The organism is Lautropia mirabilis, assembly GCF_900637555.1.
GTDB lineage: Bacteria > Pseudomonadota > Gammaproteobacteria > Burkholderiales > Burkholderiaceae_E > Lautropia > Lautropia mirabilis.
In genome coordinates this window covers 2,886,726-3,002,068 of the sequence record NZ_LR134378.1, presented here as the reverse complement: position 1 = coordinate 3,002,068, position 115,343 = coordinate 2,886,726, and the positions used below count along the sequence as shown (strand labels likewise).

Sequence of the window (115,343 nt, the reverse complement as noted above, 5' to 3'; positions counted from 1 at the left end):
CGCGATGATACCGCAAGCCACGGGCTTGTCCCGGTCGACACGACGACACGCTCTGGAATTCCCGGCGGCCGGGATCGTCATTCTAGCGCGCAGAGCGCAGGGCCGGCCATGTCCGTTCCATCCCGGAAACAGGAGGACAGGGGGCCTGTCCTCCCGGCGGTGAGCACGCGCCGTCCTGCCAGAAGGTGTGGCCGTTGTCCGGCGGCGGGCTTCAACGGTGCCCGAACACCAGCGCGCGCGCCAGTGGCAGGCGCAGGGGCCTGGCAACATGCATGGCGTTCAGCAGCATCGGCGGCAGCGTCCTTGCCGCCGGCCAGCTGAAGGCGGTCGACAGCAGATCGGTGCCGTGGATGGTCAGCCAGCGATCGGTCAGGCGGGCGCGGGCGTGGGCCTCCAGGGCCCGTGCCACGCGGGCGTGCGGCCCGGGCAGGCCGGTATCGAAGACGGCATCGCCCAGTTCCCGGGCCAGGACGAAGGCATCGCGCAGCCCCAGGTTGAGCCCCTGGCCCGCAACCGGATGCAGCATCTGCGCCGCGTTGCCGATCCAGACCTGGCCGGACGTCGTGGTCTGCCGGCGGCGGACGCGGGGCAGCGGCACGGCCACGGCCGGTGTGCACACCCGCAGCGGACCGAAGTGTCCGGCATGGCGGCCCCAATGGCGGGGGCCCAGGGCGGCACGCAGGGCTTCTCGCAGTTCCTGGCCCAGGGCATCGGCCGGCAGTGCGGCACGCCGGCGGCTGGCCTCGGCGGCATCGCTCCAGACCACGGTGTAGCGCGGGCCATCGGGCAGAGCCGGGGCGGGCAGCAGGGCCAGCGGGCCGCCAGGGCGGAAGCACTCGAAGGCGGTGTCGGCCGTGCCGGTCACGGCCACCTCGAGCAGCAGGCCGGCCTGGCCGCTGTCATGGGTGTCGAAGTCGGTGTCGTCCCGAGATTGTGCCGGGGGCATGCCGCCGGCATGGATCACCAGGGCGGGATCGGCGAAGGCCGGGTCGTCCGGCCGGGCAAAGGGCAGCTTCTCGGCGGCCTGGTGCAGCTGTGCAATGAGGTCTTCCCACACCACGACCCAGCCCAGCGCCGGCAGCGGAAAGTCTTCGCGATCGATGCGGGTGTGACCGTCCGTGCCGGCCTGCACGATCTCCACCGAGTCGATGCGCCCGGAGGCCGGCAGCGTGATCAGCCGGGCCAGGATCTGCCGCGATCCCTCGGACAATGCGATGGCCCGTCGCGGAGCATCCTTCGGCAGGATGCTGGTGGCGGGCCGGTCCAGCGGCAGCGCGATGCAGGCCGGGGGGATGCCGGCACGCACCAGCCAGAGCGCCGTGGCCAGTGCCACGGGGCCGGTGCCGTCAATGCGCACCGTCAGACCGTCGTGGGCGGGGGCCGTCAGCAGCCTGTCCAGATCTTTCAGGCGGGCCGGCGTGCCGATGTCGAACCACCGCCCCCGATGATGATCACCCAGGGCCCTGCCTGCCGTGATGGAACGCTCCAGCCAGGGGCGCAGCGGTGCACGTGTGCCGTCGGCAATGTCTCGGAACATGGCGGGCGTGAAGACACCGATGCCGGCGTAGGTGAGGGTGTCGGCTTCTTCCGGGTTTGTGGCGGTCTGCGTGTTGTTTCCCGCGCTTGCCTTGTGCGCCGTGCCAGCGGGTTTCAGGTGGCCGTTGTCCAGCGCGAAGTCCCCGCCCCGGTGGTGTCCGGGGTTGTCCACCATCAGGCACCAGCAGTCGCCTTCGCCGGCGGCCAGACGTTGCGCCACCTCGGTCAGCCGTGCGTAGTCCAGATCGCTCCAGGCGTCGCTGCTGATGACCGCGAACGGCGCGTTGTCAGGTTCGCCTTGGGTAAGCAGCGGCAGGGCGCGTGCAATGCCGCCGGCCGTTTCCAGCGCCTCACCCTCGGCCGAGTAGGTGATGTGCACGCCGTAGGCGCTGCCATCGCCCAGGGCAGCCGGAATCTGCTCACCCAGCCAGGCGTGGTTGATGATGACCTCGGTGATGCCGGCGGCCGCCAGCTTTTCCAGGTGCCAGACGATCAGGGGCTTGCCACCGGCCACCAGCAGGGGTTTGGGGGTGCGGTCGGTCAGCGGCCGCATCCGTTCGCCGCGTCCGGCGGCCAGCAGCATGGCTTTCATGGGATGACTCGAAAGGTGGGCGTGGGAAGGTGGCTCGGAAAAAGGCGGAATGGCCTGGGCAACGCGCGCTCAGAACGTGTAGCGGTGCTGGGCGTCGATGCCCTCGATGCGTTCGAACAGCCGGCACAGCGGGGCCAGCTCGTCATAGCGCTTGAGGGCAGCGTGCACATAGTGTGCCACCAGCGGCATGTCCTTCAGGTAGCCGTCCTTGCCGTCACGGTGCCAGAGGCGGGCGAAGATGCCCAGCACCTTCAGGTGGCGCTGGATGCCCATCCACTCGAAGTCCCGATAGAAATCGCTGAAATCGGCCGGTACCGGCAGCTTGGCGGCACGGGCGCGCTCCCAGTGGCGGATGGTCCAGTCCAGCACCTGTTCCTCGTCCCACTGGATGTAGGCATCGCGCAGCAGCGAAACCAGGTCATAGGTGAGCGGGCCATGCACGGCGTCCTGGAAATCCAGCACGCCCGGCAGCCGGGGCGCTTCCAGGATCATCAGGTTGCGGCTGTGATAGTCACGGTGCACGTAGCCGCGCGGCTGGGCCAGCACGTTGGCCAGGATCTTCTCGAAACCCTGCTGCAGCACCTGGGTTTCCTTCTCGGACAGCGTCACGCCCTTGTGTCGGGCAATGTACCAGTCCGGGTACAGCATCAGCTCGCGCAGCAGCAGTTCACGGTCGTACTCGGGAAACACGCCGGGCTGGCTGGCGCGTTGCAGTTTCACCAGCGCCTCGCTGGCTGCGGCGTACAGGCTGGGGGCGGTCTTTGCGTCCAGCTCGGCCAGGTAGGTGCGGTTGCCCAGGTCGTCCAGCAGCAGGAAGCCCCGCTCCAGATCAGCGGCGTGCACCCGGGGGACCGTCAGGCCCGCGGCACCCATGATCTCGGCCGCGTGCACGAAGGGCCGGCAGTCTTCCTGCGGGGGCGGCGCGTCCATCACGATGGCGGTGCCCGTGCCGACCGCCTGAGGCAGGGTGGCCTTCAGCCGGAAATAGCGGCGAAAGCTTGCGTCACTCGATGCCGGGGCCAGCGTGGCAACATCCAGGGCATGGCTTTCCGGCAGGCTGGCAAGCCATGTCTTCAGTTCTTCCAGCCGGGCATCGTCCCGGGCAGCAGCAGGGGCGGCGGGCGTGGGGGCGGGGGAGGCGTGTTCGGCAGGCATCGTGGAAACCGGAAAATTCCGAAGGGCGGGGTGATGAAGGAAGCGACAGCAGGCCGTAGCGGGCGGCACGGAGCGCATGAGCTCTCCCTATAATAGACAATCTCGCCCCATATCCCGCCCACCCGGCCGCCCATTCCGGCAGCCGCTCATCGGAGCCGCCCTGTCCGTGTCGCTTCCAGACCGCACTTTCCGTTTGACCGCACTGGCACTTGCCCTGTCGGCGGCACTGTCTGGCGCATGGCCAGCCACTTCGCTCGCGGCTGGCAGTCGCAAGGGGGCAGCCGGCTCCCTCGGCGCCGTACCGCCCGATGAACCCGTGCCCCTGCAGCTGGCGCCGTCGCTCAACCTGCCGCTCACCTCGCAGGAAAATCGCGAGCTGCCGGTCTTCGGCAGCGCCGACCGCATGACCACCGAGCCCACATCGCAGGGGCCGGTCACCGTGTTCGAGGGCGATGCCGAGCTGCGCAAGATCGGCACGTCGCTCAAGGCCAGCCGCATCGAATACTGGCGTCAGCAGCAGCGCATCGATGCTGCCGGCGATGTCTCCATCGAGCAGGCGGGAACCCGCGTGGTGGGGCCGCGCCTGCAGCTGCAGCTCGACACGGGGCGGGGATCGTTCCAGTCCCCCACCTACGACCTGACGACCGTGGGCGTGCGTGGGCAGGCCGATCGCATCGATTTCGTCAGCAACCGCTTCATGCAGCTTGTCAACGGCAGCTTCACCAGCTGCAAGCCCGACGACGAGGCGTGGCGACTGGAGGCCAAGCGCCTGGATCTGGACCTGGAAAGCTCGCAGGGCTACGGGCGCGCTGCGCGCTTCAAGGTGCGTGATCACACCGTGCTGCGCATGCCGGTGGTGATGTTCCCGCTCAACGACGCCCGCCAGAGCGGCTTCCTGTTTCCTACCGTGTCCGTCAACTCGCGCTCGGGGCTGGGCGTCACCGCGCCGTATTACTTCAACCTGGCGCCCAACTACGACCTCACCGTCACGCCGCAGCTCACCACCCGGCGCGGCCTGCGGCTGGGCAACGAATTCCGCTTCCTGACGCGGCCGGCCCAGGGCAACATCAAGCTCGACTACATTCCGCACGACAGCGACACCAACCATTCCCGCCACTCCTATGATTCCAACGGCCTCTTCACCAACGTGCTGGGCTGGAACGGTGCCTGGAACCTGCAGGGGGTCTCGGACGACAACTATTTCGTCGATTACTCCAACACCCTGATCGACGCCTCCGAGCGTTCGCTGCCGCGCGAGCTGTACTTCACCCGCAGCGTGGGTGACTGGAACATGATGGTGCGCGGCATCCGCTATCAGAACATTCTGGAAGCGCGCACGTCGCCGCCCTACGAGAAGGTGCCGCAGCTGCAGTTCACCAACAACAAGGTGGACCTGCATGGCTTCGATGTCACCACGCTGGTGGACCTGACCCAGTTTGCCAACCCCCGCCCCAATGCCGTGGAAGGCACGCGACTGGTGCTGAACCCGCAGGTCAGCTACCCCATGCAGAGTGGCGGCTGGTTCCTCACGCCCAAGGTGGGTCTGCATGCCACGCACTATTCGCTCAACCGCTATTCCGAAAGCGGCCGTTCGATGTCCCGCGTGCTGCCTACCTTCTCCATCGATTCCGGCCTGGTGCTGGAGCGTGACAGCCGCTGGCTGGGCGAGGATTCGGTGCAGACACTGGAGCCCCGGCTCTTCTATGTGCGCACCCCCTATCGCAACCAGGGCGACATCCCCGTCTTTGACAGCGTGGCCACCGACCTGAGCTTTGCACAGCTCTTCAGCGAGAACTCCTTCACCGGTCACGATCGCATCGCCGACGCCGATCACCTCACGGCCGCGCTGGTCTCACGCCAGATCGAGCAGGCCACCGGTGTCGAGCGCCTGCGCTTGGCCGTGGCCCAGCGCTTCTACTTCTCCAGTCAGGATGTCACCATTCCCGGGCAGCCGGTGCGCGTCGACCGCCGCTCCGACCTGCTGTTCGCGGCATCCGGCGACTTCCGGGGGGGGCACAGCCTCAACGCCGGCGTGCAGTACGCCATCCGCGACAAGCGCGTGCCGCGTCTGAACCTCAGCTACCGCTACCGTCCGGGCGGGCGCAAGCTCTTCAACGCCGGCGTGCGCTACCAGTCCAAGGAATACGCCCAGTGGGACACCTCGCTGGCCTGGCCCATTGCCGCCAACTGGACGGCGCTGGGGCGCATCAACTATTCCTTCCTGAAGAAGGACCTCACCACCGGACAGCTGGTCGACGTCAAGCCGGGCCTGGTGGAGGGGCTGCTGGGCGTGGAATATGCCCGCGACTGCTGGGCCGTGCGGGTCGTGGCACACCGCTTCGTCACCACCACGCGCCAGACGTCCACCGTCGGCTATGTCCAGTTCGACCTGCGCGGGCTTGGTCACTTCGGCCAGGATCCCTTTGGTATATTGACGCGCAACATTCCTGGCTACAGCCTGCCCGACAACAACCTGGCGCCGGCAGTACGCTACTACGGCTACGAGTAAACGATCACCATGCAAAAAGACGCTGCCGGGCAACCGGTCCCGACCGTCATTTCCGCCAGAAGCCCCATCGGCCTGTTGCTGGCCTGTGCCATGGCCTGCCTGCCGCTGGTCGCTCAGGCGCAGCAAGGCCTGCGCCTGCCCGGCACCGAGGAGCGCTCCCCGTATTCCTCGGCCTCTCCCTTCGGCCAGGACGGTCCCGAGCTGCCCCGCAGCGGAGGCACGTCGCCACTGGATGCCGACAAGCCGGGTATCGAGTCGCTTGACCGCATCGTGGCCGTCGTCAACCAGGGCGTCATCACCGAAAGCGAGCTGCAGGCCCAGATCCATCTGATCGAGGGGCGTGCGGCCCAGACCCCGGGAGCCGGGGTGCCGCCGCCCGACGAGCTGCGCAAGCAGGTGCTGGAGCAGATGATCCTGCAGCTGGCGCAGGAGCAGTACGCCGCCGACTATGGTCTCAAGCCCAGCGATGCCGAGGTCGACCGTGCTGTGGCCGACGTGGCCCAGAACAACGGTCTGTCCACGCAGCAGCTCACCGAACGTCTGAAGGATGAGGGTGTCTCGCTGGACACCTTCCGCCGTCAGCTGGTGGCCGAGATCGTCTCGGCGCGCCTGCGCGAACGCGAGACCGCCAGCAACGTCAGCATCTCCGAGGGCGAGATCGACGCCGAGCTGGCCAAGAGCGGCAAGGTCAGCCAGCCGGAATACGACATCCGTCAGATCCTGCTGAAGCTGCCCGAAGGTGCCGACCAGAAGGAAGTCGCCCGCCAGAAGGCCCGGGCAGACGAGCTGGTGGCCAAGGCACGCAAGGGGGCCGACTTCGGCGCGCTGGCACAGGAAAATTCCGAAGCCGGCGATGCCGCCACCGGCGGGAGCATGGGCTGGCGCAAGGCCGACGACCTGCCGGGCCTGTTCGCCGACACCGTGCGCAAGCTCAAGCCCGGCGAGATCAGTGCGCCGGTGCGCAGCCCGGCGGGCTTTCACATCCTGAAGCTGCAGGACAGGCGTGACGGCGGGGCCACGACCGTGGAGCTCACTCACGCCCGTCACATCCTGCTGCCGGCCAACAGCCCCGAGACGGCTGCCGAGGCCGAGCGGCGCCTGTCGCTGTTCCGCCGTGACATCGAGGCCGGCAAGGCCGACTTTGCCAAGCTGGCCAAGGAATTCTCTTCTGACGGTTCTGCCGCCAAGGGAGGCGATCTGGGCTGGCTCTATCCGGGTGACACCGTGCCCGAATTCGAGCAGGCCATGAAATCCCTGCATGACGGCGAGATCAGCGAACCGGTGCAGACCCAGTTCGGCGTGCATCTGGTGCAGGTGCTGGGCCGGCGTACCGACACCGAATCGCCCGAGCGGCTGCGCAATGCGGCCCGTGCCAAGCTGCGCGAGGCCAAGGGCGGCGAGGCTTACCAGCAGTGGCTGCGCGAGCTGCGTGACCGCACCTATGTGGAATACCGCCAGAAATCCGACGCGGCCTCCACGCACTGACGAATCCTGACCCGATGGCGAACCACCGACATGACGCCGGACGCGAGAAGCGCCCGGCCGGCGTCATTCCCCGCAAGCGCTTCGGCCAGCACTTCCTGGCAGACCGTGCCTGCATCGATGCCATCGTGCAGGCCATAGCTCCCCGGTCCGGCGACAACCTTGTCGAGATTGGCCCCGGCACCGGCGTACTGACCGCGCCGCTGGTGGCCCAGACGGGCCATATCACCGTCATTGAGATCGACCGCGATCTCGGGCCCCGGCTGGCTGCGCAGTATGGCGATGCACTGACCCTGGTGCAGCAGGACGTGCTGCAGGTCGATTTCAGCGGTTTCGGCCAGAATCTGCGCATCGTCGGCAATCTGCCCTACAACATCTCCAGCCCGCTGCTGCTGCATCTCATTGCCGTGGCAGACCGTGTGCGGGACCAGCACTTCATGCTGCAGAAAGAGGTGGTCGACCGCATTGTGGCCGGTCCCGGCAGCGACATGGGGCGACTCACCGTCTTCCTGCAGAACCATTACCAGGTGGTAAAGCTCTTCGACGTGCCGCCGGAAGCCTTCGACCCGCCACCGAAGGTGGATTCCAGCGTGGTGCGCATGGTGCCGCTGCCCAGGCCACACACGACCGCCATTGCCCAGCTGGAGGCCGCGCTGGCCGCAGCCTATGCGCAGCGCCGCAAGATGCTGCGTCGGACATTGGGGGGCTGGCTGGCCCAGCAACATCCATCCTTTGATCTGGACAAGGCGGCGGCCGACGATGCACGGTTGGTGCCGCTGACGGACCTGAGCCAGCGCCCCGAGCAGATTCCCGCCACGGCCTGGTATGCGCTGGCTGATGCGCTGGCGGCAAGACCCCTCGGGTAGGTTGATTACAGCGTACCCGTGCCAGCACGTCATCGGACAATCCCCTCATGGGCCATTTCGGGTGAGGGGGGATTCTGATGGACGTGATTCGGGCGGGCGTCTCTGCATTCCTGTTGCGTGAGCAGCCATTCGAGCGTTTCCGGTTCTCACGCTGGCAATCGCGCTTCGTCATCACGTTGCTGGGCGTCCTGCAAGGGCTGGCCATGCACATGCATGTTCACGCCCTGAAGGCGTCCGACCTTGCGCTGCCCACTCTGTGGGGAAAGGTGGTCTTCGGCGTGCTGTCGACGTGGGTGGCATTTCCCATCATCCATCGTGCCTGTCGCTGGTGGTTGATGCGCGGTGAGCGCTGGGATGGCAAGGACGATCTTTTCAACCTGATGGCTGCCTCATGGCTGCTCCCCTTCGCGCTCCTCTACGGGTTATACGCACTGGGTGTGCCCGGCACCCTGCTTGTCCCGATCCTGATTTATGCCATCTGGGTCAACGCGAACGCCATGTCCGGCGCGGTTCCAAAAGCCACTCTGGGTTACAGCATCGCCGGCATCGTCAACGGTCTTGCCCTGATCTACGTCCTGCTTTTCGGCCTGGCGATTGTCCTGGCATTCATCAAGCTGGTGCTTCATTCCGGAGGGGCGATGCCTTCTTCGGCACGCTGAATCATCCCGATGCAGGCAGAACTGACGAGCATGGGTGGGTGAAGGAACGGAGGCATGAAGAGGTTCGATATATTTGAAGGTGTCCTGCATTCCGTTCTATGGCGCGTCTGCTTGCGGGACCTGTTTGGAGAGGCCTGGACGTGCTGCATTCCAGATGAAAGGAGGAGACCTTCATGGGTGTGATTCAGACCAGCATCTTCGCGTTCCTGTTGCATGAACAGCCGTTCGAGCGATTCCGGTTCGCGCGCTGGCAATCGGTCGTGGCCATTACCCTGCTGGGCATCTGCAGCGGGCTGGACCCGAACATGGCGGGGAATGCCCCCGATACCCCTCATCCGGTCGCGCTGCCCCTGTGGGGGCGGATCGGCATTGGTGTGGTGACGATGTGGCTGGCCTTCTGGGTCATATACGGCTTCTGCCGCTGGTGGTTGAAGCGTGGCGGACGCTGGGATGGACAGGGAGATCTGTTCAACCTGATCGCTGCATCCTGGCTGGTCGTGGATCTGCTGGGCTTCCTGCTGAGTGGGCTGGGTGTGCCCGAGTCGCTTGTCACCCTGGTATGGTTCTATGCCATCTGGGTGGGCGCCAATGCCATGTCCGGCGCCATTCCAAAAGCCAGTCTTGGCTACGGCATCGGCGGCATCATCCTCGGTGGCATTCTGGCCATCGTGACGATCATGGGCCTGATCGTTGGTCTGGTGATGGTGGTGCAGCTGCTGGGCGCAGGAGGCATGCCGGCGCCTGCGGCCGGATGATTCACTCCACCAGCGCATCCGGCGTGTCGGCCAGCTGGCGCTGCCACTGGCGGTAGTCGGGCATCAGTGCTTCCAGCTGTGCCCAGAAGCGGGGGCTGTGGTTCAGTTCCGTCAGGTGGGCCAGCTCGTGGGCAATCACGTAGTCGATCAGCTCGGGGGCATACTGCACCAGCCGCCAGTTGAGACGGATGCTGCCGTCGCGGCTGCAGCTGCCCCAGCGGGTGCGGGCGGCGTTCAGACTCACGCGGCTGGGGGCGCGGCCCAGCTTCTGCACGAAGGGCTGCATCCGTTCGTGAAAAAGCTCGGCCGCAAATTTCTTCAGCCAGGCGTGCACGGCCGCCTTCAGTAGCGCATCGTCGTGGGCTGCTGGGCCGCTGATCCACAGCTCGGCCCCCATCTGTCGCACCTGACTGCGTCGGTGCCCGCTGTGCGGAAGCGTGCGCAGCGTGATGGGCTCACCCAGCAGCGGGATGATGCCGCCGTCGGTGTAGCAGGGGCGTCTTGCTTCGCGGGCCAAGGCGCGCTGCTGCCAGAGCGCCAGCTTCTGCACGATCCATGCCTCGTGTTCACGGATGGTGTGCTCGATGGCCGTCTGGTCCAGTCGTGCACGCTGCGGCAGCACCACTTCCAGCCCTTCGGCGTCGATCCGCAGGCCCACGCGCCGTGCACGCGCCGAGCGTCGCACGCGATACGTGACTCGCTGCGTCTGGCCATGGGCCGAGAGCACCAGCGAACGAGGCGTGACGGGGGCGTCCTCATGCCGTGGCTGGGCAGTTGGCTGGCGCTGGAAGGGGTTGGGAAAGGGGGATTTTCCCAGGGAGAAAAGGCCCACGGATGAATCGTTCCTCGGATGGAAAAAGGGCGCTCATCAATGGAGCGCCCTGTACAGGTGGGGGTGTGGCGAGGTCTTCTCAAGCCGATGGGCTGCCTTCTGCGCGGGGCTGTCCGGCAACAGCTGCGTTGTCGGTTGTCGGCCCGGCGACGGTGGACGCTTCACCCTGGACGTCATGCGCAGCGGACGCCTTCTTCCGGGCGGCCTCGGCGAGTTCCCGTGCAATGGGCGGCACGTCACCTGGTGGGTAGCTGTCCGGGTCGATGCGGCGCATCTCGGTCTCGATCCACAGCTCGACTTCCTGGTTGAGCTGCTCGGACGTCTTGCCCGTCACCGAAATGACCGGCCCCCACGAGACGGTGATCAGGCCTGGCTGCTTGATGAAGGGCTTCTTGGGCCAGCAGCGACCGGAATTGACGGCTACCGGCACGATGGGCGTGTCGTTCTTCAGCGCCAGCCGGGCGCCGCCCGACTTGTAGGGCTGCTGCTGACCGGGCTTCGAGCGCGTGCCTTCCGGGAACATGACGATCCAGCGACCGTATTTGTGCAGCTGCTTGCCGGCGCTCTTGACGATGTATTCAAAGGCGCGCCGGCCATGGCGGCGGTCGATGTGCATCATGTCCAGCATGCCTATGGCCCAGCCGAAGAACGGGATGAACAGCAGCTCTCGCTTGAAGACGAAAGCTGCCGGACGCGGCATGTGGCACAGCAGGAAGAAGGTTTCCCAGGTGGACTGATGCTTGCCCAGCACGATGGCCGGCCCGTCGGGCAGGTTCTCGGTGCCGATGACCCGCCAGCGCATGCCGCACAGCCAGCGGCCCACCTGCAGCATCAGGCGTGGCCAGCTGGAAGCGATGGCATAGCGCACCTTCACCGGCAGGAAGAAGCACAGCACGGTGGCGGTGGCATAGATCGTGACGGTGATGGCCATGATCAGGATGAACAGCACCGAGCGGATGGCGGCAAGCATGATCGGGTCCTTCTTACAGTTGCGACAGGTCGGCGACTCGGTTCATCAGCGCATGCAGACCACCCAGCAGTGCCAGGCGGTTGCGGCGCAGCGCCGGATCCTCGGCGTTCACCATCACCTGCTCGAAGAAGGCATCCACGGGTGCCTGCAGCGCCGCCAGCGCCTGCAGGGCGGCGGTGAAGTCCTGCTGCTGCAGGTGGGCCTGCACCTGGGGCTGCAGCTTGACCAGAGCGTCGTTCAGATCGCGCTCGGCCGCTTCCTTCAGCAGGGCAGGATCCACGGATGCCTTGTCGTCTGCTGCACCTTCACCGGCCGACTTGCGCAGGATGTTGCCGATGCGCTTGTTGGCCGCGGTGAGCGACTCGAAGGCGGGCAGGCGGCGGAAGGCGGCCAGGGCAGCCAGTCGGGCTTCCAGCAGGTCCAGCCGATCCAGACCGGTGGCCAGCACGGCCTCGATGTCGGTGCCGGCAAAGCCCCGGTCACGCAGGTAGCTGCGCAGTCGGTCGGCGACGAAGGCGGAGAGGCCCGGCACATCGGCCGTGAAGGGTTGCGGTACAGCTTCCTTGCGACCTTTCTTGCCGGTTGCAGCGGCCTTGTCGGAAGGCTCGGTGTCGGCAGCAGCGGGGGCGGGCAGCTTGTCGAACACCGAGAACGCCTGTTCCAGCAGGGCCGGCAGCGACAGGGTGAGCTTGCCTTCGATCAGGATGCGCACGACGCCCAGCGCATGCCGGCGCAGTGCGAACGGGTCCTTGTCGCCGGTGGGGCGCTGACCGATGCCCCAGATGCCGGCGAGCGTTTCCAGCTTGTCGGCCAGTGCCAGCGCCAGGCCGGTGGGCGAGGCGGGCAGGGCATCGCCGGCAAAGCGCGGCTGGTAGTGCTCGGCGATGGCATCGGCCACGGCTTCGCTCTCACCGTCGTGCCGCGCATAGTAGCGGCCCATGGTGCCTTGCAGCTCGGGGAACTCGCCCACCATGCCGGTGAGCAGGTCGGTCTTGGCCAGCTGCGCGGCCCGTTCGGCATCGGCCACCGAGGCGCCCGTGGCGGGTGCCAGGGCCGCTGCCAGCCGGCGGATGCGCTCGCTGCGCTCGGCCTGGGTGCCCAGCCGGGCGTGGTAGACCACCTGGGCCAGCTGCGGCAGCCGCGAGGCTAGCGTTTCGCGCCGGTCCTGGTCGAAGAAGAACTGGGCATCGGCCAGGCGCGGGCGCACCACGCGCTCGTTGCCGTCGATGATGCCGGACGGATCGTCGATGCGCATGTTGGAGACGATCAGGAACTGGTTCTTCAGCTTGCCGTTGGTCTCGAACAGCGGGAAATAGCGCTGGTTGGTGCGCATGCTGAGAATCAGGCATTCCTGCGGCACGGCCAGGAAGGCCGGGTCGAACTGGCCGGTGTAGACGGCCGGCCATTCCACCAGTGCCGCCACTTCGTCCAGCAGGGCCGTGACCTGCTGCTGCTCCTCGTCGTTGACGGCCAGGATGCCGCCATTCTGTTGGCTGGAGTGGGCCAGCTCGTTGGCGATCATCACGCGGCGCGCCTGATATTCGGGTTCCACATGGCCCTGCTCGCGCAGCTGACGGGCGTAGCTGTCGGCGTTTTCCAGCGTGATGGGGCCGCTGGACAGGAAGCGGTGGCCATCGGTGATGCGGTCGGCTGCCAACCCCAGTATCGTGCAGGGCAGCACAGTGTCGCCGTGCAGTACCACCAGCCGGTGGGCCGGACGCACGAAGCTGACGGTGGTGAGTCCGTCGGCCAGCTGGTAGGTCATGAACTTGGGAATGGGCAGCTGCGCCAGGGTCTCGACGATGATCTCGCCGATGACATCGGCCAGCACGGCACCGGGCTGGGTGCTGCTCCAGTAGAAGACGTCCTGCTTGCCGTCGTGGCCACGGGTGAGTGCCGAGACCTCGGCGCCCTGTTTCTCGGCCCACTTGATCAGGGCCATGGTGGGCTGGCCCTGGGCATCCAGGCCCACGGCCACCGACGGCCCCTTGATCTGGATCTCGCGGGCATCGGCCTGGGCGCGAACGCCGGGCAGGCGCACGGCCAGCCGTCGCGGGGTGGCGTAGATGTCGGGGTGAGCGTCTTCGTTGGTCAGCAGCTGGCGGGTGGCCAGCCGCGTGCGGATGCCTTGGGCGAAGCTGTCGGCCAGCCGGGTGAGGGCGTGCGGCGGCAGCTCTTCGGTCAGCAGCTCGACCAGCAGGGCGGGGTGGTTCGTGGCCTGGTTCATGGACGTGCTCCCAGCTTGGCGTGGTCTTCGGCGGTGATCATCGGGAAACCCAGTCGCTCACGCGATTCGTAGTAGGCCTGCGCCACGCCACGGGCCAGCGCACGCACCCGGCCGATGTAGGCGGCCCGTTCCGTGACGGAAATGGCGCCGCGCGCATCCAGCAGGTTGAAGGTGTGCGAGCACTTCATGACCATCTCGTAGGCGGGCAGCGCCAGCTTGGCCTCGATGAGGTTGCGCGCCTCGCGTTCGTAGTCGTCGAAGTGCGCGAACAGCATCTTCGTGTCGGCCAGGGTGAAGTTGTAGGTGGACTGCTCGACCTCGTTCTGGTGGAACACGTCACGGTAGGTGATGCCGGGTGCCCACTGCAGGTCGAAGAGGTTCTCGACCTTCTGCAGGTACATGGCCAGCCGTTCCAGACCGTAGGTGATCTCGCCGGTGGTGGGCAGGCACTTGAGCGAGCCCACTTCCTGGAAGTAGGTGAACTGCGTGACCTCCATGCCGTTGAGCCAGACTTCCCAGCCCAGACCCCAGGCGCCCAGCGTGGGCGATTCCCAGTCGTCCTCGACGAAGCGGATGTCGTTGGCCTGCGGGTCGAGCCCCAGGGCCTTCAGCGATCCCAGGTACAGGTCCAGGATGTCGGGGGGCGCGGGCTTGAGCACCACCTGGTACTGGTAGTAATGCTGCAGGCGGTTGGGGTTCTCGCCGTAGCGGCCATCCTTGGGACGGCGCGAGGGCTGCACGTAGGCCGCGCGCCAGGGCTCGGGGCCGATGGCCCGCAGGAAGGTGGCGGTATGGAAGGTACCGGCGCCCACTTCCATGTCGTAGGGCTGCAGCAGGGCGCAGCCCTGTTTGTCCCAGTATTCCTGCAGGCGCAGGATGATCTGTTGGAAGGTCAGCATGGGGTGTTTGATCCAGGGTTGGTGATCGGGCGCCGGGGCGGGCCCCATCACGGTCGGGGGTGATTCTATCTCGCCGGAGGGGGTGCTTCAGGCAGAATCACGAGGATCCATCTTTCGCCACGACGGTCGGGTCGGCCGGTCGTGGCCTTCCTGCAGGAGGACATCGGACATGACACAGGGATCGTGGCGCTGGGGCATTCTGGGCGCAGGGGCGGCGGCCAATGGCATGGCGGCGGCGCTGCAGGCCGTCAACGGGGGCATCCAGGCCATTGCCAGCCGCCGCGAGGAAACGGCTCGGGCCCTGGCCGGGCGCTACGGCATCGACCGGGTGCATGCCAGCCCCGAGGCCATGCTGCAGGATCCGGACCTGGACGTGATCTACATCGCCTCGCCGCACGACTCCCACCACGCCTGGATGAAGGCAGCCGTTCAGGCCGGCAAGCACGTGCTGTGCGAGAAGGCCATCACGCTGAACGCCCGGCAGCTGGCCGAGGTGGTGCTGCTGGCGCGCGCTCAGGGCGTGGTGGTGGCCGAGGCGATGACCATCTATCACATGCCGCTGTACCGACGGCTGCGGGCGCTTGTGGATTCCGGGGCGCTGGGCAGGGTGCGGCTGGTGCAGGTGAACTTCGGCAGCTGGCGGGTGCTGGATTCGCAGAGCCGCTTCTTCAGCCGGGATCTGGCTGGCGGGGCGCTGCTGGACATCGGCGTCTATGCCACGGCCTTTGCACGCTGGTTCCTGGATTCGGCACCGCACCAGGTGCTGACCACGGTGGAGATGGCGCCAACGGGTGTGGATGATCAGTCGGGCATCATCCTGAAGAACGACCGGAACCAGCTGGTGGTGATGGCGCTGAGCCTGCGGGCCAAGCAGCCCAAGCGGGGCGTGGTGGTGTGCGAGAAGGGCTATATCGAGATCAATGAGTATCCGCGCGCCGACGAGGCGACGGTGCACTGGATGGACGAGGCGCGTTCGGAAACGATCCGCGTGGGCCGGCGCGAGGATGCGCTGTGTTACGAGGTGGCGGACATGCAGCATTACCTTGACACTCGCCAGGGTGAGGGCGACGGGGTGCCGCCATCGCTGCGGGAGGCGGGTGTGGAGACGCCGATGCCGGATGATGAGGTGCGGCAGCTGACGCTGAGCCGGGATGTGATGTCGGTGCTGACGGAGGTGCGGCGGCAGTGGGGGTTGGTGTATCCGGGGGAGTGATGGCTGGATCGGGCTTCTGTTTTGCGGGAGGGGGGGGCTGCGAGGTGGGGTCCGTTCTTGCATGGACGGAGCCGGGGCACTGCGGCATCTACCTCCTCACAACCGCAAGCGGTGGGATTCGTCGGCAGATACCTCCGCGCCCCGGCTCCTTGCGGCCTGCGGGTTGGAAAGTTGGGTTCCAGCATCTGATCTGTCGGTGGATACTTCTGCGGCCCGACTCCTTGGGGCTTACGAGGGGCGGGCCAGGTTTCGTGATTCTTTTCTATTTTCTTGAGTGGATTTAAGGAGCGCCTGAATGCAGTTGGCGACATGGAATGTCAATTCGTTGAAGATGCGTCTGCAGCATGTGCTGGACTGGCTGGCGGCCAATCCGGTGGATTTCCTGTGTCTGCAGGAAACGAAGCTGACGGATGACAAGTTTCCGAAGGACGAGATCGAGGCGGCGGGGTATGGGGTGATCTTTACCGGGCAGCCGACGTACAACGGGGTGGCGCTGCTGTATCGGAAGGAGGCGGGGTATGTGCCGGATGGGGTGCAGCTGAACAATCCACTTTATGAGGATGTGCAGCGGCGGCTGGTGTCGGCACGGTTCCAGACGGCGGCGGGGCCGGTGCGGGTGATCGGGGCGTATTTCCCGAATGGGCAGGCGGTGGGCAGCGAGAAGTATGTCTACAAGCTGGGCTGGATTGCGTCGCTGCAGGAGTGGATTGCGCAGCTGCGACGGGAGGAGCCGGATACGGGGGTGATTCTGGCCGGGGATTTCAACATTGCGCCGGCGGATGCGGATGTGCATGATCCGGCGGTGTGGGCCGATGGCATTCTGGTGTCGGGTCCGGAGCGAGAGGCCCTGCAGGGGCTGCTGGCGCTGGGGCTGCATGATGCGTTCCGGCTGTTCGAGCAGCCGCCGAAGCTGTTCAGCTGGTGGGACTACCGGGCGCTGGGTTTTCGGCGCAATGCGGGACTGCGCATTGACCTGATTCTGGTGTCGGACGAGCTGAAGCCGATGGTGGGGCGCTGCTGGATCGACAAGGGGCCGCGCAAGCTGGAAAAGCCCAGCGACCATACGCCGGTGGTGGTGGAGTGGGGCGCTGCGGCCACCTGATCCGGTGCAGGCTCAGTTACAGCCAGGCCTTCATCCACCCCAGTCCATCGTGGGTGGCATGGGGCGCCTGGCCTCGGGCGGGGCGGTATTCGCAGCCGATCCAGCCGTCGTAGCCCAGGTCATCGAGCAGACGGAAGAGGTGAGGGTAGTTCACTTCTCCGATGTCAGGTTCGTGGCGGTCGGGCACGCCGGCAATCTGGATGTGGCCGACACGCCCCGTGGGAATGAGGCGGTGCAGCAGCACGGAGAGATCGCCCCGGATGATCTGCAAGTGGTAGAGGTCCAGCTGCAGCTTCAGTGCGGGGTTGTGTTCCAGCAGGGCCTCGGCCGTGTCCAGTGAATCCAGCAGGTAGCCCGGCATGTCCCGGCTGTTGATGGGTTCGATGAGAATCTGCACGCCCGCCTGAGCGGCCAGGGTGGTGGCCCGCTGCAGGTTCTGCTGCCAGCACGCCAGGGTGTCTGCGGTGACGGGTTTCAGGCCTGCCATGACATGGATGCGCGGGCAGTGCAGCGTTCGGGCGTATTGCAGGGCGCGCTCAATGCCTTGCAGGAATTCCGCTTCGCGGCCGGGCAGGGCCGCCAGACCACGTTCACCCGCTTCCCAGTTGCCGGGCGGAGCATTGAAGAGTGCCTGCTGCAGGCCGTTTTCCTTCAGCAGGCGGGCCAGCGTTTCCGCCTCATGCTCATAGGGGAACAGGTATTCCACAGCCCGAAAGCCGTCCCGGGCGGCGGCGGCAAAGCGTTCCGGGAAGGGCAGGTCGGTGTACAGGAAGGAGAGGTTGGCGGCGAATCGGGGCATGGGGGGCCTTACGTCAGTCAGACTTGCGAGGGGAAAGCAGGTGCTGCAGATACTCGGCCAGCACCACGGCGTTGTTGTGGGTCTCGTCGTGGGCGGCGTACAGCAGGGTGAGCGGTCCCTGTCGGGCAATGTCCAGGAGCGGTTGCAAGGCTGACAGGTTGGCGGAAAGTTCGGTTTCGTACTGCTTGCGAAATTCCGGCCAGCGCTCGGGGGCATGGCCGAACCACTGACGCAACGTGTTGCTGGGCGCCACGTCCTTGATCCAGAGCTGGAAGGGGGCGTCTTCCTTCTTCATGCCCCGGGGCCAGAGCCTGTCGACCAGTACGCGGGTGCCTTCTCCGGCAAGCGCTGGGGCGTAGACACGACGGGTCTGGATGACGGGGGCGGGCTGGGACATGGGGGCCTCCTTGTTCCGGGGCGGTATGCTGCCTGGGGGAGCCTGCGTGAATCTGCAGTCCGTGGCAACCGGCAGGCATCAGGTGTGGTGGGTTTCTTTCCCGGATTCAGCGTTCAGTATAGACCGCGTCGAAGAAGGCTCTTTCCAAGGCCACGGCGCGATGGAAGAAGCGGCGTGCCTCGTCCTGCTGTTCGACGGGGATGGTTGCGCCGACACGATCCAGCTCGCTGCGCAGCCAGGCCACGAAATCGCGGAAGAAGTCGTTGGCGTGCAGCGTGATCCATTCGGCGTGCTGGAATTCGGGTGGCAGGGCACGTCCTGGCTGGTCGGCCCACTCCAGGTACAGGCCTTCGGCCACGCAAAGCACGGCCAGCGCACTGGCATAGCGACGGGTTTCGGCTGCTTCGTGCATCAGCTCCTGGAACTGCAGGGTGACGTCGTCCAGTGTGGGCGTGCTGCGCTCGATGGCGGGCACGCGCAGCAGGTCGAAGCAGCGCTGAAAATACGTGTTCTCGTCGCTGGTGATCATGGCGGCGAACTGCGAGAAGCGCACGCGCGCTGCGTACTGGTCGGCCGATGCGATGGCTGCGCCCAGCAGGGCGACGAAGCGGTCGACGAACTGGTAGTCCTGTACCAAGTAGTGGCGCAGGTGCTCGTTGGCGAGCGTGCCGGCAAAGATCTCGTCGACGAAGCGGTGCTGGATGGCGGCCTGCCAGTCTTCCTGGCATTCGGCGCGCAGGAGCTGGGAAAACGGGGCGGGGGCGTTCATGGGGGTCTCCTCTTCATGTTGGATGCGGGGCGGGCGTCGTGGATCTTGTCTGCTCACGGCGACGTAGGCAAGTCGTCGGCGAAAAGCGCATCCGGACCGTGGCCGGGCCGTGGCCGGAGCGTCTGGTGCGCCGTCATGGACTACTAAAGCCGCATCGGGATCGTGACCGGGCCGTCGTTGACGAGTGCCACCTGCATGTTGGCTCCGAAGCGGCCGGTGGCCACGTCGGGGTGCAGGCGGCGTGCTTCCGTCACGAAGGCATCATACAGCGCTTCACCCTGAGCAGGCGGGGCGGCGCCGATGAAGCTGGGCCGATTGCCCTGCCGGGTATCGGCAGCCAGTGTGAACTGGCTGACGATGAGCAGGCCGCCACCCACGTCCTGCACGCTGCGGTTCATCCGGCCGGCCTCGTCGGCAAAGATGCGCAGTTTCAGCAGCTTGGCCACGGCCTTGTAGACGGTCTCCGTGGTGTCGGCGGGTTCTGCGCAGATGAAGGCAAGCAGCCCTGGACCGATGCTGCCATGGATCTGGCTGTCGATCTGGACGCTGGCCTGGGCGACGCGCTGGATGAGCAGGTGCATGAGGGACTCCGGATGGGTGAAAGGGCTGCCTGGGACGGTCGGGATGCCGCAGGGCAATGGGACGATGATAAGTCCCCGGGAAAACCCGTAGCCCGTCGGGTGGGTACACTCCGGGGAAATCTTCTCCTCTCCTTCAATCATGAATCAGGTTGCCACACCCGCGCCGTCTTCTTCCGGGGCCGATTTCGTGAAGTCGCGCCGCTCGTCGATCATCGCCGCCATCTTCCTGATGGCCACGTCGGCCATTGGCCCGGGGTTCATCACCCAGACGGCAACCTTCACCACGAAACTGGGTGCAGCCTTCGCCTTCGGCATTCTGGCGTCGGTCCTCATCGACTTCGTGGTGCAGCTCAATGTCTGGCGCATGATTGCGCTGTCGCGGCGCAATGCGTCGGCGCTGGCCAATGCGGCGCTGCCAGGCAGTGGCCATGTGCTGGCGCTGCTGGTCATCTTCGGCGGGCTGGTGTTCAACGTCGGCAACATTGCCGGCGCTGGTCTGGGCCTGTCGGCACTGCTGGGGCTGCCTGCGAAGTGGGGCGGGCTGATCAGTGCGGCGCTGGCCGTGGGCATCTTTGCGTCCAGCCGGGCTGGGGCAGCTGTGGATCGGCTGATCATCTGGCTGGGTCTGCTGATGATTGCGATGACGGCCTATGTGGCTTTCGTGTCGGGCCCGCCGGTGGGTGAGGCGCTGCAGCAGATGGTGGTGCCGCAGCTGGTGGACTGGACGGCCATCACCACGATCGTGGGCGGCACGGTGGGTGGCTACATCACCTATGCCGGTGCACACCGGCTGCTGGACCGGGGCACGGTGGGGGCCGAGAACCTGGGTGCCGTCACGGCCGGGGCGCTCAATGGCATTGCCGTGACCGGGGTGATGCGTTTTCTGCTGTTCCTGGCCATTCTGGGCGTGGTGTCCAGCGGCGTGGTCATCGACGTGTCGGGCAAGGGGGCCAATCCGGCGGCGCAGGCCTTCCAGGCTGCAGCGGGCGAGTTCGGGCTGCGGGTCTTCGGGCTGGTGTTGTGGGCGGCAGCCATTACCAGTGTGATCGGGGCGGCCTACACGTCGATGTCGTTCCTTTCGGCTTTCAAGAGCGACATTTCCGAACGGGCGCGCAATCGGGCCACGGTGGTGTTCATCGCGGTCTCGCTGGTCGTGTTCCTGCTGATGGGAACTGCTCCGGCAGCGTTGCTGGTGTTTGCCGGCGGCTTCAACGGTCTGATCCTGCCGCTGGGCATGACGATCTTTATGATCATCGGCTGGCGTCGCGCCGACCTGCTGGGTGGCGTCCCTTACCCGAAATGGCTGCTGGTGCTGGGCACGGCCGTGTGTGTGCTGACTTGGTACATGGGGGGCGTGTCGGTCGGGCCGATCTTCCGGCTGCTGGCTGCGTGACGACTGACGGATACGGCGCAACGAACCCTGGAGACTTCTCATGGCAAGAATCGACCTGAACAGTGACTTGGGCGAGAGTTTTGGCGCCTGGACGATGGGTGATGATGCAGCGATGCTGGAGATCGTCACCAGTGCCAATGTGGCCTGCGGCTTTCATGCCGGCGACCCGGCGGGCATCCTGCAGACGCTGCGCGAGGCCGCACGACGTGGCGTGAGCATCGGGGCGCACGTGGCCTATCCGGATCTTTCCGGTTTCGGGCGGCGCAACATGGACGTGGCGTCGGCCGATCTGCGGGCAGGGGTGATCTACCAGATCGGGGCATTGCAGGCGCTGGCGCGCGTGGCAGGCACGCAGGTGCGCTACGTGAAGCCGCACGGTGCGCTCTACAACACCATTGCGCATGACCGGCGGCAGGCCACCGATGTGATCGAGGCCGTGAAGGCAGCGGATGATCGACTGGCGCTGGTGGTGCTGGCGGGTTCGCCGCTGGCGGGCTGGGCGCGTGAGGCGGGGCTGACGGTGGTGGCCGAGGCCTTTGCAGACCGGGGCTATACGCCGGAAGGGACGCTGGTATCACGGCGCGAGCCCGGTGCGGTGCTGCACGATGCCGATCAGGTGGCTGCGCGGATGCTGCGGCTGGTGCGCGAGGGTGTGGTGGAAGCCGTCGACGGCAGCCTGGCGAAGGTGGAGGCGGATTCGATCTGCGTGCATGGCGACAGTCCCGATGCGGTGGCCATGGCACGCGCGGTGCGTCGCGTTCTGGCTGATGCGGGCGTGACGCTGGCACCGTTTGCCTGATCGGGAAAACGAGAAGAGGAAGTGCACATGCGTCTGTTGCCCGTCAATCTCGATGCCATCCTGGTGGAGCTGGCCGATCTGGATGAAACCCTGGCGCTCTTCGATGCACTGGAGGCGGATCCGATCGAGGGTGTGACCGAACTGGTCCCGGCGGCGCGAACCATCCTGGTGCATTTCCTGCCGTGGGTGTGTCCGCTGCCCAGACTGGTGGCCGGCATTGCTGCACGGCAGGGCAGGCAGGGGCAGGCGCGGCAGGGAACGCTGGTGCGCATTCCGGTCCGCTACGACGGCGAGGATCTGGTCGAGATGGCCGATCATCTGGGGCTGTCGGTGGACGAGCTGGTGCGGCGCCACGCGGCTTCTGTCTGGCAGGTGGCGTTTACCGGCTTTGCACCGGGCTTTGCCTATTTGTCAGGGGGCGATCCGGTATTCAACGTGCCGCGTCGCGCCAGCCCGCGCACGCGCATTCCGGCGGGCTCGGTCGGGCTGGCCGGTACCTTCAGTGCCGTGTACCCGCGTGCCACGCCCGGGGGGTGGCAGCTCATTGGTACCACCGACGTGCCGATGTGGGATCTGGCGCGTACACCGCCGGCGCTGCTGCAGCCGGGGCAGCGCGTGCAGTTCGTGGATGTGGCGACCGAGGAAGGCGAGGCGCTGCAGCGCGAGGTCGTGCAGCAGCGGAGTGCACTGGTGATTGGCGGTTGCCTGACGGCCGCTGCCGAAGATGACTCCCATTGCGGGGGCTCGATGCGTGCCGGTTCCGCGGCGGTAGCGGATGATGCCGGAGGTGATGGGCAGAGTGCCTGCCGTGCCGGCGATGAGAAGGCCGTGGCGCATGTCTTCGAGGTGGTGGCGACCGGCCTGCAGGCGCTTTTCCAGGATGCCGGTCGTCCGGGGCAGGCACGCCAGGGCGTGTCGGCGTCCGGGGCGCTGGATGCCACGGCGTTTCGCGTGGCCAATCAGTTGCTGGGCAACGAGGCCGATGCCACGGTCATCGAGCTGCTGCATGGCGGCTTTGCGCTGCGGGCTCTGGCCCGGACGGTGGTGGCGGTGACGGGGGCGACCGGGCCGCTGGATCTGAAGGATGCGTCGGGCGTGCCGCTGCCTGCCGAACGCCATGTGCCGCTGGCCATGGAGCCGGGTGACGTGCTGACGGTGGGCGCGCCCGAACGGGGCCTGCGCAGCTATCTGGCGGTACGCGGCGGCTTTGACGTGGTGCCCGTGCTGGGCAGCAGTGCCACCGACACGCTGGCGGGCGTGGGCCCGGAGCCGCTGCGCGTGGGCCAGGGGCTGGCGGTAGGCCAGCGCATTCGGGGGGCGGTGGATGCGGCCGAGGCGGGCATGGCGAAGCTGGAGACGCTGCTGCCGCATCTGCCTGATTCCGTGCAGCCGGATCTCCGTGACGCGGATGCGGTTCGGCGTCATGCCATCGTGCTGGATCTGGTGCTGGGGCCGCGCACAGACTGGTTTGATGATGAATCACTGGAGTTGCTGCAGCAGCAGTGCTGGCAGGTGACGCAGCAATCCAACCGGGTGGGACTGCGACTGCTGGGTGAGAAGCCCCTGCAGCGTGCTGCCGGTTTTCAGGGCAGGGAATTGCCCTCCGAAGGCACGGCGCTGGGGGCGTTGCAGGTGCCGGCCAATGGGCAGCCGGTGCTGTTCATGGCGGATCATCCGCTGACCGGGGGCTATCCGGTGATCGGCTGTTTGGCACCGCATCATCTGGATCTGGCAGCGCAGCTGCCACCGGGAGTCTTCGTGCGCTTCAAGGTGATGGCACCGTTTGCGGAGATTCCGCTGGAGGGGGCCGGTGCATGAGGACAGAAAGCGGAAGTCCTCATTTCCGGGAGGCGGCGCTCGGGAAGGTCTGCCATAGGGACAGGCAGGTGACGGGGCATGCAGAAGGTCAGACGGAATGCCGGACGGAAGGCCGGGAGACTGGGGCGTACAGAATGGAGGCGTCTGATGGACTCGGGCGCCTGACGAGGGAAAAGTGATGATCAAGAAAGTCCTGATTGCCAACCGCGGTGAGATTGCGGTGCGCGTCATCCGTGCATGTGCCGATTATGGCGTGCAGAGCGTGGCGGTGTATGCCGATGCGGATCGGGATGCGCTGCATGTGCGCCTGGCGGATGAGGCTTTCGCCCTGCAGGGTGAGCGTCCGGCCGATACCTACCTGAACGTGGGCAAGCTGCTGGAGATTGCGCGGCGCTGCGGGGCCGATGCGGTGCATCCGGGCTATGGCTTCCTGTCGGAGAACGCCGGGTTCGCGCAGGCGGTGATTGATGCCGGGCTGGTGTGGATCGGTCCCAGACCCGAGACCATTGCGCAGCTGGGCGACAAGGTGGCGGCGCGGCGCATTGCGGCATCGGTGGGGGCACCGCTGGTGGCGGGCACCCCCGGTCCGGTGGAGAGCGTCGATGAGGTGCTGACGTTTGCGCGTGAGCATGGGTTGCCCATTGCCATCAAGGCGGCGTTCGGCGGTGGAGGCCGGGGGCTGAAGGTGGCCTGGCAGATGGATGAGGTGGCCGAGTTGTATGCGTCGGCGGTGCGTGAGGCGACCACGGCCTTCGGTCGGGGCGAGTGCTTCGTGGAGCAGTATCTGGATCAGCCGCGCCACGTGGAAGCGCAGGTGATGGCCGACACGCATGGCCATGTGGTGGTGCTGGGCACGCGGGACTGTTCGCTGCAGCGTCGCAACCAGAAGCTGGTGGAAGAGGCGCCTGCGCCGTTCCTGACGGACGCGCAGCGTGAGCGCATCCATCGGGCCGCGCATGACATCTGTGCACAGGCCGGCTATGTGGGCGCGGGTACGGTGGAGTTTCTGGTGAGCCGCAACGGCACCATTTCCTTCCTGGAGGTGAACACGCGGTTGCAGGTCGAGCATCCGGTGACGGAGCTGACGGCCGGCATCGATCTGGTGGTGGAGCAGCTTCGGGTGGCCGACGGGCTGCCGCTGTCCATCCGCCAGACGCCGCAACCGATGGGGCATGCCATGGAGTTCCGCATCAATGCGGAGGATGTGGGGCGAGGGTTCCTGCCGATGCCGGGGCGCATCCAGCGGTTCTCCCCGCCGTCAGGTCCGGGCGTCCGGATCGACAGTGGGGTGGAGACCGGATCGGTGGTAGCCGGGCAGTTCGATTCGATGATGGCCAAGCTCATCGTGCATGGGGACAGCCGCGAGCAGGTGCTGATGCGGGCGCGGCGTGCGCTGGCCGAGTTCGAGATCGAAGGGGTGCCCAGCGTGCTGCCCTTTCACCGGGCGGTGCTGGAGGCGCCGGCCTTCGTGGCGGTGGGCGGCGGGGGCTTTCACGTGCACACCCGCTGGATCGAGACCGAGTTTGCCGATGACCTGCAAGCGTCGGTACGGCCGGCGCCGCTGGGCACGATGTCGCTGCTGCGCATGCCGGTGGAGCTGGATGGCCGGCGGGTGATGCTGGGGCTGCCCGAGCAGCTGCTGGGGGCGCTGGCGGCGGTGGGCCAGGTGCTGCCGCAGGATGGCTCCGCTGCGGGAGGGGGCCTGGGGCGGCCGGGGGCTTCGTCGGGCGCAGGGGTGCCGATGGCGGCCGTGCAGGCGGGCGAGATTGCCGCACCGATGGCCGGCACGCTGCTGGCCTGGAAGGCTGAGGAAGGTGAAACCGTGGCCGAGGGTCAGCTGGTGGCGGTGATGGAAGCGATGAAGATGGAGATGCAGGTGACGGCACCGTGTGCCGGCACACTGCATCGTGGGGCGTCGGCCGGTCAGGTGCTGGCGGCCGCAGAGGTTCTGGGCCGCATTGCCTGAGGTGCCCGGGTGAGCCCCGTTGTGTGTTACTGATTGTCCGGATGCGGCGTCTGCGTCACCGAGATGGGCAGTTCGGGGATGATCCGGGCAGATTCAGGGACCGGGCCGGACAGTGACTGCAGGAAGGCTGCAATGTCGGCCACCTGTTCCTTGTCCAGTTCCTGGCCAAGCTGGGTCTGGGCCATCACGCGGATGGCCTGATCCAGATCCCAGACGCTGCCGTCATGGAAGTAGGGGTAGGTGCGGGCCACGTTGCGCAGGCCAGGTCCCCGGAAGAAGTACTTGTCGTCTTCCTTCTTCGTGACTTCGAAGCGGCCTTCGTCCTGCTTGGGCGACTGGGTGTACTTCCAGTAGGGTTCGTTGACCATGCCGAATTTCTGGAAGGTGTCTCCGCCCAGGCCGACACCCTTGTGGCAGGTGATGCAACCGCTGTCGATGAAGGCGGACAGACCCTTGCGCTGCTGGGCGGTGAGGGCGCCGATGTCACCCTGCAGGTACTTGTCCCACGGCGAGGGGGTGAGCAGCGTGCGCTCGAAGGCGGCGATGGCCGTCGTGATGTTCTTGAACGTCACGGGGTTCTTGCCGCTGTCGGGGAAGGCCTTCTGGAAGAGTGGCAGATACTCGGGGATGGAGGCGACCTTCTTCTCGACGGCTGCCTCGTCGATGTTGGCCATTTCCACGGGGTTCAGGAGCGGACCGCCTGCCTGTTCTTCCACGTCAGCGGCACGGCCATCCCAGAACTGGTGACCCAGCAGGGCGGCGTTGAGAGCCGTGGGCGAGTTGCGGGCGCCGAACTGACCCTTGTGGCCAGCGCTGGTGGGCAGGTTGTCCACGCCCGCCGTGGCCAGATTGTGACAGGAGTTGCAGCTGACGGAGTTGCCACGGGACAGCCGGGGCTCGAACCACAGTTACTGGCCCAGACGAACCTGGGCGTCGGTGAAGGGGCGCAGCTTCTGCATGGCTGCTGCGTCGGGCAGCGGCTGGAAGAGGCTCTGGGCGGTATCGAGCAGATCCTTGTCTTCTTCGCTGTAGGACGTGGCCTTGTCTGCCGAGGGGGCTTCGGTGGCCGCCTGGCAGGGGGCGCCGAGCGCGAAAGTCAGCAGGCTGGCAGCGGCCAGCAGGCTGATGTGAAGGCGAGGCTTCATGGGGGGGCTTTCTCCTGAGTGTTGTTGGTCTCGAGACCTGGCGGATGGGGCCGGCAGGCCGCCCCACTATAGGAAGGCGTGCGTGGATCAGGTTGTGTTAAATCAAGCAAAGATCAATTGTTGTTTATTAATCAATTGAGAAAAGCTATTAATCTGATAGAGCGCGTCTACAACGTCTCGTTGGGCAGAACATCGGAGCGTTAGAACGTCAGAACATCAGCCGGCCGATATCGTTGGCGGCGTTGAGGCCGCCGCGATGGTCGCTGCCGCTCTTGGGCAGGGTATAGGTGTATCGGTCGTCTTCCTGGTAGACCAGCTTGTAGTGCTTGCCGCCGTTGCTGATCCGGAAGCCCATGGATTCCAGGCCGCGCCGGATGCGTGCATCGAGGGTGCTTGTGCCGCGCAGCAGGTTCTTCAGGGCGTCGCGATGGGCGTTGGCCGTGCGGTGGGGCAGAGGGTTGGCGCCCACGATGGACTGGAGAACGTGGTGGCGACGGCTGTCAGGGGGGACGTACTTCCTGGCGTCGGCCAGGGCATCCAGCACGATGCCCAGGATCTCCTGGTCGTAGAAGTTGCGCTCCGTGCCTGGCGACAGCAGGATGTTGTCATCGCCGGGACGGATTTCGCGCTGGCGCAGTTCCTGGCGCAGTCGCTCGATCTCTTCCTCGGCTTCCTGCAGGAGCTGCTCCTTGGCGGCGATTTCCTCACCAAAACTGCGGATGCAGTCGTCGATGGAGAGCGACCCGGCCGATTTCAGGGCGGCAATGGTGTTCTGCGAGACCTGCTCTCGCAGGTGGGCCCAGGTGCAGCGTGGCAGTGGCCGACGCTGCCGCAGTGTGCGGTGGAGGTCTTCCTGGATGGCGTCACCAAGCTCGGCGGCCGTCTGATAGAGGGTTCCCAGGTAGAAGCGGCGTGGCTCGCCGCCCTCGGGCCAGTAGATGCCGACCGTGCCACCGTAGACGTTGGTGGATTTGGCCAGCGCCTGGAGCTGGCGCGAGAAGCTGTTGCCGGGTTCGACCACCACGTGGGCCCGTCCGGCCAGCCGGGATGCCAGGCGCCGGGGATCGATGGCGTGGCCGGGCTGGAAACAGGCGCTGACGTAGACGATGGGCAGGCGATGGTCGCTGTCGCCCAGGATGAGGTCGGCGGCCAGGGGGAGTTCGTGGCCGGCCAGCAGTCGGGGCTGATTCGAGACGCGCAGGGGGCCGTCCAGGCCGCCGCCCAGGGCATTCAGCAGGGTAGGGACGATGGCGGGATCCCGGTCGACGGGCAGGTGAGCCTGGGGCAGGCTGGAGGTGCACTCGATGCGGATGCCAAGCCATGCATCGCTTGCGGGTGCGGTATCCGTTTCCGGGATGGCCATGTCCGGGAGATCGGCATTTCCGGCATCATTTCCCCGGGTCTTGAGCCGCCGGGAGAAGACGACGGTGGTGATCCAGGTCAGGTGCTCTTCCTGGCGGCTGTAGCGGATGCCGGCCACTGTGGTGTCGGGCTGCCGAGCGATCAGGGTCTGCAGCAGTTCACCGCCGGTATTGATGCGGGATGAGGTCTCGGTGTGCAAGGCCTGCAGTTGTTCGGCTGCAATGGCGGTACGTTCGACATCCAGAAGCCAGGAGGCGATGGCGCGCAGGAAGTCTTCCGGGCCATGGGCAGGATCGACCGCGAAGTCGGTGGCGAACGAGATCATGCGGACGGGAGGAGGCCTTTTGACGGGCGACCTCGGGGATTGGCGTCCGGCTATGGTACTGATGCCTCCCTATCAGAACGGGCGTGACGATTGATCTGACAACCTGGCTGTGAAATGGATGTCCGGGATGTGTACGGGCGGGTTTTCAGGGCCGGGGTCAGGGCAGGTAGCGGCTGACCTCCAGGCCGCTGCCGACGGGCAGCAGGGTACTGCTGATGCCGGGTTTGGCGCGCACTGCCTGGACGTAGGCTTCCAGTTCGGGGCCACCCGGACGGACGATGTTGTTGGCCACGATGACGGCGCCGGGGGCCAGCCGTGAATGGAAGGCCTCCAGACAGGGCAGATAGAGATCTTTCCGAAGGTTGACGAAGACGAAGTCGAATCGGCCGGGGGTGTTGTCGATGAGGGTGATGGCGTCACCGATCCGGAAGTCGACGAGGGGGGAGAGGCCGGCCTGGGTGCTCATGTCCAGGGCGTGGGCGGATCTTTCGGGATCGATCTCGATGGTGGTGAGGTGGCCACCGGTGGCGCGTGCCGCTTCGGCCAGCCAGATGGCGGAGTAGCCGAAGGAGGTTCCTAGTTCCAGGATGCGTGGCGCGGTGAGGCTGTGGACCAGGATGTTGAGGAACTGCCCGGTCTCGGGACCGATGGCCCGCATGGACTGGAAGTTGACGCTGTTGCGCCCGCCGGGGGCCGCGACCGGGAAGCTGAGGTTCTCGCGCTCCATGCGGGCGTGGTATTGCTCCAGTACCTCGATGATGGCGTCGTCCATGGTGTTTCCCTGGAATGGTCTGGGCCGAGGTCACTTCGGAGGTCACCTCGTGAAGGCAGAGCCGTGCTGCGCCCGCGCCCGATGCGTGTCGGGCCAGTATACGGGATCGGGGGGCGGAGGTTGGGGCCTCAAGGTCTGGGAGCAGGTTCCGGGGGCCTCGGGCGTTCTGATTCCTGGCTGGGGCCTTCTTCCTGGATGCGCTGCCGGAAGCGGCCAGCGGCGCTGTGGTAGAAGGGGCGGGGGTGGATCTGGCGCGAGACCAGGGCAGCGACCAGGCTGCCGATCAGGGACCAGATGAGCACGGGCTGGCTGCCGGTCATTTCCATGACGATGACGCTGGCGGTGACGGGCGATTGGGTGGCGCCGGCCAGGAAGGCGGACATGCACAGCAGCACCAGCAGGCGTTCGTCCACCATCCCGCCGGCGAGCGAGGCCAGGTGGCTGCCGATGCCGGCGCCGGTGCTGAGTGCCGGGGTGAAGATGCCGCCAGCGATGCCGGTCCAGTACGTGAAGACGGTGGCGGCCAGCTTGGCCAGGCCGGTTTCGGGAGGCGCGATGGGGTGTCCGTCCAGCGCCTGGGTGACCATCTGGTAGCCGGTGCCGTAGGTCTGGCCGTGGGTCCAGGTGCCCAGGGCTGCCAGCAGCAGGCCCATGACGATGGCCAGCAGGACGGGGTGGCGGCGCACCGGGCCACGCAGGAAGGCCGGCACGCAGCTGGCTGCGCCGCGAAAGAGCAGCCGCGCGAAGATGCCGCCCAGCACGCCGCAGACGATGCCGCAGAGCCCCACCCACAGGGTCATGTCGGGTACGGTGGTGGCGCCGGCGTATTGGGGAAAGTAGGGGTTGTTGCCCTTGATGGCCACGAGGATGAAGCCGGCGGCCAGCACGCCCAGCAGGACGCGCCGGCCCCAGTGCAGCACCACGCCACGTCCCAGTTCCTCGATGGCAAAGACCACGCCGGCCAGTGGGGCGTTGAAGGCTGCGGCCAGGCCGCCGGCGGCGCCGGTGGCCATCAGTTCGTTGGCGGTGAGTCCCCGGAAGGCGATGCCGTGGCGGCGGCAGACATCGCCCCAGGCCAGCATGACGGCTGCTCCGACCTGCACGGAGGGGCCTTCGCGGCCTACCGAGGCGCCGATCAGCATGGCCAGCAGTGTGAGAGGAATCTTGGCGAGCGTCTGCCAGAACGTGACCAGCCGGTTCTTGAGCGGGCCGTAGGGCAGGCTGATGGCAGCGATGACCTGCGGGATGCCACTTCCGGCCACGAAGGGGGCGTGCCGCGGGGTGTACCAGGCCAGGGCGGCCAGGCCCAGCGGCAGCATGATCCAGGTGGCCAGCGGATGGCGGGCCGTCCACTGAGCATTCCAGTCCAGGGCGAGATCGGCCAGTTCCGCAAAGCCCAGCGAGGTGAGTGCCACCAGCGTGGCACCGACCAGCATGCAGGCGAACTCCAGGCTCTTGTGCGGGATGCGGTGGGTCTTGCGCAGGCGCTGGTGCAGGAAGTGGCGGATGCGGGCAGTGCGCGAGGGTGCGGGCTCGCCCGTAGTGGCGTTCTGGGGGGAGGCGGTATGAGCCTGCGACATGGGGCGTGGGTCGAGGACCTTGTCGGAGTGTTCCCGCTATTCTGATCCCGTCAGGAGGTGCTGCGCAGCATGACCGTGACGGGGGACCTGGACGGGGGGCGCCTTGTGGCGCTTCCGCTGCAGGCTGGTCAGAGCGAGATGCCGCCCGAGACCTCGATGACCTCGCCGTTGATGTAGCTGGCTTCGTCGCTGGCCAGGAAGGCGTAGACGTTGGCGATCTCGGCGGGCTTGCCCAGGCGGCCCATCGGGATGCGGGCCTTCATGCCGTCCAGCACCTTTTCGGGCATGGCATTGAGAATGGGCGTGGCGATGAAGCCTGGGGCGACGGCGTTGACGCGCACGCCCTTCGGGCCCAGTTCGCGGCTCCAGGTCTTGGTGAAGCCGATGAGGCCGAACTTGGCGGCGGCATAGTTGGTCTGGCCGAAGTTGCCGTACAGGCCGACGACGGAGCTGGCATTGAGGATGACGCCGCTGTTTCGCTCGATCATGCCGGGGGCAACGGCCTGGCTGCAATGGAAGACGCCACGCAGGTTGATGTCGATGACCCGGTCGAACTGCTCTTCGGTCATCTTGACGAGGCGGGCGTCCTGCGTGATGCCGGCGTTGTTGACCAGCACGTCGATGCGGCCGTGCCTTTCCTGGACCTTGGCGACGACGGCGTCGATGGTCGCGCGGTCGGTGACGTCCATGACATGGCCCTCGGCTTCTGCACCCAGGGCACGGCACTGCTGCACCACGGCTTCGATGCCGGTCGGGTTGATGTCGCAGACGATGACAATGGCGCCCTCAGTAGCGAACTTGAGGGCAGTGGCCTCACCGATGCCCTGGGCAGCGCCGGTGATGAGGCTGACCTTGCCGGCCAGACGGCCCTGTGGGGCGCCATGGGGCGTGGGGTTGGACATGGATCTCCTCCGGTTGAAATGTCTGGAGGCAATGATCGCATGTTTTGTTGCGGCGCAGCATTGCCTCTGTGGGGGATTTCCCGAAGGAGATCCAGGGCGTGGCCGGCCTGCTCAGGGCCTGCGGTGCCGCCTTTTCCGATGGGCAGCGGCGCCGGGCCAGCGGAGCCGGGAGGGCAGGGTACCGATGGCCAGCATGGCGAGCGACAGGCCCAGCACGGGGGCGTTGCCGCCCAGGCGCACGTAGGGGGTCAGGCCGGTGTGTCCCTGCAGGGTGGCCTTCAGCGTGCCGGTCTCGTGCGGGCGCAAGCGGATCTGGACGATGCCGCGGGCGCTGATGACGGCTGTCATGCCGGTGTTGGTCGCGCGGATGATGGGCCGGGCGGTTTCCAGCGCGCGCATGCGGGCGATCTGCAGGTGCTGGGGCAGGGCATGGGAGTTGCCGAACCAGCCCAGGTTGGTGAGATTGGCCAGTATGGTGGCGCCGCCCGTGTACGTGCCCTTGCCGTTGCGGGTGCCTTTCACCTGCGAGAGCAGTTCTTCGCCGAAGATGTCCTCATAGCAGATGTTGAAGCCGATGCGCTGGCTGCTGATGGGCAGCAGGGGCTGCTGGGCGGGGCCGCGGGCCTGGTCGCCGAGCGGGATGTTCATGAGCGTCATGAACCAGTGAAAGCCCTCGGGGATGAATTCGCCAAAGGGCACCAGGTGACGCTTGTCGTAGTGATAGCGGACCGGCGTGTGCTGGGTGTCGGCCGTGAGCGGATCGGGCAGGGTGTCGGCGGTGAAGACTTCCACGCTGTTGCTGACCTGCCAGACGGGCGGCGGGGGCGGTGTGTCCGAAACGGCCTCGGAGGCCTCGCTGTCATGCGCTTCGGTGGGGGCGCCCGTGAAGCGGCTGGCTTGAGCACCCCGGGGATTGTTCTCGTGGACCTGGACGAAACGCGGCAGGCCCAGGGCCACGGTGCTGTGGGTGCTGGCCAGGAAACGGTGCAGGCGTCGCTGCAGTGCGGGCTCGGTGGCCTCCCAGCGCGTGGTCCAGGCGGTCTCAGGCAGCAGCACCAGGTCGGCGGGGTTGGCCTCGATCATTTCCAGGTACTGCTGGCGAGCCAGGGCAGCAGGGCCCGGGTCGAATTTCATCTGCTGCGGGACGTTGCCCTGCAGCAGGCTCACCGAGATCGACTTGCCGGTGGGGTGGCTCCATTGCTTGGTGCGCAGGGCGCCGCCTACCACCATCACGCCCAGGGCGGCCAGCAGGCAGGGCAGTGCGGAGGCTGCGCGTGAGGTGCGCAGGTTGCGTTGCGGACGCAGGTTCTCGGGCGTGTCCAGGCTGTTGCGACGGACATGGCGCAGGTGAGCCAGCAGCCGGTGGGCCGCCACGGCCAGGCTGGCGGCGGTGAGTGCGGCGCCCAGCGTGATCAGGTAGACACCGCCTATCGGCGCCAGTCCGGCCAGGGCACCTTCGACGTGGGCATAGCCTATGCCCAGCCAGGGAAAGCCGGTGAGGACCCAGCCGCGGGCCAGTTCGGCCAGCGTGATGGCGCCGCCGAAGGCCAGGATGAAGCGCCAGGCGGACAGGTGCCGGGTGGCATCAAGCTGCCGTCGGCACAGGCGGCTGCATAGCCAGGCGCCCAGCGCCGGATACAGGGCCAGATAGGTGGCAAAGAGCAGGGTTGCCAGTGCGGCCAGCGGGGCGGCCACGCCGCCATAGTGGTGCATGCTGATGTAGACCCAGCCGATGCCGGCGGTGAACCAGCCGATGCCGAACAGCAGGCCCAGTCGGAAGGGGCCAGGAGGGGGGCGTCGGTGTGCATGACCGTGCTGCTGGGCGTGCTGCCCGATGGCCGACAGCAGCAGGCCGGCAAAGCCGGTCAGTACCAGCAGTTCCAGCCAGTCGCTGCCCCAGGGGGCGAAGGTGAAGGCATGGGCGATGCCCAGAGCGAGTGCGGTCAGCGTTGCCCGGTGGTTCTTCAGGAATCGGCCGAGGAAGCGAGGCATGGGCGTTTCAGTCGTCCGGCAGACGGTAGGGGTCGTCGATGCGGAACCGGTGCAGCAGTTCGATCTCGCGGGACTCCATCTCGGCCGCTTCCTCGTCGGTGAGGTGGTCCATGCCATGGGCGTGCAGCACGCCGTGGATGACCAGGTGGGCGAGGTGGTTGCGCAGCGGCTTGTTCTGGGTGTGGGCCTCGTCCTGCAGCACCGGCAGGCAGATGACGATGTCGGCCTGCACCACCGGCTCGTGCGCGTAGTCGAAGGTCAGGACGTTGGTGGATCTGTCCTTGCCCCGGTACTGGTGGTTGAGCTGCCGGCTTTCCTCGCGGCCGACGAAGCGCAGCACCAGCTCGGCATCGGCTTCAAGGGCGGCCTGCACCCAGCGGCGCAGTTGCGGGCGGGAGGCGGGCAGCTCGGCCGGGTCGACCGTGTCGTCGAACTGGATCTGGAGTGAAAGCCGGTGGGGCGCACGCGGGTCAGCGACAGGGCTGCCGCTTCGGGTGGCTGCGGCCTTGGGGGTTCCGGCGCTGACGGCAGGGTTGCGGCGGGCGCGGCGCGGCGTGTCGGAATCAGGCATCGGTGCGCTTGCGGTTCTCGACGTGCTTCTCGTAGGCCTCGACGATGCGGGCCACCAGCGGGTGACGCACCACGTCGCCGGACTCGAAGCGGTTGAAGGCGATGCCCTTGACGTTCTTCAGCACGCGCTGGGCCTGCACCAGACCGCTCTTGCGGGGCGCGGGCAGGTCGATCTGGGTGATGTCGCCGGTGATGACCGCCTTGGAGCCGAAGCCGATGCGGGTGAGGAACATCTTCATCTGCTCGGGCGTGGTGTTCTGGGCCTCGTCCAGGATGATGAAGGCGTTGGACAGCGTGCGGCCACGCATGTAGGCCAGCGGAGCGATCTCGATCTGCTGGCGCTCGATGAGCTTGCCGACGCGCTCGGGGCCCATCAGCTCGTTGAGCGCGTCGAAGAGCGGGCGCAGGTAGGGGTCGATCTTCTGGGTGAGGTCGCCGGGCAGGAAGCCCAGCCGCTCGCCGGCTTCCACGGCCGGGCGGGTGAGGATGATGCGCTCGACCTGGTCACGGTCCAGGGCATCGATGGCGCAGGCCACTGCCAGGAAGGTCTTGCCGGTACCGGCCGGGCCGATGCCGAAGGTGAGGTCGTGCCCGAGGATGTTCTTCAGGTACTTGCGCTGGTTGGGGGTGCGCCCCTGCAGCTCGCCGCGCCGGGTGCGGAAGGTGGGATTGTCGGGAGACTGCGGTGGCAGCGTTTCGGTGACGGGCGGGTCTGCCGGATCGTCGTGGCGGGATTGGATGATGGCCAGTTGGATGTCCTCCGGGCTGAGCGGGTGGCGGTGGGCGTGGTAGAGGCGGCCGAGCAGGCTGGCGGCACGGGCGGGCTCCTGCCCCTGGCCGCTGAGGGTGAAGTGGCTGCCGCGGCGGCTGATGCGCACGTCCAGGGCGGACTCGATGAGGCGCAGGTGCGCGTCGAGGGCGCCGCACAGGCTGGCCAGCCGCTGGTTGTCGGGTTCGTCGATGGAGAAGTGGGCCTGGGCCGGCATGCTGCGGGCAAATGAAGGGGTTGGGCCCTTGAATTGTAGCGTGTGCCCCCACGCAGGGGGCGTGCCGTCCGGTTTTGGCCAGGTCAGGGAGCGCTGCGATCCATCACGGCTACGCCCTGGATGGTGTCGGTCTCGCCGCTGTATGTCGGGTTGCTGACGGTGTAGCCGAATCCCAGCTGGGCGGCGTCCTGTCCGAAGAAGGCGCCGTTGACGTCGGCGCGGCAGTCGCCGGCGCCGCACTTCATGTCGTCACTGCGGCCCAGCGCATGCACCTGCAACTGGCCGGTGAAGGTGTTGGGGGCGGTCATGCGCAGGTTGGTGTTGCCGATGGTGTTCAGGCGTCCCTGGGCATCGAAGCCGGCCCCCTCGGTGACCATCCGGTAGTGCTGATCGTTGCCGAACTTGAGCTGGCCTTCCAGCGCGACGCGGGTGCCCGTTCCGGGACCGAACTGCACCAGACCCTGACCCGAGAAGCTGCCGGGGGCCGTGCCGCCCTTGCCGAAGGTGGGGGCAGTGGCGCCTGACAGCGTGTAGCGTGCCGCGCCGTGGGTGGGCATGGTGACGGTGGGAATGCCCGCCAGATAGTGGATGCCGCGATCCTGTTGCAGCTGGTTGTCCAGATCCATCAGCAGCAGGCGCAGACGTGCCTGCCCGCCGTTGAAGCGTCCCCAGGTGACGGCACCGCTGTGGCCGGATTCGGCGAGCCTGGCCTGCCGGAAATCCAGGCAGTTGCCGAACATGCCGCAGCTGCCCAGACGTTCGGGGCGCAGGTTCCTGTTCAGGCTGAGCTGTGGCCCGCTGTCTTCCAGGGTGTAGTTGAAGGGCCAGGGGGCATTGTGGGTGAGCAGGCGCAGCTTGCCGGCGGCGTGGCTGCCGGCGGGTAGGGCAGGCGCAAGGCTCACCGGAGGCGGTACCGGGACGGGGACCGCGGGCCGAGGCGCCGGCGTGGGAACGGGGCGTGGTGCTGGCGTGGGGGCCGGAGCAGGCGTCGGGGCTGGCTCGGGAGCGGGTTGCGGCATCGGCGCAGGTACGGGAGCCGGATCGGGCTCGGGAGGCTGTACCGGAGCTGGCGCCGGCTGTGGTGCCGGCGTGGGTGTCGGTACGGGGACCGGATCAGAACCAGGCGAGGGCACCGGCACGGGGGCAGGAGATGGTGAAGGTGTGGGAGTCGGCTCGGGAGCGGGCTGCGGTACCGGTGCAGGGGTGGGAACGGGATCCGGCGCGGAGGGCTGTACCGGAGCCGGTGCAGGCACAGGTGTAGGCACCGGCTCGGGCGAGGGGGTCGGTGTAGGTTTGGGTGTGGGCTCTGGCTCGGGTTGTGGCACGGGCACGGGCGCCGGATCCGGAACGGGCTCGGGTGCAGGCTCAGGCGCTGGTTTGGGCGTCGGGGCTGGATCTGGTGTCGGTGCAGGCAGCGGTTCCGGCTCCGGCACAGGGTCCGGTGTCCGCTCGGGCGGGCGCGGACGGATGGGCTCCGGCGTCGTGGGCAGGTCAGGCTGGACCGGCACGACGGGAGGCACGAGGGGGGCAGGCGTCGGCTCCGGCGTTGGTAGCGGGATGGGAGCCGGCACGACCGGGGTGGGTGCTGGGGACAGATCCGGTGCGGGAGTGACCGGGACGGGGGCCACAGGTGCAGCTGGCGTGTCAGGTGCAACAGGTGCTGCGGGCACGTCAGGGGCTGCGGGAGCCGCAGGCGTGACGGGATTGACAGGCACTACAGGTGCGACGGGTGTGGCAGGTGCAACAGGCGTGATAGGCGTGTCAGGTGCTGGCCCGGGCACAGGTGCAGGTGCGGCTGCCGGTGTCGGTCCCGGGGCTGGTGAGGGCGAGACCGGGCCGACCGGCTTGGCCGGTGCCACCGGTGAGGGCGATGCTGACGCTGGGGTGTCGGTCGCCGGTTGCGCCGCGGTGGGCGATGGTGTTGGCGTTGGCGTCGGACGGGGGGCGGGCGCTGGTTGTTGTGCTGGCGCTGGTGCCGGATCAGCCGCCGGCGTTGCAGCGGGTGCTGGTTCGGGTGCCAGTGTGGGTGAAGTTGGCTCGGGGCGCGATGGTTGTTCGGCCGGCGCATCGCCGGCGGGCTGCGAAGATGGCTTTGCAGGGCGTCCTTCAGGGGCGGGCGCAGGCTGGGGGCGCGCCTCGGGACGGGACGACGAGATCGGGGCTGGCGCGGGCGTGCGGCTGCTCCGCTCGACGTCGGGCAGGCTCAGGGTGGGGGCGCTGAGCGGTCCTGGCTGTGCAGCAAGGCCGCCGCTTGCGGGGGCCGTCGTGCTGGAGGCAGCCGAGACCGCGACCGAGGCGCTGGCCTTGGGACTCAGGGTGCTGGCGGCCTGCTGGCGGGAGGCACTGCTTTGTGTCCCGTTGCTTTGCGCACCGTCACTGGAAGCAGCATGGGCGTCCTGCGTGCCGGCATTGGTGGATGGTGATTCGGCCGGGTCCGATGCCTGCGTGCTGTCCTGATCATGGGGGCTGTCCTGATCGCTGGCGGTCGTGCTTTCCTGACGAGTGTCTTCGTCACCGCTGTCTGAAGAGCTGGCGGCGGTTTCTTTGCTGGCCTGGGAGGGCGGCTCGGCCTGCTGCTCTTCGTCCTTCTGTTGCTGCGTGGGCGGTGCGCTGATGACCGGCCGGCGGGTGGTGGGCTGCGGACGCGAGGTGGCCGAAGCCACCCAGGTGGCGCGGCCGGCCGCCAGGTCGATGGCGCCTGCGCCGTTGAAGACGAAGACGCGGCCGTGGCTGACGGCGACGTTCAGGCCATCCTGCTGGCCGGGCTTGCAGCTGGGCGCACAGTGGATTTCCTGAACCAGGAACTCGGTGCCGCGGATGCCGATGGTGGCGGTGGGGGTGTCCAGCCGGAAGTCGTCGGGATCCTTCTTGCCGATGGCGCCGGAAATGGCGCGCAGGGTGCCTTCCAGCAGGCTGTAGAAGCCGCGCTGTTTCGTTTCGCCGTAGGCGTACTGGTCGATGCGAAAGCGGGATTCGGGTTGCAGCGAGATCAACGCACCGTCGCGGAAGCGGATCTGGGCGCGACCGTGGCTGCCGGTGACGACCATCTGGCCGGGCTGCAGCCAGTCGCCCGTGCGGGCGGGGCGGCCCGATGGCGTCGTCTGTCCGTTCGTGGCGGGCGACGTTGCGTCGCTGCCGGCATCCACGATGCGCACGTCGCCGCTGGCCATGATCAGACGTCCGGCGATGGTGGCGGGTACAGCGGCGGCAGGGGTGGGCGCAGGCAGTCCGCTGGACTGCGCCAGGGCGGGCGTGTGGCCGGGGGGCATGGCCAGCACAAGCAGAGGCAGGCCAAGGTGCAGCAGCCAGTGGCCGCGCAATGGGCCCGGGCGCTGGCTGTCCGTCGTGCAGGCGCGGGAGGCGTGCGCAATGGGAGTGAGGTGTGTCAGGCGTTCCGGGTGAACGGGGCGCAGGCCTTGCGGCTGTCCGTCGGTGGGGGCTTCTTCATGGGCTGCGGGCGTGCGGAAGCCGCCAGCGGCGGCACGCGGGGTGCTGCGGGTGCTGGCATCCGGGAACGACAGAGGCTGGTTTGGAAGTTCCGCCAAGACAGGGGTCGCCACAAGGCATCAAGGACGCTCCGGTCATTGTGGGTGTGGCGGGGGCGGTCGGGCAGGGGCGTGTGGGCCGGCAATCGACGCCAGCTGCCCGCTGATCGGTGGTGGGCGATGGATGCGGCGGAGGCCCGGAATGAATGGCGGATGCTGGAGGGGGCGGTGGCGACCCGTGTGGGGCAGAGGCAACGGTGGGGTGAAAGGCTGAGGGCTGAGCAGGTGTTCGATCGGGTCGGTCAGCGCATCAGCGCATTCCCTCACCATCGATACTGCACATCTACCAGAAGCTGAGTGCGCCGGAAGTCGTTGGGAGCGAGGGTGGCGTGGTTGCGCGTGTGCAGCAGCTGGGGGGTGATCAGCAGGCGCGGGCCGATCGGGTATTCGGCGCCCAGACGAAGGTCCAGCTGCCGGTCATGGCGGATGCGCCCGAAGAGCGGGTCGGGGCCGCGGTGGCGACGTTCTTCCCACTGCACGCCCAGGTTGCCGCGCCAGCCGGCGCCCAGGTCGCGCTGCAGGCCCAGGCGCAGGCCGGCCAGGCGGAAGTCCAGCACGGGCAGGGGCTGGCGCGGGCTTTCCTGACCGCCGTAGGGGTTGGCGATGAAGACCGTGTTGCCCGGACCGGCCAGGGCGTGCGCCCAGGTGAGCCCCAGCACGGTGCGGCGGGCATTACGCAGCGGCTGGTCGTCGAAGTCCAGCCGGAAGATCTGGGCGTAGAGACCCAGCTGGTGTCTGGGATCGGGGTCGAACTGCCACTGGGCCAGCACGCCGCTGGCGCGACGGAAGCGATGGCCGTGCAGCCACATCTGCTGCAGGTTCAGGGCAGCCGACAGGCGATGGGCACCCCGGGTCCAGGCCAGACCGCTGCTGGCGCCCAGCATGCCCGTATCCTGCGGATGCTGGCGGGTGTTCATGCGCTGGCTGCCCTGCAGGCCGTTGCTCCAGATCAGGGCGTCTAAAAGCGGCAGGGAGTGCTGGAACTGCAGGCCCAGCTCCAGGAAGGGGCTGGACTGTGGGCGGTTTTCGGCCAGCGGGGTGAGCACCTGTCCGTCGTCGACGACCCAGCGCGAGCGGGTGCTGCCCGCGTTGACGTTGCTGTCCTGGCCCGCAGTGAGGTTGGCTGTCAGCTGCCAGCGCCGGTTGGCGGCCTGGGGCTGGCGGCTGATGATGTCCAGGTAGCGCTGGATGCTCTGCCGGGCGTCGTCGGGCAGCGCCTGTGCCTGCAGCAGCTGCTGCAGGGCCTCGTGGGCGCTCTGTCGTTCATCCAGCGCCAGGTAGGCGCGCACCAGCTCGGTGCGGGCCGGGATGTCGTCGGGATGGTTGTTCAGCACGCGCTCCAGGGCCATCACGGCCTCGCTGGCGCGGTGGCTGTCCAGGGCGGCCACACCCAGCAGGTAGTCGAAGTCGCGGCTGCCGGCGTAGTGCCAGGTCTGCGGCTCCAGCAGCCGCCAGGCGGCCTCGGGCTGGTCGGGCAGCAGGGCGCGTGCCTGCTGCAGCAGGGCGGGCAGTGCAGAGAAGCTGCCTTCCGGTGAGACGGCTTCCGGTGTCGGCACGCCTTGCTGGGGAGCTGCAGTCTCCGTCAGGGCTTCCGGAGTGCCGGATTGCCGGGGCGCCGCGGTGTCTTCAGCGTCCTGTGCCCATGGGGTGGATGCACTCAGGGCCAGCGCAAGCACCGTCATCCACCGCAGCTGCACGGACCCCGGCTGCTTCATGATGTTCAGGCCGCGCGCGGGCGGACCACTTCCCGCGCGTCCAGACCGACCTGAGCATGGCGCTCGGCGGCCGCCCTGGCCAGCACCTCGGGCAGCTGTTCGGCCACGGGTTCGCCCCGCAGCGTGTGGCTCATGGCGGAGGTGATGTCCACGTCGATCAGCTGGCCGATGAGTTCGGGAGCGCCGGGGAAGTTGACCATGCGGTTGTTGGGGCAGCGGCCCGACAGCTCGCTGGCATCCTTGCGCGACGGGCCCTCCACCAGCACGCGCTGGCGCGAGCCCACCATGCCACGGGCAATGGCCAGCGAACTTTGCTGGACCACGGCCTGCAGGCGCTGCAGCCGTTCCACCTTCTCCTCGTGCGGGGTTTCGTCCTGCAGGTTGGCAGCCGGGGTGCCGGGGCGGGGGCTGTAGATGAACGAGTAGGCGTCGTCGTAGGCCAGATCCTCGGCCAGCTTCAGCGTCTTCAGGAAATCGGCCTCGGTCTCGCCGGGAAAGCCGACGATGAAGTCGGTAGTGAGTCCGATGCCGGGGCTGGCGGCACGCAGCCGGCGCACGATGGAGCGGTATTCCAGCGCCGTGTAGCCGCGCTTCATGGCGGCCAGGATGCGGTCAGAGCCCGACTGCACGGGCAGGTGTACCAGCGGTGCCAACTTGGGCAGCTGGGCGTGGGCGTCGATCAGCCGTTCGGTGAACTCGCGCGGGTGCGAGGTGGTGTAGCGGATGCGCTCGATGCCCGGGATGTCGTGGATGTAGTCGAGCAGCGTCGCGAAGTCGGCCGGGGCGTCGAAGCCTTCAACCTGGCCCAGGTAGGCGTTGACGTTCTGGCCCAGCAGCGTCACTTCCTTCACACCCTGTTCGGCCAGGGTGATCACGTCGGATAGCACGTCCTCGAAGGGGCGGGAGATTTCCTCGCCGCGGGTGTACGGCACCACGCAGAAGCTGCAGTACTTGCTGCAGCCTTCCATGATGGAAACGAAGGCGCTGGCACCCACCTTGCGCGGCGGCGGCAGGGCGTCGAACTTCTCGATCTCGGGAAAGCGGATGTCGACCTGCGAGTGGCCGGTCTGGCGACGCCGGTCGATGAGTTCGGGCAGGCGGTGCAGCGTCTGCGGGCCGAAGACCACGTCGACAAAGGGCGCGCGCGAGACGATGGCCTCGCCTTCCTGACTGGCCACGCAGCCGCCCACGCCGATGATCAGCTCGGGGCGGGCCGCCTTCATGGCCCGGAAGTAGCCCAGGTCGGAGAAGACCTTCTCCTGGGCCTTCTCGCGGATGGAACAGGTGTTGAACAGGACGATGTCGGCCTCGTTCGGGTCGTCGGTCAGCTCGGCGCCCTCGGTCTCGGCCAGCAGGTCGGCCATCCGTTCGCTGTCGTAGGAGTTCATCTGGCACCCGAAGGTGCGCAGGTAGAGTTTTCGGCTCATGCAGTCGTGTCCTTGCGAAGACCCGGACGGGGGCTAGCGGCATGGGGTTGCCGGAACCTCTCGGCCGGGGCTTTCCGTGCATGGCAGGGACCGTCGTGCGGTTGCCCTGTCATCCGGAAATGTCCGGAGCCTGGGACGGCGGGAACCGGGGGGCGGTGCCGGCAGCACGAAGCGGGTGGCGTGGGCCGACCCGCCCGATGGCGTGGCCGGATCAGCGGCTGTGCTGTCTGCGCAGTGCCCGGTATTCCTCTTCGCTCAGGATCCAGACGGTCATGATCATGCCCATCGTGTCCGTGACATAGCCGACCACGTAGCTCTTGCCGTGGACGGCGATGGGCGGAACGATGAGGTTGTCCTGGTTCAGGATCCGCGCGCCCGGCCCCAGCCGGACGGGCTTGCCGTTGAGCGTGGCATCGGGAAACTGGCCGAAGCGGATCCGTCCCAGCTGGGTATTGTCGGGGAAATGGCGATTCTGTGCTGCCGTGGCCGGCATTGTCAGCATGTCCAGCACGAGGGCCGTGCCGCCGGCGATGCAGGCCGGTGCAAGCAGCCACGCGCCGGCACGACGCAGCAGACTGCGTCGCTGCGGGTGCGACAGGCCGGATGCTGCAAGCTTTTCATTGCGTAGAGCGTCCTGGCGGGCCTGCACCTGTGGACGATAGGTAGTCCGGCGGGCAGCAAGGAAACGGGTGATCATGACAAATCCGATACAAGAGCAAGGGTCCGCCCGCAGCGTTCAGGTGCCACGGAACGGGATCCGGCACAATGGACCGGACCGGATCGACAGGGAGAGGTTCCCGGGTACAGACGGCGCTGGGTAAACAGGTCAGGGCAGTGGTTCCTGGCGACCGCTGCAGCCGGCGGGAAGGCCTCGGGGCTTTTGTTGTTCGTTCAGTTGTTTGTAGCGAATGGGAACATCGTGTTACCAATTGTCGATAATGTCAGAAAAATTACCTAATGCCAAGTAGCCAGGAACGTAAAGCGTTGTTTCAGCATTGATTGTGGGGGAAGTGTGGAATGAACCGGTGTGGGATGGGCTCGGCCAGGGCCGGGCGACGGTGGCTGACGGGGCTGCTGGCGCTGGTCGGGTTGGCGTGGATGTGGGCAGCACAGGCTGCTGGCGCGGATGCGGCGGGAGGGCCGGCGCGTTCGGTCGTCGATGACCGGGGGCAGGCCCTGGCGCCGCCTGCCCGGGTGGTGCGGCTTGTATCGCTGTCGCCGACGCTGACCGAATCGGTCTGCGTGCTGGGCGCCTGCGATCGGCTGGTGGGCGTGGACCGTTTTTCCAACTGGCCGGAGTCGGTGACGAAGCTGCCTCATCTGGGGAGCCTCGGCAGCTTCAACGTGGAGGCGGTGGCAGCCCTGCGGCCGGATCTGGTGCTGCTGGCCAGTGATGGCCCGCTGGTGAAGCAGCTGGCACGGCTGGGCGTACCCGTGCTGGTGCTGTCGCCGCAGCGGCATGCTGACGTGGCTGACACGCTGGCGCGACTGGCCCGGGTGCTGGGCCTGCCGCAGGCGCGCGCGCAGCAGGTCTGGGAGGACATCCGCCGCGAACTTCACGATCTGGCAGAATCCGTGCCGGCGCGTGACCGTGGCCTGCGCACCTGGGTGGAGATCGATCCGGCCCCCTGGCTGGCCGGACCGGATTCCTTCCTGGGCGAGACACTGGCACTGCTGGGGCTGGCGAACGTCGTGCCGGCCGGCTCCGCTCCCTTCGTGCCGATGAGCCGCGAATGGGCATTGCAGGCAGACCCGCAGCTGTTCGTGATCAGCGATCCGCAGCAGCAGGGGCTGGCTGCGCTACGGGCCAGGCCGGGCTGGAGCAGGCTGCCGGCCCTGCGCGAAGGACGTGTGTGCCTGTTTGACGGGTCGGACCTGGATGCGCTGGTGCGCCCCGGTCCACGCCTGGCCGAGGGGGCCCGGCTGCTGCGGGACTGCGTGCTGCGGGTGCAGGGCGCGCCGGCGTCCGGACAGGCAGGACATTGAAAGGAAACAGCATGGAAATCGAACAACCGCCGCGCGAGAAACCCTACGAGAAACGGGAAGGGGAGCGGCGCGGACTGATCATCGTCAATACCGGAGACGGCAAGGGCAAGAGCACGGCCGCCTTCGGGCTGGCGCTGCGGGCGCATGGCCGCGGCAAGCCGGTGCACATCTACCAGTTCATGAAGGTACCGTCGGCGCGCTTTGGCGAGCACCGCACCTTCGAGCAGCTGGGCGTGCCCATCGAGGGGCTGGGCGATGGCTTCAGCTGGAAGAGCCAGGACCTGGAGCGATCGGCCGCTCTGGCGCGTGAAGGCTGGGAGCGGGCCCGCAAGACCATCATGGCCGGCGAGCACTTTCTCGTGGTGCTCGATGAGATCACCTATCCGCTGATCTATGGCTGGATGCCGCTGGAGCCGGTGCTGGAGACGCTGGCCAACCGGCCACCGCATGTGCACGTGGTGCTGACCGGACGGCGCTGCCCGCCCGAGATCATCGCGCTGGCCGATACCGTCACCGAGATGACCAAGGTCAAGCACGCCTTCGAGGCCGGGGTGCCGGCACAGCGGGGCATCGAGGACTGATGGCGCTCGTCGGGGCAGGCAGGCGCCCGGCCCGCTGCGTGATGGTGCTGGGCACCAGCAGCGGGGCCGGCAAGAGCTGGCTGTGCACGGCGCTGTGCCGCTGGTATGCGCGGCAGGGGCTGCGGGTGGCGCCCTTCAAGGCGCAGAACATGAGCAACAACGCCCGCGTGGTGGCCGGTGGCGAGATCGGCAGCGCCCAGTACTTTCAAGCGCTGGCTGCCGGGGTGGAGCCCACGGTGCAGATGAATCCGCTGCTGCTCAAGCCCGAGGCCGACACCCGCAGCCAGGTGGTGCTGCTGGGCCGGGTCAACGCCGAGCTGACCGCGCTGCCCTGGCGGACCCGCTGCGCCCAGGTCTGGCCGCTGCTGGCGCAGACCCTGGACGCGCTGCGCCGCGAATACGACGTGATCGTGATCGAGGGGGCGGGGTCGCCGGCCGAGATCAACCTGCAGTCCAGCGATGTGGTGAACCTGCGCGTGGCGCGGCACGCGGATGCCGCCTGCCTGCTGGTGTCGGATATCGATCGGGGAGGCGCCTTCGCGCACCTGTACGGTACCTGGGCGCTGATCCCCGAGGAAGACCGCCGGCGTCTGAAGGGCTTCGTGCTGAACCGCTTCCGGGGCGATCCGGGCCTGCTGGCCCCGGCGCCCGAGCGCATGCTGGAACTGACCGGCGTGCCGGTGGTGGCCACCATCCCGATGCGGACCGGTCACGGGCTGCCGGAAGAGGATGGCTGGTTCCAGGATCGGGACCGGCGGGCTGCTGCTCGGCGAGCTGTTGAGGCGGGGCGCGGTGGGGCATCTGACGGCGGGGGTGACGGCTGCGAGGCAGCGGGCATCGACGAGGGGGCTGGCGCAGGCCTCGAAGCTGCGTCCCTTCCTGCCGTGGATGCCCCGGCCATGCCCGAACAGATTGCGCTGCTGGTGCCGCCGCGCATCAGCAACTTGGACGAGTTCGAGCCGCTGGCGGCACTGCATGGCGTGCAGCTGGTGGCGGTGCGTGATGCCGGCATGCGGCCGACACTGTCGCCGCAGGACTGGATCATCCTGCCCGGCTCCAAGCACACCAGCACCGACCTGGCCTGGCTGCGCCGCCAGGGGCTGGATGTCTGGGTGAAGGCCCACGCGGCGCGCGGCGGCCGGGTGCTGGGCATCTGCGGCGGCCTGCAGATCCTGGGCCGGATGCTGCTGGATCCGCTGGGCCTGGACGGCAGCGGCGAGGGACTGGGGCTGCTGCCGTTGCAGACCCGTTTCGAGCACGAGAAGGTGCTGCGGCATCGCAGCACGCATTTCGAGACGCTGCCGGGTGCCTGGGCCGCGCTGTCGGGCGTGCCGGTGTCTGGCTACGAGATCCACCAGGGACGCACGATGCCGATGGATGCGGCCGATCCGGTCGATGCAGGCGGAGCGTCGTCGTCCGCGACCGAGGGCATCCGGGCGCTGCCTGATGCGCTGGGCTGGTGCAATGCACGCGGCAACGTGCTGGGCATCTATCTGCACGGGCTCTTCGAGAACGATGCCGTGCTGGCAGCCCTGTTTGGCCAGCGGGCGCGCACCATGGCCGAGGTCTTCGACGGTCTGGCCGATCATGTGGCGGCCGGCTTTGCGCCGGGCGTGCTGGAAGGGCTGCTGGACTGAGGCAGCCGGGGCCGTGTTGGCCGATAATGCCGTTTTCCATGGCATTTCCGGTTTCCCTATCCATGTCGCTGCATGACTCGTCTTCGTCCTCGCAGTCCGAGGCTGTCGTTCCTTTTATCCCTCCCGTTCTTGACGCTGACCGGGCCGCGGCCATCCAGGCACGGCTGGACGCCCAGGCCCGGCCGCCGGGCTCGCTGGGGCGGCTGGAGTCGCTGGCGGTGCAGATTGGCCAGATCCTGCGCACCGAGTCGCCTCGGCTTCAGGAGCCCACGGTGCTGCTGTGCGCGGGCGACCATGGCCTGGTGGCACAGGGTGTCTCGGCCTGGCCGTCTTCCGTCACCACGCTGATGATGCAGGGCATTCTGTCCGGTGAGGCGACGGTGAGCGTACTGGCCCGCCAGCATGGGCTGAATGTGCAGGTGGTGGATTGCGGCGTGATCGATCCGCTGCCGGAGCAGCCCGGGCTGGTGCTGCGCCGGGTGGGCGCGGGTACGGCCGATGCGCTGCTGCAGCCTGCCATGACCCCCGAACAGTGCCGGACGGCCATCCGCAATGGCCGCGAACAGGTGGCCGGCCTGCCGGGCAACGCCATCCTGCTGGGCGAGATGGGCATTGGCAACACGTCGCCGGCCTCGCTGCTGCTGGCGCGCCTGGCCGGTCTGCCCATCGAGCAGGTGGTGGGGCCGGGCGCCGGGCTGGATGCGGCGGGCCGGCAGCGCAAGATCCAGGTGCTGGGCCAGGTGCTGGAGAGGCATGCCCAGGCCACCGAGCCGCTGGATGCGCTGGCGGCGCTGGGCGGCTTCGAGATCGCCACGCTGGCGGGAGCGGTGCTGCAGGCGGCGCTGGAAAGCCGCGTGATCGTGGTCGATGGCTTCATCACCAGCTCCGCCGTGCTGGTGGCTGCGCGCCTGCAGCCGGCCGTGCTGGAGCGCTGCGTGTTCTCGCATGTCTCGGCCGAGCCCGGCCACCGGCTGATGCTGCAGGCCATGCAGGCGGATCCCTTGCTGCAGTTCGGCATGCGGCTGGGCGAGGGGTCGGCCGCTGCGCTGGTGTGGCCGCTGCTTGAATCGGCCTGCCGGGCGCTGAACGAGATCGCTCCGCTGGAGAAGGTGATGGCGCGTGGAGCCTGAGATGCCGCACACCGCGCCGGCTTCTGGGCGGTCATCCCGTCCGGCCGGCTTTGTCCGTCACCTACTGCTGGCGGTGCAGTACTTCACCCGCGTGCCGCTGCCCGGACGGTTGGCGGCGTGGGTGGGCTACAGCCCGGCCATGATGAAGGCGGCCACGGCGCACTTCCCGGGGGTGGGCTGGCTGGTGGCGGGCATGTCGGCAGCGGTTCTGGCGCTGGCCTGGTGGCTGCTGGGTGGCCAGCATGCGCTGGCGGCGCTGGTGGCCGTGGTGCTGTCGATGATTGCTTCGGCCTGGATCACGGGCGCCATTCACGAGGATGGCCTGGCCGATGTCTGCGATGGTCTGGGCGGCAGTGCCGACCGCGAGACGGCGCTGCGCATCATGAAGGACTCGCGCCTGGGCAGCTATGCTGCCATGGCGCTGGTGCTGGCGCTGCTTCTGAAGGCCGGGCTGCTGGCACTGCTGCTGACCGGGGGGCTGGGCCAGGCCGTGCTGGCGCTGCTGGTGGCCCATGTGCTGTCGCGCTGGGCGGCCATGGGGTTGCCGCAGTGGCTGCCCTATGTGGGTGGCAGTCAGCCGCCACGCAGCGTGGCGGGTCAGGGTGAGGGCAGCAAGGCGCGTGCGCTGGTGGCGGACTTGCAGTGGGCGTCGTTCGGGGTGTCCACGGCCTGGGCGCTGCCGGCCATGGCGTGGCTGGTGTGGGCGTCCGGCTGGGCCACGCTGGCCTGGACGTTGCTGGCCATGGGGCTGCTGACCTGGCGTCTGGGGGGCATCTTCCGCCGTCGGCTGGGCGGCATCACCGGCGATTGTCTGGGCGCCACCCAGCAGCTGACGGAGCTGGCGGTGTACCTGGTGCTGGCGGTGCGGCTGGCACCGTCGATGCCCTCTGTGGGCTCGTGAGCATAGGCATGGCTGCATGTGGGTCGACCATGGTGGGCGGACCGGCTGTGGGGGTAGCGGCGTGACCTCGGCGCTACCCTGGCGCTGGCTGGTGCGCCATCCCAGGCCCGAGGTGGTCAAGGGCCTGTGCTATGGCCGGCTGGATGTGCCTGCGCAGCCGGAAGACACGGAGCGGGCGGCGCAGACCCTGGCGCGACGCCTGCCCGAAGGGCTGGTGCTGCGCAGCTCACCACGTCAGCGCTGTCTGGCACTGGCCCTGCGGCTGCATGCACTGCGACCGGACCTGGTGTTGCAGCCGCCGGAGGCCTGGCTGGCCGAGATGGATATGGGGGACTGGGAAGGCAGGCTGTGGGCCGAATTGCCCGAGGCCGAGCTGACGGCGTGGACCGAGGACTTCGGTCATTACCAGGCCGGTGGCACGGGGGAGTCGGTCGGCGCTTTCCTGGCACGCATCGAGGCCGGGCTGCGCGCCGAGCGGACGCAGACCGATGCCCAGGTCTGGATCACGCACGCAGGGGTGATCAGGGGTATTCACTGGCTGCTGGAGGGGCGCCTTGCATCATCGGGCCTGCCGGGGGAACAGGAAGACTCCTTTGTGATGGAGAGCAGGCTGGTCGGTGGCGGTGTCAGGATGGCATCGGCACCTGCTCCTGTTTCAACGGGGGCTTCGGGATCATCGTCTCTCGGCCCGGTGGACGCAGCCATCGCCCAGCGCCTGCCGACGGCGCAGGAGTGGCCCGGTATCGAGATTGCGTTTGGCGAGCCTTGGCCGTTGATGGAGCGCCACCGGCTGCGGATCCGCTCGGATGATTGCTGATGGACGGCCGTTGGCGGCAGTTCTGGCTGGATGGGCGCGGATGGTTCAGAACAGCATGGGGGCGTTGCGCAGCAGCACGTACACACCGGTGCCCGCGAAGATGCTGAGCAGCGCGTGACGCCAGCGCCATTGCAGTCCCACCGTGACCAGAATGGCGATGAGGGTAGGCCAGGCGCCCACGGTGGGGGCATCCTGCCGGATGAAGCCGACCAGCGTATGGATGAGCAGCAGCGCCAGGATGGCGGCCGGCAGGAAGCGTCCCAGGGCGCGGATGAGGCGGTGGCGGCTGAGCAGGCCGGCCGCCACGAAGGGCAGGGCCCGCAGGGCGAAGGTGACGACGGCCATCACCAGAATGGCTGCGATGGCGTTCCAGCCGGTCAGCATGCGCGATCCCCCGGCTTTTTCCATGACAGGCCGATGCAGGCCACCACCGACAGCGCAATGGCCGCGAGCATGGCCTGATCGGGGAAGAGCGCCCAGCCGGAGGCATAGGCCACGACCGCCGTGACCAGCGGGGCCACCTGGTGGTGGGTGTTCCACTGCGACATCACCAGGATGGCAAACAGCGCTGCCAGACTGAACTCGAAACCCTGCAGTGCCGGCGAGACGCTCATGCCGATGAAGTTGCCGATGCAGCTGCCCAGTATCCACCAGCCGTGGTTGAGCATGGCCACCCCGACGACCTGGCGGGGCGTGGCCTGCGGGGGCAGGGTGGTGATGAGCGAATAGCTCTCGTCGGTCAGTGCCCAGGCCAGGTAGGTACGTGCCCAGCGTCCTCTGGGCAGGCGGTCCAGCACCGAGAGACCATAGAAGATGTGGCGAAGATTGACCACCAGGGTGGCCACGGCGATGGCTGCCAGCGATTCGCCGGCCGCGAACATGGGCACTGCCATGAACTGTGCGGCGCCGGCATAGACCAGCAGGCTCATGAGCGGCGCCACCCACCAGGCGGCGCCAGCCTGCGCCATGAGAAAGCCGAAAGCGATGCCCAGCGGGATGTAGCCCATGGCCACCGGAACGGACAGCCGAAAGACCGAGAGCGGCGGGGCGGAGGCAGGGGCAGGGTTGGCAGATGCAGCCATGGGCAACGATATGAGGCGGCCCGATGGCCAGAAACGAAAAAAGCCCCGGAGGGGCTTTTGCGGCTGCCGGCAGCAAGGAAGTGGTAGAGAAGGGTGGACTTGAACCACCGACCTCACGATTATGAGTCGTGCGCTCTAACCAGCTGAGCTACATCTCCACATTCGCTGCAAGGCAAGTCCTGCATTCTACACGGTTTTTGCCGGACTTCAATACCCTGCGTGCAATGTTTGGCATCGAGGGCATTGGGGAGCCATCCGGGCCCTGGTCAGGCCCGGGAGGATCTCATACCTTGGCAACATCCGGCGCCGTGCGGCAGGCCCGGGGATACCTCATGCCCTGGCCGCATCCCGCGCCGCGCGGATGGCGTCGCGGGTGGCCACGGCTGTCTTTCGCGCCTGGTCCGCAAAGTCGGTGCCCTTGCCGGCGTACAGGATGGCGCGTGACGAGTTGATGACGAGCCCGTACCCATCGGCATCCAGGCCCGCGCGGACGGTGGCGTTCACGTCGCCGCCCTGGGCACCCACGCCGGGCACCAGCAGCGGCAGCCGGGGCGCCAGTGCCCGCACGCGGGCTAGCTCGTCGGGGAAGGTGGCACCCACCACCAGGCCCAGCTCGCCGTTCATGTTCCAGGGGCCGGCGGCCAGCCTGGCCAGGTGTTCGTAGAGCTTCTCGGGCTGCGCGCTGGAGGCCGTGTCGGAAGCTGACTGGCGCGGGGACGGTGCTCCAGAGGGCGTCCCGGTCGCATCCCCGGCGGGCAGCACGGACAGGGCCTGCAGGTCGTTGCCGCCCGGGTTGCTGGTGCGGCACAGCAGGATCAGCCCGCGGCCAGCCCATTCGAAGTAGGGCTCGATGGAGTCGAAGCCCATGAAGGGCGACAGCGTGAGCGCGTCGGCCTTGAAGCGGTCGAAGGCCTCCACGCCGTACTGGCGGGCGGTACTGCCGATGTCGCCGCGCTTGGCATCCAGGATGACCGGAATGCCGGGGTGCTCGGCATGGATGTGTGCGATCAGGCCGGCCAGCACGTCTTCAGCGCCCTGGGCGGCGAAGTAGGCGATCTGCGGCTTGAAAGCGCAGACGGTGTCGGCGGTGGCGGCGATGATCTCACGGCAGAAGCGGTCGATAGCGTCCGGCCCCGTGCCCAGATGGGCAGGGATGCGTGCCGGATCGGGGTCCAGCCCCACGCACAGCATCGAGTCGGCGGCCTGCCAGCGCTGGCGCAGCGTGTGGGTGAAACTCGGGGTCGTGTTCATGGCGGTGGCGGGTCTCAGGCGCGGGTCTTCTCGAAGTCCTTCAGGTAATCCACCAGCGCCTGCACGCCTTCCAGCGGCATGGCGTTGTAGATGGAGGCGCGCATGCCGCCCACGGAGCGGTGTCCCTTGAGGTTGGCCAGCCCGCGTTCGGCCGCGCCCTTCAGGAAGGCGGCGTCCAGCGCCTCGTCGGCCAGTGTGAACGGCACGTTCATCCACGAGCGGTCTGCCTTGGCCACGGGATTGCGGAAGAAGCTGCTGGCATCCAGCGTGTCGTACAGCAGCCGGGCCTTTTCCTCGTTGCGACGGGCCATCTCGGCCAGGCCGCCCAGCTTCTTCAGCCACTGGAACACCAGCCCGGCCAGGTAGATCGAGTAGGTGGGCGGGGTGTTGATCATCGAGTCGTTCTCGGCCTGCTTGCCATAGTCCAGGATGGACGGCATGGTCTTGCGGGCACGGCCCAGCAGATCCTCACGGATGATGACCAGCGACAGGCCCGCCGGCCCGATGTTCTTCTGGGCGCCGCCGTAGATCATGCCGTAGCGGCGCACGTCCAGCGGCCGCGACAGGATGTGCGACGAGGCATCGGCCACCAGCGGCACGTTGCCCACGTCGGGCGTCTGCTGGAATTCCACCCCGCCGATGGTCTCGTTGCCGCAGATGTGGACATAGGCGGCTTTCGGATCCAGCTGCCAGGTCTCGCGTGCCGGCAGGTGGGTGTAATTGTCGGCCTTGCTGCTGGCGGCCAGCCGCACGGTGCCGAAGCGCTGGGCTTCCGAATAGGCCTTGCCGGACCAGACACCGGTGTCGATGTAGTCGGCGCTGCCGCCTTCGGGCAGCAGGTTCAGCGGCAGGGCAGCAAACTGCAGCGTGGCGCCACCGGCCAGGAACAGCACCTTGTACTCGGCCGGGATGTCCAGCAGCTCGCGCAGGTCGGCCTCGGCCTGGGCCTGGATGCCCATGTAGTCCTTGCCACGGTGGCTCATCTCCATCACCGACATGCCGGTGCCGTGCCAGTCGGGCATTTCGGCGGCAGCCTGGGTCAGCACGGCCTCGGGCAGCACGGCCGGACCGGCACTGAAGTTGAAGAGCTTGCGCATGGGAAGACTCCTGCGGGGCGGAAAACGAAAAGGGATGTCGAAAGGGCACACCCTGACATGGGCGGGCCCTGAAACGGGTGCGCACTATTCTAGTCGCAGCGCCTGCTGCCACCCAGTCCGCGAACGCGGGTGCTTGGGCAGCCTGCCGGGTGGGCGGGCGCTGCAAGGCGGTGGCGAGGACAGGCTGGCGGGACGGGTCTAGCTGACGGGGATGACAGGAATGGCACGTCGCAACGAGGGAAAGGCCCGCCTACTGTACAACGTGCTGGGCGCCCGCGGCTGCTTTCGCAATGCGGTGGTCAAGTGGGGGCGCGCAGGATGGCGGGACAGCGCAGAGGGGGCTGTGTATCGCCATGTCATCACCATGAAGCGGCTTGTTTCCGCTTTGTTTCGGGTGTCGGCAGGCGGCCTTCATGATGCGTTGTGGGGGGCGTGACCGTGCCGGAGCGGCATCGTCATGCCGATGAACGGCGGGTGGTGAATTGACGCCCTGCGCCGTGATCGGGTGATAATTTGCGCGTTTCATCGAACACCGCGGCCCGATGCCGCCAGGAGAACAGCATGTCGACAGTTTTTGATCGCACGGCCTCGGCCCAGTCCCTGACGGTGCAGGCGCGGCCCCAGACCGGTACGGGACGTGGCGCCCGTCAGGCCGTGGTGACGGCCGTGGCCGTGGCCCTGCTGGTGGCGGGATGCGCCGGCATGGACGACACCCAGCGGCGCACGGCCGCCGGGGCGGGCATCGGCGCAGCCGTTGGTGCCGCCCTGGGCGGTAATGCCGCCGGTGGCAAGGGCGTGCGCAATGGTGCGCTGATCGGTGGCGCCATCGCCGGTATCGGCACCTACATCTGGTCGCGCCAGATGGAAGAGCAGAAGCGCGCCATGGAAGAAGCCACGGCTGGCACCGGTGTGCAGGTGACGCAGACCCGCGAGAACCTGCTGCAGCTGGACATCCCCAGCGACATCTCGTTCCGCGTTAACAGCGCGGCCATCCTGCCCAACTTCCAGCCGATCCTGGATCGCTTTGCGCAGACGCTGGTGGCCAACCCGGCCACCACGGTGCAGATCATCGGCCACACCGACAGTACCGGCACCGATGCCATCAACAACCCGCTGTCGGTCAACCGTGCGGCCAGCGCGCGTGACTATCTGGTGGCGCGCGGCGTGCAGGTCTCGCGCATCATGATCGATGGCCGTGGCAGCCGTGATCCGATCGCCGACAACAGCACGCCGGCCGGTCGTGCCCAGAACCGCCGCGTGGAAATCTACGTGGGTCAGGCCGCCAGCCCCGAACAGCAGCAGCGTGCCGGCCAGTATGGCAATGGTCAGAACGGCCAGTACCAGGGGCAGGGCCAGAACGGTCAGTACAACAATGGTCAGTACAACCGTCAGGGCGGCCAGTACAACACGGGCTACCAGGGCGGTCAGCGCAGCAGCTATCAGCCGCAGCGCGGTGCGGGCCAGTGGAGCCAAGACGGCAGCTATCAGGGCGGCGACGGCTACACGCAGACCATCCAGTAAGTCACAAGGGCCTGCATGAGCCTCGGGCCGCACGGTCCGCAGTCTGTCCATCGTGACGGGCTGCGGACGCTTTCATTCACCCCTCCCCATCCACCCGGTCTGGTTGCTGCCGGGAAAGCGTCGCCGAATGTCGTTCGGTTCCGATGCTTTTCCGCGGTTGCCGGCCGGGTCATTCGTTTTCATGAAGGATAGATCCACCGCCGGCAGCCACCACGCTTCGGGCAAGAGCGCCACCGACAAGACGGGCTCCGACCGGGGCAACCCCCAGCTGGGCATCGGCTTTCTGTACCGGGAACTCTGGCGCTTTGCGGACGGGCGGCGCAGCACGCTGATGTGGGCGGTGCTGCTGCTGATCGGTTCGCAGGGTTTCAAGCTGGCCGTGCCGGCACTGGCGGGTACCGCGCTCAACACGCTGCAGGCGCAGGGGCTGGCCGGACTTTCGCAGGCAGCGCAGATGGTGGCGCTGGTGTTTCTGGCCACACTGGCCAGCTGGCTGATGCACGGCCCGGGCCGCATTCTGGAGCGCAACGTGGCGCTGGTGGTGCGCCAGCGCGTGTCCACCGACCTGATGGAGCGGCTGTATGCCGCACCGCTGGCCTGGCACGAGACCCAGCATGGCGTGGAGACGGCGCACCGCGTGCAGCAGACCACGCGCGCGCTCTACGACTTTGCGCAGAGCCAGTTCATCTATCTGCAGAGCGTGGTGCGGCTGGTGGGGCCGGTGGTGGCGCTGTGGCTGATCTCGCCCTGGGTGGGCGTGGTGGCCGTGGTGGGCTATCTGGTGCTGGCGGCCATCATCGTTGCCTTCGACAAGGTGATGATGCGTCTGGCGCGCGAAGAGAACGCCGCCGACCGGGAGTACTGGGCCAGCCTGTCCGATGGTCTGGTGAACGTGCTGTCGGTGCTGGCGCTTCGGTTGCAGCGCGGCGTGCTGAAGCTGGTGGAGACGCGGCTGGATGCCGTCTTTGCGCCGGTTCGTCGTGCCATCGTCTACAACGAGGGCAAATGGGCCACGGTCGATCTGCTCAACTGCGTGCTGTGGATCGTTCTGCTGTCGCTCTACGTCTGGCTGTCGATGCAGGGCATGGTGCCGGCCGGGCCGGAGGTGCAGGCTGCCACTGATGCAGCCGCCGGTGCTGCGGGCAGTGCCGCGTCGGCGGCAGACGGCGCGGCCGAAGGCGTGCGCATCGGCAATCTGTTCATGGTGTACGAATATGCGCTGCAGGCTGGCAGCGTGATCACCGGCGTGGCGGCGCACTTCCAGTCGCTCACCCGGCAGAAGGTCGATTACACCAGCGGCGACGAGATCCGTGCGCTGCCGCTGCCGGCCGAGAAGGTCGCTGCCGTTGGCAGTCCGGAGGCCGCAGCGATTCCGGAAGACTGGCAGCAGCTGAAGCTGTCTTCTGTGGTGTTCGAGCGCCAGCCCGCTGATCCGTCCAACCCCGAGGCGGTGGGCGGTTCGCTCACCGGCATCGACCTGCAGCTGCAGCGCGGCAAGCGCTATGCGCTGGTGGGCCCCAGTGGCTCGGGCAAGACCACGCTGTTGCGCTTGCTGGCCGGCCTGTATGCGCCGTCGGCGGGGCAATTGCAGGCGGATGGCCAGGGCCCGCTGCCGGCAGCCGCCGTGGCACCGGCGCTGCGCTCGGTGGCCACGCTGTTGCCGCAGGATGCCGAGCTGTTTGGCGGCACGCTGCGCGAGAACCTGGCCATGGCCGATGCCGTGGGGGGCAATGCCGAAGCGGCTCAGCGGACCGGGGACAGTCACTATGCCCGCGCCCTGGAGACGGCCCAGGCCAGTGCCTTCGTGGCGAAGATGCCGGGCGGGCTGGATGCCAAGGTGACGGCTCGCGGAGGCAACCTGTCGGGCGGCCAGCGTCAGCGGGTGGCCATTGCACGCGCCCTGGTGGCGGCCGAAGCCAGCAGCCTGCTGTTGCTGGACGAGCCGACCTCGGCGCTGGACCCGTCCACTGAGGCGGCGCTGATCGAGTCGTTCTTCGAGGCACGCGCCGATGCCACCATCGTGGCGTCCATTCACCGCCCGTCGCTGCTGCCGAAGTTCGATGCGCTGATCATGGTGGAGGCCGGTCGCGTGGTGGCAACCGGACCGCTGGGCACGATCCACTCCGATTCACCGCAGCTGGCCGCCTTCCTGAAGCAGGGCGAAGAGGCTGCGGCGTCGATGAAACGGAAGGGGTGATGGTCAGAGGCCGGGATGACGCACATGTGCATCCTGCGTCGGCATCCGGGGGCGTCGCTGCATCCATCACCGCAAGCGGGCGATGGTGTGGCCGGGGCAGGAGGGTGCACGGCAGTAGAATGGGCTCACACGGCCCGCCCCATCCGGGTCCTGCCTTCACGGTGCACACCGTCCGGGCGTCCGGGTACCTGGGCGGGCTGCTCCATCATCCCTTTGCAAGGAGAACACGATGATCCAGTTCAAGCTTCCCGACATGACCTGCGGCCACTGCGAAAAGACCGTGCGTGCCACGGTGGCGCAGGTGGATGCGGACGCCAAGGTCACGGTGGACCTGGGCACGCATCAGGTCAGCATCGACGGCAAGGCCGATCGTGAGACGCTGGCCCGGGCGCTGACCGAAGCAGGCTACCCGCCGGCGCAGTAAGCCAGGCGCATTGCCGGCCGTCCCGGCTGGCAAGAGTGGCAGGGCGTCAGACTGCCGGGCTCAGCGGCTGTCGGGGCCGGTAGGCCTCGCGGCGTGCAGTCCTTTCAGATGGAAAGACGGAAGGCCCGCAAGGTCTGCGTTGCATGAAAAACGGCCGGCACCCCCGAGCAGGAGGCGCCGGCCGTTTTCATGGGGCGTTCCGACGTGCCCGGATAGCCCGAGGCGTCAGCTCAGCCAGTGCACGATCATCGGAGCGATGATGGCGGTGATCAGGCCGTTCAGGCCCATGGCCAGGGCTCCGAAGGCGCCGCCGACTTCCGAGAGCTGGAAGGCGCGGGCGGTGCCGATGCCGTGGGCTGCCAGACCCAGGGCGAAGCCGCGCACGGCATCATCCTCGATGCGCAGCAGCTTGAACACGGCCGGCGCCACGATGGCGCCGAAGATGCCGGTCAGCAGCACCACGGCCATGGTGAGCGAGGGCGAGCCGCCCAGGCTCTCGGCAATGGCCATGGCGATTGGGCCGGTGGCCGATTTGGGCGCCATGGCCACCAGCACACCCTGGCTGGCTCCGGCGACCCGGCCCAGACCCCAGGCCCCCAGCACGGCTATCAGACTGCCTACCAGCAGGCTGGTGAGCAGCGGCCCGGCCAGGCGGGTCAGCGGCTTGATCTGGGCGTACAGTGGAATGGCCAGGGCCACCGTTACGGGGCCCAGCAGGAAGTGCACGAACTGTGCACCGGCAAAGTACTTCTGATATTCCACCCCGGTGAGCTTGAGCAGGCCCACCACCACAATGACGGCCAGCATGATGGGGTTGGTGAGCGGGTTGCCGTGGCAGCGGCGGTGGATCCAGACGGCGATCTGGAAGGCCACCAGCGTGAGCAGCAGCCCCAGCAGGGGGCTGGCCGAGAGGTAGGTGCGGACCTCGTCGTAGTAGTTGTGCGGACCGTAGATCACGACTCAGTCTCCTCGTTCTGGCGGTTGCCGATGAGTTTCTGCAGCAGCCAGGCCGTGATGGCGATGACCAGCGGGGTGCCCACGAGCACGCCCAGCAGGATGGGCAGCCATTCACGCTCCAGTGTGCCGAAGTGCAGCATGATGCCGGCGCCGGCGGGGATGAACAGCATGGACAGATATTGCAGCAGCTGGCGGCTGGTCTCGCGAAGCTCCGGCGAAGGGCCTTCGCGGAAGATCAGGGTGATGAAGAGCAGCAGCATGCCGATGACAGGGCCCGGGATGTGCAGGTGAAAGACTTGAGTGATGATTTCGCCGACCAGTTGATAGGCCAGCAGCAGCGTGAATGCGCCGAGCATGGGGATGACAGCCTGTTGTTGTTCGGAGAAGGAAGGACTCCGAACGGGAATGCCGTCATCAAGGGAAGATCGCTGCCGTGCCGAAGGGGCGGGCTGGACCTTGCCGGAAAAGGTGCCAGGAACAGGCCCATTCGGAGGATCGCTGCGGGACGGCGCTTGTTCTGTCCGTCCCAAGGGGCGGTATTATCCGCCTCCGGTCCCGGGCCTGTGGGGCGCCTGGCGGCCATGGGGGCCGTCTGTTGCTTTGCAGCATCGGATATGACCTGCCGTGATGACGACCATAGCCCGGGCATGGGTCATGCGCCTTCACGGGGCAGGGCCCCGGCCTTCATCGATCATTTCAGACGGAGCTTTCAAGAACGATGCGCACGACGAAGGATCGCATTCGCCACCTGGTGCTGTTTGAGGTGACGGCGCTGCTCATCCTGGTACCCATCGGTGCCGTCTTCTTCGGCTTCGATCCGTTCGAGATCGGTGCGTTGGGCGCCTCCACGGCAGCCATTGCGGCGGTCTGGAACTATGTCTACAACCTGGGCTTTGACCGGATACTGAAGAGGCTGACCGGCTCGGTGCACAAGCGCATGCGCGTGCGGGTGCTGCACGCACTGCTCTTCGAGGGCGGTCTGGTGGTGATGCTGGTGCCGTTGATCGCCTGGTGGCTGGACATCAGCCTGTGGGAGGCGCTGGTGGCCGATATCGCACTGGTGGTGTTCTACGTGGTGTTTGCCTTTGTCTACAACCTGGCCTACGACCACATCTTCCCGATCCCGGAAGGTAAGGCAAAGCCCGCTGACGGCAGCGCCGGACGCTGAGTCCGGCTCATGGGGCCTGCCATCCGGATGGTCAGGCCCCGGCACTTCCCCGCTCAGGCCCTCATGAAGGTCAGCGCGCGCGCATCGAAGTTGCGCAGGTTGGGCAGCGCCTCAAGCAGCTGGCCGTCCGAGAGCCCGAACCAGCGCCCCAGGGCAGCGGCATACTGCTCCACCGAATAGCGGGGTACCAGCCGGCCGTTCACGTCTTGGCCGACATCCCGTCCGAATGCGGGGAACTGGCCATACAGCCGCCCGCCCTGCACGGCGCCGCCCACCACGAAGTGATGGCTTCCCCAGCCGTGGTCGGAGCCCGAACCATTGGTGAGCATGCTGCGGCCGAAGTCCGAGGCGGTGAACAGCGTCACCTGATTTTCCATGCCCAGGATCTTCATCTGTTCCACGAAATGTGCCAAGGTCTGGTCCACCTGCTCCAGCAACCGGCTTTGGATCCCTCTCTGACCGCTGTGGGTGTCGAAACCGCTCAGGCTGATGAAGAACACCTGGCGGCGCACGCCCAAGCGCTGCTGGCTGGCGATGATGCGTGACACCGTCCGCAGCTGCTTGATGAGCGGGTTGGGATTATTCCCACCACGGAGGTTGGGGACAGCCAGAAGGCGCGAGTCATTCTCGTCGATCAGGCTGTCGCTCATGGTTCCCTGGTTGTCCAGGGTGCGCTTGTACAGTTGCTGGTAGGTCTGGACCAGCAGGTTAGGGTCTTTGTTATCCATCCGCAGGATCTTGCGCAGCGGCTCGCCACCATTCTGCACGCCACCCAGGTGCCGATAGGCCAGCGTGACGCCGATAGGGCCGGCGAGCGGCACGCTGTAAGGCGAGACGCCGTCGCCCCTTAGCCAGGCAGCTGCGCTGCTGCCGGTGTAAATGGCGCTGAAGGACGACATGGTAGGGTCGGAGACGTTGATGAGTTTGCCGACCAGGTTGCCCCCCCAGCCGCTGCGGCTGCCTTCGGGCGAGAAGGTCTGCCAGGTGGATTGCTGGTCGTTGTGCGAGAACAGCCGGTCCGGGAAGCGCCGCAACAGGCGACGGTATTCATCCGGGGTGATGGGTTCGATAAGCGGCCCCACATTGGCCACCACGGCCAGCTTCTTCTGGTTGAAGAGCTCGCGCGTCTGGACCAGGGCCGGGTGGAGGCCCAGCGTCAGCCCCCGGTTGCCGAAGGCAGCCAGGTTGTCGGGGCTGATGGGCAGCAGACCGCCGGCCGATCCCGGTTCGGGCAGGCCGATGCTACCGCCGCGCAGCGTCTGGTAGCGGTCCCAGGAGCCGCCGTTGGTGGCCACCACGGTGTTGGCCTGATCGTTGCCTCCGTACATGAACAGGCAGATGAGGGCCTTGTAGTCGTCGCTGGATGCACTCTGTGCAGCGGCGGCCCCCATGTTAGCCAGGTCCAGCGCAAAGCCGCCGGAGGCGGTCAGCGCCAGGCCCAGGCCTGATTTCAGCAGCTGGCGACGGCCCTGGTCGGTACCGCCATGGTCATGATCGTGAGAGTGGTCGTGGCTCATTTCAGTACCAGATAGTCAGGGGAGAGCAGGGCGAGATACAGGGCCAGTGACACGCGCTCGCGGTACATGTGGCGCATGTCGTAGCTTGGGGGCTTGGGCACGACTTGCGAGACAGCAGTGCGGATGATGTCGCGGGTGTCGGACTGCATCTGGCCGTTGAGCAACAGCATGTCGATCTCGTCAAGGAGCTGGTCGACGTTGTTGGCCTTGGCAATCAGCGGTTGGAGGTTGAATCTGATCTCGCGTGCCATGCCATTGGTGGCGGGTTCCCCCTCCGGGTGGGGAATCATTTTGCCCAGGCCCACGATGTAGATCGAGGTGCCACCCACGAAGCGGTTCAGGTAGTCGGCATAGCCGGCCACGCTGCTTTCATTCAGGATCTGCATCTCGGGGGCCACCAGCTTTTCACGTGCGATGGGCGTGCCTGCCGGCGAGTAGCCCGGGCGGTAGAAGTTGAACACCGAGGGCGCACGCATGGCGGTCTGGTTCAGTTCGCTCGGTGCATTGGTGGGGCCCATAGTCCAGTAACCGCTTCTCGAGCTGGCTTCGAAGGCGCGCATCAGGTGGGTGAAGCGCAGCACCGGCTCGCGGATGCGACCGAAATCGGGCTGCTTGCGGGCGTGGGCCCCCCGGGCTTCCTCATCCAGCAGCACGGCGCGGATCACGGCCTTCATGTCGCCACGCACGCCCTGGCCGTTGTTGTTGAAGGCACTGGCCACACGCCGCACGTAGGCGGGCGAGGGGTTGCTGGTGACCAGACGCTGGATCAGCTGCCGACCGATGAAGGGGCCGACGTTCGGGTGGTCGAAGAGGGTGTCCAGCGCCAACTTCAGATCGGCCATGGTGCTGGACTGGCCTTCGGCGATGGTGGTGCCCAGGAAGCGCTTTTCCAGGGTGGAGTGGTACTGGTCGTAGGCCACCATCGGTCGCGTCTCGCGCGCGTTGGTGTTGGCGGCGCAGTTGCCTGCGCGGACGAAGCACTCATGGGTCAGTTGTCCGCCGTTCCAGCTCAAGCCGGTGAAGACGCGGGCCAGGCCGATCACGTCGTCATTGCTGTAGGTGGGAATGGGATTGCCCCCAGCATCCTTCTTCGCCGTGCCGTCCAGGTTCAGTTGCTCAAGCCCGATGGTGAAGAGCTGCATCACTTCGCGGGCGTAGTTCTCGTCGGGCGCCTGGGTGATCTTGCCGGTCGAGTCAAAACGTTCCTTGCGGTTGCCGATGTACGTCAGGTACATGCCCATCATGGGGTGCATGGTGACGTCTTGCAGCAGCTGGCGGAAGTTGCCAAAGGCGCCGCGGACCAGCGTGTCGTAGTAGCTGACCAACCCCTTGGGGTATTCGCCGACCACTCCGGCGGACGACACCACGAAGATCTGCGACAGCGCGAAGGCCACGCGCTGGCGCAGCTGGTCCTGCTGAATGGTGGAAACCCACCAGGCGTTGTGGGCGTCCTCCAGTTCCGAGACATTTTTGTTGCCCTCGGGCCCCCTTCTCTGGCGCCAGTACCGCATGGCGTTCAGCAGCGAGAAGGGCGGACGCAAGAACTGCGCCTCGATCCATTCATTGGCAGTCCTGCCGGTGAGGGCCTTGATGTCCTTCGGGTTGGAACCGTAACTGGCCTGAGCCAGGAAGCGGCTCGCCTCGGCTGGCGTGGAGAGCGTCCAGCGCCGGTAGCCCGATGCGGCCGCTGCAGCCTGAGATGACGAGCTCGATGTCTGCGCACCCGGGCGGCCCGCCTGCGAGGGGCCAGCCTTCGTCCGATCATGGGCCCGCAGGCCCGTGGTGTCGGTGCTGTTCAGGCCGATCTGCCCGCTGTTGCCGGATTCGTCCCCACTGCCGCCGCAGGCTGCCAGTGTCAGGGCCAGGCCGGCTGCCAGCAGGGTGTGTTGCCACGAGGGCAGAGACCGCGAGGATCGTGCCTGTGTGGCCTGAGCCGTGATGTGGGCCGCGGTAGGGGTTGGTGGGAAGAGGGAGGAGCCAGTTGGCAGTGGCCGTCGGTCGACGGATCCCAGAGGTTCTGTGGGCATCGTTTTGTTGTTGTGAAATGGACACGGTGTGCCGGCGATTGACATTGTAACTTATTTGTCACCGTGTGTGACAAATGGTCTTGACTGTCTTTCAATTCGACGTGGTTTCGGGATCGTGAGGCGACCGGCCATGCTCTGCCGGCGCAGGAATGGCGCGGACGTGGGGCAGGGCCCCGGCCTTCATCGATCATTTCAGACGGAGCTTTCAAGAACGATGCGCACGACGAAGGATCGCATTCGCCACCTGGTGCTGTTCGAGGTGACGGCACTGCTCATCCTGGTACCCATCGGTGCCGTCTTCTTCGGCTTCGATCCCTTCGAGATCGGTGCGCTGGGGGCGTCCACGGCGGCCATTGCGGCGGTCTGGAACTATGTCTACAACCTGGGGTTCGACCGGATACTGAAGAGGCTGACCGGTTCAGTGCACAAGCGCATGCGCGTGCGGGTGCTGCACGCGCTGCTCTTCGAGGGCGGTCTGGTGGTGATGCTGGTGCCGCTGATCGCCTGGTGGCTGGACATCAGCCTGTGGGAGGCACTTGTGGCCGACATCGCACTGGTGGTGTTCTACGTGGTGTTTGCCTTCGTCTACAACCTGGCCTACGACCACATCTTCCCGATCCCGGAAGGGAAGGCGAAGCCCGCTGGCGGCAGCGCCGGACGCTGAGTCCGGTTCATGGGGCCTGCCATCCGGATGGTCAGGCCCCGGCGCTTCCCGTTCAGGCCTTCATGAAGGTCAGCGCGCGCGCATCGAAGTTGCGCAGGTTGGGCAGCACCTGCAGCAGGTTGCTGTCCGAGAGCCCGAACCAGCGGCCCAGGGCAGCGGCATACTGCTCCACCGAATAGCGGGGCACCAGCCGGCCGTTCACGTCGTGGCCGACATCCCGTCCGAACGCCGGAAACTGGCCATACAGCCGTCCGCCCTGCACGGCGCCACCCACTACGAAGTGATGGCTTCCCCAGCCATGGTCCGTGCCCGAACCATTGGTGAGCATGCTGCGGCCGAAGTCCGAGGCGGTGAACAGCGTCACCTGATCTTCCACGCCCAGGATCTGCATCTGTCGCACGAAATGTTCCAGGGCCTGGTCGACCTGCACGAGCAGCCGGTTCTGGGTGGTCTTCTGGCCGCCATGGGTGTCGAAGCCGCCCAGGCTGACGAAGAACACCTGGCGCCGCACGCCCAGGCTCTGCCGGCTGGCGATGATGCGCGACACCATCCGCAGCTGCTCGATGAGCGGATTGGCGCCGCCGCCACCACGGATGCCGGGCACGGCCAGCAGGCGCGAGTCCCGCTCGTCGATCAGACCGCTGCGCATGCGCTGCTGGTAGTCCAGCGTGCGGCGGTACAGTTCGTTGTAGGTCTGGGCCAGCAGGTTGTCGTTGCTGCGGGAGATCGACAGGATCTCGCGCAGCGGACGGCCACCATTGTGCACGTCGCCCAGATGCCGCTCGGTCTGCACGAAGCCGATCTGGCCGGTGAGCGGCACGCTGTACGGTGAGACGCGGTTGCCCGTCAGCCAGGCGGCTGCACTGTTGCCGGTGGAGATGGCGCTGAAGAACGGCGCACCGGGGTTGTAGGCATCCGCCAGCATGCCGGCCAGGTTGCCTCCCCAGCCGCTGCGGCTGCCTTCGGGCGAGAAGGTCTGCCAGGTGGACTGCTGGTCGTTGTGCGAATACAGCCGATCCGGGAAGCGCCGCGACAGGCGGCGGTATTCGTCCGGGGTGATGGGCTCGATGAGCGGCCCCACGTTGGCCACCATGGCCAGCTTCTTCTGGTTGAACAGCTCGCGCGTCTGGATCAGGGCCGGGTGGAGCCCCAGCGTCAGCCCCCGGTTGCCGAAGGCAGCCAGGTTGTCGGGGCTGACGGGCAGCAGGCCTCCCGCCGATCCCGGTTCGGGCAGGCCGATGCTGCCACCGCGCAGCGTGCGGTAGCGATCCCAGGAGCCACCGTTGGTGGCCACCACGGTGTTGGCCTGATCGTTGCCGCCGTACATGAACAGGCAGATGAGGGCCTTGTAGTCGTCGCTGGACGCACTCTGTGCGGCGGCGGCTCCCATGTGTGCCAGGTTCAGCGCAAAGCCGCCGGATGCGGTCAGCGCCAGGCCCAGGCCTGATTTCAGCAGCTGGCGACGACCCTGGTTGGTACCGCCATGGTCATGATCGTGGGAGTGGTCGTGGCTCATTTCAGCACCAGGTAGTCAGTGGACAGCAGGGCAAGGTAGAGGGCCAGCGAGACGCGCTCGCGGTACACGCGACGCATGTCGTCGTTGTTGCGCTTGGGGACGGCTTCCGAGACGGCGCGGTGGATGATGGTTCGGGTGTCGGACTGCATCTGGCCGTTGAGGAACAGCACGTTGATCTCGTCCAGTAGCTGATCGACATCCTTTGCCTTGGCGATCAGCGGTTCGAGGTTGAACTTGATCTCGCGTGCCTGGCCGCCGCTGTGACGTTCACCATCCGGGTGGGGGATCATGTCGCCCAGACCCACGATGTAGATCGAGGTGCCACCCACGAAGCGGTCCAGGTAGTCGGCATAGCCGGCCACGCTGCTTTCCTGCGTGATCTGCATCTCGGGGGCCACCAGGCCGGCGCGGGCGACGGGCGTGCCCGCCGGCGAATAGCCCGGACGGTAGAAGTTGAACACCGAGGGCGCGCGCATGGCGGTCTGGTTCAGGTTGCCCGGCACGTCGGTACGGCCGATTCCCCAGTAACCGGTGCGCGAGCTGGCCTCAAGGGCGCGCATCAGGTGGGTGAAGCGCAGCACCGGCTCGCGGATGCGGCCGAAGGAGGGCTGCTTGCGGGCGTTGTCGCCCCGGGCTTCCTCATCCAGCAGCACGGCGCGGATCACGGCCTTCATGTCGCCGCGCACGCCCTGGCCGTTGTCGTTGAAGGCGCTGGCCACACGCCGCACGTAGGCGGGCGAGGGGTTGCTGGTGACCAGACGCTGGATCAGCTGCCGACCGATGAAGGGGCCGACGTTCGGATGGTTGAAGAGGGTGTCCAGCGCCACCTTCAGGTCGGCGGTGGTGCGGGACTGGCCTTCAGGGATGGTGGTGCCCAGGAAGCGCTTTTCCAGCGTGGAGTGGTACTGGTCATAGGCCACCATCGGTCGCGTCTCACGCTCGTTGGTGTTCTCTGCGCAGTAGCCCGCACGGAAGAAGCACTCGTGGGTCAGCCGTCCGCCATTCCAGCTCCAGCCGGTGAAGACGCGCGCCAGGCCGATCACGTCGTTGTTGCTGTAGGTGGGAATGGGCCGGCCCTGGGCATCCTTCTTCGGCGTACCGTCCAGGTTCAGCTGCTCCAGCCCGATGGTGAAGAGCTGCATCACTTCGCGGGCGTAGTTCTCGTCGGGCGCCTGCGTGAGCTTGCCGGTCGAGTCGAAGCGCTCCTTGTGGTTGCCGATGTGCGTCAGGTAGACGCCCATCATCGGGTGCAGCGTCACGTCCTCCAGCAGCTGGCGGAAGTTGCCGAAGGCGTTGCGGGCCAGCATGTCGTAGTAGCTGGCGATCCCTTTCGGGAAGTGGCTGACATCGCCGTTGGTCGACACCACGAAGATCTGTGACAGCGCAAAGGCCACGCGCTGGCGCAGCTGGTCCTGCTGGACGGTGGAATACCACCAGGCGTTGTGGGCGTCGGTCAGCGTGATGGCCTTGCCGCTTCTTTGCTGCCAGTACCTCATGGTGTTCAGCAGCGAGGTGGCCGGACGCGAGAACTGGGCCTCGATCCATTCGTTGGCGGTCCTGCCGGTCAGGGCCTTGATGTCCTTCGGGCTGGAACCGTAGCTGGCCTGAGCCAGGAAGCGGCTGGCCTCGGCCGGCGAGGTGAGCGTCCAGCGCGGATGGTTCGATGCCGCCGCCGTGGCCGCCGGCCGCGAGGACGCCCCGGTGTTCTGTGCCCCCGGACGACGCTGGCCCGCCTGCGTGGGACCGGCTTTCATGCGGTCATGGGTCTGCAGCTCGGCGGTGTCTGCACTGTCCAGGCCGAGGCGCTCGCCATCGCCGGATTCGCCTCCGCTGCCTCCGCAGGCCGCCAGCACCAGGGTCAGGCCGGTTGCCAGCAGGGTGTGCCGCCAGGAAGGCAGGGACCACAGGGCTGTCCGTGCGGCAGGCGTCGTGGTGTCGGTCAGGGGACGGATCGGGTGGGAGGAGGGCGTGCCGACTGGCAGCAGGCCGCGGTCGATGGATCGCAGAGGTTCTGTGGGCATCGGGCGTGTGTGTTGCGAATTAGGTACAGTGTTCAGGCTACCGATAGTGTAACTTTTTTGTCACTTTATGTGACAAATGGTCGTATCCGGCCGTTGGCTGGACAGAGGCGGAGGGCGCGAAGCGATTTGCCATAGCCTGTCGGGGTGGGCGTGCGCGGATATCGGGGGGCTGGCGAGAGGTACGGCGGTAAACTGAAGCAGGATGTGACATTCGGCACGCTGACAGGCGGCAGGATGTCAACTGGTCGGTTCCGACTGGCCGCCCGGCGAATGGCGGCGGACGGGCAGTGGCGGTAAGCTGATCCTTCCTTTCAACTGACTCCCGTGGGGGGATCGTCGGATCATGAATGCACGTTCAGTTTCCCTGTTGGCCCTGTCGGTGTTGCTGGGGGCGTGTGCCGCCCAGCAGCAGGCTGTCGATTCCCAGGCGGGCAAGCCTGTCCGTGTCTGCACCCAGGACGAGGGCTGCAGCGATCAGGCGCGCAGCGAGGCCGGCCGCAAGCCGGTGGCCGAGCCGGTGACGGAAGAAGAGGCCCGCATTGCCGTTCTGGAGAAGCAGGCCAAGGCCGACCCGCGCGCGGCCTTCGACCTGGCGCTGCGCTTCTTCCGGGGCGACGGTGTGCGCCGTGATTCCTACAAGGCGCTGACCTGGATGCGTGATTCTGCCGAACGGGGCAACACGAAGGCGCAGGTGGCGCTGGGCCGCCTGTACCTGAGCGGCTTCGAGGAAATGGGCTCTGATCCGGCCGAAGCCGAATCGTGGCTGCTGGCCGCTGCCGGCAAGGGCGATCCCGAAGCGAAGAAATTGCTGGAAGAGGCCCAGAAGGCCAAGAAGGATGAGGTGGAATACCGGCGCTGGGTGAATACCCACCGGGCGCTGTGGATGGGTTACTGGTGGAATGCCTACCACTACTACACGTACTGGCAGGCAGGGTACTGGTACTACTACTGATCTCGACCGTGTCGTGAACGACGCTCTGTTTGACTCCTGACGAAAGGATTTTCCCGATGGTTGCGAAGAAACTTCTGCAAGGCGCGCTGGCGCTGACTTCGGTGGCCGTGCTGGCCGGCTGTGCCCAGATGGGCGGTGGCCACATCACCAAGGGCAACAGCCCCAGCGATGCACGCGGCGGCGCAGCCGGCAGCTCCAGCGTCAATGCCAACTCGTCGTTGGAGCGTTGCGATGCGCCGCTGGGCACCATCGCCATGGACGACGGCCGTGACAAGGACTGGTACGACGCCTTCGGCTCTGCCACCAAGGTCACGACCATCGAGCCGCTGCTGCGGCTGGCCGTGCAGCAGTCCAACTGCTTCGTGATCACTTCCATCGGCAACAGCCGCACCGAGGCGCGCCTGGCGGCGATCACCGACAAGCAGCGCAACTCGGGTGAATTCCGTGCCGGTTCCAAGCAGCACAAGGGCCAGCGCGTGGCGGCCGATTACCTGATGGAGCCGGCCATCATCATCGACAACGATTCCACGGGCAAGGTGGCCGGGGGCCTGGCAGGCTTCCTGGGTTCTGGCCTGGGCGCCCTGGCCGGCTCGCTGGAGTCGAAGGTCTCGGTGGTTACGCTGTCGTTGTACGACATCCGTTCGGGCGTGCAGATCAGTGCTTCGGAAGGCAATGCCTCGGCCACCAACTACGGTGCCGCCCTGGGCATGCTGGGTGGTGGCGCAGCCGGCGGCCTGGCGGGCTTCTCGCGCACACCGGAAGGCAAGGCCACGGTGGCTGCCTTCATGGACGCCTACAACAACATGGTCATCTCGCTGCGCAACTACAAGGCGCAGCAGGTCAAGGGCGGCCTCGGCCGCGGTGGCGTGCTGAAGGTGGGTGACTGAGCTTCGGACGCCGAACCGGGCATCGATCCGTTGGATTGGCAGACTGTCTGCCGCCACGGATTGAGCCTCCCGTTCACGATGAAGGCCCCGTCATGACGGGGCCTTTCTGTTTGCGGCATTGAAAAAGGCCGTGTACCGAACCGCCCGAAGGCGGCCAGGTACACGGCCTTTGTGTTGCCAGTGGCAGGAAGCGGGCCCGGGGACGCCGGGGCAGCAGAGAGGTTTCTGCTGCCTGGGTGCCTGACGGGCCCGTTTCCGGGCCGGGCGGGACTTACATGTCCATGCCCATGCCGCCCATGCCACCCATACCGCCCATGCCACCCATCGGGGAGGCCGGCTTGTCTTCCGGAGCCTCGGAGATCAGGGCGTCGGTGGTCAGCAGCAGGCCAGCGATGGAGGCGGCGTTCTGCAGCGCGGTGCGGGTCACCTTGGTGGGGTCGACCACGCCCATTTCCACCAGGTCGCCGTACTCGCCGTTGGCGGCGTTGTAGCCGAAGTTGCCCTTGCCCTCGGCCACTTTGGCCACGATGACGCTGGCTTCTTCACCGGCGTTGGTGACGATCTGGCGCAGCGGCTCTTCGACGGCGCGCAGAACGATCTTGATGCCGGCTTCCTGGTCGGGGTTGCTGCCCTCGATCTTGGCGGCAGCCTTGGCACGCAGCAGGGCAACGCCACCGCCGGGCACCACGCCTTCCTCGACGGCAGCACGGGTGGCGTGCAGCGCGTCTTCCACGCGGGCTTTCTTCTCTTTCATTTCCACTTCGGTGGCAGCACCGACGCGGATCACGGCCACACCACCGGCCAGCTTGGCGACACGCTCCTGCAGCTTCTCGCGGTCATAGTCGCTGGTGGCTTCCTCGATCTGGGCACGGATGGCCTTGACGCGGTTCTCGATGGCCTTGGCATCGCCGGAGCCGTCGATGATGGTGGTGTTTTCCTTGGCCACTTCGACGCGGGCAGCGCTGCCCAGCTCTTCGATGGTGGCTTTTTCCAGCGACATGCCGGTCTCTTCCGAGATGACGACGCCGCCGGTCAGGATGGCCATGTCTTCCAGCATGGCCTTGCGACGGTCACCGAAGCCCGGAGCCTTGACGGCGACGGTCTTCAGGATGCCGCGGATGTTGTTGACGACCAGGGTGGCCAGGGCCTCGCCCTCGATGTCTTCAGCCACGATCAGCAGCGGACGGCTGGCCTTGGCAACCTGCTCCAGCACCGGCAGCAGATCACGGATGTTGCTGATCTTCTTGTCGCACAGCAGGATGAACGGGCTTTCCAGCACGGCAACCTGGCGATCCGGGTTGTTGATGAAGTAGGGCGACAGGTAGCCACGGTCGAACTGCATGCCCTCGACCACGTCCAGCTCGTTGCTCAGCGACTTGCCGTCCTCGACGGTGATGACGCCTTCCTTGCCAACCTTCTCCATGGCGTCGGCGATGATCTGGCCGATCTCTTCGTCGCTGTTGGCCGAGATGGTGCCGACCTGAGCGATTTCCTTGCTGGTGGTGGTGGGCTTGGACTGCTTCTTCAGCTGCTCAATCAGGGCGGCGACGGCCTTGTCGATGCCACGCTTCAGGTCCATCGGGTTCATGCCGGCGGCCACGTACTTCATGCCTTCGCGGACGATGGCCTGGGCCAGCACGGTGGCGGTGGTGGTGCCGTCACCGGCGTTGTCGCTGGTGCGCGAAGCCACTTCCTTGACCAGCTGGGCGCCCATGTTGGCCTGCTTGTCCTTCAGCTCGACTTCCTTGGCCACCGAGACACCGTCCTTGGTGACGGTGGGGGCGCCGAAGGAACGCTCCAGCACCACGTTGCGGCCCTTGGGACCGAGGGTGACCTTGACGGCGTTGGCCAGGATGTTGACGCCTTCAACCAGCTTGGCACGGGCTTCGTCGCCGAAATTGACTTGTTTTGCTGCCATGTGTGGAAACTCCTGAGTTCTTTGAATTCTGTCGGACGGGGGTCAGTCTTACTGGACCACGGCCATGATGTCTTCTTCGCGCATCACCAGCAGCTCCTCGCCGTCGACCTTGACGGTCTGGCCGGAGTACTTGCCGAAGAGCACCTTGTCGCCGACCTTGACGGCCAGCGGACGGACCTTGCCGTCATCACCGATCTTGCCGTCGCCGACGGCCAGCACTTCACCCTGGTCGGGCTTCTCGGCGGCGTTTTCCGGCAGCACGATGCCGGAAGCGGTCTTGCGCTCGTTGTCGAGGCGCTTGATGATGACGCGGTCGTGCAGGGGGCGCAGTTTCATTCAGTTAACTCCTGAACAAGGATGAAAAGGGATGGATGGTTTGTCCCGAAGGGGGGCGGTCCTGGCCATGGGCGGCTGCCGGGTGGATCGGGCCGCTTTCCCGGGCCAGGAGGCACCGGTCGGGACGGGATGTCATCGAAGCTGGGGACGGCCAGCCAGAAGACAAGAGCCGAAAGCAAAATTTTTTTGCCGATCCTGGCACTCGTGGCAGGAGAGTGCTAACGCGCAATGATAGACAAGGCGACACGGCCGATGCAAGCCGATGGACGGCGGAAAGCGCCATGGGCGGGGTCGTGTCATCCGGATGGGGCGAACACCCGGTCGGAATGTTGCGTCGCTGGCCGGCGGCGGCCGTTTCGTCGGGGCGGGCCGCTCGTTCGTCCCGCCATGGCGCATCGCGCGGCCTGCACGGCGCACCATGCCCACTTTGCACATTCCTGTGGCAGGGGCGGGACGGTGATGGGTGAGGGGCGGAGGCCGGGCAGTGGTGGCAAGGACCATCGAGGACAGGGCGGGGGGCCGCGCCTGAAGGGTGGCGTGCTGGCGGCCGGGCTGCTGCTGGCGACCGGGGCACTGGCTGCAACGACGACTTCATCAACTGCGGGGGCTTCTCGCGCGTCGGGCGGCATCGCCCTGTCGGCCTCGAAGCCCTCGGAGCGTGCAGATGCAGGGGCCCAGGCCATCGCCGGAAAGGCAGTGGCCGGACAGGGGCCGCAACGGCTCACAGGCGGAGCCATTCCGCTGACGGCCCTGAAAGGGGTGGCGGCACCCCGTGAAGGCCTTCAGGTCGCTGCGGCCACACGTTCCGCGACAGGGGCTGCTTCGGCCGGAAGCATGACCGATGCGATGCAGGTCGCGTTGCTGGACTGGCCCCGTACCGATACCGGTGGGCGTGCTTCCATTTCGGGCGAGGCGATGACGGCACTGGCCGTGCAGCAGCTGCTTCGTGCGGGCATTGCCGAGGCGGACTTCGGCATGGCCATTGTGCCGCTGAAGGGGGCCGGGGCATCTCCGGTTCCGCCAGCAGGGGCTTCATGGACCCCGGCAGCACCCATCGAGCATCGGACGACCGAGGGAGGCGCGGGATGGCAGCACGCGGGTGTCGGCGTTCGGGATGGCCGTGTATTGACCGAGGGGCGCTCATGGCCGAACCGCCCGGAAGCCGATGGAGCGTTGGCAGAACAGGCATCGGATGAGCCGATGCTGCGCGTGATGCATCAGGCCGAGCGGCCGTTCAACCCAGCTTCCACGATGAAGCTGGTGACGACCCATGCGGCGCTGTCGATGCTGGGACCGAACTATCGCTGGACGACGCGCTTCCTCACTACAGGCCCGATTCGGGACGGGGTGCTGCAGGGCGACCTGATCCTGCAGGGCGGCGGCGACCCGCATCTGGTGATCGAGGATCTGCATGCGCTGATGGCGGACCTGCGGGCGCAGGGGCTGACGACGATTCGCGGCGACCTGGTGGTGGATGATGCACGCTTTGCGGTGGGGCCGGCCGATGGGGAAGCTTTTGACGGCGATGCCTCGCAGGCCTACAACGTGCGGCCGTGGGCGGCCCTGACCAATTTCAAGGCCAGCAAGCTGGTCATCGACCCGAAGAAGCGCCAGCTGGCGCTGGAGCCGCCGCTGGCCGACGTGCAGCTGCGCTATGACGTGAAGGTGCTCAAGGGACGCTGTCGGACCGGGGGCACACGGCTGGGCGTGCAGGACGGTGCGACGGCTGCCGGGCGCCCGGTGGTGTCGGTGAACGGCACTCAGGTGCGCGCCTGTGGGTCGCAGCAGTTCTATGCGGCGATGCTGGATCACCAGCAGTTCCTGCACGGCATCTTCAAGGCGGCCTGGAAGGACATGGGCGGCCAGTTCACGGGGCGCACGCGCATCCAGCCGGGGGCGGCGGCGCGTGGTCGCCCACTCTATGCCTGGCAGTCCACGCTGGACCTGGGTGAGGTGGTGCATCACATCAACAAGTTCAGCAACAACGTGATGACGCGGATGTTGCTGCTGGAAATGGCAGCGGCCAGCGGGCAGGGCGCGCTGCCCCCGGATCGTGCCGGCCAGTGGCTGCACCAGTGGTATCGCGGCCAGGGGCTGGCGCTGCCGTCGCTGGTGATGGAAAACGGCTCCGGGCTGTCACGGCAGGCGCGCATCTCGGCCGGTGACATGGTGGCATTGCTGGCCCGTGCGGCTGGCAGTCCCACGGCGCCCTGGTTCGAGGCTTCGCTGCCGGTGGTGGGCATTGATGGCACGATGAAGACGCGGCTGCGGATGGATCCGGTGGCGGGTCAGGCGCAGATCAAGACCGGCACGCTGCAGAACGTGCGGGCCATCGCCGGCTACGTGACGGCGGCCTCAGGCAGGCGCTACGCGCTGTCGCTGATGATCAACGGCAAGTACCCGGCCGAGCGTGCGCTGCATGCGCAGGACGAGCTGCTGCGGTGGGTGTATCGGCACGGGTGAATCCCGTCCGTCTGTCGCATCTTTCCGGATGCTCATGCAGCGGCATCCGGTGACAAGCAGCGGCATCCGGCATTTCATGACGTGCGACGCCCCATGGTCATGAAAGGGCAATTTCTCCGGCAGGACAGCTTCGAACGCTACCATGCAGCGGTATTCGATGGCTTTTCTCTGGAGGGATGCATGAAGAAAGAAGAAAGGGTCCAGCGCATGAAGCGTCGCCTGATCGGTCTGGAAGGACCGCTGGACGAGGCGCAGTGGCATGAGGTGGATCGCGTCCTGTCCGGCACAGCTGCGTACACTTTCTCCATGACTTCTCTGCTGTCGCTGCTCAGCCTGATCTGGGACGCCTATTCGCATCAGCGCGTGACGGTCTCGTTCGGAACGATGGCGCTGTTTGCCCTGCTGATGGGTCAGAGCGTGTTTGTGTTGTGGGGCATCCGCGGAAACAAGGCATTGCGCCAGCCGCCCTTGTCGGCGGACGAGCATTCCGAACGTCTGCGCACCTTGAAGAAGCAGTCGATTCTGAGTGGTGCAGGCTGGGGTGTGGGGATGCTCGTGCTGATGCATGGGGTCCTTCCCTGGGCCGCGGGCATGCCGGTCAAGATGAATGCCGTCTTCATCGTGATCTGGCTGCTGGGAGGCGCTTTCTTTGGTGGCATGATGTATCTGGTTGGCCGGCGCAAGCTGGGGAAAGTGTAGGCAGGGTGAAGGATTTGTCCGCCTGATCCTTCCATGTCTGACAGGAGAACACCATGAAAACCTTGATCATCAATGCCCATCCCGACCCGCACGCTGCCGAAGCTGCGACCAACCGCATGGTGCAGCATCTCGTGGCCAGGCTGCCTGCGGGAAGCACGGAAATCGTCAATCTGGCGGAAGCCGATATTCAGCCGCTGGACAAGGACATGCTGGATGCGATCGTCCATACCGTGTTTCAACGGCAGCAGCCCGATTCCGGGCAGCGTGCGCTGCTGGCGCGTTCCGGTGAGGTGATTGCGCAAGTGAAATCCGCGCCGCGCCTGGTCATTGCCTATCCGCTGTACAACCTGGGCATTCCCGCCCGTCTGAAGGATTGGCTGGACAACATCGTCATGGCGGGGCAGACCTTTCAATATGACGAAAGCGGTACCCCGAAGGGGCTGATGGGGGCCCACAAGGTGCTGCTCCTGCAAGCCAGCGGCAGCGTGTACAGCACCGGTCCGATGGCGCAGATGGAGTTCAGCGTTTCCTACCTGCAGACCCTGCTTGGTGGTCTCCTGGGATTTGCCAGTGTGGACGCCGTCCGTGCCGAAGGCACGGCGCTGCCTGCGGGGCCGGAGGCTGCCGTGCAGCGTGCGCTGGCCGGGATCGATGCCCGGCTTGAGGGGTTCCTGGCGGATTAGAGGGCGCCCGATGGGGTGTGCTGGAGGCTCTGGACGTGCGGAGGGCGTCAGGTTGTCGATGCGCTTCGCATGATTCAGATATCCGCCCCATACGCCCGCACGGCCGCGACCAGTTCCTGGATGTAGGTGTCGTGGATGTGGTGGGCGGTCAGGGCCTGGTCCAGTTCCAGCAGGTAGTCGATATTGTGACCCAGATGGCCGCTGGCGGTGGCGATGAGTGGGGCGACGGTGCTGACCGAGGTGTCGTGCTCGTAGGCGGGCGTGCAGGGTTCCATCACGAAGACGATGGTCTGCACGAGGCGGCCGTCGGCCAGGCGGACTTCCTGCCACAGTGGCTCGTAGGTGCCGCCGATCATCTCGCGCATCCAGACCAGCATCAGTTCGTCACGCAGTTCTTCTTCGCGGATGCGGAAGGCGATGCCGGTGGTGGGGTGGGCCGTGCTGGGGGCGCGGGCCAGCGCCAGCATGCGGCCCGGGTGTTCGGGGGTGCCGCGCCCGGCCAGCAGGCGCATGCAGAAGCTGCGGCGCCAGCCGCGCAGCGTGGCCAGCTGCTGCTCGGCCACATGGATGAGCGGGTTCCAGATGAGCGAGCCGTAGGCGAAGACCCAGACGGGCGCGTCGGGGTCGGGGCGCTCAGCCAGCGTCTTCTCCAGTGAATCGCTGATCTGCTCCCGACTCCACCATTTCTGGCGAGGGGTGTCGACAAAGGAGCGCAGATAGTCGCCGCTCTGCAGGAATTCACGGGTAAGGACGGTGGGGCGGGGCTTGCGCATGGGCCGGAGGCGCTGACAGGTAAACCCGCTAGGATAACACCGCCCGGAGGCGGTGCCTTCAATGCCGACCCTTTCAGTATCCCAGGGTCTGTCCGTCCGGATTGCGCGGATCGGAGTAGCCCCACAGCTCGCCATCCTGCGCCTGGATGGTCTGCGTGCGGCCCATGGCGGCCTTCTCGACGACCTTCTGGCCGCGCTGGCGCAGCAGTTCGGTGGTGTCGACGGGGAAGCCGCGTTCCACCCGCAGCTCGTCCGGTGTCCACTGGTGGTGGAAGCGGGGAGCGGATGCTGCCTCGGCGGGGTTCATGCCGTGGTCGATGGCGTTGCTGACGGTCTGCAGCACGGTGGTGATGATGCGGGCGCCACCGGGGCTGCCGGTCACCAGCCAGGGCTTGCCGTCCTTCAGCACGAAGGTGGGCGTCATGGACGACAGCGGACGCTTGCGCGGGCCGACGGCGTTGGCCTCGCCACCCACCAGGCCGTAGGCGTTGGGCACGCCGGGCTTGACGGAGAAGTCATCCATTTCGTTGTTGAGCAGGATGCCGGTGCCCGGGGCGACGATGCCGGTGCCGAAGTTGGTGTTGAGCGTGTAGGTGACGGCCACGGCGTTGCCCTTGGCGTCCATCACCGAGTAGTGGGTGGTCTGGTCGCTTTCATAGGGCTGGGGCCGGCCGGGCTTGATGTCCTTGGCAGGCTTGGCATGGGCCGGGTCGATCTGGCTGCGCAGCAGGGCAGCGTACTTGCGCGAGACGAGGCCGGTCTGCGGGATCTTCACGTAGTCCGGATCGCCCAGATACTCGGCACGGTCGGCATAGGCCAGCTTCATGGCTTCGGCCATGTGGTGGACGGTCTGGGCGCTGTTCTGGCCCCAGTTGCCGATCGGCCAGCCTTCCATGATGTTGAGGATCTGCAGCAGGTGGATGCCGCCCGAGGACGGGGGCGGCATGGTGACGATCTCATACTGGCGGTAGCTGCCGCGCACGGGCTTGCGCTCCACCGGCTTGTAGCCCTGCAGGTCGGCGGCCGTGATCAACCCCCGGTGTGCCTGGCTGTCAGCCACGATCTTTTTCCCGATGGGGCCGCGATAGAAGGCATCGGCCCCCTGCAGGGCGATGAGCTTCAGCGAGCTGGCCAGATCCTTCTGCACCAGGCGGTCGCCGGCCTTGAGCGGTGCACCGTTCCTCCAGAAGATGGCGCGGGTGGCGGGCCACCGGCCCATCGTGTCGGCCTCGGTCTTCAGCGCGCGGGCCAGCGTCGGGCTGACCGGATAGCCTTTCTCGGCCAGCTCGATGGCGGGGGCCATGACCTTGGCCAGCGAGAGCCTGCCCCATTTCTTCTGGGCATGGGTCAGGCCGGCCACGGTGCCGGGCACGCCCACGGCGGCATGGGTGTAGAGCGACTTGCCGTCGATGACATTGCCCTTGGCGTCCTGGAAGGTGGTGCGGGTGGCCGAGGCGGGCGCGGTCTCGCGGAAGTCGAGCGCCACGTACTGGCCGGAACGGGCGTCATGCACCATCATGAAACCGCCTCCGCCGAGGTTGCCGGCATTGGGCAGCACCACGGCCAGCGCGAAGCCCACCGCCACGGCGGCGTCAATGGCATTGCCCCCGGCCTTCAGGATGTCGACCCCCACCTGGCTGGCCAGCGCCTGTTCACTGGCCACCATGCCATGACGGGCCACTACCGGGTGAAAGACATCCTTCTGCGAGTCGTAGCGCGCGGCGGCCGCCTGGGTGAGCTGCGAACTTCTGACGGCGAGGTCGGGCGAGGTCAGCCGGTCGGTCTGCGCCTTGCTGAGCGGCCCGGGGATGGTGCACGCGGCCAGCGACAGGGCAATGAACAGACCCAGGGCGGCACGAGGGATGGCGGTGCGTGATGCGCCGGCCGGCGCGACCGACGGATCAAGGGGGGCGGCCCGACGGGCATCACCCGTGGGGAACGACGAATGGGGGGCGCGCAGGCGCATGGCGACTCTCCTGGAACTGAAAGGCGCTGGCACGGCGCACGGCTGCCCGCCTGGTATCGCCGGCAGGGCGGGAAGCCGCGGTACCGGGCGGCAACGGGACTGTCTCTATCTAGTATTGGGTGGGAATTTGTATCAGTTTATCCGGTTCGGTTTCAGAGCGTGAAACTTCTCCGGGCTGACGATGGGGAATCCCCGCCAACTCTCGCCTCCCACCAGGGAATCCCCACCGCCTTTCACCCGATCCCCAGCTCCCGCCAGATGGCATCCACCCGTTTCTTGACGCTGGACGGCATGGTGATGGGGGTGCCCCATTCGCGGGTGGTCTCGCCGGGCCACTTGTTGGTGGCGTCGATGCCCATCTTCGAGCCCAGGCCGCTGACGGGTGAGGCGAAGTCCAGGTAGTCGATGGGCGTGTTCTCGACGAGGGTCAGGTCGCGGGCCGGGTCGACGCGGGTGGTCATGGCCCAGATGACTTCCTGCCAGTTGCGGATGTCCACGTCGTCGTCCACCACGATGATGAACTTGGTGTACATGAACTGGCGCAGGAAGCTCCAGATGCCGAACATGACGCGCTTGGCGTGGCCGGCGTAGGCCTTCTTCATGGACACGACCGCCAGCCGGTACGAGCAGCCCTCGGGCGGCAGGTAGAAGTCGACGATTTCGGGGAACTGCCGGGTGAGCAGCGGCACGAACACTTCGTTGAGGGCTACGCCCAGCACGGCCGGCTCGTCGGGCGGCTTGCCGGTGTAGGTGGAGTGGTAGATGGCGTTCCGGCGGTGGGTGATGCGGTCGACGGTGAAGACGGGGAACCAGTCCTTCTCGTTGTAGTAGCCGGTGTGGTCGCCGTAGGGGCCTTCCAGGGCCATTTCATAGCCGGTGAGCGCGGCGGGCGGCAGCGGCCCCTGCCAGCCCAGGCGGCGGGCGTGGGCCAGGGTCTTCTCGCCGTCGGGGTCGGGGTAGAGGTGGCCTTCCAGCACGATCTCGGCGGTGGCGGGCACGTTCAGTTCGGTGTCGGGCACGCGGACCAGCTCGGTGCGGGCACCCCGCAGCAGGCCGGCGAACTGGTATTCGGACAGTGAGTCGGGCACGGGGGTGACGGCGCCCAGGATGGTGGCCGGGTCGGCGCCCAGGACGGTGGCCACGGGGAAGGGGGTGCCGGGGAACTGCCGGCGGTGCTCCTGGAAGTCCAGCGCGCCACCGCGATGGGCCAGCCAGCGCATGATGGTCTTGTTGCGGCCGATGACCTGCTGGCGGTAGATGCCCAGGTTCTGGCGCGGCTTGCCGGGGCCGCGCGTCACCACCAGACCCCAGGTGATCAGCGGGGCGGCGTCGCCCGGCCAGCAGTGCTGGATGGGCAGGGCGTCCAGGTCCACGCTGTCGGCGGGAATCTCGACCTCGCGGCAGGGGCCGCTGGCGCTCACCTTGGGCGCCATGTTCATGACCTGGCGCAGGACGGGGAACTTCTCCCAGGCGTCCTTCAGGCCGCGCGGCGGCTCGGGCTCCTTCAGGTAGGCCAGAAGGCGGCCCACTTCACGCAGGGCGGCCACGGAATCCTCGCCCATGCCCAGGGCCACCCGCTCCGGGGTGCCGAAGAGGTTGGTGAGTACCGGGAAGTGCCAGCGCCGGCCTTCGGCCTCGGGGTTGCGGAACAGCAGCGCCGGGCCGCCCTGGCGCAGCACCCGATCGGATATCTCGGTCATTTCCAGGACGGGCGAGACCGACACGTCGATGCGGCGCAGCTGGTCGCGGCCTTCCAGGTACTGCAGGAACTCCCGCAGGTCGGCATAGCGTAGGGGCATGGTTCGATCCTTTGTCGTTGCCTGCATTGTGTCACGCTGTGTCGATGGGTGGCAGCGGAAGGCCCCGACGCCGATGGCAAGGGGGGTGAGGCGCCAGGAATGGGGAGTGTCGACAGACTTTGCGCAAGGTCAAATTGCACGTCTGATGCGTGTTGGCAGCGAAAAGGCTGTTAAAATGCGCAGTAATTGTTGCCAAAATGTTGTTTTTTACAAGTCAGGGTTTGCCGCCGGGCGGTGTTTCCCTGCCTTTCGCGGGTATTTTCTTGGGTCCTTGCCCCGCGCTGCCCCTTGCCGGCAGGGCGTCCCGTCGGGGGCGTTCTGCCTGAACGGCAGCGCTGGGCTGCAGCCCCTGCTGTCCGCGCACCCATCCTGTTGTCCATGCAGTGCCCACTGAACCAGGAGCCTTCACCATGTCAGCCTCGCCTGCCGTTCCCCTTGCCGCCTCCGCACGGACGAACCCGTCTTCGTCCGCACGTCACGGGTCGGGTCGTTCCGTGGCCGGGCGTCTGTGGATGGCCATGCTGGCAGGTTCGGCCCTGATGTTCGGCGCGGTTCCCTCGCTGGCCGAGGCCGATGAGCCGGCCCCGGTGGTCGAGCGCACGCGTCCGGCCGAGCGCAGCGAGTCCAGTGGCGGCAGCCGCGAGGTGGTGTCGGCAGCGGCCGAGGCACGGGTACCGGTCGAGATCCGCGAAGCCCAGCCGTCGAGTGCGACGGGTGAGGGCGGGGCCGTCAAGGTGTCGGCGTCGGAAGACTCTGGCCGCATTCATCGCACGGCCCAGGGCACGCGCAGCGCCGTGAAGGCGGCGCAGAAACCCGCCAGTCGTGCGTCAGCAGGGCGGGCTTCCTCACCCCGGACCGCCGTGGGCGCGCAGCGCAGCAAGCGGCCGGTGCGTCCGGCCACCCGCAGCGGCCTGCGCAAGATCGCGGATGTCTCGCGCGAGAGCCCGTCGGTTCGCCTCACGCGCGCCGAGCGCGGCGTGGTGCAGCACATTGCCCGCAAGTACCGCGTGAACGCAAGTTCCGTCGAGCAGTACATGGGCTATGCCCGCCAGTCAGGCAAGACCTACAACGTCGATCCCTATCTCATCATGGCCGTCATGGCCACCGAGTCCAGCTTCAACCCCCGGGCGCAAAGCCGCGTGGGTGCCCAAGGGCTCATGCAGGTGCACACCAAGATGCACAGGAAGCGCTTCAAGCCCTACGGCAGCACGGACACGGTCTGGGAGCCCAAGGTCAACATCCAGGTGGGCAGCAGCATCCTGTCCGACTACCTGAAGCGCTACGGCGGCAGTGAGCGCCGGGCCCTGAAGGCCTACGTGGGGGCCGCCCGCATGTCGCACGACGGCGGCTATGGCAACAAGGTGCTGCGTCGCCGCGACGAGTTTGTCTCGGTGTCGGTGGCGGCGAGCAACAACGCCACCTCGCAGGCCATGGCATCGCAGGCCGATGGCGGCCGCAAGTCCGTCGACCTCTGATGCCGCAGAGCGCCTGGCCCGGCTGGTGCAGCGTCTGCGCCGGCTGGTTCGGGGCGAGCTGATTCTGGCGGGCGGCCATGCCCGCCTGCAGCCGCAGGATGAAACCGACGTGGCCACGGCGCTGGAGCTGGCGCGAGAGCTGGCCGTGCCGGTCAGGTTCGGGGGCGTCACCGGGGGCGTTCCTGTGGGGCTCGCGGGGCATGCGGATTCGTCGCGTGGCGGTCTGCCCGGCCTGCAGATTGATGCCTCCTCCCATCTCACCCGCGCTGCCCGCTTCGATGGTGCGCGCGGGATGATCGAGGTCCAGCCCGGTGTGCGACTGGCCGATCTGAACCGCCTGCTGCAGCCGCACGGCTGGTGGCTGCCCATCGAGACGCATCCGGAATCCGGGGCGACCCTGGGGGGACTGGTGGGGCTGGATGCCGCCGCTGCGGCACTGGCCTGGGGCACGCTGGCCGACCGCCTGCTGGGCATGGATGCCATTCTGGATGATGGAACCCGACAGCTGTTTGGCCCGTTCGGTGCGCGCTCTTCCGTCAGCCTGAACAGTGGTCGGGCAGGGCAGCTGGTGTCGTCCCTGTTCGGCATTGCGGCTGGCGTTCAGGCCGACATTGCCCGTCACTGGCCACCGGGCCAGCGTGTGCCGGATGGCTATCTGCTGGATGCCTTCCACCCCCGTCCCCAGCGTCCCTACACGCCTGATGGCTCCGTGAATCTGGCGCATCTTCTGGTCGGATCGGCTGGCACGCTGGCCTGGTCGGCGCGGCTGCATCTGCGCCTGTTGCGCCGGCCGGCGGTCTCGCGCTGGGCGCTGTTCCTGCAACCGTCGGCGGCGGCTGCGCTCACCCATGCGCCGGCCGTGCTGGCCTTGCAGCCCTCGGCCGCGTTGTTGCTGGACGCGGCGGATCTGCGTCGCCTCGCCGGCTCGCACCATCCGGATGATCAGGCCCTGTGCCGCTTGGCCGGTATCGGTCCAGGCATGTCGGGGTGTCTGGATGGTGCACAGCCGGGGAAGGCCGGGCTGGCCGCCTGGCTGGTGCGCTTCTCGGGCGAGGCGGATGCCGATGTCCAGGCCGCCCACCGGCGTCTGACGGCGCTGCTCGACCCCCGACGGCAGGAAGGTGCCGCAGGCCTGGCACTGCAGGCCGGGGGCGGGCTGCAATCGCATGGCCGCGCGGCAGCGGGGGATGTGCAGCCCGTCTGGCAGGCGCTGCTGGGTGAACGGGTTTCCCCGACGATTCCCCCTTCGGCCTGCATCATCCCGCTGCCGCCGCAGGACCCGGCCACCCTGGCCGGGCTGGTCGCAGCTCTGGATGAGCGTCTGGTCTCGCAGGGTGTACAGCCGTCATGGCGTGGGCAGGTAGCTGCTGGCGAGTTGCAGCTGGTGGTGCCGGAAGGAGCGGGACCGATGGCCCGTCAGACTCTGGCGGGTACCTTGCCGCCGCGCTGGACACCGGCGCTTCGGCAGGCCTTTGCCGACGTGCGCAGGCAGTTCGATCCGACGGGGATCCTGCTGGGCGGGCGCTGACAGCCTGTCATGGATGGCACGTCGTTCGCAAGGGAAATGAATCCACGCTGATGGCGTAGCGCTCATAATGATCTTTCGATCGCGCAGGTGCTGCCGGGAACCTGCATCTTTCCGGATCATCGAGGCGCCAGGGTGGGGCAGGCCGGCGGGCCGCACGCCACCCGGTCCCCAGGGAGAGCACCATGAGCAAGACCACCATCATCTACGCCCACCCGTACGAGAAAAGCTTCAACCATGCCATTCTGGAGCGGGTGCAGGCGCTGCTGGATGCCAAGGGGCAGGCATACCAGCTGATCGACCTGTATGCCGATGGCTTCAATCCTGTCTTCACGAAGGAGGAGCTGGCCCTGTTCGCCGAGGGCAAGGCGCTGGATCCGCTGGTGCTGCAATACCAGGAGGCGCTCAAGGAGAGCAACCGCCTGATCTTCATCTTTCCCATCTGGTGGGCCAACATGCCGGCCATCGTCAAGGGATTCATCGATAAGGTGTTTCTGCGGACCTTTGCCTACATGGAGAACCGGGCTGGTCTGCTGGAGGGGCGGCTTGACATTGACGAGGCGCTGGTCATCAGCACCTCGGCGGCGCCTACCCTCTACCTGAAGTCTGTCTGTGGCAATTTCATCACCAAGGCCATGCTGGGCCACACGATGAAGGGCGTGGGCGCCCGTCGTCGGCGCTGGGTGAACTGCGGCAAGGCCAACCTGATCACGGACGAGAAGCGCAGGGCGTTCCTGGAGGATCTTGGGCGCTACATCTGAGGCGTCCGAGAACACGGGCGGCAGGAACCATCGGTGGCTGACCACTTCAGTGGGCAGGCTCGTCGCTTCGGCTTCATCGTCCCGGTTCTACCACCTGATCTTGCGGTCCTGCTGTTCTGGCTTCATGCCCCAGGGTGCCGGGGGAATCGGGAAAGAAAGTGCTGAATCGCGGCCGTTCCGTTTTCATGCTCCGGGGTTCCGGACCTGCCCGGGCGCATCCGCCCGCAACTGCCAGAAGATCCCTGCTGACCCGATCGTCAGCACGCCGACCGCCACGAAGGCGGCGCGGAAGGCCGGCAGTTCACTGGCGCCGGTGCCTGTGTCCAGCCAGCCGCTGAAGGCGTGCAGCAGTGCCGAGGCGCAGGTGATGCCCAGGCTCAGGCCCAGCATCTGCACCATCGAGAACAGGCTGTTGCCGCTGGCGGCGTGGGCGGCGTCCAGATCCTTCAGCGTCACGGTGTTCATGGCCGAGAACTGGGTGGAGCTGACGGCGCCGAAGAAAGCCAGCTGGGTGGTGCGCAGCCACAGCGGCTGGTCGGGCGTCATCAGGGCGAAGGCGGCGATCAGCACGCCCAGCAGCACGGTGTTGACCAGCAGCACCCGCCGGTAGCCGTAGCGGCTCACGATGTCGGAGACGGCGCGCTTGGCGCCGATGCTGGCCAGCGTCACTGGCAGCAGCATCATGCCGGCCTCGGCTGGCGAGAATCCCATGGCCAGCTGCAGCAGCAGCGGCAGCAGGTAGGGCATGGCGCCCGAGCCGATGCGTGCGAACAGGTTGCCCAGGATGCCCACGCGGTAGCTGGGCACGGTAAAGAGCGCCGGCGGAAACAGCGGGGCGGGGTGGCGCATGGCGTGCAGCCAGTAGGCCGTCAGCGCTGCCAGTCCGGCCACCATCAGCAGCACCACCAGCGTGCTGGCCCAGCCCAGACCGCCCAGTCCGTCCAGCGCCAGCGAGATGGCGATCATGGCCAGCACCAGCATGGCATAGCCGGCCAGGTCGAAGCGGCCGGCGTCGGCGCGCTTGAGGTTGGGCATGTAGCGCATCGTGGCCAGCGCGCCCACCAGGCCCACGGGCAGGTTGATGAGGAAGATCCAGTGCCATGAGGCGGTCTCCACCAGCCAGCCGCCCAGCGTCGGTCCGATCAGCGGGCCGATGAGTCCCGGGATGGCCACGAAGCTCATGGCCGACAGCAGTTCCTCGCGCGGGAAGTGCTGCAGGATCACCAGCCGGCCCACCGGCAGCAGCACGGCGGCCCCCAGGCCCTGCAGCACCCGGGCGGCAATCAGCTGCGACAGGTCATTGGAGAGTGCGCAGGCCGCCGAACCGGCCGAGAACAGCACGATGGCGCTCAGGAACACCCGCTGTGACCCGAAGCGGTCGGCCAGCCAGCCGCTGGCCGGGATCAGCGCCGCCATGGTCAGCATGTAGGCCACCACCACGGCCTGCAGGCGCAGCGGGCTCTCGCCCAGGCTGGTCGCCATGGCCGGCAGCGCCGTGTTGACGATGGTGCCGTCCAGCGTCTGCATGAAGAACCCCACCGCTACCAGCCACAGCAGGATGCGGGGAGAGGGGTGAGCGGCAGCGTCTGGCATGGGGTGACGTTCCTGGTGGTCGATGGGGCCCCGGTGATCCGTGCCCATTTTCAATGGGTGAACCGGAAAGAATACCGGCTATCGGAGGAGGCCGTCGCCCATTCCACGATGACAGGACGATGGCGCCGTGCCAGCGTCATGTGTTTCGGGGCTTCCCGCCGACCGAGGCCTGTCGTAGGATGACAGGATGAAAGCCTTTGTCACGTTCATTCGCACTCTGTTCAATTCGCAGGCCACATTGGCGGGTGGGCGCGCGTCGCAACCGCGCTTCTCGTCGCTGGTGCGGTGGCAGGGGCTGGCGCGGGCATTGTTGACGCTGCTGGCCGCCCTGCTGCTGGGCACGGGGCTGTCGGTCCTGCAGGCCTGCAACAGCCAACCGCAGCCTGCCGCGCAGCCGGAGGTGCGGACGTCCGTGCAGGCGCCTGGGCAGACAACGGGGCAGGCCGCGGACCGGGCAGCCCGCCAGGCATCAGAACGGGCGCAGGACCGGGCATCGGAGCGTGCTTCCGACAGAGCTTCCGGTGGAGTAGCTGACTGGACCCGCGACCGGGCACCCGAGCGGTCAAATGACCGTAACCCGGACAGGGCATCTGGCAAGGCATCCGACCGTGCTTCCGATCGGTCCTCCGACAGGGCATCCCGGCAGGGGGGCGACGGCCTCGGTACCGTGGCGGTGGGTGATCTTCCTGCCGAGGCGCGCCAAACGCTGGCGCTGATCCGTGAAGGTGGCCCGTACCCCTACGAGAAGGACGGCACCGTCTTTGGCAACTACGAGCGCAAGCTGCCGCGCCAGCGTCGGGGCTACTACACCGAATACACCGTCAAGACCCCGCGGGTCCGCTCACGCGGGGCGCGCCGCATCATTGCCGGCGGCCGGGATGGCCGACCCACCGAGTTCTATTACACGGACGACCACTACCAGACCTTCCGCAGGATCGAGTTCCCATGAGTGCACTGTCCAACATCCCCCGGCACGCGGTTCTGCCGCTGGGTGCCTATGACAAGAATGGTCTGGTGCGTGCCGCGCTGCAGACCGACCAGACCCTGCTGCAGTGCGACTGCGCGGCAGCTCATGACAAGGCGTCCGTGCTGGCCGCTCTGGGGGAGGGACTGAAACTGCCGGCCCATTACGGCCGCAATCTGGATGCACTCTACGATTGCCTGACTGACCTGAAGCCTTCGGACGAGGCTGACCGTCCCGGCTTCGTGCTGCTCATCGAGAACCTGCCCGATGCGACGCAGCTGTCGGCGGACGACCGCAGCACGCTGCTGGACGTGTTTCGGGACGCAGCCGACTTCTTCTACGACCACGAGACGGCGTTCCGGGTCTTCTACTCGGTGCGCAAGACGTAGTCAGCGACGACGGCTCAGCCCAGGTCTTGCCGTGGTCTGGCCGGGCTCAGGCGGGAGAGGTTCTGAGCGGGAGAGACCCCAAGCGTGGGAGATCCCAAGTGGGACCTGACCCAGGCTGAACCCAACCCAGGCTGGACACAACCCAGGTCAGGCCTAGCCCAGATCACCCAGCGCGGCCTGCAGCACCGTCAGCCCCACCAGCCCGGCGGTTTCGGTGCGCAGCACCCGCGGGCCCAGCAGTGCCGGCTGCCAACCCTGGGCCAGCGCCTGCTCCACTTCCGTCTCGGCCAGCCCTGATTCCGGTCCGCACAGCAGCCAGGCCGTGGGGGTGGCGGCTTCGCTGGCCGCTGCATCGATTGGCTGATCCTGATCCCACGCAAGCGGTGTGCCAGTCTGGGCCGCCAGTGCGCTGGCCTGCGCCATCAGCGATGACTCGGCCAGCGGGCTCAGCACCCAGCGTCGCTCGTGGGCCTGGGGGGCGGGCAGGCTGGCCAGCCAGGTGCCCACGGGCTGGATGGGCGCGATTTCGGGCAGGCGGCTGCGCCCGCACTGCATGGCCGCTGCCACCACCAGCCGCTGCCAGTGCTGCACGCGCTTCTCGGCGCGTGCGCCGTCCAGCTTCACCACGCTGCGGGCCGACAGCAGCGGCACGATGTGGCTCACGCCCAGCTCCACGGCCTTCTCGATGGTCCAGTCCATCTTCTCGGCCGTGCTGAGGCACTGCGCCAGACCCAGTCGCAGACGGGGTGGGGGCTCGGCGGGCAGGGCGGCCTGCAGCGTCACGGTCGCCGGCTTCGTGGAGGCGACCTGCGCATGCCAGCACCGCCCCTGTCCGTCGAAGACCTCGATCTCGTCACCGATGCCGCGGCGCAACACCCGCAGCAGGTGGTGCGCGGCCGGCTCGTCCAGCGGCAGGGGATCGGACGGGACAGGGGGCGCGGGCTGGTCGGCCAGGGCAGGCAGGTGGATTCGGGGTGTCATCAGATCAGGGAAGCAACCGTCGGGGAAGGCTGCGGCAGGCGACCGAATGATTCGTTGCCTGAATGTCACCAAGAAGGCTGGCGAATCTCCCCGGCGCGCAACAGGGCCTTCCCCTGCAGACAATGCAAATAGCTGTTACATTGGCGTCCAGTATACTGTGCAGAGGTTCCTGGCGGCCCTGCCGGCATGCCCGGTCCGAAGGCGCCCAGCGTCGGGAGGAGAGACCCGGACATGGCATGGCAAGCAGGCCAGGGCGCCAACGGCAGATTCCGGGCGGGCCGCCTGATTGAAAGTCCGTTTTTCATCGCATTTTCAGCTCAATTCGTCCCTTTCTGCCATGACCGACCACTCGTTTCCCACCGAAGCTCCTGCTACTGCCGAGCTGGATTTTTCCCCCGATGAAGCCGGGGGCGAGACGCTTCCCGCCACTGAACATGTGGGATGGTCCGATGGCGTCACCGAGGTGGACGACGTGACCCTGCCCGATGCCCAGAAACCTGCCGAGGCCTTCGTGGCCACTGGCTGGCCTGCCTTCCCGTCGCCTGACACCGCCCGTCGCATGGCCAACGCCATCCGCGTGCTGTCCATGGACGCCATCGAGAAGGCCCGTTCCGGCCACCCCGGCATGCCCATGGGCATGGCCGATATCGCGGTGGCCCTGTGGGGCGCACACTTCAAGCACGATCCCGCCCAGCCGGGCTGGTTCGACCGTGACCGTTTCGTGCTCTCCAACGGGCACGGCTCGATGCTGCTGTACTCGCTGCTGCATCTGACCGGCTACGATCTTTCCATCGACGACATCAAGGACTTCCGCCAGCTGCACTCCAAGACCCCGGGCCACCCCGAGGTGGGTGTCACGCCGGGCGTGGAGACCACCACCGGTCCGCTGGGGCAGGGGCTGGCCAACGCCGTGGGCATGGCCCTGGCCGAGAAGCTGCTGGCTGCCGAGTTCAACCGCCCCGGCCACGACATCGTCGACCACTTCACCTGGGTGTTTGCCGGCGACGGCTGCCTGATGGAAGGCGTCTCGCACGAGGCCTGCGCCCTGGCCGCCATCTGGCGCCTGTCCAAGCTCGTCATGCTCTATGACGACAACGGCATCTCCATCGACGGCGACGTCAAGGGCTGGTACCGCGAGAACGTGGCCGAGCGCTTTGCCGCCTATGGCTGGAACGTCATCGACGCGGTCGATGGCCACGACGCCTGGGCCGTGGCCCAGGCCATCGCGCAGGCGCGCGACTGGGGCGAGACCGGCCGGCCGGTCGTCGACGGCGAAGGCGTGGGCGAGCTGCGCTTTGCGCCCACCATCATCATCTGCAAGACCGTCATCGGCAAGGGTTCGCCCAACCGGGCCGGCACGGCCAAGGCCCACGGCGAATCGCTGGGCGCCGAGGAAATCGCCGCCACCCGCAAGGCCCTGGGCTGGTCCGAACCGCCCTTCGAGATTCCGGCCGACCTGTACGCGGCCTGGGACGCCACCCAGGTCGGCGCCGAGCGCCATGCCCGCTGGCAGGACGCCTTCGACGCCTATGCCGCCCAGTTCCCCGAAGAGGCTGCCGAGCTGGAGCGCCGCATGCGCGGCGTGCTGCCGGCCGACTGGGAAGACATCATGGACAACCTGGTGATGGACACGGTGATGGAAGCCGAGAACATCGCCACCCGTGCCGCCTCGCAGCGGGCGCTCAACTACCTGGGGCCCGCCCTGCCGGAACTGCTGGGTGGCTCGGCCGACCTCACCGGTAGCAACCTCACCGCCTGGAAGGGCGTTGAGATGCTGCGCCCGTCGGCTGACAATGACGCCGATCTCAACGGTGGACGCCACATCAACTACGGCGTGCGCGAGTTCGGCATGGCTGCCGTCATGAACGGCCTGGCCCTGCACGGCGGCTTCATCCCCTACGGCGGCACCTTCCTGGTGTTCTCCGACTACGCCCGCAATGCCCTGCGCGTGGCTGCGCTCAGCAAGCAGCGGGTCATCCACGTCTTCACGCACGATTCCATCGGCCTGGGTGAGGATGGTCCCACCCACCAGCCTGTCGAGACCGCGGCCTGCCTGCGCCTCATCCCCAACATGTCGGTCTGGCGCCCGGCGGACACGGTCGAGACCGCCATCGCCTGGCAGGCCGCCATCGAGAACGAGGAAGGCCCCACCTGCCTGCTGCTGTCGCGGCAGGGGCTGCCCTTCATCGAGCGCGAAGTGGTCGACGTCGACGAGATCCGTCGCGGTGCCTACCTGGTGCATGCCCCGCGTGCCGCCAAGGCCGTGCTCATCGCCACCGGCTCCGAGGTGTCGCTGGCACTGGCCGCCGCACGCCAGCTGGCCGATGAAGGCATTCGTGTCCGGGTGGTTTCCATGCCATCCACCACCACGTTCGACAAGCAGGACGTGGCTTACAAACGCCGTCTGTTGCCAGACGACCTTCCACGGATTGCCGTGGAAGCCGGTGTCACCGATTTCTGGTGGAAATACCGCCCTGCGGCGGTGGTCGGGATCGATCGCTTCGGCGAATCCGCTCCCGCATCGGTACTCAACCAGCATTTCGGCATGACTGCCGACAACGTTGCCGCCACCGTGCGGCAGGTGCTGGGGCTCTGATCCTTCAATACAAGAGGAAGAAAGAAATGACGATTCGCGTTGCAATCAATGGTTATGGCCGGATTGGCCGCAATGTGCTGCGTGCCCACTATGAAAGCGGCAAGAAGCACGACATCGAGATCGTCGCCATCAATGATCTCGGCAAGCCCGAAACCAATGCGCACCTGACCCAGTACGACACCGCCCACGGCAAGTTCAACGGTGACGTCAAGGTCGAAGGCGACTATCTGGTCGTCAACGGCGACAAGATCAAGGTGCTGGCCGAGCGTGATCCCAGCAAGCTGCCCTGGAAGGATCTGAACGTCGACGTGGTGCTGGAGTGCACGGGCCTGTTCACTTCCAAGGAAAAAGCCAGCGCGCACCTGGCTGGCGGCGCCAAGAAAGTCATCATCTCCGCACCCGGCGGCAAGGACGTGGACGCCACCATCGTCTACGGCGTGAACCAGGGCGTGCTGAAGGCTTCGGACACGGTCATTTCCAACGCCTCTTGCACCACCAACTGCCTGGCCCCGCTGGTCAAGCCGCTGCAGGACAAGATTGGCGTCGTCAATGGCCTGATGACCACCATCCACGCCTTCACCAACGACCAGGTGCTGACCGACGTGTATCACTCCGATCTGCGCCGTGCCCGTTCGGCCACCCAGTCGATGATCCCGACCAAGACCGGTGCTGCCGCGGCCGTCGGCCTGGTGCTGCCCGAGCTGAATGGCAAGCTGGACGGCTTCGCCGTGCGCGTGCCGACCATCAACGTCTCGCTGGTCGACCTGTCGTTCATCGCCGCCCGTGACACCACGGTCGAGGAAGTCAACAAGATCCTGAAGGAAGCTTCCGAAAGCAAGGAACTGAAAGGCATCCTGAACTACAACGACAAGCCGCTGGTCTCGGTCGACTTCAACCATTGCCCGGCGTCCTCCACCTTCGACTCCACGCTGACCAAGGTCAGCGGCCGTCTGGTGAAGGTCACCAGCTGGTACGACAACGAGTGGGGCTTCTCCAACCGGATGCTCGACACCACCGTGGCGCTGATGAACGCCAAGTGATCGGTGCATCACGGCACCCCGCCCGAAAGGGCAGGGTGCCTGGCTGCCGTCGCGTGCCGACCGACGGCGTCGGTGTCCTTGCCGCGTGCAGGACACCCCGGCGCCGCCCGGGCGGTGCGCCTCGGCAGCCTTGTGGCCCAGCCGGACTTCGGATCCTTCCGTGTCCACGGAAAGCTGTTGGCCGGCCGCCACCCAGACATCTGTGCAGAGGCCCTGATGGCCCTGCCGACCGAATTCCCGGGTCAGTGAATGCCGCATCCTCCCATTGACTGGCCTGTCATGGAGAACACGATGAAATTCAAGCGACTGGCAGACCTCGACCTGAAAGGCAAGAAAGTCTTCATCCGCAGCGACTTCAACGTCCCGCTGGATGAGAACCGCAACATCACCGACGACACCCGCATCCGGGCTTCGGTGCCTGCCATCAAGGCCGCGCTGGACAAGGGCGCCGCCGTCATGGTCACCTCCCACCTGGGCCGTCCGAAAGAGGGCGAATTCAAGCCCGAGGACTCGCTGGCTCCCGTGGCCAAGCGCCTGGAGGAACTGCTGGGCCGCCCCGTGCGCCTGCAGGCCAATTACCTGGATGGCGGCTTCCCGCTGGCCCCGGGCGATGTGGTGGTGCTGGAAAACACCCGCTGCAACAAGGGTGAGAAGAAAGACGACGAAGCTCTGGCCAAGAAGTACGCCGCCCTGTGCGACGTCTACGTGAACGACGCCTTCGGCACCGCTCACCGCGCCGAGGCCTCCACCCACGGCATCGCCCGCTTCGCCAAGGAAGCCGCTGCCGGCCCGCTGCTGGCGGCCGAGCTGGACGCCCTGGGCAAGGCCCTGCACAACCCGGCTCACCCGATGGTTGCCATCGTGGCTGGCTCCAAGGTCTCCACCAAGCTCACCATCCTCGATTCCCTGGCCGACAAGGTCGACCAGCTGATCGTGGGCGGTGGCATTGCCAACACCTTCATGCTGGCTGCCGGCCTGCCCATCGGCAAGTCCCTGGCCGAGCCCGACCTGGTGGGCGACGCCAAGAAGATCATCGAGAAGATGAAGGCCCGCGGCGCCGAAGTGCCCATCCCCGAAGACGTGGTGGTGGCCAAGACCTTCGCTGCTGACGCCCCGGCCACCGTCAAGGCCGCCAAGGACGTGGCCGAAGACGACATGATTCTGGACATTGGCCCCAAGACGGCTGCCAAGCTGGCCGAGCAGCTGAAGTCTGCTGGCACCATCGTCTGGAACGGCCCCGTCGGCGTGTTCGAGTTCGACGCCTTTGCCAAGGGCACCGAGACCCTGGCCCGCGCCATCGCAGCCTCCAAGGGCTTCTCGATCGCGGGCGGTGGTGACACCCTGGCCGCCATTGCCAAGTTCGGCATCACCGACCAGATCAGCTACATCTCCACCGGTGGTGGCGCCTTCCTGGAGTTCCTGGAAGGCCGCACCCTGCCGGCCGTGGCTGCCCTGGAAGCAGCTGCCAGCTGATGACCTGACCGGATCCGGCCTTTGTCCGGATCCGGGTCGTCACCACGGACAGGCCCTGCACCGCGCATGCGGATGCAGGGCCTTTCTGTTTTGTGCGTGAGGGAAGGGCTTTACCGGGAGGCTTCTGAAGCGCTCATGCACTTGTCGGCTGCTTTCGTCCGCCGATCTTGCGTGCGGAAAAATGCCATATGTCGTCAAAACGCGGCATGTTAGTTTGCTCGCCATTGCAACTTCCACCCTTTTTTCTGGGGAGCCATCATGGGCAAGCAACACGCATTCGGCAGCAAACTGTCTCTGAGCCTGGCCGTGGCCGTCTCGGCTGTTCTTACCGCTTGTGGCGGCGGTGGCAGCAGCACGCCGACGACGCCGGTGGCACCGAACACGCCGGCAGCAACCACGCCTGCTGCCACGACCACCACGCCGGCTGCGACCACGCCTGCAGCCAACAACACCCAGACGACGTCTTCGTCCAACCAGGCGATGTATGAGCAGCTGCGCACGCAGTGCCAGGTCGTGTCGTACACGAGTGAAGCGGGCTTCTATGCGTGTGCTGCCGGCACCTACGTCGGCAAGAATCTGAGGGACGGCCAGACGGTCTGCACGGTCCGGCTGACGCGAGATGGCGAAGTGACGTACACCATGGGTAATGATGTGTATGCCTTCAAGCTGGCACAGCACTTCCTGTACTCGAAGACCAATCCGCTGGCAGGGGGAGAGTATCAGCATATCTGGGGTATGGCCATCAGCGCTGATAGTGCGGCGGATGCCAACGGGAAGGTTCACGGCTTCGAGCTGCGTCTGGATCCACAAGCCGAAGTTGGTAAGAAACCTGATCATCTCGACATCAAGCACAGCTTCGGCTCGGCATATTCTCCAGATCTTCAATCGACCTGCCGCGTTCCGCTCTGAGACGTGGGGCCGGATCATAGGTCGACATGATTCGGTTGTGAACTGAATGGATGGCCGCTGCCCGCTCTTCAGGCAGTGGCCATTTTCGAGTCTGATCGACATTCCCGCTTGTTTCCGTTTTCTGGAATGACCATGAACACTCAACTTGTATCCGGCAGCAAGCTTGCCCTGGCTCTGGCCATCTCGGCCGTTCTTGGTGCCTGTGGCGGCGGCGGTGGTGACAGAAGCACGCCGGCCACGCCGGTTGCGACGAATGGCGCTGGCTCGACCACGACCAGCACGGCTGGCGGCACGACGACCGCGACCAACAGCACGCCGGCTGCAACCACGCCCACCACGACCGCGCCATCGGCACCGGCCACCACGCCGGCCGCAACGACGCCCGCCACGAACTCGCCCGTTGCGACTGCGCCGGCTGTGACGACTCCGGCCAACAATGCCCAGACGCCATCCCTGGTCAACCGGGCCATGTATGAGCAGATGTATCGGGAGTGCAAGACGCCCTTCCGCTCATTTGATCCTGCAACGGGCGCTGCATGTGCGGCCGGTGTCTACGTGGGCAAGGATCTGTCGGACGGTACCAAGGACTGTACGGTGAAGCTGGCGAAGGACGGGGAAGTGACCTTCACCGTGGGTGACAAGGTGCATGTCTTCAGGATGACGGAGACGGAGTATTTCGAGTACCGCTTCGTCAACTCATCTGCGGAAAGAGCTCCGTACTTGTTGGACGTTCATATCTCTGGTTACAGCGCCGAGGATGCAACCGAGAAGAGCCACGGCTTCATGCTGAATGTAAACCCCAAGGGTGATGGTTCGACACTGCCGGATAGCATTGAGATCGGATATAAGTATGGAGGCAAGATCTCGTCAGATGAGCTGGCGAGCTGCAAGATGCCGCTTTGACCCTGCCTAAGCCGGGTCATGAACGAGCATGATCTGGCCCGGCGTTGAATGAATGGCCGCTGCCCGTATCTCGGGTGGCGGCCGTTCGATATCCCCACCTGTTTCCGTTTTCCGAAATGACCATGAACACTCAACTTGTATCCGGCAGCAAGCTTGCCCTGGCTCTGGCCATCTCGGCCGTTCTTGGCGCCTGTGGCGGTGGTGGCGGTGGCGACAGCAGCACGCCGGCCACGCCGGTTGCGACGAATGGCAATGGCTCGACCACGACCAGCACGGCTGGCGGCACGACGACCGCGACCAACAGCACGCCGGCTGCAAGCACGCCCGCCGCGACCGCGCCATCGGCACCGGCCACCACGCCGACTGCAACGACGCCCGCCACGAACTCGCCCGTTGCGACTGCGCCGGCTGTGACGACTCCGGCCAACAATGCCCAGACGCCATCCCTGGTCAACCGGGCCATGTATGAGCAGATGTATCGAGGGTGCCAGACGCCCTTCCGCTCATTTGATCCTGCAACGGGCGCTGCATGTGCTGCCGGTGTCTACGTGGGCAAGGATCTGTCGGACGGTACCACGGACTGTACGGTGAAGCTGGCGAAGGATGGGGAAGTGACCTTCACCGTGGGCGACAAGGTGCATGTCTACAAGATGACGCAGCTTTTCCGGTCCGTCTTCCTCAAGCTTGACGTGGAAGGTGCGCCGTACTTGTTCAGCGTCCATATCTCTGGCTACAGCGCTGATGATGCAGCCAAGAAGGTGCACGGCTTCGGGATGAACGTGAATGCCAAGGATGACGGGGCGACCCCGCCGGCTGATTTCGAGATCATGTACACCTATGGTGACGTGCTCACGGCTGATGAGAAAACGATCTGCAAGTTTCCGCTCTGACCTTGCCCAGGCCAGGTCATGAACGAACATGATCCGGACCCGAGTTGAACGAATGGCCGCTGCCCGAGTCTCGGGTGGCGGCTATTGTCTTTCAAGGGCGTGTCGTCCGGGAGGTCCGGTATCTGCAGGTTTCAGCCATACGGCTGCTCGATGACATCGAGCCCTTGTCTCCGGCCTGGCGGGATGTATATACTATGTTTATACATCTGCTTGGGGGCTGTTCCATGAGCACGACCTTGAATATCCGGCACTGGGGAAATAGCCTGGGTGTGCGTCTGCCTGCCAGCATAGCGCGGGCGGCAGGGCTGTCGGTCGATCAGCAGGTCGAGGTGGCTGTCGAGGGCGACAGGATCGTGTTGACGCCTGTTCGGAACCGGACGTTGACACTGGAAGAGCGCCTGGCGCGCTTCGACCCTGACCGGCATGCTGGGGAGGCCATGTCTGTCTCGGAGCCTCTGGGAAACGAGCGTTTCTGACATGGCGACGAAGCGTGACGCTGCCTGGGTTCCGGATCGGCAGGACATCATCTGGATCGACTGCAACCCGCAGAAGGGGCGGGAGATGCGGGACGTTCATCCCTTCCTGGTTCTGTCCCCACGCACGTTCAACGATCGCACCTCTCTGGTCATTGGCCTACCCATGACGACGGCACCGTATAACGCGGATAACCCGTTTGCCGTCATTGCAGGCGTGGCATCCGGGCGAAAGTCTGGCCAGACCAGTTATGTCCTCTGTCATCAGCCCAAGTCGTTTGACTGGCGCCAGCGCGAGGCGTCACCCCATTCCTTGCGGAAGCTGGATGATGCGCCGTTTGCGGAAGTGCTGATGGTATTGAACCAGTTGCTGCAGTTGGGGTAGCAGGGGGCGTGGCCTCCAAGAATCAGCTTTCGGCGTTCCTGGATCCGGACCCGAGTTGAACGAACGGCCGCTGCCCGTGTGTCGGGTGGCGGCCGTTGTCTTTCAGGGGCGTGGCCTCCTGCTCTTCCGACTCAGGCCTTCGCAGGCAATGATGGGGCGCCATCGGCCAGCTCGTCCCAGTAGCTCTCGTCGAGGTCCTTGATGGCAAATTCGTCCCGGATCTCCACGCCCAGTCCATGCTGGTACATGTATTCGGCAAGCTGCATGCCGTCGATGAGCACGATGGTGACGTTGGCCAGCGATCTTGCGTAGTCGATGGCGTCCTTGGTGAACTTCGAGGTGGTGATGAAGACACCCTTCGTGGAGCGGTTCCCCTGCAGTGCGCCTGCGAAGGCCTGGACTTCAGGACGTCCGATGGACTGATCACGCTGGTAGCGCTTGGCCTGAATGCTGATCTTGCCTAGGCCAAGGACATCCTCCCGGATCTCGCCGTCGATACCACCGTCCCGGCTGAGCTGGGTGGTGCGTCCGGCATCCCTGAGCTGTCGGCCATAGCCCATCTTCTGCAGGAGCTGGACGACGACCCTTTCGAAGCTCTCGGGGGTCTTTGAAAGGATCATGTCGATGATCTCTTCGTACTTGGTGCGTTTGTAGATCAGATATAGATCATTGATCTGATCGTTCAGTGTCTGTCCTTCTCGCTTGTGGGGATCTATGGGTGTTTTACCCTCTGATTTGGCAGGGATGGACGCATGAGTTTGATCGTTGTGCTTTCTTTCATGCGCTCTCTTCTTCTCTTGAGACTTTACGTAGTCCTTGATTTCTTCGTTTGAGCGCTCGGAGAATGCAATGCCGTTCTTGCTTATGGCGTACTGACCTCGGCCAGGGTGTTCGAGAAGTCCCGCCATTTTTAGATAGCTCAATGTCCAGGATATATGGCTTGGAAATATGATGGTGTTCTTTCCCTCATAAGTTTCCAGGACTTCGTCATCGGTGAGCTGGAAGTGCTCGGCCAGTGGTTGGATCAAGGATGCCTTGGTGCGCGGTACGCCGTCACGCATCAGGGAAAGCAGAGGCGCAAACATATCGTCGTATTTCGGAATGGCCATGTCCTTCATTCACGTCGTTATAGGTATGGCCATGCTGCGCCATGGAGGATCGCCTTGCAATATTCTGGCGGCTTCTGTTGTAAAGAGGCTATTGCAGATAGAGAGAGGATTCGTTGTTTGTGCCGCGAGGAAAGTAAGTTGCGTCAACGTACTTCATGCTTTTGGCGCGGGATAGGGAGGGATGCCATGGTAAAGAACCTGTGATATACGGCTTTCCTCCCCGAAGTACTACAGTCCGCAAAGGTCCGCACGATGCTGCCAATGCGGACCTTCGGGCTGTACGCCATTACATGCGATAGCTGAGCTTCAGCATCACGTTGCGCGGTGCGCCGGGCAGGTTCATGTTGCCGTTGGCGCCGTGCGAGGAGACGATGTAGCGGGCGTCGGTGATGTTGTAGACGTTGAGCTGCACGCCCCACGGGCCCTGGCGCCACCAGGCGGCGGCGTCGGCCGTCACGTAGCCGGGCAGGCGCACGGTGTTGCCGGCGTTGGCGTAGCGGCTGGCCACCAGGTTGGCACCGGCGCCCACGCCGAAGCCGCCGTTCAGGTCCTTGGTGATCCAGAAGTTGGCGGCGTGGCGCGGGGTGAGGGTGCTGCGCTTGCCCTGCACGGGCTGGCCGTCATTGCGCGAGGGCGAGCGGGTGACCTTGGCGTCGAGGAAGGCGTAGCCCATGATGGCGCGCAAGCCGGGGGCCAGTTCGCCGCTCAGGCTCCACTCGAAGCCGTCGGTGCGACGGGTGCCGATGGTAGCCAGCTGGTTGGTGGCGGGATCGGTGTCGCGGACGTTGGTGCGGTTCAGGCGGAACAGCGAGAAGGTGGTGCTGAGGCGGCCGTCGAGCAGGTCGTACTTGGCACCGATCTCGGTGTTGGTGGTCTGTTCGGGGTCCAGGTTGGCGTTGCCGCTGCTCAGGGCAAAGGCTTCACCGGAGGGCTGGAAGGAACGGCTCCACGACAGGTAGTACGACTGGGTGGCGTCAGGCTGGTAGACGGCGCCCAGGCGGGGGCTGATGTCGTTGTCGGTGCGCTGCAGCTTGCGGCCGGTGTTGCGCTCGCCGGTTTCCTGCTTGAAGTGGTCATAGCGCAGGCCGGCCAGCACTTTCCACTGTTGGTCGATGGAGATCATGTCCTGCACGTACAGGCCCATGGTCTCGAAGCGGCCGAGGTTGTCGTTGGTGGGGTTGCCGCTGGCCAGGCGTGCCAGGGTGGGCAGCACGGGATTGAAGAGGTCCACGGTGCCAACGTTGCGCTGCGCGTAGGAGACCAGATCCTTGTTCTGCTGGCCCAGTTCCAGACCATAGAGCAGTTCGTGCTTCAGGCCGCCCAGGTAAGCCTGCTGGGTGAGTTCGGTCTGGTTGCTCCAGCCGTGTTCACGCCGGAAGATGTTGCCGTGTGCGAGGCTGACGGTGCGGGCCGCGGCGTTGACCGAGGCGGTGGTGGTGTTGTTGCGGTCCAGTTCGTAGTGGTAGTAGCGGGTGGCGTTGCGCAGCGACAGGGTGTCGTTGATGCGATGGGTGACGACGCCGGTATAGGCATGGACCGTGGTGTGGGTGTAGTCGGCATCGCGGGCGTTGGCGGCGCCGTAGTAGGTGCCCGGATCCACGTTCACGGGACGGCCCTGGTAGGCGGGGATGCCGAAGTCGGTCACGCGACGGTCATTCAGGTATTCGGCCTGCAGGAGCACCTGGGTGTCAGGAGAGAACTTGAGCTGGGCGGAAGGCGCGATGGCCTTGCGGTCGAGGAACTGCTGCTGACGGTAGTTGTCGGCCTTCTCGATGGCGCCGGTGAGGCGCCAGGACAGGCTCTGGTCGCCATTGGCGCGGCCCAGATCAGCTTCCAGCCGGCGGTCCTTCCATGAGCCCAGGCTGAGGTTGGCGGCGGTGATGTCCTTGCCGGGTTTCTTGCTGATGCGGTTGATGAGGCCGCCGGCGGAGCCACGGCCGTACAGGACGGCGGCAGGGCCCTTGATGACATCGACGCGCTCGATGTTGGAGAGGTCGCGGAAGTACAGGGCGTCGTCGCGGAAGCCATCGACGTACTGGTCGGCAATGGCCGAGAAGCCGCGGATGGAGACCTGGTCACGCTGGCCGTCACCGTGGGAGAAGGACACGCCGGGCACATTCTTCAGGGCGTCCTGCATGGAGTTGACGTGCTGGTCTTCCAGGACACGGGCCGGAACGACGTTGATGGTCTGCGGCACGTCGCGCAGCGGGGCGTTGGTCTTGGTGCCGCTGGTGGCGTCGGGCGTGGTGTAGCCGTCATCCTGGGCACCGACGACGTTCACGGCGGGCAGGGTGGCGCGGTCGGCTTCCTGGGCGTGGGCAGGGGCGACCAGCGGGGTCGACAGAAGAAGCGCGAAGGGAAGTGCCTTGGCGTTGTGCATGATGGGGGAAGATAGGGTTGGGATGGGGGTCTGAGGTGTGCAGCGCAGACCAGATGACGCTGCGCGTGGCAATTATAGTAATGAAAGTAATGATCAGTACGATATTTGGGTGTATTGGTTGAGCAAGGTGCTATTGCACAGCTATTGCGCAGCCGTTGTCCGGCCATTGCCCGGCGGGCGCATGGCCTGTGGGCATGGTCGAGTGCGGGATGGAGCGCGTGGGATGGTGCGCGTGGGATGGTGCGCGTGGGATGGTGCGCGTGGGATTGGGGCGCCTGAGATGGGACGCCAGGCAGGATGTCAGGCCTCCATGGGAAAGGAGGCCCTGGAAGAGGGCGGCAGAGTGTCAGTCCCCCTTGGGTCAAGGGGGACTGGAGACGGGCGGCCTTGCTGCCGCCCGGGATGCGGACGGTTGGTTACTTGACCAGGGTGAGTCCCGGCCGCTCGTCGTGCAGCGGGATGACGCGTCGGGCGGGGGTGCCGGCGTCATCGTCGTTGGCGCCGGCGCGGCCGGCATCGGCAGCTGCAGCCAGCCGTGCCTCGACGGCCACCGGGGTGGCGCCAGTCTCTTCCAGCAGGCGCTGCTGTTCACGCTGGCGGCGGCGCAGCTGGGCGTGACGGTCGAAGACCATGGCGATGCTGCGCAGGAAGTAGCGGCCGACGGGCGTGACCTGGATGCCGCTTTCGTCACGCAGGACGAGGCCGGCCTCGATGAAGCGCTGCAGCCCCTCGAGTTCGTGGCGGAAGTATTCCTGCGGGTCGATGAGGAAGCGGTCGCCGATGGACTGGAAGTCGAGCTGGCCCTGGCACATGAGTTCCATGATGACGGCACGCTGCAGGGTGTCGTCGCCACGAAGTTCGATGCCGCGGGCGGTGGGCAGCCGCCCGGCTTCGATGGCCTGGCGCCAGGGCTTGAGCTCTCGGTGGTTCTGTGAGTAGCTGGGGCCGATGGCGCTGATGGCCGAGACGCCCAGGCCGATGAGGTCGTCACCGGGCATGGCGGTGTAGCCCATGAAGTTGCGGCGCAGGGTGCCGCGCTCCAGGGCGACGGCCAGGTCGTCGTCGGGCAGGGCGAAGTGGTCCATGCCGATGTAGCGGTAACCGGCCTGGTTGAGCTTCTGGATGGCCAGCTGCACCATGGCCATGCGCATGGCCTGGTCGGGCAGGTCTTCGCGATGGATGAGGCGCTGGGCCTTGAAGCGCTCAGGCAGATGGGCGTAGCCATAGATGGCCATGCGGCCCGGGCGCAGGGCAGCGATGCGGTCCAGGGTATGAGCCAGCGTCTCCAGCGTCTGCTTGGGCAGGCCGTAGACGAGGTCGATGTTGATGGACTTGAAGTCGAGCGTGCGGGCGTGTTCCATCAGGCCCACCAGCATCTCTTCAGGCTGGATGCGGTGGATGGCGACCTGGACCTTGGGATCGAGATCCTGCACGCCCAGGCTGATGCGGTCGAACCCCATGCGCCGGATGTTGGTGAGCCGGGTGTTGTCCACCGTGCGGGGGTCGATCTCGATGGAGCATTCGGCCTGGGACTGCAGGCCGATCTCGGCGTCGAGCGTGTTCAGCAGTTCAGCCAGCTCTTCGTCGCTGAAGAAGGTGGGGGTGCCACCGCCCAGGTGAAGTTGCGAGATCCTGACATCCCGATGCAGGTGCGCCGCATAAAGGCGGATTTCCTGTTTCAGGGTTTGCAGATAGGCCACGGCTCTGGCATGGTCTCGGGTACCGATGCGGTTGCACGCGCAATAATGGCAGATGGACTCGCAGAAGGGGATGTGGACGTAGACGGTAACGGGCTGCCCCGGCTGGCGCAGGGTGCGGTTGTCCAGCCACCAGGCCTGTTTCTCGGCGTCGAAGGCCTCGGCGAAATGATCCGCCGTGGGGTAGGAGGTGTACCTGGGCCCCGGTTGGTCGAAAACGCGAATCAGTTCGAGTGTCGGCATGCTGTCCATACAAAAAGCATGAATGAACGTGACTTGGTGGTTTTGATCCTGGTCAACGGACACTTATAATCCCTGAGGCGCGGCTCTTGGGGTGGTGTCGTCGCCTTTCATGTGTTGTCATCCGACGATAGCCGCGCGGCCTGGCCCGATGGGTGGGCTGGACGCGTCGGGAGAGTATTTTTTTCGGTTATCTGTCTGTTTTTTCCTTCCTGCACGCTGCGCGCAGCGTGTACGCTCGTTGCCTGACCAGAGGTCCTTCCCTTGAAGAACGTTCCTACGGCTGAATCCACGGTGCCTGCCCAGGCTGCATCCGGGCATGCTTCCTGCATGTCGTGCAGCATGCATGACCTGTGCCTGGTGGAAGGGTTGAGCGCTGCCGACATGGAGCAGCTTGCGGGCATGGTCAAGACGCGGCGCCGGGTGCGGCGCGGTTCCTATCTGTACAAGGCGGGCGATCCCTTCGACGCCATCTATCCCATCCGTGCCGGTTTCTTCAAGTCGCGGGTGCTGTCGCCCGACGGGCGCGAGCAGATCATCGGCTTCCCCATGCCGGGCGACGTGCTGGGCTTTGACGCCATCAGCCGGGGCTCGTTCCACAGCGACGCGGTGGCGCTGGAAGACGCGGATGTCTGCGTGGTGCCGTTCTCGGAGCTGGAATCCATCGGCCGGCGCTTCCCGCCGCTGCAGCAGCGGCTTCATCGCATCATCTCGCGCGAGATCGTGCGGGATCAGGGGTTGATGATGCTGCTGGGCACCATGCGGGCCGAGGAGCGCATCGGCGCCTTCCTGCTGGAGCTGTCACGGCGCTTCATGCGGCGCGGCTTTTCTTCCAGCCAGTTCATCCTGCGGATGACCCGCGAGGAAATCGGCAACTATCTGGGGCTGAAGCTGGAAACGGTCAGTCGCACGCTGTCGCGCCTGCAGGAGCAGGGCGTCATCTCGGTGGAGCAGCGCAAGATGCAGATCATCTCGCATGATCGGCTGCGCGTGCTTTCCGGCGTGCCCGAGTCCGGTCTGGCGACCGACATGTCGCCCGAGAACGCCCGGCGCGTGGCGCTGATGCGCATCCACCAGCCGTGGTCGGAGTCGCAGAGCTCGCAGTAAGCGTCAGCAGTACGGATGGGCGTGCCCGGCCAGGGCAGCGGCCAGACCGGCGGCTGACAGCATGATCAGCAAGATGCCATTGAGCCGATAGGCCACCTGTGGGGCTCGGTTGCCCAGCAGGTTGCGCGCACCTGCCTCCACCAGGAAAAGGCCCAGGTTGGTGCCCAGCGCAAAGGCAGCCATCACGGCGGCCGCGCCCAGCGGGGTGGCGGCCAGAATGGCGGTTCCCAGCGCGGTGTACAGCAGCCCACAGGGCAGCAGCGCCCACAGCATGCCGCGCAGCCACTCAGTGCGACGCCCCGGGGCCAGCGGCGTGCGTGATGCCAGGCGGCTACCCAGCGCACTCAGCCACAGGGGCTCGCGCCCCAGCACCAGCAGGCTCAGGCCCAGCAGGACGAGCAGGGCGTTCAGGCCGGCCCAGACTGATTCGAAGATGGGCTGCCAGTAGGCGGCGGCCAGGACCTGCTGGCCGATGGCGCCGGCGGCCAGGCCGAGCAGGCTGTAGCCCAGCACGCGACCTGCCTGAAAGCGCCACCAGCGGGCGTCGGGCAGCTTGAGGGCAAGGCGTCGCGCCAGCGAAGCGCTGCTGGGGGCTGCGGTGCTGCCGTTGTCCGGCGTGATGGCGGAGGCCGCCGTGGCCTTGAGTGCGTTCGGGGCGCTGGCGGCCGCACTCGGGTGGGGGGCGTCTTCCGACGTCCGGGACGTGGCAGCGCCTCCCTTCACGGTGATGACCGGGATGCCACGCAGGGTCATGCGCTGCAGGCCGGCACACATGCTGACACAGTGCAGGCTGCCTCCTGCGCCCATCAGCAGGGCGGCCGAGACCAGGGGCCAGGCGCTGTTCATTGCTTCGGCCGGAAATCTGCGGGCAGGGTCCGCGGCGCCTGCAGGACCGGAGCGGTGGACTTGTTGGCGTCGAAGGGCTGGGCACGCAGGCTTTCAAGGGTCTGAAGACCGGCAATGGGCAGGCGCCAGTCCTCACCTTCCAGGGCAATATGCCAGCGGGTGCCGGGGGCCCAGGTGATGGGTTGCCGGGCATGCCAGTGGCCATCGCCGGCAGGCAGCATGTGGATGGCGAGGTCGTTGTTCGGATCGGAGGGGTGCAGCAGACGCAGGCGCGTGGGCTTGATGTCGGCTCCGTTGGGGACCAGGGTCAGCTCAACCAGCAGCATGTTGCCCGGGGTGGTGTGCATGGCCAGTGTGCCGGCCACGCCCAGCTCACGGGCGCGATCCTCGCGGCGGGTGTCGGGTGTCACGCTGAGTCCCTGCTTCACGTAGTCGCTGCCCACCGGGGTATCGGCGCCGTGAATGGCAATCCAGAGGGTGAAGAGGCCGGCCACCACGGTGGCAGCGGGGATGCCGACCACCAGCCACATCAGCGGCTGCGAGAAGGCCTTGACGGGCCGGGCAGGCTGCGAGGGCAGGGTGGTGGGCTGTTCGGTTCTGCTCATGATGATCGAGGTGGGGCAGGGGGCGATACGTACCCGGGGTACAGGAATCGGGGATCTGCCGCGGCCGTGACTTGGGATGGGTGGCGCTGCGCCTGGGGCCGCTGCTCGTGAAGGGCGGCCGATAGGGAAGTGGCCGCCCTGATGGGATATTAATTCCGGCAGGATTCACGGTGCAGGGTGCAACCGTGAATCCATGTGAAGCCGGAGATCAGCGGGGCACCATGAAGATGCTGTCTTCGTGGCGTGCCGAAGCGCTGGGGCCATCCGTCTGATCCGGCGGGTTCACCGGGGTGACCTCGATCTTGATGGGATGCGAGCCGGGGCGCTGGTCGGTGTCGGCCGGCAGCTGCAGGGCGATGGGCACCAGGCGGTTGGAGGCCGCAGGCACCTCGATGCGGTTCTGGCCGGCGATGCGCAGGCCGGGCAGGCCGCTTGCGCTCAGCTCCAGCACCAGGGGGCGCTCGCTGGCGTTCATCAGCTGCAGGGTATAGGTGTTCTCGATATCACCGTTGTCGGCAAAGCGCGCCAGCGAGGCACGGTCGCGGATCACGTCGACACGCAGCGGGTTGCGGGTGGCCAGCGAGCCGACCAGGAAGCCGGCCAGTGCCAGCAGCAGGGCCGCGTAGGCAAGCACGCGCGGGCGCAGCACCCGCTTGGCAGTGGCCTTGGTGTCGAGGTGGTTGGCGAGCGCGTTCTCGGTGGTGTAGCGGATGAGGCCACGCGGATAGGACATCTTGTCCATGACGTCGTTGCACACGTCCACACAGGCGGCGCAGCTGATGCACTGGTACTGCAGGCCGTCGCGAATGTCGATGCCGGTGGGGCAGACCTCGACGCACAGGCCGCAGTCGATGCAGCTGCCCAGCCCCAGGGCGCTGGGGTCGGCCTTCTTGGAGCGCGAGCCGCGCGGGTCACCCCGTTCCTTGTCGTAGGTGATGATCATCGTGTCCTTGTCGAACATCGCGCCCTGGAAACGGGCGTAAGGACACATGTAGGTACAGACCTGCTCGCGCAGGAAGCCGGCGTTGCCCCACAGGGCAAAGGCGTAGAAGAGGAACCAGAACCACTGCCACGGACCCAGTTCCATGCCGATGATCTGGGCAGGCAGATCGCGGATGGGGGCGAAGTAGCCGATGAGGGTGAAGCCGGTGAAGAGCGACAGCAGCACCCACAGCAGGTGCTTGGTGCCGCGCACGCGGAACTTGTACCAGGACATCGGGGCGGCATCAAGCTTGCGACGCTTGGCGCGGTCGCCTTCCAGCTTGGCCTCGATCCACATGAAGATCTCGGTGTAGACCGTCTGCGGACAGGAGTAGCCGCACCAGACCCGCCCGGCCACGGCCGTGACGAAGAAGAGGGTGAGGGCACAGAAGACCAGCAGGCCCGCCAGATAGACGAAGTCCTGCGGCCAGAGCACGGCCCCGAAGAGGTGGAACTTGCGGGCGTCCAGGTCGAAGAGGACGGCCTGACGGCCGTTCCACTGCAACCAGGGCAGCCCGTAGAAGACCAGCTGGGTGATGATCACGGCGGCAATCCGGAGATTGTCGTAGCGACCACGCACCGAGCGGGGCTGGATCTTGACCCGCGCCGAGTAGCTGGAGAACAGTCCTCCTTCCTTGCTAGCCTCGTTGGCGGCAGCCTGTGCAGCCGCTGTCTTGGCTTTGCCTGTGCCGGTCGTCGAGCGGCTGCGATGGACTTGGATGACGCGGGTTTCGGGTTCCACGGGATCAGTTCTTCTTCGGGTTGGACAACGACATCACGTAAGCAGCCAGCACATCGATCTGTTCCTTGGTGAACAGGTCCTTGTGAGCCGGCATCTGGCTGTCAAAGCCATTGTTGATGGCGTGCATGACACCCTTCAGACCGCCGCCGTGCAGCCAGATGCGGTCGGTGAGGTTGGGGGCACCCACGTCCTGATTGCCCTTGCCGTCGGGACCATGGCAGGCAGCGCAGACCTGGAAGCCTTTCTTGCCTTTCTGGGCCTTGACGGGGTCGGTGGCCGAGCCGGACAGCGACAGCACGTACTGCGCGGTGTTCTCGATGTCAGCCGGGCTGTCGAAGGCAGCTGCCTGCGGCGGCATGATGCCGTGACGGCCTTCCGTGATGGTCTCGACGATCGTCTCGGCATCACCACCGTGCAGCCAGTCACCATCGGTCAGGTTGGGGAAGTGGCGGCTGCCCCGGGCATCGGCACCGTGGCACTGGGCACAGTTGTTCAGGAAGAGCCGCTGGCCGATGGCAAGTGCCTCGGGGTTCGTCTTCAGCTGGTCGGGCGACTGGCCGGCGAACTTGGCGTAGATGGGGCCGAGCGTGGCTTCCACCTGGGCGCGCTCTTCGTGGTACTGGCCGATCGAGGTCCAGCCACCAGCACCCTTGAAGTCACCCATGCCTGGGTAGTAGATCAGGTAGCCGATGGAGAAGAAGGTGCAGATCAGGTAGAGGCCCATCCACCAGCGGGGCAGGGGGTTGTTGGCCTCACGGATATCGCCGTCCCAGACGTGGCCGGTGGTGTTGTCCGGCGTGGGGGCGGGTTTCCGGCTGTTTGCGATCAGAACGAACAGACAGAACAGCAGGCTGAGAATGGTCAGTACGATGACGTAGTATGACCAGAAGTCGGATACGAAATCAGCCATTTTTTCTCTCGTTGGGTTCGTTCAGGGGAAGCATGGCCGCTTCATCGAAGCGGGCCTTGTTTTTCTTGGACCAGGCGTAGACGATGACGCCCAGGAAGAAGATGAGGAACACCAGGGTGAGGACACCCCGGATCACGTTGAAATCCAAGACCGTTCCTCCATTACTGGTTCTGCGGACGGACGCGGCCCAGACCCTGCAGGAAGGCAATCAGGGCGTCCTGTTCGGTCTTGCCCTCGAGCTCCTCGACAGCACCGTTGATGGACTCGTCGCTGAAGGGCACGCCGACGCTGCGCAGTGCCTTCATGTGACGGACGATGCTGCTCTGGTCGACCGGGGTCTCTTCCAGCCAGGGGTAGGCGGGCATGTTGGACTCGGGCACCACGTCACGCGGGTTGTGCAGGTGGGCACGGTGCCAGTCGTCGCTGTAGCGGCCGCCAACACGGGCCAGGTCCGGACCGGTGCGCTTGCTGCCCCACTGGAAGGGGTGATCCCAGACGGACTCGCCAGCCACCGAGTAGGGGCCGTAGCGCAGCGTTTCGGCGCGGAACGGACGGACCATCTGCGAGTGGCAGTTGTAGCAGCCTTCGCGGACGAAGATGTCGCGGCCGGCCACCTGCAGCGCGCTGGGCGGGGTCATGCCCGGCAGCGGCTCGGTGGTGGAACGCTGGAAGAAGAGCGGCACGATCTGAACCAGGCCACCGACCGACACCACCAGCACGATCAGGACGATCATCAGCCAGGGGTTGGTTTCAATTTGTTCGTGTGAGAGTTTCATCGAAGCTTCCTCGAAGAGGCTTTATGCGCGCAGCTGCCCTGTGTGCCGGTCCGGAGACCGGCACACGGAAGGTTCTGCGGGGCAGGGCGCCTGCCGGTTCAGTGGCTCTGGCTGGCGGTGTTCAGTTGGGGAGCAGCGGGGGTGACCGGGGTGCTGGTCTCGACCGTGGCGGGCAGCGCGGAGGCCTTGGTGTCGCCACGCACGGTACGCCAGACGTTGTAGGCCATGACGATCATGCCGCTGAGGTAGAGCACGCCACCGATCAGACGAACCACGTAGTACGGGAAGCTGGCCTTGACCGACTCGGCGAAGGTGTAGGTCAGCGTGCCGTCCGGCTCCAGGGCGCGCCACATCAGACCCTGGGTGACGCCGGCCACCCACAGGGCGATGGCATACAGGGCGATGCCGATGGTGGCCAGCCAGAAGTGCAGCTCGATCAGGTTGGTGCTGTACATCCGATCACGGCCCCAGAGGCGCGGGATCAGGTAGTAGAGGCTGCCCATGGTGATGAGACCGACCCAGCCCAGCGCGCCGGAGTGAACGTGACCGATGGTCCAGTCCGTGTAGTGCGACAGCGCGTTGACGGTCTTGATGGCCATCATCGGGCCTTCGAAGGTGGACATGCCGTAGAAGGACAGGGCCACGATCAGGAAGCGCAGGATGGGATCTTCACGCAGACGGTGCCAGGCGCCCGACAGGGTCATGATGCCGTTGATCATGCCGCCCCAGGACGGTGCGAACAGGATGAGTGAGAAGACCATGCCCAGCGACTGGGTCCAGTCGGGCAGGGCGGTGTAGTGCAGGTGGTGCGGACCGGCCCACATGTACGTGAAGATCAGCGCCCAGAAGTGGACGATGGACAGACGGTACGAGTAGATGGGGCGACCGATCTGCTTGGGCACGAAGTAGTACATCATGCCCAGGAAGCCGGCGGTGAGGAAGAAGCCCACCGCATTGTGGCCATACCACCATTGCACCATGGCGTCCTGCACGCCGCCATAGACCGGGTAGGACTTCATGAAGCCGGCCGGAATGGAGATGTTGTTGACGATGTGCAGCAGCGCCACGGCCAGGATGAAGCCGCCGTAGAACCAGTTGGCCACGTAGATGTGCTTGACCTTGCGCTTGACGATGGTGCCGAAGAAGACGATGGCGAAGGCCACCCAGACGGCAGCGATCAGCAGGTCAATGGGCCATTCCAGCTCGGCGTACTCCTTGGACTGGGTGTAGCCCAGGGGCAGGGAGATGATGGCGCCGATGATGACGGCCTGCCAGCCCCAGAAGGAGAACGCGGCCAGCTTGGGCGCGAACAGCGGCACCTGTGAGGTGCGCTGCACCGTGTGGTAGGCGGTGGCCATGAGGCCGCAGCCCCCGAAGGCGAAGATGACCGCGTTGGTATGCAGCGGGCGCAGACGGCCGAAGCTCAGCCAGGGAATGCCCATGTTGAGCGCCGGGAAGGCAAGCTCGGCGGCGATGTAGACGCCCAGCGTCATGCCCACCACGCCCCAGACGATGGTCATGATGGAAAACTGGCGGACGACGCGGTCGTTCCACGCGATGGGGGGTGATGTAGTCATGTCGTAGTAAGCCGGCGAAGACGCGCCAGAGGCGCGATGAGTGTTGCGGACGGCGATGAAAAAAGGAGGCCTGGACAGACTGCTTGCCCTCGATAGGTGAGAGCGGCGCCTGTCCAGGCCACCCTATGGGCCTGTCGGTGATATTCGGAGAAATGCGGGCAGCGGCTGGAGCGTTTCCACGCTGGAGCGGATGTCTCCTAGCGAAAGAATGCGCGAGCCTGCACGAACTGCTCAGAAAATCCCTTGCTGGCTATGATGTTTTATATCTGAAAGATCGCCTTGATATAAGTCAAGTGAGGTCCGCCCGAGGGCGCAGCGCGCGCGTGAAGCCGCTGGACGGCTGGAAGTCGTCGCTGGGCACGATGTGAAAAGACGTGAAAGACGTATTGTCCGTGCGACAGTGTAGGGCAGGGCGACCGGGTGAAGGGCTGCTCGGAGGGGAGGCCGAAGGGGGCGGGCGGAAAGGTCGGGTGGAAAACCTGTCCTGAACGTGAGTGTCACTGCCCGGCGGCAGGCGGTGCGGCTGGCTGAGGAGCGGCCTTCGGCATGGCCGTGGTGGGGGCGGGCGCTTCGGCCGATGGCGCCGCGGACGGCCGGTCGTCGTCCAGCAGGATCCGTTCGGCCTCGGTGTCCAGGTCCTCGAACTGGCCGGCGTGCACGGCCCAGGCCAGGGCAGCCAGGATGGCGAACACCAGGACGACGGACAGGGGAATGAGGGTGTAGAGAATGTCCATGATGAGGATCAGCGGGCGGCGCGCAGTGCGTTGAGCACCACCACCAGTGAGCTGCCGGCCATGCCCAGGCCGGCCAGCCAGGGCGGTACCAGGCCGATGGCGGCCAGCGGGATGGCCAGGACATTGTAGAGGCAGGAGAAGATCAGGTTCTGGTGGACGATGCGAAGGGCGCGACGGGCGGCATCGCGGGCCGCCAGCAGGCCATCCAGGCGTTCGGACAGCAGCAGGATGTCGGCATGGTGCTGGGCCAGCGGGGCGGCACTGGCCAGCGAGACCGAGACATCGGCGCGGCTGAGCACCGGGGCGTCGTTGACGCCGTCGCCCACCATGGTGACGCGCCGACCCTGCTGCTGGAATTCGCGCATGAGGTCGAGCTTGTCCTCGGGGCGGGCGCCGGCGCGCTGCGCCTCGGGAGGCAGGTCCAGTTGCCGTGCGATGTGGGTCACGCGATCGGCATGGTCCCCCGAGACGATGCGGCACTGCACGCCGTCGGCACGCAGCCGGGCCAGTGTCTCGGCTGCGCCGGGGCGCAGGGTCTCGGTCAGGCGGAAGCGGGCGTGCAGGGCAGCGGCAGGCGTCGCGACGGTGTCTGTGGTGCGGGTGTCCGCCAGGGTGAGAGTGGGTGCGGCCGCGTGTTGTCCGGCATGTGCATCCGGTTCTGGCGAGGGAACGCGCGTGGGTTCGTCAGGTTGGTGCTCTTGTGACGATGACTGGAGTTGCAGGATGATGAATGCCTGATCGGGGACGATGCGGGCGCTCCAGGGGGCGTTGCCGATGTCGAGTCGGGCCTGCAGGCCGCCGGCGGGCAGGTTGGTGACTTCACGGACCTGGGCCCGTGCGGCCAGCGGGTGTGGAGCGGCTGCGGGGGTGTCGGCGGTGCCAGGGGCAGTCACTGACGAGGCGGCCGCGTGCGCCGCTTCGGCAAAGGCGCGGGCCACCGGGTGCAGCGAGCTGCGCTCGATGGCGGCGGCCAGGGCCAGGGCGTCAGCCCCGGAAAGGCCGGGGCTGGTGTCGACCAGCTCGATGCCCGGGGTGCTGGTGGTGAGGGTGCCGGTCTTGTCGAACAGCACCACGTCGCTGCGGGCCAGGGCTTCCAGCGTGTCACTGCGGTCGATGATGATGCCGCGGCGCGCCAGGCCGCCCAGCGTGGCCAGCAGGGCGGAGGGGGCAGCCAGCGCCAGTGCGCATGGGCAGGTGACGATGAGGATGGCGGCGGCGATCCAGGGGGCGCGTTCCGGGTTGATGAACCACCAGACGATGCCGGCGATCAGGGCCACCAGCAGCACGCAGACGAGGAAGGGGCCCGCATAGCGGTCGGCGGTGCGCAGCACGGTGGGGCGGCTGGTGGCGGCGCGCTCGATCAGGCGGTTCAGCTCGGCCAGCCGGGAATCGGCGGCACGGTGGGTGACTTCCACGATCAGCGGGTTGCGCAGATTGAGGCTGCCCGAGACGACGGGCATGCCGGGACCGCGCGGCTGGGGCTCGGATTCGCCGGTGAGCAGCGATTCGTCCACGTCGCTGTGGCCTTCCAGAATGCGGCCGTCGACGGCGAAGGTGGTGCCGGCCGGGACCGAGATGCGGTCGCCGGGCTGCAGGCGGCGACGCGAGACGCGCTCGATGCTGCCGTCGGCGCGCAGGCGGTCGGCGGCTTCGGGAAGTCGTGCCAGGCTGTTGCCCAGGCCGGCTGCGGCGCGTTCGCGGGCGCGGGATTCCAGCCAGCGGGCCACCAGCAGCAGGCCGATGATCATCGTCACCGAATCGAAATAGACCTCGTGTCCCTGGTAGAAGGCCACCACGCTGGTGATGACGGTGATGGCGATGCCCAGTGCCACCGGGGTGTCCATGCCGATGCGGCCCTGCCGGGTGTCACGCCAGGCCGCCGTGAAGAAGGGGCCGGCTGCAAAGATCAGTGCCGGGATGGTGAGCATGGCCTCGGCCCAGATCATCAGCTTCTGCAGGTCGGGCGGGATGGCATCGCCGCCGATATAGCGGGGGACGGCGAACATCATGACCTGCATCATGCAGAAGATGCCCACCAGCATGCGCCAGAGCGCCCGGCGGCGGGGGCGCGGATCGGCACGCTCGACCATGTCCAGCGGCAGGGGGCGCGGCTCGTAGCCGATGTCGGCCATGCGGGCGAGCAGGGCGCTGAGGGCATGCCGGGCGGGATCCCATTCCAGCCGGGCGCGGCGCGAGACCACGTTGACCTCGATGCGGGCGTGCTCGTCGTCGATGGCAGCGGCGATGGTCTGGGTGCAGGCGGCGCAGTGCACCGCGTCCACGGCCAGGATGGCTTCCTGGCGCGTTGGGTCGCCGGTCAGAGGCCGGGCGTACTCCATCAGCTCTTCGGGGTCGTCCAGAATGGCGAAGCGGCCGGTATCCATCACCATGGCGAATGTTTTGTGTTTGGTCGGTTATGGGGTGTGGGGGATATCCGACAAAGGTGGCGGCCCGCTGGAAAGAGATGGGGGCGATGCCGGACGAATCAACAGGACGATAGTGTGAAATTCTGCAGCATAATGGTTTCTGGTTCAGAATTGAGGGGCGCAAGGTTGTCCAGGAGCCCGGCGGACGTTGCTGCGTGCAGCGACATGCCGGCTCCGGCCGTGGCATCGGGCCATCGGTTATCTGGACGTTACGCCGTCATATTAGGGAGGAAGCTGCGCCATGATCACCATTCCCCGTGCCACCAAGATCGTTGCCACGCTTGGCCCGGCATCCAACTCGCCCGAGATGCTGGCCCGACTGTTCAAGGCAGGGGTCAACGTCGTTCGGGTCAACTTCTCGCACGGCTCGGCCGAGCAGCATACCGAAACGGTCCGGCTGGTCCGCGAGGTGGCGGTGGGTCTGGGCACCGACGTCGGCGTGCTGGCTGACCTGCAGGGCCCGAAGATCCGCATCGGCAAGTTTGCCGAGGGCAAGATCAACCTGAATCCGGGCGATCCGTTCGCCTTCGACATCCATTGCGAGTCCGGCGACCAGGGTGTGGTCGGTCTGGACTACAAGGATCTGGTCAACGACGTGCATCCGGGTGACACCCTGCTGCTCAACGATGGCCGGATGACCATGCGGGTGCTGCGCGTCTCCGACAGCCGCATCGAGTGCGAAGTGATCCTGGGTGGCGTGCTGTCCGATCGCAAGGGCATCAACCGCCAGGGCGGTGGCCTGTCGGCACCCGCGCTGACGGCCAAGGACATGGACGACATCAAGACGGCCGTGGGCTTCCAGGCCGACTTCATGGCGGTGTCCTTCCCGCGCAATGCAGCCGATATGTACATGGCACGCGAGCTCAACCGGGCAGCGGGCGGCAAGTCGCTGATGATCGCCAAGATCGAGCGCTACGAGGCCATCGGCAACCTGGAAGAGATCCTGAAGTCGTCTGACGGCATCATGGTGGCCCGGGGCGACCTGGCCGTGGAGGTGGGTGATGCGGCGGTGCCTGCGCTGCAGAAACGCATGATCCGCATGGCCAAGAGCCTGAACAAGGTCGCCATCACCGCCACGCAGATGATGGAGTCGATGATCGAGGCGCCGGTGCCGACCCGTGCCGAGATCTCGGACGTGGCCAACGCCGTGCTGGACGGTACCGACGCCGTGATGCTGTCGGCCGAGACCGCCACCGGCAAGTACCCGGTCGAGACCGTCACGGCCATGGCAGCCGCCTGCGCCGAGGCCGACCGCGCCGATCGCTCGCACACCCTGGATGCGGCCTTCCTGGATCGCACCTTCACCCGCATCGACCAGTCCATCGCCATGGCGGCGCTCTTTGCGGCGCACCACATGCGCGCCAGCGCCATCGTGTCGCTGACGCAGTCGGGTTCGACCGCGCTGTGGGTCACCCGCATCGACTCGGGCATCCCGGTCTATGCGCTGACGCCGGAAGAGAGCTCGCGTCGCCGCATGACGCTGTTCCGCGAGTGCCACCCGGTGGCCATGCAGTACCGCTCGTATGACATGCCGGCTGTTCTGGCCGACGTGGAGCGGCTGATGCTGGAAAACGGCCTGGTCAAGCACGGTGACCTCGTGGTCATCACTGTGGGCGAACCGGTCGGCAAGTCCGGCGGCACCAACAACCTGAAGATCGTCCGCATCGGCAGCCACAGCTGATCATCTGATCGGGTCGGGGAAGGTCCTGCCCGACTTCCCCGTTGTGGTCATCCCGGTAGCCGCACGGATTGCCTGTTAAAATTCTTTGCAGGCTGTCCGTGCAGCCATCCAAGTTCCTTCAAGAGGAGAAAGCTCCGTCATGTCTATCACCACCGAACAACGCGACCGCGTCGCCAAGGGCAAGGGCTTCATCGCTGCTCTGGACCAGAGCGGCGGCAGCACGCCCAAGGCCCTGAAGCTGTACGGCGTGGACGAAAGCGAATACAGCAACGACAAGGAGATGTTCGAGCTCGTGCACAAGATGCGTGAGCGCATCGTCTCCAGCCCCGCCTTCAATGGCGATCGTGTGCTGGGCGCCATCCTGTTCGAGGTCACGCTCGACGGCAAGTTCCAGGGCAAGGATGCTGCCCAGTACCTGTGGGAAGAGAAGAAAGTCGTTCCCTTCCTGAAGATCGACAAGGGCCTGGAAGCCAAGGCCAACGGCGTGCAGATGATGAAGCCGATTCCCGGCCTGAAGGAGCTGCTGGCCCGTGCCAAGGCCAAGGGCGTGTTCGGCACGAAAGAGCGCTCGGTCGTCTTCGAGAACAACGAGAAAGGCATCAGCGACGTGCTCGACCAGCAGTTCGCGCTGGGTGAGGAAGTGCTGGCGGCCGGTCTGGTGCCCATCATCGAGCCGGAAGTCGACATCAACTCCCCGGGACGTGCCGCCATCGAGGAAACGCTGAAGAAAGGCATCCTGGCTCGTCTGGAGAAAGTGTCCGCCCCGGTCATCCTGAAGCTCACCATCCCCGAGAAGGATGGCGCCTACGATGAGCTGGTCGCTCACCCGAAAGTCCTGAAGGTCGTGGCCCTGTCGGGCGGCTTCGAGCGTGAAGAGGCCAACCGCCGTCTGGCCCGCAACAAGGGCATCATCGCCAGCTTCAGCCGTGCGCTGTCCGAGGGCCTGAGCGCCAAGCAGTCCGACGCCGAGTTCAACAAGGCGCTGGACCAGTCGATCCAGTCGATCTACGAGGCCTCGATCACCTGATTGTTGTGTCAGCTTCGATCGATTGATCGATCGGCAGTCCCTGTCTGACCGGCCCTTCGGGGCTGGTCTGTCGGGCCGGTACCTTCCGTCATGTCCCTGTGCATGGGCGGATAAGGCCGGCCATTTTTGCGTCTGCCGATCGGGAAGCGGGCAAGTAGCGGAGGCAGGATACAGCGATCCGCGTGCGGGATGCACGCGTGCGCCCACGACAAGGCCGGTGTGGCTGTCGAGAGAAGATGCGGAGGTTGGGGAGCAGGGGCAGCCCAGGGGGCACGGAGCAGAAGGCCCAAGGGGGCTCTCGGGGCTTGGGAAATCACGAGCCTTGGCGGGCAGTCTGGAAGGCGCCTGAGGACTTGCGGGGGCCAAAGACCCCCGCGGAGCAGTGGCTTGTTGCGTGGCAGCGCCTGCGAAGCAGGGGCCCTTGCAGGCCCCCACTGCGGCGCCATCAGGCCATGACGTAGCTCAGGATGAGGAACAGCACCGCCGAGAGCACGCCCGAGACGGGCACGGTGACCACCCAGGCGGCGGCCATGGTGATGAAGTGCGAGCGGCGCACCAGGCGGCGGCGCTTGCGCTCTTCGGGGGCCAGCACCTTGCCCTGCACGGCACCCAGTGCCCGTGAACGGCGTGCGGCGTGCCATTCGCGGTAGAAGCCCACCCCGAAGATGGCGCCCACGGCGATGTGGGTGGAGCTGACCGGCAGACCCAGCCAGGAGGCGAGGATGACGGTGAGCGCGGCCGACAGTGCCACGCAGTAGGCGCGCATGGGGTTGAGCTTGGTGATCTCGCTGCCCACCAGACGGATGAGCTTGGGACCGAACAGCATCAGGCCGAAGCTGATGCCCAGCGCACCGATGGCCATGACCCAGAACGGGATGGACACCGAGTCATCGAAGCGGCCTGCCTGGACGGTGTGGACGATGGCGGCCAGCGGGCCGACGGCATTGGCCACGTCGTTGGCGCCATGGGCGAACGAGAGCAGCGCTGCCGAGCACACCAGTGGCACGGCAAACAGCTTGCGCACCGACTTCTTGCGGTTCTCGAGGCCCTGGGACTGGCGCAGGACCATGGGCACCGACAGCTTCCAGGAGGCCAGTCCGACGACGATGCCGATGAGCACCGAGACGCCCAGACTGATCTGGATGAGGGCCGAGAAGCCCTTCAGGGCCAGATAGGTGGCAAAGGTGCCGGCCATGAAGCCCACCAGGATGGGCAGCCAGAAGCGGGAGGCCGCGATCTTGTCGTCGCGGTACAGGATGCGGGCCTTGATGAAGGCGAGCATGATGGCGGCGATGATGCCACCCAGCACCGGGGAGATGACCCAGCTGGCAGCGATGCTGCCCATGCTGGACCAGTGGATGGAGTCGGCGCCGGCGGCCATGATGCCGGCCCCCACCACGCCGCCGACCACGGCATGGGTGGTGGAGACGGGAGCGCCGATGTAGGTGGCCAGGTTCAGCCAGAGCGCAGCAGCCAGCAGGGCCGCCATCATCAGCAGGATGAAGGTGTCGGCGTTCTGGACGACTGCAGGCGAGACG

Annotated in this window: 92 protein-coding genes, 1 tRNA gene and 4 pseudogenes (1 of these 97 only partly in view); 43 read left to right on the top strand and 54 right to left on the bottom strand. The window is 66.5% G+C overall.

Features of this window, described 5'->3' with window-relative positions:
• Window positions 1–1,393 precede the first annotated feature (1,393 nt).
• Window positions 1,394–2,128, bottom strand: a pseudogene (murU, locus tag EL249_RS13675) (N-acetylmuramate alpha-1-phosphate uridylyltransferase MurU); the annotation flags it as partial.
• A 69-nt stretch (window positions 2,129–2,197) separates the two neighbouring features.
• Window positions 2,198–3,283, bottom strand: a complete 1,086-nt coding sequence (locus tag EL249_RS12325; protein ID WP_005671894.1) for an aminoglycoside phosphotransferase family protein — start codon at window positions 3,281–3,283, stop codon at window positions 2,198–2,200.
• 316 nt (window positions 3,284–3,599) lie between these two features.
• Between EL249_RS12325 and EL249_RS12320 the strand changes: the two genes are divergently transcribed.
• From EL249_RS12320 to EL249_RS12300, 5 genes are all read left to right on the top strand, one after another.
• Entirely contained in the window at window positions 3,600–5,792 is a 2,193-nt protein-coding gene (locus tag EL249_RS12320) for an LPS-assembly protein LptD (protein ID WP_005671896.1), read from the top strand.
• Window positions 5,793–5,801: 9 nt separating this feature from the next.
• Window positions 5,802–7,277 carry a peptidylprolyl isomerase gene (locus EL249_RS12315; RefSeq protein WP_005671898.1) on the top strand — a complete coding sequence of 492 codons (1,476 nt, stop codon included), beginning with the start codon at window positions 5,802–5,804 and terminating at the stop codon, window positions 7,275–7,277.
• A gap of 14 nt (window positions 7,278–7,291) precedes the next feature.
• Window positions 7,292–8,140 carry a 16S rRNA (adenine(1518)-N(6)/adenine(1519)-N(6))-dimethyltransferase RsmA gene (gene rsmA, locus EL249_RS12310; RefSeq protein ID WP_005671899.1) on the top strand — a complete coding sequence of 283 codons (849 nt, stop codon included), beginning with the start codon at window positions 7,292–7,294 and terminating at the stop codon, window positions 8,138–8,140.
• A gap of 77 nt (window positions 8,141–8,217) precedes the next feature.
• A complete protein-coding gene (locus EL249_RS12305) occupies window positions 8,218–8,799 on the top strand; it encodes a hypothetical protein (protein ID WP_005671901.1) in 582 nt (193 codons plus the stop codon).
• 173 nt (window positions 8,800–8,972) lie between these two features.
• The gene (locus EL249_RS12300; RefSeq protein ID WP_005671903.1) at window positions 8,973–9,554 is read left to right on the top strand and encodes a hypothetical protein; all 582 of its coding nucleotides are present in this window, start codon (window positions 8,973–8,975) and stop codon (window positions 9,552–9,554) included.
• 1 nt (window position 9,555) lies between these two features.
• Here EL249_RS12300 and EL249_RS12295 read toward each other — a convergent pair whose 3' ends face one another.
• The 4 genes from EL249_RS12295 to glyQ form a co-directional block, all read right to left on the bottom strand.
• Complete coding sequence (locus EL249_RS12295) at window positions 9,556–10,386, bottom strand: M48 family metallopeptidase (protein WP_005671905.1); 831 nt, start codon at window positions 10,384–10,386, stop codon at window positions 9,556–9,558.
• Window positions 10,387–10,465: 79 nt separating this feature from the next.
• Window positions 10,466–11,356 carry a lysophospholipid acyltransferase family protein gene (locus EL249_RS12290; protein ID WP_005671906.1) on the bottom strand — a complete coding sequence of 297 codons (891 nt, stop codon included), beginning with the start codon at window positions 11,354–11,356 and terminating at the stop codon, window positions 10,466–10,468.
• Between the two features lie 13 nt (window positions 11,357–11,369).
• Window positions 11,370–13,583: a glycine--tRNA ligase subunit beta gene (gene glyS / locus EL249_RS12285; RefSeq protein ID WP_005671908.1), complete on the bottom strand. Its 2,214-nt coding sequence runs from the start codon at window positions 13,581–13,583 to the stop codon at window positions 11,370–11,372.
• Complete coding sequence (gene glyQ, locus EL249_RS12280) at window positions 13,580–14,482, bottom strand: glycine--tRNA ligase subunit alpha (RefSeq protein WP_005671909.1); 903 nt, start codon at window positions 14,480–14,482, stop codon at window positions 13,580–13,582. Before glyQ ends, glyS begins: the two co-directional genes overlap by 4 nt.
• 169 nt (window positions 14,483–14,651) lie before the next feature.
• Between glyQ and EL249_RS13765 the strand changes: the two genes are divergently transcribed.
• Entirely contained in the window at window positions 14,652–15,695 is a 1,044-nt protein-coding gene (locus EL249_RS13765; RefSeq protein ID WP_005671911.1) for a Gfo/Idh/MocA family protein, read from the top strand.
• Window positions 15,696–15,990: 295 nt separating this feature from the next.
• The gene (gene xth / locus EL249_RS12270; RefSeq protein ID WP_005671912.1) at window positions 15,991–16,797 is read left to right on the top strand and encodes an exodeoxyribonuclease III; all 807 of its coding nucleotides are present in this window, start codon (window positions 15,991–15,993) and stop codon (window positions 16,795–16,797) included.
• 16 nt (window positions 16,798–16,813) lie between these two features.
• On the opposite strand, the gene otnI is transcribed toward xth, so the two are convergent.
• From otnI to dtd, 4 genes are all read right to left on the bottom strand, one after another.
• Window positions 16,814–17,596, bottom strand: a complete 783-nt coding sequence (gene otnI, locus EL249_RS12265) for a 2-oxo-tetronate isomerase (RefSeq protein WP_005671913.1) — start codon at window positions 17,594–17,596, stop codon at window positions 16,814–16,816.
• Between the two features lie 13 nt (window positions 17,597–17,609).
• Window positions 17,610–17,993 carry a DUF488 domain-containing protein gene (locus tag EL249_RS12260; protein WP_005671915.1) on the bottom strand — a complete coding sequence of 128 codons (384 nt, stop codon included), beginning with the start codon at window positions 17,991–17,993 and terminating at the stop codon, window positions 17,610–17,612.
• A gap of 106 nt (window positions 17,994–18,099) precedes the next feature.
• Complete coding sequence (locus EL249_RS12255; protein ID WP_005671916.1) at window positions 18,100–18,762, bottom strand: TenA family protein; 663 nt, start codon at window positions 18,760–18,762, stop codon at window positions 18,100–18,102.
• Window positions 18,763–18,905: 143 nt separating this feature from the next.
• Window positions 18,906–19,343, bottom strand: a complete 438-nt coding sequence (gene dtd / locus EL249_RS12250; RefSeq protein ID WP_040529573.1) for a D-aminoacyl-tRNA deacylase — start codon at window positions 19,341–19,343, stop codon at window positions 18,906–18,908.
• A gap of 139 nt (window positions 19,344–19,482) precedes the next feature.
• On the opposite strand from dtd, the gene EL249_RS12245 reads away from it, so the two are divergent.
• The 4 genes from EL249_RS12245 (at window position 19,483) to EL249_RS12230 (ending at window position 25,319) form a co-directional block, all read left to right on the top strand.
• Window positions 19,483–20,736, top strand: coding sequence for an NRAMP family divalent metal transporter (locus EL249_RS12245; RefSeq protein WP_005671919.1), 1,254 nt, complete (start codon window positions 19,483–19,485; stop codon window positions 20,734–20,736).
• Window positions 20,737–20,776: 40 nt separating this feature from the next.
• Window positions 20,777–21,535, top strand: coding sequence for a LamB/YcsF family protein (locus EL249_RS12240; RefSeq protein WP_005671920.1), 759 nt, complete (start codon window positions 20,777–20,779; stop codon window positions 21,533–21,535).
• Window positions 21,536–21,562: 27 nt separating this feature from the next.
• The gene (locus EL249_RS12235; RefSeq protein WP_005671922.1) at window positions 21,563–23,353 is read left to right on the top strand and encodes a 5-oxoprolinase subunit B/C family protein; all 1,791 of its coding nucleotides are present in this window, start codon (window positions 21,563–21,565) and stop codon (window positions 23,351–23,353) included.
• Window positions 23,354–23,531: 178 nt separating this feature from the next.
• On the top strand, window positions 23,532–25,319 hold the full coding sequence (locus EL249_RS12230; protein ID WP_005671923.1) for an acetyl/propionyl/methylcrotonyl-CoA carboxylase subunit alpha: 1,788 nt from the start codon (window positions 23,532–23,534) through the stop codon (window positions 25,317–25,319).
• A gap of 26 nt (window positions 25,320–25,345) precedes the next feature.
• Here EL249_RS12230 and EL249_RS12225 read toward each other — a convergent pair whose 3' ends face one another.
• From EL249_RS12225 to EL249_RS12170, 13 genes are all read right to left on the bottom strand, one after another.
• Window positions 25,346–26,227: a cytochrome-c peroxidase gene (locus tag EL249_RS12225; RefSeq protein ID WP_267878743.1), complete on the bottom strand. Its 882-nt coding sequence runs from the start codon at window positions 26,225–26,227 to the stop codon at window positions 25,346–25,348.
• Complete coding sequence (locus EL249_RS13400; protein ID WP_005671925.1) at window positions 26,228–26,464, bottom strand: hypothetical protein; 237 nt, start codon at window positions 26,462–26,464, stop codon at window positions 26,228–26,230.
• Between the two features lie 208 nt (window positions 26,465–26,672).
• Complete coding sequence (locus EL249_RS12220; protein WP_005671927.1) at window positions 26,673–28,151, bottom strand: hypothetical protein; 1,479 nt, start codon at window positions 28,149–28,151, stop codon at window positions 26,673–26,675.
• Between the two features lie 157 nt (window positions 28,152–28,308).
• Entirely contained in the window at window positions 28,309–28,923 is a 615-nt protein-coding gene (locus EL249_RS12215) for an O-methyltransferase (RefSeq protein WP_005671928.1), read from the bottom strand.
• Window positions 28,924–29,051: 128 nt separating this feature from the next.
• The gene (locus tag EL249_RS12210; RefSeq protein ID WP_005671929.1) at window positions 29,052–30,503 is read right to left on the bottom strand and encodes a chloride channel protein; all 1,452 of its coding nucleotides are present in this window, start codon (window positions 30,501–30,503) and stop codon (window positions 29,052–29,054) included.
• 128 nt (window positions 30,504–30,631) lie between these two features.
• Entirely contained in the window at window positions 30,632–31,405 is a 774-nt protein-coding gene (gene fabG, locus EL249_RS12205) for a 3-oxoacyl-[acyl-carrier-protein] reductase (RefSeq protein WP_005671930.1), read from the bottom strand.
• Window positions 31,406–31,516: 111 nt separating this feature from the next.
• Window positions 31,517–33,397: an apolipoprotein N-acyltransferase gene (gene lnt, locus EL249_RS12200; protein ID WP_005671931.1), complete on the bottom strand. Its 1,881-nt coding sequence runs from the start codon at window positions 33,395–33,397 to the stop codon at window positions 31,517–31,519.
• 7 nt (window positions 33,398–33,404) lie between these two features.
• Window positions 33,405–33,968, bottom strand: coding sequence for an rRNA maturation RNase YbeY (gene ybeY / locus EL249_RS12195; RefSeq protein WP_005671932.1), 564 nt, complete (start codon window positions 33,966–33,968; stop codon window positions 33,405–33,407).
• Window positions 33,961–34,953 (bottom strand): PhoH family protein, encoded by a 993-nt coding sequence (locus EL249_RS12190; protein WP_005671934.1) that lies wholly within the window; start codon window positions 34,951–34,953, stop codon window positions 33,961–33,963. The genes ybeY and EL249_RS12190 overlap by 8 nt, the downstream gene beginning before the upstream one ends.
• Before the next feature lie 83 nt (window positions 34,954–35,036).
• Complete coding sequence (locus EL249_RS13760) at window positions 35,037–38,498, bottom strand: FecR family protein (RefSeq protein WP_126348243.1); 3,462 nt, start codon at window positions 38,496–38,498, stop codon at window positions 35,037–35,039.
• Window positions 38,499–38,761: 263 nt separating this feature from the next.
• Complete coding sequence (locus EL249_RS12180; RefSeq protein ID WP_005671938.1) at window positions 38,762–40,213, bottom strand: tetratricopeptide repeat protein; 1,452 nt, start codon at window positions 40,211–40,213, stop codon at window positions 38,762–38,764.
• 5 nt (window positions 40,214–40,218) lie between these two features.
• Complete coding sequence (gene miaB, locus EL249_RS12175; RefSeq protein WP_005671939.1) at window positions 40,219–41,640, bottom strand: tRNA (N6-isopentenyl adenosine(37)-C2)-methylthiotransferase MiaB; 1,422 nt, start codon at window positions 41,638–41,640, stop codon at window positions 40,219–40,221.
• A gap of 211 nt (window positions 41,641–41,851) precedes the next feature.
• Window positions 41,852–42,337: a hypothetical protein gene (locus tag EL249_RS12170; protein ID WP_005671941.1), complete on the bottom strand. Its 486-nt coding sequence runs from the start codon at window positions 42,335–42,337 to the stop codon at window positions 41,852–41,854.
• A 320-nt stretch (window positions 42,338–42,657) separates the two neighbouring features.
• Between EL249_RS12170 and EL249_RS12165 the strand changes: the two genes are divergently transcribed.
• The 6 genes from EL249_RS12165 to EL249_RS12140 all read left to right on the top strand — a co-directional run bounded on the left by EL249_RS12165 (window position 42,658) and on the right by EL249_RS12140 (window position 48,692).
• Window positions 42,658–43,626 (top strand): ABC transporter substrate-binding protein, encoded by a 969-nt coding sequence (locus tag EL249_RS12165; protein WP_083799426.1) that lies wholly within the window; start codon window positions 42,658–42,660, stop codon window positions 43,624–43,626.
• A gap of 11 nt (window positions 43,627–43,637) precedes the next feature.
• Window positions 43,638–44,207: a cob(I)yrinic acid a,c-diamide adenosyltransferase gene (gene cobO / locus EL249_RS12160; RefSeq protein WP_005671944.1), complete on the top strand. Its 570-nt coding sequence runs from the start codon at window positions 43,638–43,640 to the stop codon at window positions 44,205–44,207.
• Window positions 44,207–45,844, top strand: a complete 1,638-nt coding sequence (locus EL249_RS12155) for a cobyric acid synthase (RefSeq protein WP_005671946.1) — start codon at window positions 44,207–44,209, stop codon at window positions 45,842–45,844. The genes cobO and EL249_RS12155 overlap by 1 nt, the downstream gene beginning before the upstream one ends.
• Before the next feature lie 62 nt (window positions 45,845–45,906).
• The gene (cobT, locus tag EL249_RS12150) at window positions 45,907–46,974 is read left to right on the top strand and encodes a nicotinate-nucleotide--dimethylbenzimidazole phosphoribosyltransferase (protein ID WP_050781747.1); all 1,068 of its coding nucleotides are present in this window, start codon (window positions 45,907–45,909) and stop codon (window positions 46,972–46,974) included.
• Window position 46,975: 1 nt separating this feature from the next.
• Complete coding sequence (locus EL249_RS12145; RefSeq protein WP_050781749.1) at window positions 46,976–47,875, top strand: adenosylcobinamide-GDP ribazoletransferase; 900 nt, start codon at window positions 46,976–46,978, stop codon at window positions 47,873–47,875.
• Window positions 47,876–47,891: 16 nt separating this feature from the next.
• The gene (locus EL249_RS12140; protein ID WP_005671949.1) at window positions 47,892–48,692 is read left to right on the top strand and encodes a histidine phosphatase family protein; all 801 of its coding nucleotides are present in this window, start codon (window positions 47,892–47,894) and stop codon (window positions 48,690–48,692) included.
• Between the two features lie 45 nt (window positions 48,693–48,737).
• Here EL249_RS12140 and EL249_RS12135 read toward each other — a convergent pair whose 3' ends face one another.
• The 5 genes from EL249_RS12135 to serC form a co-directional block, all read right to left on the bottom strand.
• Window positions 48,738–49,076 (bottom strand): branched-chain amino acid transporter permease, encoded by a 339-nt coding sequence (locus EL249_RS12135; protein ID WP_005671950.1) that lies wholly within the window; start codon window positions 49,074–49,076, stop codon window positions 48,738–48,740.
• Window positions 49,070–49,774: an AzlC family ABC transporter permease gene (locus EL249_RS12130; RefSeq protein WP_005671951.1), complete on the bottom strand. Its 705-nt coding sequence runs from the start codon at window positions 49,772–49,774 to the stop codon at window positions 49,070–49,072. Before EL249_RS12130 ends, EL249_RS12135 begins: the two co-directional genes overlap by 7 nt.
• Before the next feature lie 81 nt (window positions 49,775–49,855).
• Window positions 49,856–49,932, bottom strand: a tRNA-Met gene (locus EL249_RS12125).
• 172 nt (window positions 49,933–50,104) lie between these two features.
• Entirely contained in the window at window positions 50,105–51,025 is a 921-nt protein-coding gene (gene pyrF / locus EL249_RS12120) for an orotidine-5'-phosphate decarboxylase (protein WP_005671952.1), read from the bottom strand.
• A gap of 14 nt (window positions 51,026–51,039) precedes the next feature.
• On the bottom strand, window positions 51,040–52,122 hold the full coding sequence (gene serC, locus EL249_RS12115; RefSeq protein ID WP_005671953.1) for a 3-phosphoserine/phosphohydroxythreonine transaminase: 1,083 nt from the start codon (window positions 52,120–52,122) through the stop codon (window positions 51,040–51,042).
• Window positions 52,123–52,683: 561 nt separating this feature from the next.
• Here serC and EL249_RS13875 point away from each other — a divergent pair.
• From EL249_RS13875 to EL249_RS12100, 3 genes and pseudogenes are all read left to right on the top strand, one after another.
• Window positions 52,684–53,424 (top strand): annotated as a pseudogene (locus EL249_RS13875) (YiaD family glycine zipper/OmpA-like lipoprotein); the annotation flags it as partial.
• A gap of 400 nt (window positions 53,425–53,824) precedes the next feature.
• Window positions 53,825–55,840, top strand: a complete 2,016-nt coding sequence (locus tag EL249_RS12105; protein ID WP_169311646.1) for an ATP-binding cassette domain-containing protein — start codon at window positions 53,825–53,827, stop codon at window positions 55,838–55,840.
• A gap of 229 nt (window positions 55,841–56,069) precedes the next feature.
• A complete protein-coding gene (locus tag EL249_RS12100) occupies window positions 56,070–56,264 on the top strand; it encodes a heavy-metal-associated domain-containing protein (protein WP_005671957.1) in 195 nt (64 codons plus the stop codon).
• 225 nt (window positions 56,265–56,489) lie between these two features.
• On the opposite strand, the gene EL249_RS12095 is transcribed toward EL249_RS12100, so the two are convergent.
• Complete coding sequence (locus tag EL249_RS12095) at window positions 56,490–57,221, bottom strand: LrgB family protein (protein WP_005671959.1); 732 nt, start codon at window positions 57,219–57,221, stop codon at window positions 56,490–56,492.
• Window positions 57,218–57,577 carry a CidA/LrgA family protein gene (locus tag EL249_RS12090; RefSeq protein WP_005671960.1) on the bottom strand — a complete coding sequence of 120 codons (360 nt, stop codon included), beginning with the start codon at window positions 57,575–57,577 and terminating at the stop codon, window positions 57,218–57,220. Before EL249_RS12090 ends, EL249_RS12095 begins: the two co-directional genes overlap by 4 nt.
• A gap of 362 nt (window positions 57,578–57,939) precedes the next feature.
• On the opposite strand from EL249_RS12090, the gene EL249_RS12085 reads away from it, so the two are divergent.
• Complete coding sequence (locus tag EL249_RS12085; protein ID WP_005671962.1) at window positions 57,940–58,389, top strand: PACE efflux transporter; 450 nt, start codon at window positions 57,940–57,942, stop codon at window positions 58,387–58,389.
• A gap of 53 nt (window positions 58,390–58,442) precedes the next feature.
• Here the strand turns inward: EL249_RS12085 and EL249_RS12080 are convergent, their stop codons facing one another.
• Both EL249_RS12080 and EL249_RS12075 read right to left on the bottom strand, forming a co-directional pair.
• The gene (locus tag EL249_RS12080; RefSeq protein ID WP_005671964.1) at window positions 58,443–59,906 is read right to left on the bottom strand and encodes a DUF1501 domain-containing protein; all 1,464 of its coding nucleotides are present in this window, start codon (window positions 59,904–59,906) and stop codon (window positions 58,443–58,445) included.
• Window positions 59,903–61,933 (bottom strand): DUF1800 domain-containing protein, encoded by a 2,031-nt coding sequence (locus EL249_RS12075; RefSeq protein WP_005671966.1) that lies wholly within the window; start codon window positions 61,931–61,933, stop codon window positions 59,903–59,905. The genes EL249_RS12080 and EL249_RS12075 overlap by 4 nt, the downstream gene beginning before the upstream one ends.
• Before the next feature lie 214 nt (window positions 61,934–62,147).
• Between EL249_RS12075 and EL249_RS12070 the strand changes: the two genes are divergently transcribed.
• Entirely contained in the window at window positions 62,148–62,597 is a 450-nt protein-coding gene (locus EL249_RS12070) for a PACE efflux transporter (protein ID WP_005671968.1), read from the top strand.
• Between the two features lie 52 nt (window positions 62,598–62,649).
• On the opposite strand, the gene EL249_RS12065 is transcribed toward EL249_RS12070, so the two are convergent.
• Complete coding sequence (locus tag EL249_RS12065; protein ID WP_005671970.1) at window positions 62,650–64,113, bottom strand: DUF1501 domain-containing protein; 1,464 nt, start codon at window positions 64,111–64,113, stop codon at window positions 62,650–62,652.
• Entirely contained in the window at window positions 64,110–66,134 is a 2,025-nt protein-coding gene (locus EL249_RS12060) for a DUF1800 domain-containing protein (protein ID WP_005671971.1), read from the bottom strand. The genes EL249_RS12065 and EL249_RS12060 overlap by 4 nt, the downstream gene beginning before the upstream one ends.
• A gap of 343 nt (window positions 66,135–66,477) precedes the next feature.
• Between EL249_RS12060 and EL249_RS12055 the strand changes: the two genes are divergently transcribed.
• Window positions 66,478–67,086, top strand: coding sequence for a tetratricopeptide repeat protein (locus EL249_RS12055; RefSeq protein ID WP_005671973.1), 609 nt, complete (start codon window positions 66,478–66,480; stop codon window positions 67,084–67,086).
• Between the two features lie 56 nt (window positions 67,087–67,142).
• Window positions 67,143–67,973, top strand: a complete 831-nt coding sequence (locus tag EL249_RS12050; protein ID WP_005671974.1) for a CsgG/HfaB family protein — start codon at window positions 67,143–67,145, stop codon at window positions 67,971–67,973.
• A gap of 271 nt (window positions 67,974–68,244) precedes the next feature.
• On the opposite strand, the gene groL is transcribed toward EL249_RS12050, so the two are convergent.
• Complete coding sequence (gene groL, locus EL249_RS12045; protein ID WP_005671977.1) at window positions 68,245–69,891, bottom strand: chaperonin GroEL; 1,647 nt, start codon at window positions 69,889–69,891, stop codon at window positions 68,245–68,247.
• 48 nt (window positions 69,892–69,939) lie between these two features.
• Complete coding sequence (gene groES / locus EL249_RS12040; RefSeq protein ID WP_005671978.1) at window positions 69,940–70,227, bottom strand: co-chaperone GroES; 288 nt, start codon at window positions 70,225–70,227, stop codon at window positions 69,940–69,942.
• Between the two features lie 387 nt (window positions 70,228–70,614).
• Here groES and dacB point away from each other — a divergent pair, with 387 nt between their 5' ends.
• From dacB to EL249_RS12025, 3 genes are all read left to right on the top strand, one after another.
• Window positions 70,615–72,690 carry a D-alanyl-D-alanine carboxypeptidase/D-alanyl-D-alanine endopeptidase gene (gene dacB / locus EL249_RS12035; protein ID WP_169311647.1) on the top strand — a complete coding sequence of 692 codons (2,076 nt, stop codon included), beginning with the start codon at window positions 70,615–70,617 and terminating at the stop codon, window positions 72,688–72,690.
• A 180-nt stretch (window positions 72,691–72,870) separates the two neighbouring features.
• Window positions 72,871–73,389, top strand: coding sequence for a DUF3278 domain-containing protein (locus EL249_RS12030; protein WP_169311648.1), 519 nt, complete (start codon window positions 72,871–72,873; stop codon window positions 73,387–73,389).
• A gap of 53 nt (window positions 73,390–73,442) precedes the next feature.
• A complete protein-coding gene (locus tag EL249_RS12025; RefSeq protein ID WP_005671983.1) occupies window positions 73,443–74,072 on the top strand; it encodes an FMN-dependent NADH-azoreductase in 630 nt (209 codons plus the stop codon).
• Between the two features lie 74 nt (window positions 74,073–74,146).
• Here the strand turns inward: EL249_RS12025 and EL249_RS12020 are convergent, their stop codons facing one another.
• The 3 genes from EL249_RS12020 to EL249_RS12010 form a co-directional block, all read right to left on the bottom strand.
• On the bottom strand, window positions 74,147–74,845 hold the full coding sequence (locus tag EL249_RS12020; RefSeq protein ID WP_005671986.1) for a gamma-glutamylcyclotransferase: 699 nt from the start codon (window positions 74,843–74,845) through the stop codon (window positions 74,147–74,149).
• Window positions 74,846–74,918: 73 nt separating this feature from the next.
• Window positions 74,919–76,811: a gamma-glutamyltransferase gene (gene ggt / locus EL249_RS12015; protein ID WP_005671988.1), complete on the bottom strand. Its 1,893-nt coding sequence runs from the start codon at window positions 76,809–76,811 to the stop codon at window positions 74,919–74,921.
• A gap of 233 nt (window positions 76,812–77,044) precedes the next feature.
• On the bottom strand, window positions 77,045–78,610 hold the full coding sequence (locus EL249_RS12010; protein WP_040529577.1) for a UbiD family decarboxylase: 1,566 nt from the start codon (window positions 78,608–78,610) through the stop codon (window positions 77,045–77,047).
• A 410-nt stretch (window positions 78,611–79,020) separates the two neighbouring features.
• Here EL249_RS12010 and EL249_RS12005 point away from each other — a divergent pair, with 410 nt between their 5' ends.
• The 3 genes from EL249_RS12005 (at window position 79,021) to EL249_RS11995 (ending at window position 82,371) form a co-directional block, all read left to right on the top strand.
• Entirely contained in the window at window positions 79,021–80,085 is a 1,065-nt protein-coding gene (locus EL249_RS12005; RefSeq protein ID WP_083799430.1) for a lytic transglycosylase domain-containing protein, read from the top strand.
• Window positions 80,057–81,613 (top strand): FAD-binding protein, encoded by a 1,557-nt coding sequence (locus EL249_RS12000; RefSeq protein WP_005671997.1) that lies wholly within the window; start codon window positions 80,057–80,059, stop codon window positions 81,611–81,613. Before EL249_RS12005 ends, EL249_RS12000 begins: the two co-directional genes overlap by 29 nt.
• Window positions 81,614–81,795: 182 nt before the next feature.
• Window positions 81,796–82,371 carry an NAD(P)H-dependent oxidoreductase gene (locus EL249_RS11995; RefSeq protein WP_005671999.1) on the top strand — a complete coding sequence of 192 codons (576 nt, stop codon included), beginning with the start codon at window positions 81,796–81,798 and terminating at the stop codon, window positions 82,369–82,371.
• Window positions 82,372–82,554: 183 nt separating this feature from the next.
• On the opposite strand, the gene mdtD is transcribed toward EL249_RS11995, so the two are convergent.
• Entirely contained in the window at window positions 82,555–83,964 is a 1,410-nt protein-coding gene (gene mdtD / locus EL249_RS11990; protein ID WP_040529580.1) for a multidrug transporter subunit MdtD, read from the bottom strand.
• A gap of 655 nt (window positions 83,965–84,619) precedes the next feature.
• Here mdtD and EL249_RS13635 point away from each other — a divergent pair.
• Both EL249_RS13635 and EL249_RS11980 read left to right on the top strand, forming a co-directional pair.
• Window positions 84,620–84,913 (top strand): annotated as a pseudogene (locus EL249_RS13635) (guanyl-specific ribonuclease); the annotation flags it as partial.
• A complete protein-coding gene (locus EL249_RS11980; protein ID WP_005672005.1) occupies window positions 84,910–85,317 on the top strand; it encodes a barstar family protein in 408 nt (135 codons plus the stop codon). The pseudogene EL249_RS13635 and the gene EL249_RS11980, both read left to right, overlap by 4 nt.
• A gap of 153 nt (window positions 85,318–85,470) precedes the next feature.
• Here EL249_RS11980 and EL249_RS11975 read toward each other — a convergent pair whose 3' ends face one another.
• Window positions 85,471–86,298, bottom strand: coding sequence for a 16S rRNA (uracil(1498)-N(3))-methyltransferase (locus EL249_RS11975; RefSeq protein ID WP_005672007.1), 828 nt, complete (start codon window positions 86,296–86,298; stop codon window positions 85,471–85,473).
• A gap of 559 nt (window positions 86,299–86,857) precedes the next feature.
• On the opposite strand from EL249_RS11975, the gene tkt reads away from it, so the two are divergent.
• The 8 genes from tkt to EL249_RS11935 all read left to right on the top strand — a co-directional run bounded on the left by tkt (window position 86,858) and on the right by EL249_RS11935 (window position 94,967).
• Window positions 86,858–88,894 (top strand): transketolase, encoded by a 2,037-nt coding sequence (gene tkt / locus EL249_RS11970; RefSeq protein ID WP_040530426.1) that lies wholly within the window; start codon window positions 86,858–86,860, stop codon window positions 88,892–88,894.
• A gap of 26 nt (window positions 88,895–88,920) precedes the next feature.
• On the top strand, window positions 88,921–89,934 hold the full coding sequence (gap, locus tag EL249_RS11965) for a type I glyceraldehyde-3-phosphate dehydrogenase (protein ID WP_005672011.1): 1,014 nt from the start codon (window positions 88,921–88,923) through the stop codon (window positions 89,932–89,934).
• A 291-nt stretch (window positions 89,935–90,225) separates the two neighbouring features.
• Entirely contained in the window at window positions 90,226–91,407 is a 1,182-nt protein-coding gene (locus EL249_RS11960) for a phosphoglycerate kinase (protein WP_040530428.1), read from the top strand.
• A gap of 258 nt (window positions 91,408–91,665) precedes the next feature.
• Complete coding sequence (locus tag EL249_RS11955) at window positions 91,666–92,316, top strand: hypothetical protein (RefSeq protein ID WP_040529583.1); 651 nt, start codon at window positions 91,666–91,668, stop codon at window positions 92,314–92,316.
• Window positions 92,317–92,448: 132 nt separating this feature from the next.
• Window positions 92,449–93,219, top strand: a complete 771-nt coding sequence (locus tag EL249_RS11950) for a hypothetical protein (protein WP_126348239.1) — start codon at window positions 92,449–92,451, stop codon at window positions 93,217–93,219.
• A gap of 122 nt (window positions 93,220–93,341) precedes the next feature.
• Window positions 93,342–94,109: a hypothetical protein gene (locus tag EL249_RS11945; protein ID WP_126348237.1), complete on the top strand. Its 768-nt coding sequence runs from the start codon at window positions 93,342–93,344 to the stop codon at window positions 94,107–94,109.
• A gap of 224 nt (window positions 94,110–94,333) precedes the next feature.
• The gene (locus EL249_RS11940; protein WP_040530430.1) at window positions 94,334–94,585 is read left to right on the top strand and encodes an AbrB/MazE/SpoVT family DNA-binding domain-containing protein; all 252 of its coding nucleotides are present in this window, start codon (window positions 94,334–94,336) and stop codon (window positions 94,583–94,585) included.
• 1 nt (window position 94,586) lies between these two features.
• Window positions 94,587–94,967, top strand: coding sequence for a type II toxin-antitoxin system PemK/MazF family toxin (locus tag EL249_RS11935; protein ID WP_005672025.1), 381 nt, complete (start codon window positions 94,587–94,589; stop codon window positions 94,965–94,967).
• A 131-nt stretch (window positions 94,968–95,098) separates the two neighbouring features.
• Here EL249_RS11935 and EL249_RS11930 read toward each other — a convergent pair whose 3' ends face one another.
• The 3 genes from EL249_RS11930 to hemN all read right to left on the bottom strand — a co-directional run bounded on the left by EL249_RS11930 (window position 95,099) and on the right by hemN (window position 100,405).
• Window positions 95,099–96,076 carry a restriction endonuclease gene (locus tag EL249_RS11930; protein ID WP_040530432.1) on the bottom strand — a complete coding sequence of 326 codons (978 nt, stop codon included), beginning with the start codon at window positions 96,074–96,076 and terminating at the stop codon, window positions 95,099–95,101.
• Between the two features lie 286 nt (window positions 96,077–96,362).
• On the bottom strand, window positions 96,363–98,456 hold the full coding sequence (locus tag EL249_RS11925; protein WP_005672029.1) for a TonB-dependent receptor: 2,094 nt from the start codon (window positions 98,454–98,456) through the stop codon (window positions 96,363–96,365).
• Window positions 98,457–98,872: 416 nt separating this feature from the next.
• On the bottom strand, window positions 98,873–100,405 hold the full coding sequence (gene hemN, locus EL249_RS11920; RefSeq protein ID WP_005672030.1) for an oxygen-independent coproporphyrinogen III oxidase: 1,533 nt from the start codon (window positions 100,403–100,405) through the stop codon (window positions 98,873–98,875).
• Window positions 100,406–100,687: 282 nt separating this feature from the next.
• Here hemN and fnr point away from each other — a divergent pair, with 282 nt between their 5' ends.
• On the top strand, window positions 100,688–101,500 hold the full coding sequence (gene fnr, locus EL249_RS11915) for a fumarate/nitrate reduction transcriptional regulator Fnr (RefSeq protein WP_040530436.1): 813 nt from the start codon (window positions 100,688–100,690) through the stop codon (window positions 101,498–101,500).
• A 3-nt stretch (window positions 101,501–101,503) separates the two neighbouring features.
• Here fnr and EL249_RS11910 read toward each other — a convergent pair whose 3' ends face one another.
• From EL249_RS11910 to EL249_RS11870, 9 genes and pseudogenes are all read right to left on the bottom strand, one after another.
• The gene (locus EL249_RS11910) at window positions 101,504–102,346 is read right to left on the bottom strand and encodes a sulfite exporter TauE/SafE family protein (protein WP_005672032.1); all 843 of its coding nucleotides are present in this window, start codon (window positions 102,344–102,346) and stop codon (window positions 101,504–101,506) included.
• Window positions 102,343–102,951: a FixH family protein gene (locus EL249_RS11905; protein WP_005672033.1), complete on the bottom strand. Its 609-nt coding sequence runs from the start codon at window positions 102,949–102,951 to the stop codon at window positions 102,343–102,345. The genes EL249_RS11910 and EL249_RS11905 overlap by 4 nt, the downstream gene beginning before the upstream one ends.
• A gap of 208 nt (window positions 102,952–103,159) precedes the next feature.
• Window positions 103,160–104,557 (bottom strand): cytochrome c oxidase accessory protein CcoG, encoded by a 1,398-nt coding sequence (gene ccoG / locus EL249_RS11900; protein ID WP_197721639.1) that lies wholly within the window; start codon window positions 104,555–104,557, stop codon window positions 103,160–103,162.
• Window positions 104,558–104,678: 121 nt separating this feature from the next.
• Window positions 104,679–105,584 (bottom strand): cytochrome-c oxidase, cbb3-type subunit III, encoded by a 906-nt coding sequence (ccoP, locus tag EL249_RS11895; RefSeq protein ID WP_005672035.1) that lies wholly within the window; start codon window positions 105,582–105,584, stop codon window positions 104,679–104,681.
• Window positions 105,577–105,732: a cbb3-type cytochrome oxidase subunit 3 gene (locus EL249_RS11890; RefSeq protein WP_005672036.1), complete on the bottom strand. Its 156-nt coding sequence runs from the start codon at window positions 105,730–105,732 to the stop codon at window positions 105,577–105,579. Before EL249_RS11890 ends, ccoP begins: the two co-directional genes overlap by 8 nt.
• Window positions 105,733–105,745: 13 nt before the next feature.
• Entirely contained in the window at window positions 105,746–106,360 is a 615-nt protein-coding gene (gene ccoO, locus EL249_RS11885; RefSeq protein ID WP_005672038.1) for a cytochrome-c oxidase, cbb3-type subunit II, read from the bottom strand.
• Window positions 106,361–106,458: 98 nt separating this feature from the next.
• A complete protein-coding gene (ccoN, locus tag EL249_RS11880) occupies window positions 106,459–107,937 on the bottom strand; it encodes a cytochrome-c oxidase, cbb3-type subunit I (protein WP_005672040.1) in 1,479 nt (492 codons plus the stop codon).
• Between the two features lie 599 nt (window positions 107,938–108,536).
• Window positions 108,537–108,671 (bottom strand): annotated as a pseudogene (gene ccoS, locus EL249_RS13630) (cbb3-type cytochrome oxidase assembly protein CcoS); the annotation flags it as partial.
• Window positions 108,672–108,679: 8 nt separating this feature from the next.
• Window positions 108,680–111,061: a heavy metal translocating P-type ATPase gene (locus EL249_RS11870; protein WP_005672044.1), complete on the bottom strand. Its 2,382-nt coding sequence runs from the start codon at window positions 111,059–111,061 to the stop codon at window positions 108,680–108,682.
• A gap of 286 nt (window positions 111,062–111,347) precedes the next feature.
• Here EL249_RS11870 and pyk point away from each other — a divergent pair, with 286 nt between their 5' ends.
• Window positions 111,348–112,778, top strand: coding sequence for a pyruvate kinase (gene pyk / locus EL249_RS11865; RefSeq protein WP_040530441.1), 1,431 nt, complete (start codon window positions 111,348–111,350; stop codon window positions 112,776–112,778).
• A gap of 139 nt (window positions 112,779–112,917) precedes the next feature.
• Window positions 112,918–113,805 carry a fructose bisphosphate aldolase gene (locus tag EL249_RS11860; RefSeq protein ID WP_005672048.1) on the top strand — a complete coding sequence of 296 codons (888 nt, stop codon included), beginning with the start codon at window positions 112,918–112,920 and terminating at the stop codon, window positions 113,803–113,805.
• A 445-nt stretch (window positions 113,806–114,250) separates the two neighbouring features.
• Here the strand turns inward: EL249_RS11860 and EL249_RS11855 are convergent, their stop codons facing one another.
• Window positions 114,251–115,343, bottom strand: the 3' portion of a protein-coding gene (locus EL249_RS11855) for an inorganic phosphate transporter (RefSeq protein WP_232002020.1). Its footprint extends 608 nt past the window's final position; only the last 1,093 of its 1,701 coding nucleotides appear in the window; its start codon lies off the right edge, out of view — the gene reads right to left on this strand; its stop codon occupies window positions 114,251–114,253.

Bases quoted from the DNA above. Each gene is read 5' to 3' on its own strand.
- EL249_RS12325 (WP_005671894.1), bottom strand. From the start codon at position 3,283: ATGCCTGCCGAACACGCCTCCCCCGCCCCCACGCCCGCCGCCCCTGCT.
- EL249_RS12315 (WP_005671898.1), top strand. From the start codon at position 5,802: ATGCAAAAAGACGCTGCCGGGCAACCGGTCCCGACCGTCATTTCCGCC.
- rsmA (WP_005671899.1), top strand. From the start codon at position 7,292: ATGGCGAACCACCGACATGACGCCGGACGCGAGAAGCGCCCGGCCGGC.
- EL249_RS12305 (WP_005671901.1), top strand. From the start codon at position 8,218: ATGGACGTGATTCGGGCGGGCGTCTCTGCATTCCTGTTGCGTGAGCAG.
- EL249_RS12300 (WP_005671903.1), top strand. From the start codon at position 8,973: ATGGGTGTGATTCAGACCAGCATCTTCGCGTTCCTGTTGCATGAACAG.
- EL249_RS12290 (WP_005671906.1), bottom strand. From the start codon at position 11,356: ATGCTTGCCGCCATCCGCTCGGTGCTGTTCATCCTGATCATGGCCATC.
- glyS (WP_005671908.1), bottom strand. From the start codon at position 13,583: ATGAACCAGGCCACGAACCACCCCGCCCTGCTGGTCGAGCTGCTGACC.
- glyQ (WP_005671909.1), bottom strand. From the start codon at position 14,482: ATGCTGACCTTCCAACAGATCATCCTGCGCCTGCAGGAATACTGGGAC.
- EL249_RS13765 (WP_005671911.1), top strand. From the start codon at position 14,652: ATGACACAGGGATCGTGGCGCTGGGGCATTCTGGGCGCAGGGGCGGCG.
- xth (WP_005671912.1), top strand. From the start codon at position 15,991: ATGCAGTTGGCGACATGGAATGTCAATTCGTTGAAGATGCGTCTGCAG.
- otnI (WP_005671913.1), bottom strand. From the start codon at position 17,596: ATGCCCCGATTCGCCGCCAACCTCTCCTTCCTGTACACCGACCTGCCC.
- EL249_RS12260 (WP_005671915.1), bottom strand. From the start codon at position 17,993: ATGTCCCAGCCCGCCCCCGTCATCCAGACCCGTCGTGTCTACGCCCCA.
- EL249_RS12255 (WP_005671916.1), bottom strand. From the start codon at position 18,762: ATGAACGCCCCCGCCCCGTTTTCCCAGCTCCTGCGCGCCGAATGCCAG.
- dtd (WP_040529573.1), bottom strand. From the start codon at position 19,343: ATGCACCTGCTCATCCAGCGCGTCGCCCAGGCCAGCGTCCAGATCGAC.
- EL249_RS12245 (WP_005671919.1), top strand. From the start codon at position 19,483: ATGAATCAGGTTGCCACACCCGCGCCGTCTTCTTCCGGGGCCGATTTC.
- EL249_RS12240 (WP_005671920.1), top strand. From the start codon at position 20,777: ATGGCAAGAATCGACCTGAACAGTGACTTGGGCGAGAGTTTTGGCGCC.
- EL249_RS12235 (WP_005671922.1), top strand. From the start codon at position 21,563: ATGCGTCTGTTGCCCGTCAATCTCGATGCCATCCTGGTGGAGCTGGCC.
- EL249_RS12230 (WP_005671923.1), top strand. From the start codon at position 23,532: ATGATCAAGAAAGTCCTGATTGCCAACCGCGGTGAGATTGCGGTGCGC.
- EL249_RS13400 (WP_005671925.1), bottom strand. From the start codon at position 26,464: ATGAAGCCTCGCCTTCACATCAGCCTGCTGGCCGCTGCCAGCCTGCTG.
- EL249_RS12220 (WP_005671927.1), bottom strand. From the start codon at position 28,151: ATGATCTCGTTCGCCACCGACTTCGCGGTCGATCCTGCCCATGGCCCG.
- EL249_RS12215 (WP_005671928.1), bottom strand. From the start codon at position 28,923: ATGGACGACGCCATCATCGAGGTACTGGAGCAATACCACGCCCGCATG.
- EL249_RS12210 (WP_005671929.1), bottom strand. From the start codon at position 30,503: ATGTCGCAGGCTCATACCGCCTCCCCCCAGAACGCCACTACGGGCGAG.
- fabG (WP_005671930.1), bottom strand. From the start codon at position 31,405: ATGTCCAACCCCACGCCCCATGGCGCCCCACAGGGCCGTCTGGCCGGC.
- lnt (WP_005671931.1), bottom strand. From the start codon at position 33,397: ATGCCTCGCTTCCTCGGCCGATTCCTGAAGAACCACCGGGCAACGCTG.
- ybeY (WP_005671932.1), bottom strand. From the start codon at position 33,968: ATGCCTGATTCCGACACGCCGCGCCGCGCCCGCCGCAACCCTGCCGTC.
- EL249_RS12190 (WP_005671934.1), bottom strand. From the start codon at position 34,953: ATGCCGGCCCAGGCCCACTTCTCCATCGACGAACCCGACAACCAGCGG.
- EL249_RS12180 (WP_005671938.1), bottom strand. From the start codon at position 40,213: ATGAAGCAGCCGGGGTCCGTGCAGCTGCGGTGGATGACGGTGCTTGCG.
- miaB (WP_005671939.1), bottom strand. From the start codon at position 41,640: ATGAGCCGAAAACTCTACCTGCGCACCTTCGGGTGCCAGATGAACTCC.
- EL249_RS12170 (WP_005671941.1), bottom strand. From the start codon at position 42,337: ATGATCACCCGTTTCCTTGCTGCCCGCCGGACTACCTATCGTCCACAG.
- EL249_RS12165 (WP_083799426.1), top strand. From the start codon at position 42,658: ATGAACCGGTGTGGGATGGGCTCGGCCAGGGCCGGGCGACGGTGGCTG.
- cobO (WP_005671944.1), top strand. From the start codon at position 43,638: ATGGAAATCGAACAACCGCCGCGCGAGAAACCCTACGAGAAACGGGAA.
- EL249_RS12155 (WP_005671946.1), top strand. From the start codon at position 44,207: ATGGCGCTCGTCGGGGCAGGCAGGCGCCCGGCCCGCTGCGTGATGGTG.
- cobT (WP_050781747.1), top strand. From the start codon at position 45,907: ATGTCGCTGCATGACTCGTCTTCGTCCTCGCAGTCCGAGGCTGTCGTT.
- EL249_RS12145 (WP_050781749.1), top strand. From the start codon at position 46,976: ATGCCGCACACCGCGCCGGCTTCTGGGCGGTCATCCCGTCCGGCCGGC.
- EL249_RS12140 (WP_005671949.1), top strand. From the start codon at position 47,892: ATGTGGGTCGACCATGGTGGGCGGACCGGCTGTGGGGGTAGCGGCGTG.
- EL249_RS12135 (WP_005671950.1), bottom strand. From the start codon at position 49,076: ATGCTGACCGGCTGGAACGCCATCGCAGCCATTCTGGTGATGGCCGTC.
- EL249_RS12130 (WP_005671951.1), bottom strand. From the start codon at position 49,774: ATGGCTGCATCTGCCAACCCTGCCCCTGCCTCCGCCCCGCCGCTCTCG.
- pyrF (WP_005671952.1), bottom strand. From the start codon at position 51,025: ATGAACACGACCCCGAGTTTCACCCACACGCTGCGCCAGCGCTGGCAG.
- serC (WP_005671953.1), bottom strand. From the start codon at position 52,122: ATGCGCAAGCTCTTCAACTTCAGTGCCGGTCCGGCCGTGCTGCCCGAG.
- EL249_RS12105 (WP_169311646.1), top strand. From the start codon at position 53,825: ATGAAGGATAGATCCACCGCCGGCAGCCACCACGCTTCGGGCAAGAGC.
- EL249_RS12100 (WP_005671957.1), top strand. From the start codon at position 56,070: ATGATCCAGTTCAAGCTTCCCGACATGACCTGCGGCCACTGCGAAAAG.
- EL249_RS12090 (WP_005671960.1), bottom strand. From the start codon at position 57,577: ATGCTCGGCGCATTCACGCTGCTGCTGGCCTATCAACTGGTCGGCGAA.
- EL249_RS12085 (WP_005671962.1), top strand. From the start codon at position 57,940: ATGCGCACGACGAAGGATCGCATTCGCCACCTGGTGCTGTTTGAGGTG.
- EL249_RS12080 (WP_005671964.1), bottom strand. From the start codon at position 59,906: ATGAGCCACGACCACTCTCACGATCATGACCATGGCGGTACCGACCAG.
- EL249_RS12075 (WP_005671966.1), bottom strand. From the start codon at position 61,933: ATGCCCACAGAACCTCTGGGATCCGTCGACCGACGGCCACTGCCAACT.
- EL249_RS12070 (WP_005671968.1), top strand. From the start codon at position 62,148: ATGCGCACGACGAAGGATCGCATTCGCCACCTGGTGCTGTTCGAGGTG.
- EL249_RS12065 (WP_005671970.1), bottom strand. From the start codon at position 64,113: ATGAGCCACGACCACTCCCACGATCATGACCATGGCGGTACCAACCAG.
- EL249_RS12060 (WP_005671971.1), bottom strand. From the start codon at position 66,134: ATGCCCACAGAACCTCTGCGATCCATCGACCGCGGCCTGCTGCCAGTC.
- EL249_RS12055 (WP_005671973.1), top strand. From the start codon at position 66,478: ATGAATGCACGTTCAGTTTCCCTGTTGGCCCTGTCGGTGTTGCTGGGG.
- EL249_RS12050 (WP_005671974.1), top strand. From the start codon at position 67,143: ATGGTTGCGAAGAAACTTCTGCAAGGCGCGCTGGCGCTGACTTCGGTG.
- groL (WP_005671977.1), bottom strand. From the start codon at position 69,891: ATGGCAGCAAAACAAGTCAATTTCGGCGACGAAGCCCGTGCCAAGCTG.
- groES (WP_005671978.1), bottom strand. From the start codon at position 70,227: ATGAAACTGCGCCCCCTGCACGACCGCGTCATCATCAAGCGCCTCGAC.
- dacB (WP_169311647.1), top strand. From the start codon at position 70,615: ATGGCGCATCGCGCGGCCTGCACGGCGCACCATGCCCACTTTGCACAT.
- EL249_RS12030 (WP_169311648.1), top strand. From the start codon at position 72,871: ATGAAGAAAGAAGAAAGGGTCCAGCGCATGAAGCGTCGCCTGATCGGT.
- EL249_RS12025 (WP_005671983.1), top strand. From the start codon at position 73,443: ATGAAAACCTTGATCATCAATGCCCATCCCGACCCGCACGCTGCCGAA.
- EL249_RS12020 (WP_005671986.1), bottom strand. From the start codon at position 74,845: ATGCGCAAGCCCCGCCCCACCGTCCTTACCCGTGAATTCCTGCAGAGC.
- ggt (WP_005671988.1), bottom strand. From the start codon at position 76,811: ATGCGCCTGCGCGCCCCCCATTCGTCGTTCCCCACGGGTGATGCCCGT.
- EL249_RS12010 (WP_040529577.1), bottom strand. From the start codon at position 78,610: ATGCCCCTACGCTATGCCGACCTGCGGGAGTTCCTGCAGTACCTGGAA.
- EL249_RS12005 (WP_083799430.1), top strand. From the start codon at position 79,021: ATGTCAGCCTCGCCTGCCGTTCCCCTTGCCGCCTCCGCACGGACGAAC.
- EL249_RS12000 (WP_005671997.1), top strand. From the start codon at position 80,057: ATGGCGGCCGCAAGTCCGTCGACCTCTGATGCCGCAGAGCGCCTGGCC.
- EL249_RS11995 (WP_005671999.1), top strand. From the start codon at position 81,796: ATGAGCAAGACCACCATCATCTACGCCCACCCGTACGAGAAAAGCTTC.
- mdtD (WP_040529580.1), bottom strand. From the start codon at position 83,964: ATGCCAGACGCTGCCGCTCACCCCTCTCCCCGCATCCTGCTGTGGCTG.
- EL249_RS11980 (WP_005672005.1), top strand. From the start codon at position 84,910: ATGAGTGCACTGTCCAACATCCCCCGGCACGCGGTTCTGCCGCTGGGT.
- EL249_RS11975 (WP_005672007.1), bottom strand. From the start codon at position 86,298: ATGACACCCCGAATCCACCTGCCTGCCCTGGCCGACCAGCCCGCGCCC.
- tkt (WP_040530426.1), top strand. From the start codon at position 86,858: ATGGCCAACGCCATCCGCGTGCTGTCCATGGACGCCATCGAGAAGGCC.
- gap (WP_005672011.1), top strand. From the start codon at position 88,921: ATGACGATTCGCGTTGCAATCAATGGTTATGGCCGGATTGGCCGCAAT.
- EL249_RS11960 (WP_040530428.1), top strand. From the start codon at position 90,226: ATGAAATTCAAGCGACTGGCAGACCTCGACCTGAAAGGCAAGAAAGTC.
- EL249_RS11955 (WP_040529583.1), top strand. From the start codon at position 91,666: ATGGGCAAGCAACACGCATTCGGCAGCAAACTGTCTCTGAGCCTGGCC.
- EL249_RS11950 (WP_126348239.1), top strand. From the start codon at position 92,449: ATGAACACTCAACTTGTATCCGGCAGCAAGCTTGCCCTGGCTCTGGCC.
- EL249_RS11945 (WP_126348237.1), top strand. From the start codon at position 93,342: ATGAACACTCAACTTGTATCCGGCAGCAAGCTTGCCCTGGCTCTGGCC.
- EL249_RS11940 (WP_040530430.1), top strand. From the start codon at position 94,334: ATGAGCACGACCTTGAATATCCGGCACTGGGGAAATAGCCTGGGTGTG.
- EL249_RS11935 (WP_005672025.1), top strand. From the start codon at position 94,587: ATGGCGACGAAGCGTGACGCTGCCTGGGTTCCGGATCGGCAGGACATC.
- EL249_RS11930 (WP_040530432.1), bottom strand. From the start codon at position 96,076: ATGGCCATTCCGAAATACGACGATATGTTTGCGCCTCTGCTTTCCCTG.
- EL249_RS11925 (WP_005672029.1), bottom strand. From the start codon at position 98,456: ATGCACAACGCCAAGGCACTTCCCTTCGCGCTTCTTCTGTCGACCCCG.
- hemN (WP_005672030.1), bottom strand. From the start codon at position 100,405: ATGGACAGCATGCCGACACTCGAACTGATTCGCGTTTTCGACCAACCG.
- EL249_RS11910 (WP_005672032.1), bottom strand. From the start codon at position 102,346: ATGAACAGCGCCTGGCCCCTGGTCTCGGCCGCCCTGCTGATGGGCGCA.
- EL249_RS11905 (WP_005672033.1), bottom strand. From the start codon at position 102,951: ATGAGCAGAACCGAACAGCCCACCACCCTGCCCTCGCAGCCTGCCCGG.
- ccoP (WP_005672035.1), bottom strand. From the start codon at position 105,584: ATGGCTGATTTCGTATCCGACTTCTGGTCATACTACGTCATCGTACTG.
- ccoO (WP_005672038.1), bottom strand. From the start codon at position 106,360: ATGAAACTCTCACACGAACAAATTGAAACCAACCCCTGGCTGATGATC.
- ccoN (WP_005672040.1), bottom strand. From the start codon at position 107,937: ATGACTACATCACCCCCCATCGCGTGGAACGACCGCGTCGTCCGCCAG.
- EL249_RS11870 (WP_005672044.1), bottom strand. From the start codon at position 111,061: ATGGTGATGGATACCGGCCGCTTCGCCATTCTGGACGACCCCGAAGAG.
- EL249_RS11860 (WP_005672048.1), top strand. From the start codon at position 112,918: ATGTCTATCACCACCGAACAACGCGACCGCGTCGCCAAGGGCAAGGGC.